This window comes from Fictibacillus macauensis ZFHKF-1 (assembly GCF_000269865.1).
Taxonomy (GTDB): Bacteria; Bacillota; Bacilli; order Bacillales; family Fictibacillaceae; genus Fictibacillus_C; species Fictibacillus_C macauensis.
On sequence record NZ_AKKV01000024.1, the window covers coordinates 115,344 to 230,686 of the forward strand.

Annotated in this window: 123 protein-coding genes and 1 riboswitch (2 of these 124 cut by a window edge); of the genes, 39 read left to right on the top strand and 84 right to left on the bottom strand. The window is 39.5% G+C overall.

Annotated elements, in window-relative coordinates:
- Window positions 1-185, top strand: partial view of a peptidoglycan-binding protein gene (locus tag A374_RS21290; protein ID WP_007201696.1) — the 3' end only. Its footprint begins 772 nt before the window's first position; 185 of the gene's 957 nt are visible here — the last part of the coding sequence; its start codon lies beyond the left edge, outside the window; it ends in the stop codon at window positions 183-185.
- A gap of 47 nt (window positions 186-232) precedes the next feature.
- Here the strand turns inward: A374_RS21290 and A374_RS07995 are convergent, their stop codons facing one another.
- The 8 genes from A374_RS07995 to A374_RS08025 form a co-directional block, all read right to left on the bottom strand.
- Window positions 233-784 carry a GNAT family N-acetyltransferase gene (locus A374_RS07995; protein WP_007201697.1) on the bottom strand — a complete coding sequence of 184 codons (552 nt, stop codon included), beginning with the start codon at window positions 782-784 and terminating at the stop codon, window positions 233-235.
- The gene (locus A374_RS08000; RefSeq protein WP_007201698.1) at window positions 781-1,206 is read right to left on the bottom strand and encodes a CBS domain-containing protein; all 426 of its coding nucleotides are present in this window, start codon (window positions 1,204-1,206) and stop codon (window positions 781-783) included. Before A374_RS08000 ends, A374_RS07995 begins: the two co-directional genes overlap by 4 nt.
- A gap of 238 nt (window positions 1,207-1,444) precedes the next feature.
- Entirely contained in the window at window positions 1,445-1,612 is a 168-nt protein-coding gene (locus A374_RS20560; protein ID WP_156793174.1) for a hypothetical protein, read from the bottom strand.
- Between the two features lie 38 nt (window positions 1,613-1,650).
- Window positions 1,651-2,202, bottom strand: a complete 552-nt coding sequence (locus tag A374_RS08005; RefSeq protein WP_040340438.1) for a DJ-1/PfpI family protein — start codon at window positions 2,200-2,202, stop codon at window positions 1,651-1,653.
- A 216-nt stretch (window positions 2,203-2,418) separates the two neighbouring features.
- A complete protein-coding gene (locus A374_RS08010; RefSeq protein ID WP_007201700.1) occupies window positions 2,419-2,637 on the bottom strand; it encodes a hypothetical protein in 219 nt (72 codons plus the stop codon).
- An 83-nt stretch (window positions 2,638-2,720) separates the two neighbouring features.
- Window positions 2,721-2,942: a hypothetical protein gene (locus A374_RS08015; RefSeq protein ID WP_007201701.1), complete on the bottom strand. Its 222-nt coding sequence runs from the start codon at window positions 2,940-2,942 to the stop codon at window positions 2,721-2,723.
- A gap of 147 nt (window positions 2,943-3,089) precedes the next feature.
- Window positions 3,090-3,749: a C40 family peptidase gene (locus A374_RS08020; RefSeq protein ID WP_156793184.1), complete on the bottom strand. Its 660-nt coding sequence runs from the start codon at window positions 3,747-3,749 to the stop codon at window positions 3,090-3,092.
- Window positions 3,750-4,027: 278 nt separating this feature from the next.
- Complete coding sequence (locus tag A374_RS08025; protein WP_007201703.1) at window positions 4,028-4,531, bottom strand: TraR/DksA C4-type zinc finger protein; 504 nt, start codon at window positions 4,529-4,531, stop codon at window positions 4,028-4,030.
- A 135-nt stretch (window positions 4,532-4,666) separates the two neighbouring features.
- Here A374_RS08025 and A374_RS08030 point away from each other — a divergent pair, with 135 nt between their 5' ends.
- The 4 genes from A374_RS08030 to A374_RS08045 all read left to right on the top strand — a co-directional run bounded on the left by A374_RS08030 (window position 4,667) and on the right by A374_RS08045 (window position 8,780).
- Window positions 4,667-5,119 carry a hypothetical protein gene (locus tag A374_RS08030; RefSeq protein WP_007201704.1) on the top strand — a complete coding sequence of 151 codons (453 nt, stop codon included), beginning with the start codon at window positions 4,667-4,669 and terminating at the stop codon, window positions 5,117-5,119.
- 988 nt (window positions 5,120-6,107) lie between these two features.
- On the top strand, window positions 6,108-6,905 hold the full coding sequence (locus tag A374_RS08035; RefSeq protein ID WP_007201705.1) for a GDSL-type esterase/lipase family protein: 798 nt from the start codon (window positions 6,108-6,110) through the stop codon (window positions 6,903-6,905).
- Window positions 6,902-7,807: an ABC transporter ATP-binding protein gene (locus tag A374_RS08040; RefSeq protein WP_007201706.1), complete on the top strand. Its 906-nt coding sequence runs from the start codon at window positions 6,902-6,904 to the stop codon at window positions 7,805-7,807. Before A374_RS08035 ends, A374_RS08040 begins: the two co-directional genes overlap by 4 nt.
- Complete coding sequence (locus tag A374_RS08045; protein ID WP_007201707.1) at window positions 7,800-8,780, top strand: ABC transporter permease; 981 nt, start codon at window positions 7,800-7,802, stop codon at window positions 8,778-8,780. Before A374_RS08040 ends, A374_RS08045 begins: the two co-directional genes overlap by 8 nt.
- A gap of 63 nt (window positions 8,781-8,843) precedes the next feature.
- On the opposite strand, the gene A374_RS08050 is transcribed toward A374_RS08045, so the two are convergent.
- Complete coding sequence (locus A374_RS08050; protein WP_007201708.1) at window positions 8,844-9,542, bottom strand: TerC family protein; 699 nt, start codon at window positions 9,540-9,542, stop codon at window positions 8,844-8,846.
- Window positions 9,543-9,701: 159 nt separating this feature from the next.
- On the opposite strand from A374_RS08050, the gene A374_RS08055 reads away from it, so the two are divergent.
- Both A374_RS08055 and A374_RS08060 read left to right on the top strand, forming a co-directional pair.
- Entirely contained in the window at window positions 9,702-10,511 is an 810-nt protein-coding gene (locus A374_RS08055) for a YihY/virulence factor BrkB family protein (protein ID WP_007201709.1), read from the top strand.
- 183 nt (window positions 10,512-10,694) lie between these two features.
- Window positions 10,695-11,714, top strand: coding sequence for an acyltransferase family protein (locus A374_RS08060; protein WP_007201710.1), 1,020 nt, complete (start codon window positions 10,695-10,697; stop codon window positions 11,712-11,714).
- 40 nt (window positions 11,715-11,754) lie between these two features.
- Here the strand turns inward: A374_RS08060 and hutI are convergent, their stop codons facing one another.
- The 4 genes from hutI to hutP form a co-directional block, all read right to left on the bottom strand.
- Window positions 11,755-13,011 carry an imidazolonepropionase gene (hutI, locus tag A374_RS08065; RefSeq protein ID WP_007201711.1) on the bottom strand — a complete coding sequence of 419 codons (1,257 nt, stop codon included), beginning with the start codon at window positions 13,009-13,011 and terminating at the stop codon, window positions 11,755-11,757.
- 17 nt (window positions 13,012-13,028) lie between these two features.
- Entirely contained in the window at window positions 13,029-14,684 is a 1,656-nt protein-coding gene (hutU, locus tag A374_RS08070; RefSeq protein ID WP_007201712.1) for a urocanate hydratase, read from the bottom strand.
- 65 nt (window positions 14,685-14,749) lie between these two features.
- Window positions 14,750-16,285 (bottom strand): histidine ammonia-lyase, encoded by a 1,536-nt coding sequence (hutH, locus tag A374_RS08075; protein WP_007201713.1) that lies wholly within the window; start codon window positions 16,283-16,285, stop codon window positions 14,750-14,752.
- A gap of 116 nt (window positions 16,286-16,401) precedes the next feature.
- Entirely contained in the window at window positions 16,402-16,836 is a 435-nt protein-coding gene (hutP, locus tag A374_RS08080) for a histidine utilization transcription antiterminator HutP (protein ID WP_007201714.1), read from the bottom strand.
- Between the two features lie 178 nt (window positions 16,837-17,014).
- Here hutP and A374_RS08085 point away from each other — a divergent pair, with 178 nt between their 5' ends.
- A complete protein-coding gene (locus A374_RS08085; RefSeq protein WP_156793175.1) occupies window positions 17,015-17,482 on the top strand; it encodes a hypothetical protein in 468 nt (155 codons plus the stop codon).
- Between the two features lie 224 nt (window positions 17,483-17,706).
- The gene (gene bcaP, locus A374_RS08090) at window positions 17,707-19,092 is read left to right on the top strand and encodes a branched-chain amino acid transporter BcaP (RefSeq protein ID WP_007201716.1); all 1,386 of its coding nucleotides are present in this window, start codon (window positions 17,707-17,709) and stop codon (window positions 19,090-19,092) included.
- Window positions 19,093-19,134: 42 nt separating this feature from the next.
- Here bcaP and A374_RS08095 read toward each other — a convergent pair whose 3' ends face one another.
- The 6 genes from A374_RS08095 to A374_RS08120 all read right to left on the bottom strand — a co-directional run bounded on the left by A374_RS08095 (window position 19,135) and on the right by A374_RS08120 (window position 24,939).
- Complete coding sequence (locus A374_RS08095; protein ID WP_007201717.1) at window positions 19,135-20,487, bottom strand: TrkH family potassium uptake protein; 1,353 nt, start codon at window positions 20,485-20,487, stop codon at window positions 19,135-19,137.
- A 3-nt stretch (window positions 20,488-20,490) separates the two neighbouring features.
- Window positions 20,491-21,147: a potassium channel family protein gene (locus tag A374_RS08100; protein ID WP_007201718.1), complete on the bottom strand. Its 657-nt coding sequence runs from the start codon at window positions 21,145-21,147 to the stop codon at window positions 20,491-20,493.
- Between the two features lie 83 nt (window positions 21,148-21,230).
- Window positions 21,231-21,368: riboswitch (cyclic di-AMP (ydaO/yuaA leader) on the bottom strand.
- A gap of 119 nt (window positions 21,369-21,487) precedes the next feature.
- Complete coding sequence (locus A374_RS08105) at window positions 21,488-22,270, bottom strand: undecaprenyl-diphosphate phosphatase (protein ID WP_007201719.1); 783 nt, start codon at window positions 22,268-22,270, stop codon at window positions 21,488-21,490.
- A gap of 67 nt (window positions 22,271-22,337) precedes the next feature.
- Entirely contained in the window at window positions 22,338-23,846 is a 1,509-nt protein-coding gene (cls, locus tag A374_RS08110) for a cardiolipin synthase (RefSeq protein WP_040340439.1), read from the bottom strand.
- A 121-nt stretch (window positions 23,847-23,967) separates the two neighbouring features.
- Entirely contained in the window at window positions 23,968-24,150 is a 183-nt protein-coding gene (locus tag A374_RS08115) for a hypothetical protein (protein WP_007201721.1), read from the bottom strand.
- Window positions 24,151-24,483: 333 nt separating this feature from the next.
- The gene (locus tag A374_RS08120; RefSeq protein WP_007201722.1) at window positions 24,484-24,939 is read right to left on the bottom strand and encodes a MarR family transcriptional regulator; all 456 of its coding nucleotides are present in this window, start codon (window positions 24,937-24,939) and stop codon (window positions 24,484-24,486) included.
- Between the two features lie 247 nt (window positions 24,940-25,186).
- Here A374_RS08120 and A374_RS08125 point away from each other — a divergent pair, with 247 nt between their 5' ends.
- On the top strand, window positions 25,187-25,726 hold the full coding sequence (locus A374_RS08125; protein ID WP_007201723.1) for a histidine phosphatase family protein: 540 nt from the start codon (window positions 25,187-25,189) through the stop codon (window positions 25,724-25,726).
- 106 nt (window positions 25,727-25,832) lie between these two features.
- Entirely contained in the window at window positions 25,833-26,417 is a 585-nt protein-coding gene (locus A374_RS08130; RefSeq protein ID WP_007201724.1) for a CAP domain-containing protein, read from the top strand.
- A gap of 40 nt (window positions 26,418-26,457) precedes the next feature.
- Here the strand turns inward: A374_RS08130 and A374_RS08135 are convergent, their stop codons facing one another.
- A complete protein-coding gene (locus A374_RS08135; protein ID WP_007201725.1) occupies window positions 26,458-27,891 on the bottom strand; it encodes a PAS domain-containing sensor histidine kinase in 1,434 nt (477 codons plus the stop codon).
- A gap of 189 nt (window positions 27,892-28,080) precedes the next feature.
- Window positions 28,081-28,656 carry a TlpA disulfide reductase family protein gene (locus A374_RS08140; RefSeq protein ID WP_007201726.1) on the bottom strand — a complete coding sequence of 192 codons (576 nt, stop codon included), beginning with the start codon at window positions 28,654-28,656 and terminating at the stop codon, window positions 28,081-28,083.
- Between the two features lie 179 nt (window positions 28,657-28,835).
- On the opposite strand from A374_RS08140, the gene motA reads away from it, so the two are divergent.
- Together motA and motB are read left to right on the top strand one after the other, a co-directional pair.
- Window positions 28,836-29,621, top strand: a complete 786-nt coding sequence (gene motA / locus A374_RS08145; RefSeq protein WP_007201727.1) for a flagellar motor stator protein MotA — start codon at window positions 28,836-28,838, stop codon at window positions 29,619-29,621.
- Window positions 29,614-30,420 carry a flagellar motor protein MotB gene (motB, locus tag A374_RS08150; protein WP_007201728.1) on the top strand — a complete coding sequence of 269 codons (807 nt, stop codon included), beginning with the start codon at window positions 29,614-29,616 and terminating at the stop codon, window positions 30,418-30,420. Before motA ends, motB begins: the two co-directional genes overlap by 8 nt.
- Window positions 30,421-30,467: 47 nt before the next feature.
- Here motB and A374_RS08155 read toward each other — a convergent pair whose 3' ends face one another.
- Together A374_RS08155 and A374_RS08160 are read right to left on the bottom strand one after the other, a co-directional pair.
- A complete protein-coding gene (locus A374_RS08155; protein ID WP_007201729.1) occupies window positions 30,468-31,718 on the bottom strand; it encodes a M48 family metallopeptidase in 1,251 nt (416 codons plus the stop codon).
- A gap of 67 nt (window positions 31,719-31,785) precedes the next feature.
- Window positions 31,786-32,613 carry an HAD family hydrolase gene (locus A374_RS08160; RefSeq protein WP_007201730.1) on the bottom strand — a complete coding sequence of 276 codons (828 nt, stop codon included), beginning with the start codon at window positions 32,611-32,613 and terminating at the stop codon, window positions 31,786-31,788.
- Between the two features lie 143 nt (window positions 32,614-32,756).
- On the opposite strand from A374_RS08160, the gene A374_RS08165 reads away from it, so the two are divergent.
- From A374_RS08165 to A374_RS08175, 3 genes are read left to right on the top strand one after another with little or no spacing between them, the layout of a single operon-like run.
- On the top strand, window positions 32,757-33,158 hold the full coding sequence (locus A374_RS08165; RefSeq protein WP_007201731.1) for a GntR family transcriptional regulator: 402 nt from the start codon (window positions 32,757-32,759) through the stop codon (window positions 33,156-33,158).
- The gene (locus A374_RS08170) at window positions 33,142-34,023 is read left to right on the top strand and encodes an ABC transporter ATP-binding protein (RefSeq protein ID WP_007201732.1); all 882 of its coding nucleotides are present in this window, start codon (window positions 33,142-33,144) and stop codon (window positions 34,021-34,023) included. The genes A374_RS08165 and A374_RS08170 overlap by 17 nt, the downstream gene beginning before the upstream one ends.
- Window positions 34,013-35,029 carry a hypothetical protein gene (locus A374_RS08175; RefSeq protein WP_007201733.1) on the top strand — a complete coding sequence of 339 codons (1,017 nt, stop codon included), beginning with the start codon at window positions 34,013-34,015 and terminating at the stop codon, window positions 35,027-35,029. Before A374_RS08170 ends, A374_RS08175 begins: the two co-directional genes overlap by 11 nt.
- Before the next feature lie 44 nt (window positions 35,030-35,073).
- On the opposite strand, the gene A374_RS08180 is transcribed toward A374_RS08175, so the two are convergent.
- From A374_RS08180 to A374_RS08235, 12 genes are all read right to left on the bottom strand, one after another.
- Window positions 35,074-35,961 (bottom strand): Cof-type HAD-IIB family hydrolase, encoded by an 888-nt coding sequence (locus A374_RS08180; protein ID WP_007201734.1) that lies wholly within the window; start codon window positions 35,959-35,961, stop codon window positions 35,074-35,076.
- Window positions 35,962-36,087: 126 nt separating this feature from the next.
- Window positions 36,088-37,521 (bottom strand): dihydrolipoyl dehydrogenase family protein, encoded by a 1,434-nt coding sequence (locus A374_RS08185; protein ID WP_007201735.1) that lies wholly within the window; start codon window positions 37,519-37,521, stop codon window positions 36,088-36,090.
- Between the two features lies 1 nt (window position 37,522).
- A complete protein-coding gene (locus A374_RS08190) occupies window positions 37,523-38,755 on the bottom strand; it encodes a dihydrolipoamide acetyltransferase family protein (RefSeq protein WP_007201736.1) in 1,233 nt (410 codons plus the stop codon).
- 12 nt (window positions 38,756-38,767) lie between these two features.
- Window positions 38,768-39,763, bottom strand: coding sequence for an alpha-ketoacid dehydrogenase subunit beta (locus tag A374_RS08195; protein WP_007201737.1), 996 nt, complete (start codon window positions 39,761-39,763; stop codon window positions 38,768-38,770).
- Between the two features lies 1 nt (window position 39,764).
- Window positions 39,765-40,826, bottom strand: a complete 1,062-nt coding sequence (pdhA, locus tag A374_RS08200) for a pyruvate dehydrogenase (acetyl-transferring) E1 component subunit alpha (RefSeq protein WP_007201738.1) — start codon at window positions 40,824-40,826, stop codon at window positions 39,765-39,767.
- 14 nt (window positions 40,827-40,840) lie between these two features.
- Complete coding sequence (locus A374_RS08205; RefSeq protein WP_007201739.1) at window positions 40,841-41,986, bottom strand: Leu/Phe/Val dehydrogenase; 1,146 nt, start codon at window positions 41,984-41,986, stop codon at window positions 40,841-40,843.
- A complete protein-coding gene (locus A374_RS08210) occupies window positions 41,983-42,393 on the bottom strand; it encodes a thioesterase family protein (protein ID WP_007201740.1) in 411 nt (136 codons plus the stop codon). Before A374_RS08210 ends, A374_RS08205 begins: the two co-directional genes overlap by 4 nt.
- Window positions 42,394-42,621: 228 nt before the next feature.
- Window positions 42,622-43,971: a sodium-dependent transporter gene (locus A374_RS08215; protein WP_007201741.1), complete on the bottom strand. Its 1,350-nt coding sequence runs from the start codon at window positions 43,969-43,971 to the stop codon at window positions 42,622-42,624.
- Between the two features lie 102 nt (window positions 43,972-44,073).
- Complete coding sequence (locus A374_RS08220) at window positions 44,074-44,868, bottom strand: ABC transporter ATP-binding protein (RefSeq protein WP_007201742.1); 795 nt, start codon at window positions 44,866-44,868, stop codon at window positions 44,074-44,076.
- Complete coding sequence (locus A374_RS08225) at window positions 44,843-45,862, bottom strand: ABC transporter permease (protein WP_007201743.1); 1,020 nt, start codon at window positions 45,860-45,862, stop codon at window positions 44,843-44,845. The genes A374_RS08220 and A374_RS08225 overlap by 26 nt, the downstream gene beginning before the upstream one ends.
- Before the next feature lie 80 nt (window positions 45,863-45,942).
- Entirely contained in the window at window positions 45,943-46,929 is a 987-nt protein-coding gene (locus A374_RS08230) for an ABC transporter substrate-binding protein (protein WP_007201744.1), read from the bottom strand.
- Window positions 46,930-47,053: 124 nt separating this feature from the next.
- Window positions 47,054-48,031: an NAD(P)H-dependent flavin oxidoreductase gene (locus tag A374_RS08235; RefSeq protein ID WP_007201745.1), complete on the bottom strand. Its 978-nt coding sequence runs from the start codon at window positions 48,029-48,031 to the stop codon at window positions 47,054-47,056.
- 78 nt (window positions 48,032-48,109) lie between these two features.
- Between A374_RS08235 and A374_RS08240 the strand changes: the two genes are divergently transcribed.
- Window positions 48,110-48,634: a gamma carbonic anhydrase family protein gene (locus tag A374_RS08240; protein ID WP_007201746.1), complete on the top strand. Its 525-nt coding sequence runs from the start codon at window positions 48,110-48,112 to the stop codon at window positions 48,632-48,634.
- An 81-nt stretch (window positions 48,635-48,715) separates the two neighbouring features.
- On the opposite strand, the gene paaX is transcribed toward A374_RS08240, so the two are convergent.
- From paaX to A374_RS08310, 14 genes are all read right to left on the bottom strand, one after another.
- Window positions 48,716-49,603, bottom strand: a complete 888-nt coding sequence (gene paaX, locus A374_RS08245) for a phenylacetic acid degradation operon negative regulatory protein PaaX (protein WP_007201747.1) — start codon at window positions 49,601-49,603, stop codon at window positions 48,716-48,718.
- A gap of 95 nt (window positions 49,604-49,698) precedes the next feature.
- Complete coding sequence (locus A374_RS08250; RefSeq protein WP_007201748.1) at window positions 49,699-50,487, bottom strand: enoyl-CoA hydratase-related protein; 789 nt, start codon at window positions 50,485-50,487, stop codon at window positions 49,699-49,701.
- Window positions 50,488-50,586: 99 nt separating this feature from the next.
- Window positions 50,587-51,795, bottom strand: a complete 1,209-nt coding sequence (locus tag A374_RS08255) for a thiolase family protein (RefSeq protein WP_274517053.1) — start codon at window positions 51,793-51,795, stop codon at window positions 50,587-50,589.
- Window positions 51,789-52,664, bottom strand: a complete 876-nt coding sequence (locus A374_RS08260) for a 3-hydroxyacyl-CoA dehydrogenase (protein WP_007201750.1) — start codon at window positions 52,662-52,664, stop codon at window positions 51,789-51,791. Before A374_RS08260 ends, A374_RS08255 begins: the two co-directional genes overlap by 7 nt.
- Window positions 52,665-52,849: 185 nt before the next feature.
- A complete protein-coding gene (locus A374_RS08265; RefSeq protein WP_007201751.1) occupies window positions 52,850-53,623 on the bottom strand; it encodes an enoyl-CoA hydratase-related protein in 774 nt (257 codons plus the stop codon).
- Window positions 53,624-53,635: 12 nt separating this feature from the next.
- Window positions 53,636-54,412, bottom strand: coding sequence for an enoyl-CoA hydratase/isomerase family protein (locus A374_RS08270; protein WP_007201752.1), 777 nt, complete (start codon window positions 54,410-54,412; stop codon window positions 53,636-53,638).
- Window positions 54,405-54,710: an EthD family reductase gene (locus A374_RS08275; protein WP_007201753.1), complete on the bottom strand. Its 306-nt coding sequence runs from the start codon at window positions 54,708-54,710 to the stop codon at window positions 54,405-54,407. The genes A374_RS08270 and A374_RS08275 overlap by 8 nt, the downstream gene beginning before the upstream one ends.
- 26 nt (window positions 54,711-54,736) lie before the next feature.
- The gene (gene paaD / locus A374_RS08280; protein ID WP_007201754.1) at window positions 54,737-55,243 is read right to left on the bottom strand and encodes a 1,2-phenylacetyl-CoA epoxidase subunit PaaD; all 507 of its coding nucleotides are present in this window, start codon (window positions 55,241-55,243) and stop codon (window positions 54,737-54,739) included.
- Between the two features lie 28 nt (window positions 55,244-55,271).
- Window positions 55,272-56,066: a 1,2-phenylacetyl-CoA epoxidase subunit PaaC gene (gene paaC, locus A374_RS08285; RefSeq protein ID WP_007201755.1), complete on the bottom strand. Its 795-nt coding sequence runs from the start codon at window positions 56,064-56,066 to the stop codon at window positions 55,272-55,274.
- Window positions 56,063-56,410, bottom strand: coding sequence for a 1,2-phenylacetyl-CoA epoxidase subunit PaaB (paaB, locus tag A374_RS08290; protein ID WP_007201756.1), 348 nt, complete (start codon window positions 56,408-56,410; stop codon window positions 56,063-56,065). Before paaB ends, paaC begins: the two co-directional genes overlap by 4 nt.
- Before the next feature lie 18 nt (window positions 56,411-56,428).
- Complete coding sequence (gene paaA / locus A374_RS08295; RefSeq protein ID WP_050979730.1) at window positions 56,429-57,337, bottom strand: 1,2-phenylacetyl-CoA epoxidase subunit PaaA; 909 nt, start codon at window positions 57,335-57,337, stop codon at window positions 56,429-56,431.
- Between the two features lie 128 nt (window positions 57,338-57,465).
- The gene (locus tag A374_RS08300; RefSeq protein ID WP_007201758.1) at window positions 57,466-58,794 is read right to left on the bottom strand and encodes a phenylacetate--CoA ligase family protein; all 1,329 of its coding nucleotides are present in this window, start codon (window positions 58,792-58,794) and stop codon (window positions 57,466-57,468) included.
- Between the two features lie 190 nt (window positions 58,795-58,984).
- The gene (gene lplA, locus A374_RS08305) at window positions 58,985-59,977 is read right to left on the bottom strand and encodes a lipoate--protein ligase (protein WP_007201759.1); all 993 of its coding nucleotides are present in this window, start codon (window positions 59,975-59,977) and stop codon (window positions 58,985-58,987) included.
- A gap of 220 nt (window positions 59,978-60,197) precedes the next feature.
- Complete coding sequence (locus A374_RS08310) at window positions 60,198-61,859, bottom strand: multicopper oxidase family protein (protein WP_007201760.1); 1,662 nt, start codon at window positions 61,857-61,859, stop codon at window positions 60,198-60,200.
- A gap of 159 nt (window positions 61,860-62,018) precedes the next feature.
- Between A374_RS08310 and A374_RS08315 the strand changes: the two genes are divergently transcribed.
- On the top strand, window positions 62,019-62,741 hold the full coding sequence (locus tag A374_RS08315) for an amino acid ABC transporter ATP-binding protein (protein WP_007201761.1): 723 nt from the start codon (window positions 62,019-62,021) through the stop codon (window positions 62,739-62,741).
- Between the two features lie 42 nt (window positions 62,742-62,783).
- On the opposite strand, the gene A374_RS08320 is transcribed toward A374_RS08315, so the two are convergent.
- The 9 genes from A374_RS08320 to A374_RS08360 form a co-directional block, all read right to left on the bottom strand.
- Window positions 62,784-64,334 (bottom strand): glycine betaine ABC transporter substrate-binding protein, encoded by a 1,551-nt coding sequence (locus tag A374_RS08320; RefSeq protein ID WP_007201762.1) that lies wholly within the window; start codon window positions 64,332-64,334, stop codon window positions 62,784-62,786.
- Window positions 64,327-65,475, bottom strand: coding sequence for an ABC transporter ATP-binding protein (locus A374_RS08325; RefSeq protein ID WP_007201763.1), 1,149 nt, complete (start codon window positions 65,473-65,475; stop codon window positions 64,327-64,329). The genes A374_RS08320 and A374_RS08325 overlap by 8 nt, the downstream gene beginning before the upstream one ends.
- Before the next feature lie 251 nt (window positions 65,476-65,726).
- A complete protein-coding gene (locus A374_RS08330) occupies window positions 65,727-68,120 on the bottom strand; it encodes a YhgE/Pip domain-containing protein (RefSeq protein WP_007201764.1) in 2,394 nt (797 codons plus the stop codon).
- A gap of 140 nt (window positions 68,121-68,260) precedes the next feature.
- Window positions 68,261-68,830 carry a TetR/AcrR family transcriptional regulator gene (locus A374_RS08335; RefSeq protein WP_007201765.1) on the bottom strand — a complete coding sequence of 190 codons (570 nt, stop codon included), beginning with the start codon at window positions 68,828-68,830 and terminating at the stop codon, window positions 68,261-68,263.
- A gap of 81 nt (window positions 68,831-68,911) precedes the next feature.
- Window positions 68,912-70,159, bottom strand: coding sequence for an ATP-binding protein (locus A374_RS08340; RefSeq protein WP_007201766.1), 1,248 nt, complete (start codon window positions 70,157-70,159; stop codon window positions 68,912-68,914).
- A gap of 151 nt (window positions 70,160-70,310) precedes the next feature.
- On the bottom strand, window positions 70,311-71,732 hold the full coding sequence (hemY, locus tag A374_RS08345; RefSeq protein ID WP_007201767.1) for a protoporphyrinogen oxidase: 1,422 nt from the start codon (window positions 71,730-71,732) through the stop codon (window positions 70,311-70,313).
- Window position 71,733: 1 nt separating this feature from the next.
- On the bottom strand, window positions 71,734-72,678 hold the full coding sequence (hemH, locus tag A374_RS08350; RefSeq protein WP_007201768.1) for a ferrochelatase: 945 nt from the start codon (window positions 72,676-72,678) through the stop codon (window positions 71,734-71,736).
- A gap of 4 nt (window positions 72,679-72,682) precedes the next feature.
- Entirely contained in the window at window positions 72,683-73,717 is a 1,035-nt protein-coding gene (hemE, locus tag A374_RS08355; protein WP_007201769.1) for a uroporphyrinogen decarboxylase, read from the bottom strand.
- Window positions 73,718-73,930: 213 nt separating this feature from the next.
- On the bottom strand, window positions 73,931-76,063 hold the full coding sequence (locus A374_RS08360; RefSeq protein ID WP_007201770.1) for a transglycosylase domain-containing protein: 2,133 nt from the start codon (window positions 76,061-76,063) through the stop codon (window positions 73,931-73,933).
- A 231-nt stretch (window positions 76,064-76,294) separates the two neighbouring features.
- Between A374_RS08360 and A374_RS08365 the strand changes: the two genes are divergently transcribed.
- Together A374_RS08365 and A374_RS08370 are read left to right on the top strand one after the other, a co-directional pair.
- Window positions 76,295-76,792 (top strand): antibiotic biosynthesis monooxygenase family protein, encoded by a 498-nt coding sequence (locus A374_RS08365; protein WP_007201771.1) that lies wholly within the window; start codon window positions 76,295-76,297, stop codon window positions 76,790-76,792.
- Between the two features lie 10 nt (window positions 76,793-76,802).
- The gene (locus A374_RS08370; protein ID WP_007201772.1) at window positions 76,803-77,699 is read left to right on the top strand and encodes a diacylglycerol/lipid kinase family protein; all 897 of its coding nucleotides are present in this window, start codon (window positions 76,803-76,805) and stop codon (window positions 77,697-77,699) included.
- Between the two features lie 34 nt (window positions 77,700-77,733).
- Here the strand turns inward: A374_RS08370 and A374_RS08375 are convergent, their stop codons facing one another.
- The 3 genes from A374_RS08375 to A374_RS08385 all read right to left on the bottom strand — a co-directional run bounded on the left by A374_RS08375 (window position 77,734) and on the right by A374_RS08385 (window position 79,362).
- Complete coding sequence (locus A374_RS08375) at window positions 77,734-78,429, bottom strand: phosphatase PAP2 family protein (protein WP_007201773.1); 696 nt, start codon at window positions 78,427-78,429, stop codon at window positions 77,734-77,736.
- A gap of 66 nt (window positions 78,430-78,495) precedes the next feature.
- On the bottom strand, window positions 78,496-78,834 hold the full coding sequence (locus A374_RS08380) for a DUF3243 domain-containing protein (RefSeq protein ID WP_007201774.1): 339 nt from the start codon (window positions 78,832-78,834) through the stop codon (window positions 78,496-78,498).
- Window positions 78,835-78,849: 15 nt separating this feature from the next.
- On the bottom strand, window positions 78,850-79,362 hold the full coding sequence (locus A374_RS08385) for a type 1 glutamine amidotransferase domain-containing protein (RefSeq protein WP_007201775.1): 513 nt from the start codon (window positions 79,360-79,362) through the stop codon (window positions 78,850-78,852).
- Between the two features lie 231 nt (window positions 79,363-79,593).
- Between A374_RS08385 and A374_RS08390 the strand changes: the two genes are divergently transcribed.
- Window positions 79,594-80,025: a ferritin-like domain-containing protein gene (locus A374_RS08390; RefSeq protein WP_007201776.1), complete on the top strand. Its 432-nt coding sequence runs from the start codon at window positions 79,594-79,596 to the stop codon at window positions 80,023-80,025.
- A 45-nt stretch (window positions 80,026-80,070) separates the two neighbouring features.
- On the opposite strand, the gene A374_RS08395 is transcribed toward A374_RS08390, so the two are convergent.
- From A374_RS08395 to A374_RS08405, 3 genes are read right to left on the bottom strand one after another with little or no spacing between them, the layout of a single operon-like run.
- Window positions 80,071-80,823 carry an EcsC family protein gene (locus A374_RS08395; protein ID WP_007201777.1) on the bottom strand — a complete coding sequence of 251 codons (753 nt, stop codon included), beginning with the start codon at window positions 80,821-80,823 and terminating at the stop codon, window positions 80,071-80,073.
- Window positions 80,824-80,856: 33 nt separating this feature from the next.
- Window positions 80,857-82,077, bottom strand: a complete 1,221-nt coding sequence (locus A374_RS08400; protein ID WP_007201778.1) for an ABC transporter permease — start codon at window positions 82,075-82,077, stop codon at window positions 80,857-80,859.
- A complete protein-coding gene (locus A374_RS08405) occupies window positions 82,074-82,817 on the bottom strand; it encodes an ABC transporter ATP-binding protein (RefSeq protein ID WP_007201779.1) in 744 nt (247 codons plus the stop codon). Before A374_RS08405 ends, A374_RS08400 begins: the two co-directional genes overlap by 4 nt.
- 457 nt (window positions 82,818-83,274) lie before the next feature.
- Between A374_RS08405 and A374_RS08410 the strand changes: the two genes are divergently transcribed.
- The 3 genes from A374_RS08410 (at window position 83,275) to A374_RS08420 (ending at window position 85,518) form a co-directional block, all read left to right on the top strand.
- A complete protein-coding gene (locus tag A374_RS08410; RefSeq protein WP_007201780.1) occupies window positions 83,275-83,709 on the top strand; it encodes an HIT family protein in 435 nt (144 codons plus the stop codon).
- A gap of 72 nt (window positions 83,710-83,781) precedes the next feature.
- The gene (gene serC, locus A374_RS08415; protein ID WP_007201781.1) at window positions 83,782-84,867 is read left to right on the top strand and encodes a 3-phosphoserine/phosphohydroxythreonine transaminase; all 1,086 of its coding nucleotides are present in this window, start codon (window positions 83,782-83,784) and stop codon (window positions 84,865-84,867) included.
- A 114-nt stretch (window positions 84,868-84,981) separates the two neighbouring features.
- Window positions 84,982-85,518 carry a tryptophan transporter gene (locus A374_RS08420; RefSeq protein WP_007201782.1) on the top strand — a complete coding sequence of 179 codons (537 nt, stop codon included), beginning with the start codon at window positions 84,982-84,984 and terminating at the stop codon, window positions 85,516-85,518.
- An 81-nt stretch (window positions 85,519-85,599) separates the two neighbouring features.
- On the opposite strand, the gene A374_RS08425 is transcribed toward A374_RS08420, so the two are convergent.
- Window positions 85,600-86,013: a YkvA family protein gene (locus A374_RS08425; RefSeq protein ID WP_007201783.1), complete on the bottom strand. Its 414-nt coding sequence runs from the start codon at window positions 86,011-86,013 to the stop codon at window positions 85,600-85,602.
- 412 nt (window positions 86,014-86,425) lie between these two features.
- Between A374_RS08425 and A374_RS08430 the strand changes: the two genes are divergently transcribed.
- Both A374_RS08430 and A374_RS08435 read left to right on the top strand, forming a co-directional pair.
- Window positions 86,426-86,785, top strand: a complete 360-nt coding sequence (locus A374_RS08430) for a YtxH domain-containing protein (protein ID WP_007201784.1) — start codon at window positions 86,426-86,428, stop codon at window positions 86,783-86,785.
- 297 nt (window positions 86,786-87,082) lie between these two features.
- Window positions 87,083-87,664, top strand: coding sequence for an HTH-type transcriptional regulator Hpr (locus tag A374_RS08435; RefSeq protein WP_007201785.1), 582 nt, complete (start codon window positions 87,083-87,085; stop codon window positions 87,662-87,664).
- Here A374_RS08435 and A374_RS08440 read toward each other — a convergent pair.
- Entirely contained in the window at window positions 87,655-87,996 is a 342-nt protein-coding gene (locus A374_RS08440; protein ID WP_007201786.1) for a DUF1878 family protein, read from the bottom strand. The genes A374_RS08435 and A374_RS08440 overlap by 10 nt on opposite strands.
- Before the next feature lie 237 nt (window positions 87,997-88,233).
- On the opposite strand from A374_RS08440, the gene A374_RS08445 reads away from it, so the two are divergent.
- The gene (locus tag A374_RS08445) at window positions 88,234-88,773 is read left to right on the top strand and encodes a DUF3267 domain-containing protein (RefSeq protein ID WP_007201787.1); all 540 of its coding nucleotides are present in this window, start codon (window positions 88,234-88,236) and stop codon (window positions 88,771-88,773) included.
- 57 nt (window positions 88,774-88,830) lie between these two features.
- Here A374_RS08445 and A374_RS08450 read toward each other — a convergent pair whose 3' ends face one another.
- Window positions 88,831-89,394 carry a YpmS family protein gene (locus tag A374_RS08450; protein ID WP_007201788.1) on the bottom strand — a complete coding sequence of 188 codons (564 nt, stop codon included), beginning with the start codon at window positions 89,392-89,394 and terminating at the stop codon, window positions 88,831-88,833.
- Between the two features lie 86 nt (window positions 89,395-89,480).
- Between A374_RS08450 and A374_RS08455 the strand changes: the two genes are divergently transcribed.
- Window positions 89,481-89,666: a hypothetical protein gene (locus A374_RS08455; RefSeq protein WP_007201789.1), complete on the top strand. Its 186-nt coding sequence runs from the start codon at window positions 89,481-89,483 to the stop codon at window positions 89,664-89,666.
- A 43-nt stretch (window positions 89,667-89,709) separates the two neighbouring features.
- On the opposite strand, the gene A374_RS20565 is transcribed toward A374_RS08455, so the two are convergent.
- The 3 genes from A374_RS20565 to A374_RS19945 all read right to left on the bottom strand — a co-directional run bounded on the left by A374_RS20565 (window position 89,710) and on the right by A374_RS19945 (window position 90,141).
- Window positions 89,710-89,793, bottom strand: a complete 84-nt coding sequence (locus tag A374_RS20565; protein ID WP_156793187.1) for a YjcZ family sporulation protein — start codon at window positions 89,791-89,793, stop codon at window positions 89,710-89,712.
- Window positions 89,794-89,838: 45 nt separating this feature from the next.
- Entirely contained in the window at window positions 89,839-89,943 is a 105-nt protein-coding gene (locus A374_RS19940) for a YjcZ family sporulation protein (RefSeq protein WP_083841989.1), read from the bottom strand.
- A 102-nt stretch (window positions 89,944-90,045) separates the two neighbouring features.
- Complete coding sequence (locus A374_RS19945) at window positions 90,046-90,141, bottom strand: YjcZ family sporulation protein (RefSeq protein ID WP_083841990.1); 96 nt, start codon at window positions 90,139-90,141, stop codon at window positions 90,046-90,048.
- Window positions 90,142-90,350: 209 nt separating this feature from the next.
- Here A374_RS19945 and A374_RS08460 point away from each other — a divergent pair, with 209 nt between their 5' ends.
- Window positions 90,351-91,238 carry a peptidylprolyl isomerase gene (locus A374_RS08460; RefSeq protein ID WP_007201790.1) on the top strand — a complete coding sequence of 296 codons (888 nt, stop codon included), beginning with the start codon at window positions 90,351-90,353 and terminating at the stop codon, window positions 91,236-91,238.
- A 102-nt stretch (window positions 91,239-91,340) separates the two neighbouring features.
- Here the strand turns inward: A374_RS08460 and A374_RS08465 are convergent, their stop codons facing one another.
- From A374_RS08465 to A374_RS08495, 7 genes are all read right to left on the bottom strand, one after another.
- Window positions 91,341-91,607, bottom strand: a complete 267-nt coding sequence (locus A374_RS08465) for a sporulation YhaL family protein (RefSeq protein WP_007201791.1) — start codon at window positions 91,605-91,607, stop codon at window positions 91,341-91,343.
- A 71-nt stretch (window positions 91,608-91,678) separates the two neighbouring features.
- The gene (locus A374_RS08470; protein WP_007201792.1) at window positions 91,679-93,001 is read right to left on the bottom strand and encodes an MDR family MFS transporter; all 1,323 of its coding nucleotides are present in this window, start codon (window positions 92,999-93,001) and stop codon (window positions 91,679-91,681) included.
- 448 nt (window positions 93,002-93,449) lie between these two features.
- A complete protein-coding gene (gene yhaM / locus A374_RS08475) occupies window positions 93,450-94,409 on the bottom strand; it encodes a 3'-5' exoribonuclease YhaM (RefSeq protein WP_007201793.1) in 960 nt (319 codons plus the stop codon).
- 10 nt (window positions 94,410-94,419) lie between these two features.
- Window positions 94,420-95,793, bottom strand: coding sequence for a sensor histidine kinase (locus A374_RS08480; protein ID WP_007201794.1), 1,374 nt, complete (start codon window positions 95,791-95,793; stop codon window positions 94,420-94,422).
- Window positions 95,790-96,461, bottom strand: coding sequence for a response regulator transcription factor (locus A374_RS08485; RefSeq protein ID WP_007201795.1), 672 nt, complete (start codon window positions 96,459-96,461; stop codon window positions 95,790-95,792). Before A374_RS08485 ends, A374_RS08480 begins: the two co-directional genes overlap by 4 nt.
- Before the next feature lie 59 nt (window positions 96,462-96,520).
- On the bottom strand, window positions 96,521-99,331 hold the full coding sequence (locus tag A374_RS08490) for an ATP-binding protein (RefSeq protein ID WP_007201796.1): 2,811 nt from the start codon (window positions 99,329-99,331) through the stop codon (window positions 96,521-96,523).
- 13 nt (window positions 99,332-99,344) lie between these two features.
- Window positions 99,345-100,568, bottom strand: coding sequence for a metallophosphoesterase family protein (locus tag A374_RS08495; RefSeq protein ID WP_007201797.1), 1,224 nt, complete (start codon window positions 100,566-100,568; stop codon window positions 99,345-99,347).
- Between the two features lie 187 nt (window positions 100,569-100,755).
- Between A374_RS08495 and A374_RS08500 the strand changes: the two genes are divergently transcribed.
- The 4 genes from A374_RS08500 (at window position 100,756) to A374_RS20570 (ending at window position 102,995) form a co-directional block, all read left to right on the top strand.
- Window positions 100,756-100,941 (top strand): YhzD family protein, encoded by a 186-nt coding sequence (locus A374_RS08500; RefSeq protein WP_007201798.1) that lies wholly within the window; start codon window positions 100,756-100,758, stop codon window positions 100,939-100,941.
- Window positions 100,942-100,978: 37 nt separating this feature from the next.
- On the top strand, window positions 100,979-101,416 hold the full coding sequence (locus tag A374_RS08505) for a GNAT family N-acetyltransferase (RefSeq protein ID WP_007201799.1): 438 nt from the start codon (window positions 100,979-100,981) through the stop codon (window positions 101,414-101,416).
- A 68-nt stretch (window positions 101,417-101,484) separates the two neighbouring features.
- Window positions 101,485-102,330 (top strand): SDR family oxidoreductase, encoded by an 846-nt coding sequence (locus A374_RS08510; RefSeq protein ID WP_007201800.1) that lies wholly within the window; start codon window positions 101,485-101,487, stop codon window positions 102,328-102,330.
- Between the two features lie 263 nt (window positions 102,331-102,593).
- On the top strand, window positions 102,594-102,995 hold the full coding sequence (locus A374_RS20570; RefSeq protein ID WP_156793177.1) for a hypothetical protein: 402 nt from the start codon (window positions 102,594-102,596) through the stop codon (window positions 102,993-102,995).
- 54 nt (window positions 102,996-103,049) lie between these two features.
- Here A374_RS20570 and A374_RS08515 read toward each other — a convergent pair whose 3' ends face one another.
- The 4 genes from A374_RS08515 to A374_RS08530 form a co-directional block, all read right to left on the bottom strand.
- A complete protein-coding gene (locus tag A374_RS08515; RefSeq protein WP_007201801.1) occupies window positions 103,050-104,534 on the bottom strand; it encodes an aldehyde dehydrogenase family protein in 1,485 nt (494 codons plus the stop codon).
- Between the two features lie 184 nt (window positions 104,535-104,718).
- Window positions 104,719-105,567, bottom strand: coding sequence for a Cof-type HAD-IIB family hydrolase (locus A374_RS08520; protein WP_007201802.1), 849 nt, complete (start codon window positions 105,565-105,567; stop codon window positions 104,719-104,721).
- A 157-nt stretch (window positions 105,568-105,724) separates the two neighbouring features.
- Entirely contained in the window at window positions 105,725-106,087 is a 363-nt protein-coding gene (locus A374_RS08525) for a YlbF/YmcA family competence regulator (protein WP_007201803.1), read from the bottom strand.
- Window positions 106,088-106,134: 47 nt separating this feature from the next.
- The gene (locus A374_RS08530; RefSeq protein WP_007201804.1) at window positions 106,135-107,271 is read right to left on the bottom strand and encodes a DUF445 domain-containing protein; all 1,137 of its coding nucleotides are present in this window, start codon (window positions 107,269-107,271) and stop codon (window positions 106,135-106,137) included.
- Between the two features lie 95 nt (window positions 107,272-107,366).
- On the opposite strand from A374_RS08530, the gene A374_RS08535 reads away from it, so the two are divergent.
- The 5 genes from A374_RS08535 (at window position 107,367) to A374_RS08555 (ending at window position 112,584) form a co-directional block, all read left to right on the top strand.
- Window positions 107,367-108,716 carry a YheC/YheD family endospore coat-associated protein gene (locus A374_RS08535; protein ID WP_007201805.1) on the top strand — a complete coding sequence of 450 codons (1,350 nt, stop codon included), beginning with the start codon at window positions 107,367-107,369 and terminating at the stop codon, window positions 108,714-108,716.
- Window positions 108,717-108,764: 48 nt separating this feature from the next.
- Window positions 108,765-109,628, top strand: coding sequence for a PucR family transcriptional regulator (locus A374_RS08540; protein WP_007201806.1), 864 nt, complete (start codon window positions 108,765-108,767; stop codon window positions 109,626-109,628).
- 124 nt (window positions 109,629-109,752) lie between these two features.
- Window positions 109,753-110,850 (top strand): ABC transporter ATP-binding protein, encoded by a 1,098-nt coding sequence (locus tag A374_RS08545; RefSeq protein ID WP_007201807.1) that lies wholly within the window; start codon window positions 109,753-109,755, stop codon window positions 110,848-110,850.
- A 323-nt stretch (window positions 110,851-111,173) separates the two neighbouring features.
- On the top strand, window positions 111,174-111,938 hold the full coding sequence (locus tag A374_RS08550; RefSeq protein ID WP_007201808.1) for a transporter substrate-binding domain-containing protein: 765 nt from the start codon (window positions 111,174-111,176) through the stop codon (window positions 111,936-111,938).
- Entirely contained in the window at window positions 111,928-112,584 is a 657-nt protein-coding gene (locus tag A374_RS08555; RefSeq protein ID WP_007201809.1) for an amino acid ABC transporter permease, read from the top strand. The genes A374_RS08550 and A374_RS08555 overlap by 11 nt, the downstream gene beginning before the upstream one ends.
- 80 nt (window positions 112,585-112,664) lie before the next feature.
- Here A374_RS08555 and A374_RS08560 read toward each other — a convergent pair whose 3' ends face one another.
- Window positions 112,665-112,865 (bottom strand): alpha/beta-type small acid-soluble spore protein, encoded by a 201-nt coding sequence (locus tag A374_RS08560; RefSeq protein WP_007201810.1) that lies wholly within the window; start codon window positions 112,863-112,865, stop codon window positions 112,665-112,667.
- A 147-nt stretch (window positions 112,866-113,012) separates the two neighbouring features.
- Here A374_RS08560 and ymzB point away from each other — a divergent pair, with 147 nt between their 5' ends.
- Window positions 113,013-113,348: a protein YmzB gene (ymzB, locus tag A374_RS08565; RefSeq protein WP_007201811.1), complete on the top strand. Its 336-nt coding sequence runs from the start codon at window positions 113,013-113,015 to the stop codon at window positions 113,346-113,348.
- Between the two features lie 43 nt (window positions 113,349-113,391).
- Here the strand turns inward: ymzB and A374_RS08570 are convergent, their stop codons facing one another.
- Entirely contained in the window at window positions 113,392-114,696 is a 1,305-nt protein-coding gene (locus A374_RS08570) for a globin-coupled sensor protein (RefSeq protein WP_007201812.1), read from the bottom strand.
- A 76-nt stretch (window positions 114,697-114,772) separates the two neighbouring features.
- On the bottom strand, window positions 114,773-115,343 hold the final stretch of the coding sequence (locus tag A374_RS08575) for an ABC transporter ATP-binding protein (protein WP_007201813.1). The gene runs 1,439 nt beyond the window's last position; the window shows 571 of its 2,010 coding nt (coding positions 1,440-2,010); its start codon lies beyond the right edge, outside the window; its stop codon occupies window positions 114,773-114,775.

Genomic DNA, 115,343 nt, shown 5'->3' on the forward strand with positions numbered 1-115,343 from the left:
TAATTGCAGTTGACCCTCGCGTCATCCCAATGGGCACTAAAGTATACGTAGAAGGTTACGGATATGCTCGCGCAGCCGATACAGGCGGCGCCATTAAAGGCAATCGAATCGATGTCTTTATCCCATCAGAACAACAAGCTTCCGATTGGGGACGTAAAAACGTTAAAATTACAATTTTAGATTAATTGTTAAAAACCCCCGAATTCTTCTATAGTTCGGGGGTTTTCTATCATTATGGTGCAAGCAGTCCATACATATCTAAATCATGAAATTCTTCATTTACATATTGATAATCCCGCAAGCGGCCTTCAAATGTGAAACCAAATTTCTTTAATAGTTGCTTTGATCCTTGATTATCGGGATGAACGAGTGCACCAATTCGGTGTAAGGACATGCGTTCAAAGGCAAAGGGAATAAGCATTGTCAAAACTTCCGTCATAACGCCTTTACGCCATTCACTGTGCTTAATTTCATAGCCAATTTCTGCACGAAATTTCCCTTTAGTCCAATTATGATAGCCGCATGTTCCGATGACCTGCTTTGTCGCCTTATCCTCAATGCCCCAACGAATTGTCGCTTGCGTATCAAACCCATGAGTAAAGCTCGTAATAAGTGCTAACGTATCCTCTTTCTCTTTGTATGGCGTGGTTCCCCAATATTGAACAACACGTGGATCGCTATACACTTCATGCAAATCAAGTACATCTTGTTCTATAATTTGTCGCAAGTAATAACGCTCACTTTCTAACTCAGGAAACGTCTGATAAATAGAATCTGAGGTCATGTTACATTTTCCCTCCTTTTTGAGAACATTTGTTTCGAGCAATATTCAATAATGTCACTGCGACGAACAATGCCGATAAAGACACTTTGATCATCTACAACAGGAACAAAGTTTTGTGTTGCAATGAGCGACAGTAAATCTTCCATTTCCGCATTAATGTGCACAGAATGAATAATTCGGTCTTTCACAATGGTAGCAATAGAAAAACGATGACTTGTTTCAAAAGTTAGTCCCTCTTTATTTTTAATTGTCCATAATAAATCACCTTCAGTAATCGTTTCTGCATATCGCCCCTTATCATCCAGTACAGGAATGGCTGTATAACGATGATATTCCATTTTTTCTAGTGCTTGGCGAATGGTAGAGTTAATATTTAAACAGGCAACCTCTTCTTTCGGTAATAGAAAAAAAGCAATATTCATAAAATCCTCCTTACGTTTCATGCTGTTTTCTTTAAACGATGTAGGCGCTCTCACGTCTCTATTATGGATGCTTCTCCAAAAACTTTCCAGTCTATCTCCTTCAAAAATGAAAAAGTTTTTGAAAATGTGATTTTACGCACATCTCTCTGCACCTCAACGTAAAAAGGACCTTCTGCACGAAGATCCTTCTCTATGAATATTCTGTTCTCATAACATTCTTATATACGTTTAGCAACTGTTAGTGATCATGCATTTTTTCTTGTCTACCTTCTAATGGCGGGTGTTCCTCTGCTTTTCTCGTTGACTGTTTAAATCCCTGTCCTCTAGACATTGCTGAAATAAATACGACGAACACAAATAAACTAATTAAAAATGAAACTGCGAAAGCCGATAATACAATTGACATCTCTGACAGCCCCCAATGCGTAAATTGGTGCTGCAGAGCTACAGGCTTCCTTTGTACAAGTTGTAATCCTCGATGCTTTCAAAGCATTTTAGCCTGTCTCCAAGCAGCAATCCAAAATCAATATATGCATTTTTTTTCGCTGTTATGACTGTACGATCTTCAACAACTGACCGATTAACCCGTTTGCCCATCGGCCATTCTTGCAAACGATCGCTTTCTTCTTCACTAAGAGAGGCTGTATATTGCTTTTCTGCAAGAATACCTGCTCTAGCTGCCATTAAAACACCTGTACCAATAGCAGCCACACGAACACCATCTCGATTAAACGCCTTAATGAGTCGAAGCAGTCGAGGATCCGTTTGACTAATCGCTTGTCGTCCGCCTGGTAAGATTAGCATTTCGAAATCTAACGGATTAATATTTTTAAATTTAATAGACGGCTGGAGGAACAGCCCACACTCGCTCGTAATAATCCCGTGCGGCAATGAGAAGGTTAGCACTTCATAGTATCGACTGATAGCTGATAACGCCACCATAATCTCTACTTCACGAAACTGAGGATAGAGATACACAAGTACTCTTTTTTTCATGTCCACACCCTTTTTCTCATATGTACTTTTAGATCATGTTGCAAAAGCCTATATTAACATTTTAACAATAGCAGGTTTCCCTGTGTATTGGGAAAATATCTACTTTCTCACTTCTAATATACAAAGACTTCCGTAACTATTTTCCCAAAAGAAAAGAAGTGTCCATTTAAGAAGAACACTTCTCGGTTGAAACCATGCCTTATTTTCATGTAAGGACTATACGAATCCTTTTCCTTTTGTTAGATGACATGCGACACCCTTTCCAATCGCTCCGGGTATAGACATTTTTTTCACATACTCTTGACCGCGTGTACATGGTGTCTTACAAGCAATGCACGTCGCGCTTGTCACCATCTTTAACGTATGAGCATATTTATTCACACCATCGTTAGACGTTTTTTTCAATACTTTCTTTTTCGTAGAAGTTTTCGCCATCATAGCTCCCCCTTTATATCATGTTATGATAAATACTAGGGGAGCATGACATGACTAAGTAGCCTTTACATTAAAAAACCACCTTAATTACTAAGGTGGCTGTCGTCATTTTTCAGTTCATAGTAGGCACGATTACGATCCGCAAGGGTTAATATATAATCACTATCACGGCGATCATATGAGGCTAGAAATTCTTTTAGCGACATATTGTACTTATCCCACACAATGTCCATGAGCCAATGCTGGCTTACCTCAAGATACTCTCCATCAAAACGGTCAATTTTCACTGTGTTACCTAAATACATGCGAACACTCCTTTCGAAGATCATAGCATGAAAAGGTATTGCTTACGTTCAGCATACTATATAAAATTATAAAAGAAAACAGAATTTTTTTTGCAATTTAAGCATATGTAACAAAAAAGCTAAACGGAGGATCCGTTTAGCTTTTTTTTATAGTTCGCGTGCGCCTAAATAACGAGGTCCCCAATATGAGTTATGTAATGATGAAACACTAACACCATAAGAAGATGCACTATGTATAAAGTTGCTGTTTCCAATATAGATTCCCGCATGAGATGCTCCGCTTTTGTATGTATGGAAGAAGACAACATCTCCAACTTTCGGACTGCTTACACGTTTGCCTTTGCGATATAAATCGGACACTGTACGTGGAAGCTTCTTACCTGTTGCTTTATTAAACACATAGCCAATATAACCGCTGCAATCAAAACCATTAGGTGATTGTCCACCCCAACGATAAGGAACGCCCATATAACGCTTTGCTGTGCTTACTAACGATGAAGAATGTTTTTTTGAAGACTTAGGTTTCTTCATTTTAATACCCATTGCTTTGAATGTGTTTTTACCTACAACTCCGTCAGCTGATAGGTGATGAGATTTTTGAAACTTTATAACCGCTCTTTTTGTAACTGTTCCAAAATAATTTGTAGTATCGTCATTAAAATAACCTTTTTTCTTTAACAATGATTGTAACTTTTTAACGTCCTTGTTAGACATACCTTTTTTTAGCGTTTGATCACCAAGCGCCGCGTGACCAACAAGAGGATTAAAAGCCACTACTCCAACAAGTGCCGCCGCTGCTGCTACCATTTTTTTCACAGTGTGTTTCCCCCTAATATCTATATTACCAACGATGGTATAAATTTCTTAGTAAGTAATTAGATTATACAAACAAAATATGACACGTTTGTATTAGGAAGATTACAGATAGATTACAATTCATTTGTTTTCCCGCTAATATACGACAATAAACCTATATTTCTTCCATATTATGGATTATTCTTTTGCGTTTTTTCACTAATCTTGGAACAGAACACCTAGACATGTTCACAATACAAGTAATTTTACGTGTAAAAAAAAGAAGAGAACTACTCGCTCTCTTCTCCTTTGTTTGACGTATTTCCGTGTGTATTCATCATCTCATCTACTGATTGCATTCGATGGTCTTCAAAATGACGCTCACCCCTACGTTCGAATGACTCTTCTTTTGTCTCATACGTTGCATTATTTGCTGTAACTTTTTCTTGTGCTTCCACTGTTCGTTTTGCGTAAGGAAGTGCCTTTAATCTTTCATAAGAGATTTCTTCTCCCGTGTCGATGCATATGCCATATGTTCCCTTTTCCATGCGTTGGAGTGCCTCATTAACTTCCTGAAGAGTTTCCTCTTGATTTTCATCAATCGCCATTGCCACTTCGCGTTCATTCAGTTCACTCCCAATATCACCGAAATGATTGTCATATGAGCTGATTTCACCTGTGGATTCAGAAAGGCTTTCTTTTGGTTCGCGCTGACTTATTTGTGTCTCTAATTTTTGTTTCATATCTAAAAGTGTTTCCTTTAAGTTGCTTTGCTCTGATGGTGTTAGACTCATACTCATTTCCTCCTTATACATTACAGAAAGTATTCGTATTAATACTTACCCGAACTTGCTAAAAATAACACCTTTTGTGTTAGGCATAAACTTACCATTAAGGTAATAGACTTATGAGGGAAGGAGATGATTACGATGGATCACGGAACCTATCAACCGCCTCATTATGAAAATCGAGCGGCTGGTGACATGCATGAAAAGTGTAAAAAGCATATGCATTTTCATGTTATTATCGTCATGCATGACGGCTCAAAGGTAGAAGGAATTATTACGCATATGGATCATGAAAATGTGCATATGCTCATGCCTCAAGATATGCATGATGATCAACAATCTGCACAGCACAACATGCAAGGAATGCAACCAAGTATGCAAGGTGCTCCTATGATGCAAGGACAGGGAATGAATATGCAGAATATGGAGGAATCTAGAGCACCTGGTAATGATGATCGCTACTGGTATGGAAGATGGGGCTATCGGAGATTTTATCCTGGCGTATTCCCACTCGCAGGAGTTGCCGGTGTCTCGTTATATCCGTATTATCGACCTTACTATCCTTACCCTTATCCTCCTTATCCTTACTATTAAACCAGCTAGTTTAGCTGGTTTCTTTTATGTAGTAACAAAAATAAGGCGCCGTTTATGCTACATCATAAACGAGCGCCTTATTTATAGTGTTGCTTACTTTTCACGTATCAATTATCCCTTTCTTACTTTCAAACACACGCCTAGCATTATAGTTCTTGCTGACTTGCATCTTTCAGTTTATTTTTCCGTTGTGTTCCCACATACCCAACATGCGATAAAAATAGTTTCACAGGCTATTTTCATTCCTCATGCTATAAGTATGCTTCGCTTACCTTTGTCATTGGAACCACGTCCTAACATTCCATTATAACAAACACCAAGTATCAACGTTTTTCACTAAATAAAATACTTCACCAGACATTTTGAAGCTTCTTAAAAAGAAGTTTAACGTCCTGATTTTGACGACACATATTGTTTTACCGACAGCATGAATTAGGCTGTTGAACTTTATAAACGATCCGCTCACAGAAACAATATCTTACCATTCTCTCATTTCAACTTAAAACATGTCATAAGTTTTCTACTACACATGGTTTTGACATTTGGTTTTCATGTCAAGAAACGATTCAATCATCAACCTTACAAAACTTTATTCTTACAATGCTTCTGCAATGAATTCCCACATATCCACCTTCTGCAAAATCAGTTTTCACCGGCTGATTTTTTCGGCAATAAGGCTACTGATATGCTTCGCTTACCGGTTTCATTGGAATCACCCTTTCTTTTGTTTGAATGATTACATCATACTCTATGCACTGATATTTTAAAATATTCAGAATTATCTATATAATATGTTTTAGAGGGTATTTCATCACTTTAGCACGCTCATTCTCTTTTCTTTTTACAATTTCGCTTTTTTTCTTCAAATTTCTACATTTTCTTTTCACATTTCTTAAATACTTTTTAAAATGAGCTTACGACTTCTCCATTTAGGGGAAAATAAACTATAATAAGGAAAAATTATGTTTTAGACTGAAGGGATGGTCATGTGAAAAGAAAAGGATTGGCTCTCATTACAGCGATATCCATTGCATCTGCATTACTGTGGATCATTGGATTAGGCGCAGTTATTCAAAATCAATGGTTCAGACCATCAACAACAAAGCTTGCGCAAACGCCAACTCAACAAGGTTCAACACAGCATAAGTCGGCAGTAGTTATTGCTGCAATTGGTGACTCACTTACCCGCGGAACAGGTGATGTTGATGGTAAAGGCTATATCGGATCTGTAAAAGAGCAACTTCAAAAGAAAACAAAAAAACAAATTTGGCTCTCTAATGCCGGGATTAAAGGACAAACGTCCTCACAGTTACTGCAACAATTAAATCAGCCTCAAATTCAAAGAGGAATAAAAGAAGCAGATATCATTCTTATGACAATCGGTGGCAATGACCTTTTCCGTGGAGGCCGAGCACTTCAGGAGTTACAGAGTCAATCCATTAAAAAGGTAGAGCAACGATACATAAGCAATTTAAAGAAGATTTATAAAAAAATTCGCACTGTGAATAACACAGCAGATGTTTATCACATTGGACTCTATGATCCTTTTAGCGATTTGCGTCAAGCTAAGGCTACTTCTCATATTGTACGACAATGGAATTTTGATTCCGCGGAGCTTGCTGCCTCGTTTGATCGCATCGTCTATGTGCCAACATTCGACCTTTTTCAGCTGTCGGTAAATGATTATTTATATTCTGATCATTTCCATCCTAATCGAAAAGGTTATCAATTAATAGGTGAACGGGCCGCTTCTCTCATTCACTTTAGTGAGGAGGAGAAAAAATGACCTACGCATTATCGGTAAAAAATCTAAAAAAAACCATCGGTAAAAAAGAAATTATAAAAGGTGTCTCTTTTGATGTCTCCCCAGGTGAGGTATTCGGCTTTCTTGGTCCAAATGGAGCGGGGAAAACAACAACCATTCGCATGATTGTAGGACTCATTAAACCAAGTTCTGGCTCGATTTTAATTGGTGGTAAGGACCTACAATCTTCTTTTACAGAAGCGATGAAAGATCTCGGCTGTATTGTTGAAAATCCAGAACTTTATCCTTATTTAACCGGCTATGAAAATTTAGAGCACTTTGCTCGCATGGACCCGTCGATTTCAAAAGAGCGTTTACCCGAAGTCATTAAACTCGTTGAAATGGAAAATCGAATTCATGATAAAGTTCGAACGTACTCACTTGGGATGCGGCAACGGCTTGGCATTGCTCAAGCGCTGCTAGGAAATCCAAAACTGCTCATTTTAGACGAACCAACGAACGGTTTAGATCCTGCAGGCATTCGAGAAATGCGCGAATTCATTCGCTTTCTTGCAGTCAAAGAAAAGCTTGCGGTTCTCGTTTCTTCTCATCTGCTTTCTGAAATTCAACTCATGTGTGACTCTGTAGCTATTCTCTCAAAAGGTAAAGTCGTGTCTGTAGATTCTGTGCAATCGCTATTAGCTCGCCAAGAACGGATGATTTGGCACGTCTCTCCTCATGAAAAAGGTAAAAAACTTTTACAACAAGTGACATCTGTAGAAGAACACGATCACACCTTGCTAACACCTTATGATGAAACACTCGTAAGTGCTTGGAATCGAATGCTCATTGAACATGGTGTAGAAATAAAAGAAATGAAAAAAAGACTTCCCGCACTAGAAGATTTATTCTTAGAGCTAACAGGTGGTGAAACGATTGACTAAACTTGTGCATAATGAGTTATTAAAACTTTTTCGTAAAAAGAAGTTATTCGTTGCCCTCTTAATTGTTGCAATCCTTGTTCCTATGTTTACGTATGCACAATATGAGCAATCAAAAGCAACGATTTCTAAAACCGGTAATACGGATTGGCGCGCACGTCTGCAACAAGAAATTGTAGACACGACGAATCGCTTAGGTTCTAGTGGGATTCAGGGAGATTATAAGAAATTTTTAAAAATAAGGCTTTCGCAACAACAGTACTATCTTGACCATAACATTGATCCTAAAGCGCCAGGCGCACCAACTTTTATGCGTATTTTTCTTGAGAATGCCATTGATTTATTGTTGCCCCTGCTCATCATGATTGTCGCGAGCGATCTCGTTTCTTCAGAGCTGAGCGGTGGAACCATTAAACTCTTATTAACACGACCCGTCAAAAGGTGGAAAATATTATTAAGTAAATATATCGCTTTACTATTATCCGTTTCTTTCATCGTAACCGGCACAGCCATTCTAACATATGTCCTCTCTGGCATTGTCTTTGGTTATAGTGGATGGCAGTTGCCAATGCTAACGGGATTTTCCACGCAAGGTGAGGAGCTAATTACGCAAAATGTTCACTTGATTCCGCAATGGCACTATCTGTTTATGGAGCTTGGACTCGTTTGGTTTGTCTGCTTAATTGTCGGCACCTTAACTTTTATGCTCTCTGTTCTCTTAAGAAGCACAGCAGCAGTAATGGGTATTATGTTAGCCTCTCTCATTTCAGGAGCCATTCTTGCCAATATGGTTTCTTCGTGGGAAAGCGCAAAGTATTTATTTATGGTAAATCTAAAACTAACATCCTATATAAGTGGAATGTCTCCACCCATTGAAGGTATGTCTCTCGGATTTTCAATGAGTGTTCTCACGATTTGGGCGTTTGTTGCCCTCGTCCTCTCTTTTATTGTCTTTACAAAACGAGATGTATATTAAAAAAAGAGCGTTAACTGAAGTGGAGATTGTCCTCCCTACAGTTAACGCTATTCTTCCTATAGCTTACTGACTCCCGTCTTTTTCAATAAGAAGTGGCATTTGCTTTTCCTTTTTTCGCTTTACGATTAATCCAATAGTCACTACACCCGCAACAACGAGGAATTCAAATCCATATTTAATCCATACATTCATAAAATATTTTTCTAAAAATGGTTCTCCTACAATCATTTTTCCTGCTGTCCACGCAAGAATCGCTGCGCCTATTGTAATAATCCAAGGAAAACGCTCCATTAATTTCAAAAATAGTGTACTGCCCCAAACAACGATTGGAACGGAAATTAGCAATCCTAAAATGACGAGTAAGAAGTTATCTTGAGATGCTCCAGCTACAGCAAGAACATTATCTAGTCCCATCACAGCATCAGCGATAATAATGGTTCGAACTGCTGCCCAAATACTGCTTCCAGCTTGCACATCATGTTCTTTTTCTTCAATCATCAGCTTATATGCAATATACGTTAGAACAAGACCGCCACCTAATAATAAACCGGGAATTTTCAATAACCAAACAACTGCTAAGGTTGCCGCTGCACGAATGACAATTGCGCCAACAGTTCCCCATATAATAACTTTTTTTTGTTGTTCTTTTCGTAAGTTTCTAGCCGCCATCCCAATCACGATTGCGTTATCCCCTGCTAGTACGAGGTCAATAATAACAATTGATAATAAAGCCGTGAAAAATTGTGCTGAAAATACATCCACGTGCGCGTTCCTCCCTTTTGCCTTCTACAATACCTTGTAATCCAACATATACTCTACATACGAGCAGTTCGAATAATGGTTTCATTTTTTTTTAAGTCTTTGTTAGGCAAACATTGGAAATACTAAAATGAGGATGGATTGTTAAAGGAGTTACTTCTAATGATTGTATTTTTAAAAGAACTAAAAATGCGTTTTTTTGAAGATAAGGTGTTTGATCTTTCTGCGCAATTAGCTTACTACTTTTTAGTTTCATTGTTTCCTTTTTCATTTCTTGTCTTTACACTAGTCGGATTATTACCAATAAATGCGGCATCCATTCTTGATTTAATTCGCCCTTTTGCACCGCAACAAGCATTCGATTTAATTGAGTATAATTTAACAGCTGTTCTTCATCAAAATAGTAAAGACCTTTTTTCACTTAGTATTCTTATTACTGTATGGTTATCTTCAATAGGCATCTTAGCTATTATTCGTGTTTTTAATCAAGCTTATCACGTCAAAGAAAGTCGCCCTTTTTTGCGAGAATTACTCATTGGCATATTGTTAACGATTGGATTAATTTTTGCCCTTGTCTCAACCTTGGTCTTGCCCGCACTCAGTCATTCTGTGATTCGCTTTCTATCCACGATGCTTCATTATCAAGAACCGGCCCTTCATTTATGGAATGCAACGAAATGGACGTTAAGCTTTCTTATTCTCATGCTTACTTTTCTTACGCTTTATTCAGTTGCTCCGAATATGAGACTACGACTAAAGGACGTACTCGTTGGCTCTCTTTTTGCTACGCTCGGTTGGCAATTAATCTCTATAGGATTTGCCTATTACGTTACACTCTTTGATTATCGCCAAATCTATGGCAACCTTGGGGCATTGTTAACATTAATGATTTGGTTCTATCTTTCGGCCATGATATTAATTCTTGGTGGCCAAATTAATGCAGCCATTGTTTATTCCAAACGAAGAGATTAATCTTTACCTCATATAGGGAATTGAATGCTACTTTTGTTACGATTTTATTGTCAAAATGATCAATTTCTCATTTTGAGGTTTATTACTGCAACGAATGGTGGAATTTATAGAAAGGGCTACAAAAAGGATCGTAACGTGCCGAACAACTATGATTGCATGCCTTAGTCAAATGATGGAGGGTTTATGGGGACAGCTATAAAAGAACGAGATTATTTTTTCGATAATGCCCGCTTTATTTTAATTTTTTTAGTCGTACTTGGCCACTTTATTTCACCAATTAAAAGTCAAAGTACGCTGCTGACAACACTATATAACTTTATATATACATTTCACATGCCAGCCTTTATTTTAATTTCTGGTTTCTTTACAAAAGGTGTAGCGAAAGATGGCTATTTACTTAAAATCGCAAAAAAAGTGTTAATACCCTATGTCATTTTTCAAATCATTTATACTTTTTATTATTACAGCTTGTATGACTCACAATCGGTTAAAGTAAACGTCTTTGATCCTCAATGGACGCTTTGGTTTTTACTAAGTCTTGTCTTTTGGAATCTTTTATTAAAGCTTTTTGTAAAATTAACCTATCCATTGTTCTTTGCCATTGTTTTAGGAATTGCTGTCGGTTATAGCACACAATTAGGAACTTACTTAAGTCTGCAACGAACATTTGTCTTTTTCCCGTTGTTCTTGCTAGGTCATTATTTAACAAACCGAGATTTCAAAGCAATCTTCAAGCCTTGGATTAGAGTGCTAGCACTCATTTTTCTCTTTGTTTTGTTCATCTCTTATCACTATTGGATTCCAGATGAAGCAAAAGATTGGCTTCTATCCTCTTCCTCTTATGAAGAATTGCTTGGCAAAAAGGCGATTTATGGTGGGCTCATTCGGCTTGGACTTTATCTTGCCATGTTTTTAGCTACCTTTAGTTTTCTAGCGATCATTCCACGAAGAGAGTTTTTCTTTACAGCTTTCGGTGGAAGAACGCTTTATATTTATTTACTTCATGGCTTTATTTTAAAATTTTTATTTACAACAAAGTGGTTTTCCGCAATTCAAAACAATAGCTACTATTTCATGTTGTTCGTATTAGCGTTGCTCATTACATTAGTGCTTGCGAGTAATCCCGTTATTGCACTCGCTCAGCCCTTCATTGAACTTCGATTAACAAAGCTTCACCGTTGGTTTCAAAAAGGAAGAAAATAAACAAAAAACCACCCATTTTTCCTTGGGTGGTTTTAGTCGTTTATGCTTGAATAGCGTGTCGCGCTTCCACTTTCTTACCATTTTTCCATACCGTTTTCACATGGTTTACACCATAATGGTACGGCACATAATGATAATTAGGTGCATTCCATAAGACAACATCTGCGCTGCGTCCAACTTCAAGTGCACCCGCTTCATGACCGCGTCCAATGGCATAAGCCGCATTGACCGTCACCGCATTCCAAATTTCTTCTGGTTTTAACTTTAAGCGGAGAGCTGCTAGATTCATAATAAATTGTAGATTTTCAGTAGGCGAGCTACCAGGATTAAAATCAGTGGAGAGAGCGACTGCTGCTCCTGCTTCAATCATGTCGCGTGCAGGTGCAAAGTGATCTTTGCCTAAATAAAACGTCGTTCCTGGTAACAATACCGCGACTGTATTCGTTTTTCCAAGCTGTTGTACACCTTCTGGGGAAGCGCCAACAAGATGGTCAGCACTTGTAGCACCAATACTACAAGCCATTTCTGTTCCACCAAGCGGGTCAATTTCATCTGCATGAATTTTGACAGCAAATCCAGCTTCCATAGCCGCTAACAAAAACGTTCGCGATTGTTCTACTGTAAATACGCCGGTTTCACAAAAAATATCAACAAACTCTGCTAAGTTTTCTTCTTTAATAATCGGTAGCAAATCAAGCATATGTTGCAAAAACGCATCTGTATCTAGTTTGTAGGCCTCTGGTACGGCATGTGCACCGAGAAACGTCGAAACAAGATCAATTTCATGCGCTTCTTGCAGTCGTTTAACCGTCCGAAGTTGTTTTAACTCTGTTTCATGATCTAAGCCGTAACCACTCTTTGCTTCCATTGTCGTTACGCCGAAGCTTAAGCTACGATCTAGATGAAACATTGCTTTTTGAAAAAGTTCTTCTTCTGTTGCTACTTTTGTTGCACGAACGGTCGATAAGATACCACCGCCTTGAGCTAATATTTCTAAATAAGAAACACCTTGTTGTTTTAATGCCATCTCATGTTCACGAGAACCACCGAACACTAGATGAGAATGGGGATCAACAAGACCCGGAGAAACAATTTTCCCAGAACAATCAATGACTTCCTTCGCTGTCATGTTGCGAGCTTCATCAGACGTTCCTACAAATGTAATTTTTCCATCTTTCATACCAAGCGCACCGTTTTCAATGACAGGTAAACTAGCCATGTCATTTCCACGCTTCATTCCATCTGAGCCTTTGATCGCTAACAGTTGGTCAATTGAGACAAGTAAAGTATCGAACATATACATCTCCCCCATCTTTAAAGCATTGGCATATTAATGCCTTTATCCTTCGCTGTTTGTTTCGCTAAATCGTACCCTGCATCTGCATGACGAACGACGCCCATGCCAGGATCTGATGTTAATACACGCTCTAAGCGACGAGCTGCGTCTTCTGTTCCATCGGCAACAATAACCATTCCGCTATGAAGAGAATAGCCCATGCCAACGCCTCCACCATGATGAAGAGACACCCAGCTTGCTCCATTAACGGAATTAATTAAAGCGTTAAGAATTGGCCAATCTGCTACAGCATCGCTACCGTCTAACATGCTCTCCGTTTCTCGGTTTGGCGAGGCAACAGATCCACAATCAAGGTGATCACGCCCTATAACAATCGGAGCGGATAGTTCACCTTTAGCAACCATTTCATTAATAATTCTTCCAAATTTAGCGCGTTCGCCATAACCGAGCCAACAAATGCGTGAAGGTAAGCCTTGGAATTGTACTTTCTCACGAGCCATACGAATCCAATTACATAAATGTTCATTATCAGCGAATTCTCTTAAAATAACTTCATCTGTTTTGTAAATATCTTCTGGATCTCCAGATAAAGCAACCCACCGAAAAGGTCCCTTACCTTCACAGAAAAGGGGACGAATAAACGCCGGAACAAAACCAGGAAAATCAAAGGCATCCTTAACACCTTCATCAAAAGCTACTTGGCGAATATTATTACCATAATCAAAAACAATGGCACCTTTCTTTTGTAAATCTAGCATTGCCTGCACGTGAATAGCCATGCTATCTTTTGCTTTTTGAATATACGTATCAGGATCTTCAGCCCGTAATTTAGCGCCCTCTTCCATCGTAAAGCCAAGTGGTAAATAGCCATTTAGTGGATCATGAGCAGATGTTTGATCTGTTACGAGATGCGGAATTTCATTCATCTCTACCATTTTTGGCAAGAGCTCCGCTGCATTGCCTAATAATCCGATGGATAACGGTTTTTCTTCCTTCATTGCCTCTTTTGCAAGTGTTAAAGCTTCTTCTAGTGTTTTGGCCATCACATCGCAATATTTTGTTTCAATCCGACGCATAATGCGTGTTTCATCACAATCAATAGCAATAACCACTCCACCATTCATCGTTACTGCTAACGGTTGAGCGCCACCCATACCACCAAGACCCGCTGTCACTGTTAGCGTCCCTTTTAACGTATTGTTAAAATGTTTGTTTGCCGCTTCACCAAACGTTTCATAAGTTCCTTGTAAAATACCTTGTGTGCCGATATAAATCCAGCTACCTGCTGTCATTTGACCATACATCATTAATCCACGTTTTTCTAGATCACGAAACGTTTCCCAGTTTGCCCAAGCAGGAACAAGGTTAGAGTTCGCTAACAATACACGTGGTGCGTCTGGATGTGATTTAAAGACGGCAACCGGTTTACCTGATTGAACGAGCAATGTTTCATCACTTTCAAGTGTTTTTAAAGAGGCTACAATTTGCTCATAACTCTCCCAGTTTCTTGCCGCCTTACCAATCCCTCCGTATACAACAAGATCTTCCGGACGTTCTGCTACTTCTTGATCAAGATTGTTCATGAGCATTCGGAGAGCCGCTTCCTGCACCCAACCTTTTGTATTTAATTTAGTACCTCGTGGTGCAGAAATCTTTTGGATTGTATTTGACATCTCGTGTCCGTTGCTAACCGCGTCTTTAGGTTATGCAACGTACCTCCCTTCTTTTTTTAAAGAATTTATATTTGTACTTCTTCAGATGCACTCGGTGGATATAAAGAAAATAGATCTTCCAATGATACGTCAGCAAGCCATGCTGTCATTCGTTCAATATCGGTTGAAAATACTTTATCTTCTTTAAAAGGCGGACATATTTCTGACGCCTTTTCAAAAATGTGTCGTGTTTTTGGTGCTAATCGTTCTTCATCTCTGTAAGAAATCGCTTGCACGGCACAAATCATTTCAATAGCTAATACACGGCGCGCATTCGTTATAATTTGATAGGCATGTCTTGCGCCAATAGTACCCATACTTACGTGATCTTCTTGGTTCGCTGAAGAAGGGATTGAATCGACACTTGCTGGGTGTGCTAACGTCTTGTTTTCAGAAACGAGCGCAGCCGCACAATATTGCATAATCATGGCCCCAGATTCAAGTCCTGGATTTGGACTTAGAAAAGCAGGTAAGTCATTTAACTGTGGATTTACCATCCGCTCAATTCGACGCTCTGAAATGTTCGCAAACTCTGCCATGGCAATGCCTAAAAAGTCCATAGCTAAGGCAATCGGCTGACCATGAAAATTACCACCCGAAATTACTTTTTTGCCTTCGTCAAAAATAAGCGGGTTGTCAGTTGCTGCATTCATCTCAATTTCCAACTTTTCTTTTACATACCCTAACGCTTGCCAAGAAGCACCGTGCACTTGTGGAATACAGCGAATGGAATACGCATCTTGAACGCGCTCTTCTCCCTGAGTAGTCGTTAATCTACTTCCCTCTAATAAAGAAAGAATGCGAGCGGCCACATCGGTTTGCTCTTGATAGCCTCGTGCTAAATGAATGGCTGGATCAAAGGCATCTGTAATGGCTAATAATCCTTCCATTGTTAGCGCCGCAATCGCTTCTGTTTGCTTAGCTAGCTGCTCTGCTTCTAGATAAGCAACCACACCTTGTGCTGTCATTGCTTGTGTACCATTAATAAGAGCAAGCCCTTCTTTTGCAGTTAAAATTAAAGGTATAATATTTTCTGCTACCAAGGCAGCCATCGCGTGCTTGCGTTCTCCTTTATGCCACACTTCTCCTTCCCCAATTAACACGAGCGCCAAATGGGATAACGGAGCTAAATCACCACTTGCTCCTAGTGATCCTTGCTGTGGAACAATAGGTGTGATGTCAGCGTTCACAAGCTGAAGAAGCGTCTCAACAACAGCTGGACGGACACCGGAAAACCCTTTTAACAATGCATTAGCGCGGAGAACAAGCATAAGTTTACTAACTTTTTCAGGGAATGGCTCTCCTACTCCCACCGCATGACTACGAATTAAATTAAGTTGCAACTTCTCTGTATCTTCTGGAGCAATGTACACATCGCTTAGCTTTCCAAACCCCGTCGTAATACCATAAATAACTTCCCCTTGCTCAACAATACGTTCTACAGCTTCTCTACTTTTTTTCACATTCTCCATGCTATCTTGACATGCAGCAACCTGTTCATTGCCCACAACAATTCGTTTCGCTTCTTCAAGCGTTAATGAATGACCTGTTAACAGAATCATTTCATCCACTCCTCTCTCCTCTTAAACATCAAAAAGAGGCCGCATTTAACTAGTCACACGGTGTGTGAAAAGTAAAATACGGCCTCCTAAACACTACTTGCTCACTATAGGCCAACTTATATGTGGTTAATTCCTAAACCGATGGCTTCATGTTCTAAGCCTTTTACAGGAGCACCAATTGTTCCATAAAGTGCAACAGCAATCCACTCCCCTTCAGCTTCTTTCTCGTATGGCGTACCCCTTACGATTGAAAACTTTAGACCGACTGTTCGTAGCACTGTTCCAAGCTGCACTTGCCCTCGCGTCACACCATGAAGCGCTTCCATAATGGCATGATAAAGCGCATGTGTTTCGCGATAGACGGAACCATTGATGATTTCATTTTTTTTTGCGGCTGTTTCTATTGCAGCCACGACTTTATTCGATTCCATTGAGCCTACTTTACCTATACATTGTTGCCAACCGAGCACATCAACATGTGAAGTGTAGGTTTCATCTAAAACAGAAAGCATCGCTAGCTTTCCAATTAACTTTTCCTCTGAAAGCGACATCTAGATCACTTCTTTCACTATCAAGCACTAAAAACTAGAGAACTACTTTAAGTGTATTCGTTTACAAACTTTTCGTCAATTATCCTTCAACAACTTATTGCTTTATTGAAGCATTGAACAAAAGGTATAAACTAGCAATCTAGTGGCTATCCTAGTGGTAAATTAATAGAAAGTGAGTGTGGAAACTATGATACAAGTTCAGCGCATGATTGTCCAAACTACAATGTCTCGTCTTCCCGTTAAGCAAGAAAGTAACCAAGACTTTTTTATAGGCTACGATCATAAAGAAATGCCTTATCTGCTATTACCAACTGCACCAGGTTTACTATCTGAAGAAGAATGTTTCGCTCTTCCGTTTGAACGCGACCTCTATAATAGTTATAAATACACACTAAATTATGCTAAAACGATTGTGAATCTTGAAGAGCTTACCTTGTTTATTGATCATTTAAGTTTCTTTTTTGGTCCTGATCAAAATATGCTGCGCGTTTACTTACAAAGCAAGCACTATGAAACGTTTGTAGAGTGGAGTGAGGAAAAACAATCGAAAAAAATTCAAGAAGCATTGTTTAATTATGAGAATGTTTCCTCGTTAGAAGAAAAGAAAAAATATACAAACTTACTTATGCAACTGTTAAAGCGATAAATAGCGCATTACGCCGATCAGTAAATGGACTTTTAATGGACGAGCTATTGATACGCTAGCGAAATACCAATTACTGCACTTTACCAGCCACTTCTCACTGTAGAACACCGAACGGACTAATATTTACCAACAAAGAACTTATTGACTTCGACTCTTTTCGACAATATACTACAATTAACAAATTTATATGAATTTTCTTTCAATTTAACACCTTGGAGGTACGTATGAGCATCTTTCGAAAAAAGTCAATCACAGACATGCTTGCTCAAAGCCAGCAAAAAGGATTAAAGCGTTCTCTCGGCGCCTTTGATTTAACGTTACTAGGCATTGGCGCGATTATCGGAACGGGAATTTTTGTATTAACCGGTGTCGTAGCTGCTAAAGATGCCGGGCCTGCTCTTATTTTATCTTTTATTTTATCTGGAATTGCCTGTGCCTTTGCTGCTTTCTGTTATGCAGAATTCGCTTCTACGGTTCCGATTGCTGGAAGTGTATACACGTATACGTACGCCACGCTCGGTGAAGTATTTGCCTTTTTAATTGGTTGGGATCTTATGCTGGAATATTTATTAGCAACCTCTGCTGTAGCAACAGGCTGGTCCGCTTATTTTCAATCCTTACTGGCAGGCTTCAATGTTTATCTGCCCACCTCTCTAACCTCCGCGCCAGGAGCTGGACATGGGGGCATCATAAACTTGCCAGCGGTACTAATTATATTGTTAATTACCACTTTACTCAGTCGAGGCATTCGTGAAAGTGCCCGCGTTAATAATATTATGGTCATTATAAAGCTAACTGTCATTGTATTGTTTATCGTCGCTGGGGTATGGTACGTAAAACCATCAAACTGGTCTCCTTTTACACCATTTGGATTCGAGGGTATTGTAACAGGAGCAGCTACCGTCTTTTTTGCTTACATCGGTTTTGATGCCGTGGCAACCGCTGCTGAAGAAGTAAAACGACCTCAACGTGACTTACCACTCGGAATTATTTGGTCACTTGCTATTTGTACATTTTTATATATTGTTGTTTCGTTAATTCTAACAGGCATTGTTCCTTATACACAGCTAAACGTTGCTGATCCTGTTTCATTTGCGCTTACCTTCGTTGGCCAAAATACCATTGCTGGCTTAATCTCTGTTGGTGCAATTGCAGGAATTACAACCGTATTACTCGTCATGCTATTTGCCCAAGTGCGGGTATCTTACGCGATGAGTCGTGATGGATTATTGCCTCGCATGTTAAGCAGTGTTCATCCAACGTTAAAAACACCCTTTAAAAACACATGGATTACAGGCTTTGTCGCTGCTTTTATCGCTGGTTTTATTGATTTAGAAACGCTAGCTCATTTAGTAAATATGGGAACATTATCTGCTTTTTCATTAGTAGCAATCGCCGTACTCGTTTTACGAAAAACACATCCAACGTTAGAACGTGCGTTTAAAGCTCCATTTGTACCTGTTTTACCAATCCTTACTGTACTATTTTGTCTCTACCTTATGATTTCTTTACCAGGTATTACATGGATTTCATTTGTTATTTGGCTAACGATTGGAGCCCTTGTCTATTTTGTTTATGCTCGCAAACGAAGTACATTAAACAAGTCATAATAAAAAACAAGCGAACGAAAAGTTTTCGTTCGCTTGTTCTATTCAACCTGTAAATAACTCACCATCTGGATAACGAATATTTGCTTTTTGTGGCCGAGCTAGCGAAAAAGCAAGAGTTAATGGCCCAATTTTCCCTAAGAACATAATACAAATAATCACACACTTCCCAAACAGTGAAAGAGTCGCAGTGAAATTCATCGTTAGTCCTACTGTACCAAAAGCCGAAGCAACCTCAAATAAAATCGTCATGAGCGGCGCGTGCTCACTCATCGTCAGTAGCAACGTTCCAACAAACACGAGCATCATACTTAACGTCGCAATAGCAAGTGCTCGCAGAATGACCGCATTTCGAATCGTTCGCTTCATAATTGTAGTATGTTCTTTTCCTCGGAGAAAGGTAATTACGGCAAAGAGTATAACGATAAACGTTGTTAATTTAATTCCTCCACCCGTGGAAGTACTACCCGCACCAATGAACATTAGAATAACCATTAACAAAGCAGAATCTTGCCTCATACTTCCAATATCAATTGTGTTAAAACCTGCTGTTCGAGGAGAAATTCCTTGAAAATAAGCAGCCCACAACTTATCGGTTGGCGAAAGCGCACCGAGCGTATGTGGATTATTGTATTCAAATAAATAAATTAGTACGACAGCAACAACGTTTACAGCAAATGTACTAATGATCATAACCTTTGAGTGCAATGAAAGGTTGCGCCATTCTCTGCTATACCAAAGATCTACTAATACCGTAAAGCCAAGACCCCCTGTCATAATAAGAAGAGTAATAACAAGGTTAACTGTTGGATCGCCAACATAACGTGTTAGATTATCAGGCCATAAGCCGAATCCAGCATTGTTATAGGCAGCAATTGTATGAAAAATACTATAGTATATTCCTTTTGCAAAACCGAGATCTGGTACCCAACGAATGGATAAAAACAGTACAGCAATCGCTTCTATTGATATAGAAAATAACAATAAGTTACGAACGAGGCGAATGACGCCCCCAATCGAAGGTTGATTGAGCGCCTCTTGCATAATAAGCCGCTGCTTAATCCCGATTTTTTTTCCAAGCATTATAACAACGAGAATGGCAAATGACATAATACCAATCCCACCGACTTGAATTAAAAACAAAATAACAACCTGCCCAAAAATCGTAAACGTCGAGCCCGGATCGACCGTAACAAGCCCTGTTACCGTTGCTGCTGAGACTGCTGTAAAAAACGCATCAATCCAATCAATGCCTTTTACTGTGGAAATTGGTAGTTTCAATAAACAACCACCAACGACAACTAGCGTAAGGAAGATTAATGCTACGGTTTGTGGAGGAGTTAACTTGATCGGTCTATATAGAAAAGATTTTCGTTTTTCACTAGTGGAAAAGCCCACAACCTACACTCCTTCATGTTGGAAACGAGCAAGATCCTTGTTTTGTCCGATGACAACAAGAACGTCTCCAGGTTTTAAAACAACGTCAGCAATTGGTGAAACAAGAATATCATTATCTTGTTTAATCGCTACGATATTACAGCCGTATTTTGCTCGTACATCGAGTTCGGTTAACGTTTGCCCTGCAAGTTTCGTTGTGACGCCCACCTCTATTATGCTATGTTCATTTGATAGTTCAATAAAATCAATAATTTTATCGGACGTAATGAGCTGTGCAACGCGTAACGCCATATCTCGCTCTGGATGAATAATCCGGTCCGCACCTAACTTTTCTAATACTTTATGATGATAGTCATTTTGAGCTTTCACCCATACTTTAGCTACGCCTGCTTCTTTAAGAAGAAGGGTCGTTAGTATACTTGATTGAATATCTTCTCCTATGGACACAATGACATGATCAAAATTCCGGATACCTAGTGCCACTAAGGCTTTTTCGTCTGTTGAGTTCGCCTGTACCGCCTGCGTAGCGATATTGGCATATTCATTAACACGCTCTAGATCGCGGTCAATTGCCATCACTTCGTAACCCATCTTCGCAAACTCCTTACAAATACTGCCGCCGAATCGACCTAAGCCAATTACAGCAAATTGCTTGTCCATTCTATTCTCTCCTTAAGGTTCTATTCGTTGAAACAATAAAAAAAGACCATTACAAATAATGGTCAGTTACATGCTCAACTGTCCCTTCCTTCGTATGACGCTTACGAGGTTAGCTGTCGGATTAGGAATGGAAGTATCCCCTCTTACATTCGTAAGATTCACCCCGATAGATGGGTCCCCCGCTTTCACATTGAAGATGTGAAATTAAGCGATCAAAAAGACACTATTACATTGTGTTTTACTACATTAAATTTATAAGGGCTTCTAGCAAATGTCAATGATTTCTTTCTACCTTCATCACTCATAGTCACACTATGAAAAACTCTCCAAAAAGGAGAGTCTAAAAAACATGAATTCCTTGCAGAAGCAAAATGAAGGCACCAAGAGCCCAAACATACACGGCAAAGCCTTTTAACGACCCTTTTTTCAACAGAGAAATCATCCATTTAACCGCCACATAACCGAATAACGCGGAAGCAAGTGTTCCAATAAATAATGCCGAAAAAGATAAATGTTCACTTCGTTGAAAAAATAAATCTTTTAACTGCAAAACACATCCGCCTGCAATTGCTGGGATTGATAATAAAAAAGAGAAATAAGCGGCAGTCGCTTTATCAATCTTTCGAAACAGCGCAGCAGCGATCGTTAGTCCCGAGCGCGAAAGAGCAGGTAAGATGGCTGCTCCTTGAAAACTACCTATAATTAATGCATCCATGGTTGTTATTTGTTGCAGCGTCTTATGGCCTTTCTTTTTCATCGTATCCGCTAACCATAAGATACATCCTGTCGCTAAAAACTCCCATCCTACTGTTATGCCTGTTTTTGATATCTCTTCAAAAAAATCTTTAAAAGCTAATCCGATAATGACTGTTGGTAATGTTCCTGCAACTAAAAGCCATGTGATTCGACTAAAAGGTTTCCTCACAATCGATTTAAGTTCTTGCCAATAGACGGTAACTACCGCTACCAATGTTCCAATATGAAGCAGACTATCTAGCAGCAAACCCGCATCCTCTAACCCAAATAACTTTCTTCCGAGTAATAAATGTCCTGTCGAGCTAATCGGTAAAAATTCCGTCAAGCCTTGAATTATTCCTAGTATCAGCGCTTCAAACCAATCCATAAGACCACCTCTTATCCATCGTCCATGATAAAACGTATTCTCGCTATGGATTGATTAGTACAGGCATTTACAATACGCCAGAAAATAATCGGGCAAAAGATTCTTTAGAACGTTCCCATCTGCCTCGCTCCTTAAAGTCTTTTAATGAAATATGTTCACAATCCTGTATGTCCATTTTATATAGTTCATGAAGTTCTGAAACGACTTGATGTCCTGTCAAAAACACATTCACTTCAAAATTCAAATGAAAGCTTCGTAAGTCCATATTTGCTGAACCGACAGATGCTAATTCCCCATCTATTAACACTACTTTTTGATGCATAAATCCTTTTTTATAAAAATAAATCTCAATGCCAGCACGCAATAGCTCAGGCACATACGATCTCGAAGCGTATTTGGTTAAAAAGCTATCGCTATTCTCTGGAACCATTACTCTTACTTGAATACCTTTACGAGCAGCCACTCTTAACGCTGTCCGAATGGCTTCATTTGGAACGAAATAAGGAGTGGCAATCCAAATCGACTGTTTTGCACAAGAAATCATTGAATAATATAAATCACTCATAACACCTTGACCCGTATCTGGACCGCTTGGTACTACTTGAACGCTACCGTTTCCTGCTACGCTATAACTTTCCGTATAACGATGCTCCTGCATTAAGGATTCATTCGTAACATAATTCCAGTCTAATAAAAAAATAGCGTGCAACGCTTGAACGGCTTCTCCTTGTAATAAAAGATGGGTATCTCGCCAAAAACCTAATTTTTTATTGGCACCTAAATACTCCATACCAATGTTTAAGCCTCCCGTAAAACCGTATTTTCCATCAATAATAGCGATTTTACGATGATTTCTAAAATTGAATTTTTGATTAAAGAATCCATGTTTAATCGGTAAGAATGGATAGACCTTTACGCCAGCTGTTTTTAACCGCTTAATATCACGATTTGCGAAAGTAAGGCTGCCCATTCCATCAAATAGAAAGCGAACATCAATTCCTTCTTGTGCTTTTTGAATTAACACATCAATAATACTTCTACCAAGCTCATCTGAACGAAACGTGTAATATTCCATATGTATATACGAAGTAGCTGCCAGTAACTTCTCCTTTAAAGCAGTAAACGTTTCTTCGCCATTCACTAATATATCAGTATGGGTATGTTCATGATACATCGTCATATACAGCTGTTGTGACGACTTGGCAAAGCATGCGCCTGTTTCGCTTAACGCTTCGTAGTTAGGCTCAGTTCCTTTTTCCGCTAATAATTGAAGCTCTTTTCGATCATGCTTTAATTTCGTTTGAAATAATTGACCTTTTAAATAAAGCTGTCCGGAATATAAGTAAAAGAGATACCCGATAAATGGAAGGAAAATGAGAACATACATCCATACGAGGGTAAAATGGGACGTACGGTTTTCTAACATTAACGAATACAAGGTCCAAACAATAATGGCTACATATACACTTGCTGCACTCCATTTCCATCCGTAAGAAAGGGATGTAAAACAAATAACAATTAAGCAAGCAAGTAAAAGAAATAGAAAACAAAATTCTAACAATCGTCTCATTTTCATTCTCCGCTCTTTAAGTTTCTACTGATATTCCCTTAATAAGGTTATTCAAACGTTAATCCTAAAAATTACAACTATTAAAAAAAGTCCAATTTGTGATGAGATCACAAATTAGACGCAAAGATTATTGTTCTTCGTGATGATGTTCAAATAAATCAATGACACCAAGTACAATATGAGCTAGTCCAAAGCCTAAGAGTACATGAGATAATGTTTTATATTTTCGTGTCGTTGTACTAAACGAAAAAGATGCTAAACTCACTGCCGTTCCAAGAATGGTTGGAATCATTCCTTCTCTTTTAAACATGATATGTTCCCTCCTTCACCTTTTCATACAAGTAGTATTTTCGATTGTATGAAAAAATCATCAAGGAGTTTTTTCCAAACCGGATATTTCATGGTATAATCTAGCAAAAAAATCAAATGAGGCGTATTATGAAAAATTCCTATCCCTACTTATATTTCGGCTTTTGTTGCCTATTCTTATTTGGAGGTACCTTTTCTCTGCGCTTTTACCGAGAAGGTGCTCTTTATGTACCAGAAATGCTGATGTCACTAGTTAGTTTACCCATCATCATCACTGGGATCGTCTTGTATATAAAAAAACAGCGGAAAGAGTGAACGCTCTCCGCTGTATTCCTTATGATGAATACGTTAATTCTTGATGTTGTTTTGAAGATTTTCCAAATTTACCATAAATGCTTACCAACATGTCCAATTCTTCTTTAGATAGTGTGCTAAGCAAGTTTTCCATACTTCTTAATCGTTTATCTTCTGCTTCTTTTAAAATGCTCGTACCTGTTTCAGATAACTCTAAATACACAATCCGACGATCATTTTCGCTGCGGTAACGTTGAACATACCCTCTCTTATAGAGACGATCTACAGCCACTGTAACAGCACTCGGCTTTACCTCAAGCATCTCAGCAAGCTCTGTAACAGTCCATCGATCTCTAACAGAAAGCATACGCATTAGCACATATTGCGTGCGAGTTAAATCGCTTTCATTATCAGTTTCAGGATGTAAGCTCTTTGAGAGTATATAGTGTGCCACTTCAAGCTTTTCTACGTAAGCCTTTAGTCCTTGAATTTTCATTTGACAGCATCCCCCAAGTTTATAAATTAATTACATTATACTAAAAAGTTTCAAATATATAAATACACTTTTTTCAAAATTTTATATTTATAGGACTATCTTATCACATTTATCAGAAAAAAGATAAACCCATTGGCCCTTATTTAATAAAAAATTAAGAATTGTCGGTACACGAGTCCTTTTCCATGATACGATAAAAGCATATATGGTAAATATTTCTACATTTAAAGAGAAAGGATGCAAAGTAATGAACACTCTCTATCTTGTCCGCCATTGCCAAGCTACAGGTCAGGAAGCACTTGCTCCATTAACTATAGAAGGAAGCAAACAAGCACAGGCGCTATGTCACTTTTTTAAAAACAAGCCTATAGATCAGATTATTTCCAGTCCCTTTAAACGAGCGGTTGATACAATTGCTCCGCTTGCGCGTCTACGGAACTTACCCCTTCATACAGATGATCGCTTAAGTGAACGCATCTTATCTCCCCAAGATCGTGATGACTGGTTAATGCAGTTAGAGCGAACGTTTGAGGACTTAGATTATGTGTTAGAAGGTGGCGAATCAAGTCAAACTGCCATCAATCGTATTACTGCTGTTATGAATGAACAGCGTCAAAACGACGCGACAACTTCTCTTATTCTCGTTACTCATGGAAATTTGTTATCTCTGCTGTTGAAAAGCGTTGGCTATCATAAAGGGTTTCAGGACTGGCGTAAGCTTACAAATCCTGATGTATTTAAGATTTCATTCAAGCCTGAGATGCATACCCAAAGAATTTGGGAATAAACAAGGTACTTTTTTCCATACCCCCACAGTAGGACAGTATTAGGGCGAAACATTTTGTTGTGTAACACACACACACTATATTTATTTCATCCTAGGGGGTTTTTACATGAAAAAAGTAATCGTAGCTTCACTGTTAGGTGCTTCATTATTCGGTGTCAACGCTGGAATGTCTTACGCCGCTTCATGCCCGTATAGCGACGCACAACAACAACCAGCTTCAAAATATATGCCTCAAGAGCAAAAAGTAAACGATAGCCAACAACAAGAACAGCCAAAAGTGGACGAGTCTTCAGCTTCGTCACAAAGTCAATTAACAGCTGATGAGAAGCAAATGCTTAATTCGGTTAATAAAGAGCGTGCTAAAGCAGGTGTGAAACCGTTAGTCGCAGATATGAAACTTACTAAAATGGCGCGTGTAAAAGCACAAGATATGATTTCAAACAATTACTTCGATCACAATTCACCTAAATACGGTTCACCATTTGATATGATGAAAAAATTCGGCATCACGTACCGTACAGCAGGTGAAAACTTAGCAGGAAATGCAACAGTTGCTAAAGCACACACAGCACTTATGAATTCTGCTGGTCACCGTGCAAACATCCTAAAAGCTGGCTACACTAAAGTCGGAATCGGAATTATTAAAGGTGGAAAATACGGTAAAATGTTCGTTCAAGAATTTACTGGTTAATAAGAACAACAGAGGTGTCTGGACTTCCAGTGCCTCTTTTTTATGTGTTTTGTAAAACGGGAAGCCGTACTTCAAAGGTCGTCCCCTTGCCTACTTCACTTGATACTTGAATGGAGCCTTTATGTTTTTCGATGATTTTATAGCTTACCATCAATCCTAATCCTGTTCCCTCCTCTTTTGTTGTATAAAAGGGTTTGCCAATTCGATTCAGCACGTGATGGGGCATACCTGTTCCATTATCAGCAAAGCGAAAAGCAACCATCTTTTCTTTAGGCAAGAAATGGGCTGAAACTTTAATTTTCCCCGATATTTGTGTAGCTTCTATCCCATTCTTAATCAGGTTAATAAATACTTGTTTTATTTGAAAAGGATCACACTCAATTGGTGGAATCTGTTCACCAATCTCCAGCTGCAAAACAATATTCTTTAAAATGGCCTGTGTTTGCAACAATGTTACCGTTTCTATTAATACCGGGATCAAATTACTATTCTCCACTTGTTGATGATCGGTTTTAGCTAATTGAAGAAATTCAGATAAAATATGTTCAATTCGATCTACCTCATTTAAGATGATGGAATAGTAGGGCCCGTTCGTGCTACTCTCATTCTTAATCAGTTGAATAAATCCTTTTAAGCTTGTTAGTGGATTACGAATTTCATGGGCAATTCCAGCAGCCATTTCTCCAACCACATTTAAGGTTTCTGCCTTCCGAAGCCGCTCTTCTGTTTGGCGTTGCTCTGTAACATCTTGTAAAATCATTAAATGCATGCCATTTAAAATATCGTGCTTCCCTCTTACTTCAATCGTTCGTCCCTCTGTTATATCACCTGTTTTATACTCCCACGTATGATGACGATCGATTCGAAATACATCCCAATTCCAAAAGAATTCATTCGCATTGTGCGGCTGTAATAATTCATGCAAACGACACTGCCCCGATGGGAAAGGATACAGTTGTAACAACTGACACGCTGCTGGATTTGCTTCTGATACAACCATATGATCATCCACTAATAACGTTGGATGAAGCGTATGTTTGAAGATTTCTTTATATTTACGAATGATGCCTTCTCTTTCCATAGGAAGCGAAGACGGTGTGCGATCAATTGTACGTCCAATCACTTCTGAAACAATACCATCTCGATAAATAGGCGTTAAAATTGTAGTAAACAATCGATCATCTACTTCCGTTTCATAAAAGCAAAGCTCTCCTTGAAAAGCTTTCTCAAAAAAAACTTCCCATGCCTTTACTTCATTCTTTGGAAGGATATAATCGATCCACTCTTCTTGAAACCCAAACCCTGTTACGGCTTCTTCTGCAACGGAGACAGCATAATTCCCTACGGATGTTTTCTTTAACGCAAAAGAATGAACAAATTCACGTCCTGAATCCTTGACACTAAACGCTTGATTAAAGAAAAAATCAAGTGATCGTACTGTCATGGACATCTTTGCTAGAGAGTTTTCAACCATGGGCAGCTCCCCCTTCATCCATAGCTGTATTTTGCGTGCACGTTTACCCCCTTTTCTAATTTCGCTAAAAGGTAAGAAATTCCTATTCATCAAAGTGCCTAATTTAAAATTTTTATGAAATAGGCTTTTATTACTATATATTCTCTAAAAAAAGTCTCTCCCCTGCCATCAGCAGGAGAGAGACTTTTCTTAATATTTTGCAAAACTATTCATTTCCTCTAATGACAGGGGACCAATCACCTTTTTCTGGATGATTCCCTCTTCATCAATTAAATAGCTTGTTGGTAACGAAACCGCTGCAAATTGTTTACTTACCTTTCCTTCTTCATCTAACAATATCGGAAAGGTAACGTTGTTTTTGCCAATAAAACGAGAAACGTTTTCTGTACTTTTTTCTGTATGTCGTAAGTTTATTCCGATAACTTCAAGTGAAGATGCTTTATGCTTTTTATACATTTTTTCCATATCAGGCATCTCTTTTTGACAAGGTGGACACCATGTTGCCCAAAAGTTCAAGATGACTCTCTTCCCTTTTAGACTACTTCTTTTTACCTGTTTTCCTTGTAACGATGGTAATGCAAAGTCTGGAACTTCATTGCCTGGTTCAAGTCCTACACTTCCATTTGCTTTTACCTGTTCAAAAACAACTGATTTGTCTTTAGTAGCTTTTTCTTGATTCGTAGTGTGGTGTTGCACTGACCATAATGCTCCACCAATAACGGCAATTATGACAAAGAATAGGATAAGGCTTGTCTTTTTTTTCATGTCGTCATCCTTGATCAATAAAATTTAGTTCTTACTTGTCATTATACCGATAGTTGGTGTCATGTGGAAAATTAATTCTAGCGTCATATGTACTTCCCTCTTTAGTCCTATTAACAGTCGAAAGCAATTGCCGATATAGAGAAAGACGAGTGACACTAACAGAAGCGAGGATGAAGCAGATGGACAAAACATCAGTTATGGGGGTACTCATTGGGATTCTTGCAATTGGAACAGGAATGATCCTAAAGGGCGTTTCTATTGCGGCACTTCTTAATCCTGCAGCGCTCCTGATCATTTTTGCAGGTACAGCTGCCGCATTGCTAATTGCCTTCCCACTCAATAAAATAAAAAAACTGCCAAAATTATTTACGATCTTATTTACAGATCAAAAAATAATGACGATGCCCGAAGTGATTGCCATCTTTATGGAATGGGCATTCATTGCTCGAAAAGAAGGCTTGCTAGCGCTTGAACCGAAATCCGATGAAATTGACGACCCATTCTTGAAGCAAGGCATAAAGATGATTGTTGATGGCCAATCACCTGATTTTATCCAAGACGTATTACTTAAAGATTTAGAAACGATGGAGGAGCGACATTTAAGCAATGCTAGTCTCTTTTCTCAAGCAGGTACATATGCACCTACATTAGGTGTTCTTGGTGCAGTCATCGGACTAGTCGCTGCCCTTGGCAACATGAATGATATTGAAGCATTAGGGGAAGCAATTTCTGCCGCTTTTATTGCCACCCTATTTGGAATTTTTAGCGGGTATGTACTTTGGCACCCTTTTGCTAACAAACTGAAACATAAATCTCAACAAGAAATGAAAGTAAAAGAAATCATGATTGAGGGACTTCTTTCCATCCAAGATGGCACCTCCCCTAAAGTTCTAGAAGAAAAATTACTCACTTATGTATCAGCAAGCGAACGGCAGCAAGTTAAAGAAGGTGTGAACATTGCCTAGGTTTACACAAAAACAAAAGCAAAAACAAAAAAAAAGTCATGAAACAGATGAAGCGTGGTTAATTCCCTATGCTGATATGCTAACATTGCTTCTTGCTTTGTTTGTCGTATTGTTTGCTATGAGTGAAGTGGATGGAAAAAAGTTCAAAAAATTCTCAAGCGCATTTCATCAACAATTTACCGGCGGAACTGGCGTGTTAGAACACGATGCTCCCATTGAAACTCCGTTAGGTTCCTCAGTGGCCGATCTACAAAAAAAGCAAAAAACGGCTGGTGAAGATGCTGCCTATATACAACAAGTGAAAAACGAACTGCAATCACTACAAACCGTTCAGCAGCGAATCAATGCGTTCATCACTAGCAAACATTATGAACAAAGTTTACAAACGAAACTTACTGAAAATGGACTTCTCATTACGATTTTAGATCATGCACTTTTTGATTCAGGAAGTGCCGAAGTAAAGAAAAGTGCTGTTAAACTAGGTGCAGACCTATCTCAGCTACTCGTTACTAATCCACCTAGAAGCATCACAATTGCTGGACATACTGATAATATCCCAATTGTAACGAACCGTTATCAATCCAATTGGGAGTTAAGCGCTATGCGTGCGATCAATTTTATGCAAATTCTTTTAGAAAACAAACAATTATCACCAAAGCATCTTAGCGCTAGTGGATATGGTGAGTATCGCCCTACAGCAAGCAATAAGACAACAAATGGACAATCAAAAAATCGTCGCGTTGAAGTGCTGATTCTACCAAAATATAATGTAAAGCCGAATGCTAACGTTATCAAATAGTAACCAAAGAAAAAGGTTGGACCGACATTGCGGTCCAACCTTTTTCTTTATTTTTGATACGATTGTAAATACGAAATTCGTTCTAACATCGTTGGATGTGTGTACAAGAAAAACTTTACAAGACCTGGGGGATTCACTTCACTTAAACCTTCCGCAGCAAGTTTTTGAAAAGAAGTAACCGCCGCTTCAGGATTTTTCGTTAATTCAATGGCATAACGATCGGCATCATGTTCGGCCTTCCTAGAGATCATATTCTCTACAGGCCCCGCGGCAAACGAAAGTAAACTAAAGATTAATAAAAGTACCGGCAAAGCTGCTAGGTCACCCGGCCCTTTCAATCCCCACTTTTCTCCCCACTTCAAAATAAACCACTTATACAGTTTGCTACCAAACCATAAACCAAAAAACGATAAGACAATCGCTCCAATTAAGTTTTGATACAAGTGGTTCATCACATAATGACCCATTTCATGTGCCATAACGAAGAGAACTTCTTTATCTTTCAATTTGTCGAGCGTCGTATCCCACAAAACAATCCGTAAATTCGAACCAATGCCATTTACATAAGCATTTAACGCATTCGTTTTCTCAGACATATTCACTTCGTATACATTGTGAGCAGGAATGTCTGCTTTTTTTGCTAGTGTTAAGATTTTTTCCTTTAATTGTTCATTTTTTAACGGATAAAATTTATTGTACAACGGGTCAATAACGACTGGCTGAATAAAGAACATAAAGATTGTAAATGGAATGGATACTAACCAAGCTCCAAGCCACCAACGTTTAGAAAACTTGCGAATAAAAAAGTAAAGAACAATGACGGTTGCCGCCATAATGGCATAATTCACCCAAAAATCAATGAGACTATCTTTCATCCATCCTTTAAAAGGCTGAACGGAAATGCCATAGCTTTTCGATACAGTATAGCTATAATAGCGTAATGGAAAGGTTAATAACCAACTCAGAAAAGTTAGCAATAACACATACAAAGCAGTGTGTAACGCAGAGAACTTTGTAATGCCTCCCGTCAGCTTCCGCATGCCTTTGGAAAGTCCAAATCCGAGGATTAGAAGATAAATTAGCCATTCCAACGGTACGGATAAAAAGTAAATCCAATCTTTTATTCGTGAGAAATCATAGCTTAACTTCAGCTGATGTTCATTCATAAACATCGTTGGATCAGCCGCTGATCCTTTTAATTGAATAGGAATATCGGTTTGCGCTCCGTGAAACAGATAGTACCACATAAGAGCTGCGTATATGAATAACCCGACAGCAAACATAATGGCTTTTTTCACTGACTTTCCCCCTTAAGGACATCCTATTCTAAGTTTAGCCGGCTTTGTCCAATTTAGAACAAAAACTTTATAGTACGCCTTCTAGCGTGGGAACAACATACAATTGCTCTGTTGAGAGATCGTAGCCATTTGGTTGGATGTAGACCGCATGAAGCCCTTCTAAGAGTGCTGGTGCAATTTCATTAATAAAATTATCACCAATAGAGACAGCATGACTTGGCGCTACGTTATATTTATCTAGCAATTTTTGCAAAACGGCTTTCGTTTGAATCGGCTTAAAGGAAGAAGCGTGTATTTCATGAAATACATCTTCTAAATCAAGCTCTTTCATCAGTCGATTCACATCATCAATGTCGCTATTTGTCATAACAACTAAATACTTCTCTTCCTTTAATTGCAGAAGACGCTCCTTTAATCCTGGTGTCTTCGTAAGCGAAAAAGCATCACTAACCATATAAAGCTTTGTCGCATTATAACATTCCCACGTATCCTCTTGCTTCAATCCATAATGCATAGCCGTAACATAAGGAAGCCACCAACCATCACCGATTGGAACAAAGCGTTCAAAATCATATGTAATTTCTCCGCTATACTCTTCGTTAAGATGCTCGTCTGCTATAGCTTTCCCTTCCCACGTATGCGCAGCGGTTACTTGTAATGTAAATGGGTCAACGGTTAACGCACGGTCGTGCTTTAAATCATAGGCTTTTCCAACCGCTACTGGATGAAGCCCTTTTTTCATTTTTTCATAATCATCATAAAACACATCTTGAATGGATGCTTCTGCTCGTTCTTGGAGTTGTCGACAATAATAGTCGAAATGATCAGTATCCTCATACAATGTGCCATCTAAATCAAAAATTAATAGTTTACTTTCTTGAATCATTTCTTTCATAGCCTTCTCTCCCTTCACTATTATTTTATGCGTTACATTTCTGGAAGTAAAATACTAACACTGCTTGACTTTTATTTTTTTCTATCTTATTGTAATAATTGTACTACTTCGAATAATACACTCAAATTACAGGAGGTACATCTATGCTTTTAGAATTAAATCCAAGAAGCAGTACGCCTATATGGGAACAAATTGTAAATCAAGTGAAAGAATTATTACTAAAAAATATTCTACTCCCTGGTGAAAAGCTTCCATCTGTTCGTGAACTATCCTCGCTACTTGTTATTAATCCTAACACCGTAAGTAAGGCTTACCAAGAGCTTGAGCGCCAAGGGGTTATTGAAACATTACGTGGTAGGGGAACTTTTATCCCTGCCTCACTATCGTTAAAGCCTGATGAAGCAAAACTCGCAGCCGTGCGCCAAACATTGAAACAGTTAATTATTGATGCTTCATACTTAGGGATGACGAAAGAAGAATTTTTGAAACTAACGCATGACTATTTAGAGGAGTTTGGGGGGCTTACTGATGCTAAACGTACGTAACATTAATAAAACGATTGAAGATAAAAAAGTACTTCACGATATCTCTTTTTCACTAACGGCTGGAACAATAACCGGCTTAATTGGCAGAAATGGTACAGGAAAAACAACGATTTTAAAAACGATTGCTGGCATTCTAGATCCCACTTCTGGAGATATAACGTTCAACAATCTCTCCATTCAGAAACATCCATCTGAAAAAGTGAATTTCGTGTATGTATCTGACTCTACACAATTTTTAAACAGTTATACACCAAATGAAATAGCAAAACTGTATATAAGCATTTATCCGACTTTTGATTTTGAATTATTTAAAAGCCTTATGAGTCGTTTTCAGTTGCCACTTAAAAAGATTCGTAGTTATTCAAAAGGTATGAAAGCACAACTAGCAATTATCCTGGCCTTCTCATCTCGTGTGTCACTTGTTTTGTTAGATGAACCAACAAACGGTCTTGATCCGATCGTCAAACGACAAATCCTTCAATTTATCGTAGAAGAAGTGGCAGTACATAATGTAGCCGTTTTAATTTCCACGCATCACCTCAATGAGATCGAACAAATTGCTGATCAAGTTATTTTACTTCGTGATGGAAAAGTAGACTTGGTTGCCTCTATAGAGGATGCGAAAGAGCGTTATGTAAAGGTGCAAGCTGTCTTTAAAAATGAGCTCCCTGAACGCTTAACCTTACAAGAAAATATTACGGTTCTCGGGAAAATCGGTCGTGTATATACGTTACTTATCAATGATTCGATTTCCCAAACTTATGCGCTCATCGAAGCAGAGCATCCGTTGCTATTAGAAGAAATTCCTATGACCCTTGAAGATATTTTTGTCATTCTATTAGGAGGCGACGACTATGTATCCTAAAGCCTTATGGAAATTGTTTAACAAACAAACGCGCTTTGTTCTTGGAGCCTACTGGTTTCTTACGTTGCTAGCTACTCCATATATGTACTGGCTAGTTGGTAGGTTTGACACAGATAATTCTTTTGAATTTCATCATAGTCTTGATTCGCTTACTGGTAATCTCACACTTGGAGCTGTCATCGCTCTAGCTTGTATCGTCATGGGCTATGCGCGTAACAATCGATATAATGAATTTACACTAACGCTTCCCTATTCGCGAAAAACAATCTTTTTTTCTTATTGGAGTTTTGGGACATTTCACATTATGCTAGCTACTAGCATGAGCTACATCTTAACGTACATTACGATTCAATCCACCTACTTGCATACGTATATGGCTTCTGGCTATCTGTGGAAAGCCTGGAGTGGCTACTTACTTTTTACAGTAGCTATTTATAGCTTGGCACTTTTTGTCGGTACGTTTACAGGCGGATTTGTTTCCCAATTTATCATTACACTTTTTCTACTCATTTTACCTGGCGTATTCGTCGTTACCTTTGATGAATTATTACGTATTCATACTGTAAGAGATTTCTCTCTCTTACAGTATGTAAGCCCTGCCGAACCTTATAGCTTGAGCATGCTGACGAATACCTTTGAGATGTTTATTGAAGTTAAAAATAGCGTTATAGTATACGAATATTATTTACCGAACTGGAGCATACACACACTCCTTTCTCCACTGCTATACATTATCCTTTCTTTAGGACTTGGGTTGTTTTTATTTAGCCGCAGCAAAAGCGAAAATAACGGAAAAATTATTATTTTCGAGCGTTTCCAACCGTATTTTTTCGGTGTAGCTACCATTTTAATCATGATTTTAGGCGGCTTTATTATTCCATTATTTCTACCATTTGTTCAGCCAGAACGCCTATACAGTTTCTATCTCGGTGCCTTCATCACCGGCATTCTTTGCTTCTTTATTCTTCGACGTATTATGAATAAAAAGTTAACGTGGTTAAAATAAGAAAAAGCATCGCAGGCTTCACGCCTCGCGATGCTTTTCTTTATTTATTCAGCGATAAAGCGTTCGATGGCATGAGCCACGCCGCTTTCCTCATTGGATTTTGTTACATAAGAAGCAATCGCTTTAATCTCAGCTTCTGCATTTCCCATGGCAACACTCGTACCAGCCATTTCAAGCATGGATACATCATTATAGTTATCACCAATAGCCATTGTATTCTCTAATGAAATGTTTGCATGCGCAGCAAAATCTAAAAGAGCAAGCCCTTTTTGTGCTGCTTTATTCGTAATTTCTAAGTTGTTATTAGCCGAGGAACTTACGGCTAGATCGCCCATCTCTTTTAATTGCTGTGCAGCTTTCGATAATTTCTCATGATGGCTAGAAAACGCAAGTAACTTATAAATTTCAAAATCCTGCTTTTGAAAGAGTGTCTCATACGAATCAATATGATGAACAAGACCGAGCTTAAAGCGCATTAACGCCGCTTTATGCACATCTTCTTCACTTGCTTCAGGATTTGATGTTAAAACGATATCTTTCATCACTTCAAACGCCTGCTCGCGATCATTCGTATACGTACCATCACTTCCATAAATCTCAAAGTACACATCCTGCTCCATTAGCACTTTCGCCATCATTTCATAGCGTTCAAATGAAATTGGCACACTTGATACTTTCTTTCGATTTTCATCTAAAATTTCAGCTCCATTTACACAAATAAGCGGCAATGTTAACTGAGCCTCATCTAGTGTAAAGCGTGCTTCATCTAGCGAACGACCTGTAGCAATGACTACAATATGCCCTGCTTTTTGCGCTTTTTGAATAGCATCCTTATTTTCTTGCGTAACCTTTAAACGCTTGTTTACTAACGTTCCATCCATATCAATTGCAATTAATTTCTTCATCGTACCATCCTTTAGTTCTTTTTCCATTTTACAGTCTTCCCGAATTATAAATATAATTATCCTCTCATGATTGGTACGCTATGTAAAGTAACTACGCTTACACGCTTCATAATGAATAAAAAAACAAGCCTAAACGGCTCGTTTTTTTACCTCTTATTTAGACAGGGTTTCTTTCTTTTTAGAAGGTGGAATGTGAATTGCCTTACCTGTTGCTGCTTCCACAGCTTCCATCCATGCTTCACTTAAAGAAGGATGTGCATACAATGGATAGGCAACGTCTTCTTCACGTGCAGCCATTTCTAGCAGCATAACACCGGCTTGAATGAGTTCCGTTGCTCCCCTTCCAAGCATATGAACGCCGAGAAGAAGGTCGCTTTGTTCATCCATAACAAGTTTAACGACACCATCCTTTTGCCCCGCAAGTGCTGTAAAACCGTTCCCACCCATCGCAAATTGACCACTTTTCACAGTATAACCCGCTGCTTTCGCTTCATCTTCTCGTAAACCGCTATACGCAATCGGTGGGTTCGTATGAATGACCATCGGAATACTTGCCAAATTAAAGGCGGCTTTCAAACCACCAATGCACTCGGCAGCAACTTTTCCTTGCTTAATTGCTTTGCTCGCTAATTTCGGCCCAATTGTACAATCGCCGACAGCATAAATGTTTTGAACAGACGTAGCACACCCTTCATCCACTTCGATCATACCCGCTTCATCAACAGCAATCTTAAGAAAGTCACAGCCAATTTCTTTACTATTTGCTTCATAAGAACCTGCTACAAGCAAGTGAGAAGCTTCTATTGTGACGCGTTCTTCTTGCGCCAAAACAGTAGCAATAACGGTTTCACCGTGAAGAGACACCTCTATGAGCGTACTATTTTTCAAGAGTTTTATTTTTTCCTTTTTCATCACTCGTTGCAGTTCTTTCACTACTGCGCGATCGAGCCCAAATGTTTCATCATCCGTCATTAACGTGACTTGGCTACCAAGCTGACAATACGTGAAAGCCGCCTCTAGTGCCATGTAGTCACTACCGATTACGAGTAAATGCTCTGGCAGTTCGGAAAGCTTCCACCACTGCGCTAGCGTCATGATTTTCCCTTCAATATAGGACAGCTCTTTAGGCATCTTCATCGTTGCTCCAACGGCAATAATCGCTTGTTCATATTCGTATATCTCAAACTGGTGACCTGTTTCTACACCTATGCGATTTTCTTGCATAAAGGAAGCCGTTCCACGCAGAATTTCTATTCGATTTGCCTTACAAAGAGCTTCTACACCTGAGCGCAGGTTTGATATTTGTTGTTCCTGAAAAGAACGAAAGGTATCTAACGAAAACGTTGCGTCGCCGACATTGATTCCCATCGCTTTATAGTGAGCTAACGATGATAGGTTGCTAGCCGCTTGGGTCATCGCCTTCGTCGGTATACATCCCTCATTTAAACACACTCCACCCATCGCTTCTTTTTCAACGAGTGTTACCTCAAGACCAAGCTGTGCGGCACGAATAGCCGCATGATAACCGCCTGGTCCACCACCAATAATCATTAACTGTCGTTTTTGAACGAATTCTCCAACTACCATGTTACACCATCTCCACTAGCATGAACGAAGGATTTTCGATAAAGTGCTTAAAGCGATTCGTAAACATAACCGCGCTTGCACCATCTGCCACCCTATGATCAAAAGACATCGATACATTCATCATGGAACGAATGACAATCTCTTCGCCCATAACAACGGGTACACGCTTTGTTTTATGAAAAGCCATGAGTGCTACTTCTGGAGCATTAATAATCGGCGTTGCTCCCATGCTTCCAAGTGGACCAACGTTAGAAATCGTAAACGTACCATTGCTCATATCTTGTCGAGACAACGTGCCATTTTTTGCTTTTTCCATTTTCATTTTCATATCTTCATTAATTTCTTTAATGCTTAACGCCTTGATATCATGAATGACCGGAACGATTAAACCATCTTCCGCATCGGTAGCAATTCCAATATTGATTTGCTCATGCATCTGAATGACATCATTTGCTTCGTCAAGCTTACTGTTGAAAATCGGGAAATCACGCAATGCAAATTGAAGTGCTTTTACGAAAAATGCTGCTACAGATACATTCGTATCATTTTGCTTTAATTGCTTTTTCATTTCTAAAAGCGCTGTCATATCGATTTCTTCAAAATGAGTAACGTGAGGAATGGTAAATAACGATTGCGTCATTTTTTTGGCGATTTGCTTGCGACGACCTTTAAAAGGAATTGTTGAAACGGTTGCTGTAGAAAGGGATGAATCTTTTTGCGGTTCTTCTAGCGCTGCTGCAGAAACGATGTTATCCTTTTGATCACCTGCTACAAAACGCATGACATCCTCTTCTGTAATTCGGCCAGCTGGGCCCGTACCCGTTACTAGTTCTAGATCAACTTGATGCTCACGAGCTAGTTTTCTCGTATAAGGAGCCGCCAATATTCGTTTCGTTAGAAGCGCTAAAGCACTCTCGTCTTTAGGTGAGTTGCCGACTGTTGTCACTTGTTTTGCAGCGCCAAGCGGCTCTTGACTTTCCTTCTTCGCATGAGAGCTACCTTCACCTTCTAAAACTAATAGTACCGTTCCAACTGTTACCGTTTCTCCTTCTTTTACAAGCAGCTTTGAAACTTTTCCAGCCACCGGTGAAGGTAGTTCAGCTGTTACTTTATCTGTTTGTACCTCTACAAGAGGTTGATCAATGGTTACGATATCCCCAGGTTTTACAAAGAAATGAAGAATTTCTCCTTCGTGCATGCCTTCTCCGATGTCATGAAGCTTTACTTCTACCATTTACTTCTCCTCCTAACAGTCCATCACAGAAACAATTGCCGCTTGTATACGTTCCGACGTAGGCAAATAATGATCTTCTAACGCAAACATCGGAACAGGCGTATCATGTCCTGTCACTTTTTCTACAGGTGCCTTCATATAAAAGAACGACGTATCATTAATAAGAGAAATAAGGGTATCGCATAAACCACCTGTTTGTGGCGCCTCATGCACAATGACCGCGCGACCTGTTTTTTGTACACTGGCCGCAATTAGTTCTTTATCTAGTGGATATAGGCTTCGCAAGTCAATCACTTCTACCGAATACCCTTTTTCGCTAGCAGCTTCGGCGGCCTTTACGCACTGCTCTGTTAACGAACCATACGTCAATACTGTGACATCTGATCCTTCTCTTAAAATGCTGCCTTTACCTAACTCGACTGTATACTTTCCTTCAGGCACATCCATTTTTGTACTTCTATAAACTCTCATCGGTTCCAGAAAAAGAACCGGATCTGGATCTTCAATACTTGCAATCAACATTCCTTTTGCGTCGTATGCATTAGAGGGAACAACAACTTTCATACCTGGCATATGAGCAAATAACGCTTCGACGGAATCTGAATGAATTTCGGGAGCACGTACACCCGCACCATACGGAGCACGAATGACCATTGGAACGGTAAATGCTCCAAGCGTACGGGCACGAATACGCGTCGCATGCGTCATAATTTGGTTAAACGCTGGATAGATAAAGCCTAAAAACTGCATTTCAGCTACTGGCCGAAAACCATTCATCGCTAGACCAATCGACGTTCCAATAATGCCTGATTCTGCTAAAGGCGTATCAATTATACGTTGATCCCCGAACTCTTCTAACAACCCGTCGGTCGCTCGAAACACCCCACCATTTTGGGCAACATCTTCACCTAAAACAAGCACGTTATCATGTTCCTTCATCATCGTTCGTAACCCATCCGTTACCGCTTGTACTAACGTCATTTTTTTCGTTCCAACTGCAGTCGTCATTTTATTCTCCTCTCATCCCAGCATACGCTCGTTTTTGTTCTTCAATTGGCCATGGATTTTCAGCAAAGACATAATCAAACATTTCACTATAATGTGGCGCTGGCTCTTGCTCCATTTTTGCTACCGCTTCTTCTATTTCTTTCATAATCGTTTGTTCAATTTCATTAGCAAACTGCTCGTCCCACATATTTTCATGCTTCATATATAATTCAACACGTGTAACTGGATCGCCACTTTCACGACGACGAACACTTTCCTCTTGATCGCGATATTTTGATGGATCATCTGCTGTCGTATGCGCACCATAGCGCCATGTCATTGCTTCAATTAACGTTGGTCCGTTTCCTTTGCGCGCATTCTCAACGGCCTTTAACGTATGAAAATACACAGCAAAGACATCATTTCCATCTACACGCACACCTTCAATATCATAACCAACACTTTTTTGAGCAATAGTCTTAGCTTTCATTTGCTTGGCAATCGGAACGGAAATTGCGAAACCGTTATTTTGATTAAAAAAGACAACCGGTACGTTAAAGACGCTAGCAAAGTTTAAACCTTCATGAAAGTCACCTTCAGATGTGGCACCATCACCAAAATAGACAATTGAGGCACGATCTGTGCCTTTTAGCTTTTCTGCCCAAGCTGTCCCTGTCGCATGCAATAATTGCGAGGCAATTGGGACAGCTGGTGGGAAAATATTTTTTCCTGCTGGTGGTACACAACCAATTTGACGGCCTTTCCAATACAACAAAACATTTTTTAACGAATGACCAAATGTCAACGTTGCCCCATGATCACGATACGTCGGAAACATCCAATCGCCCTCTTGCATCGCCATTGCACTACCAATCTGTGCTGCTTCTTGTCCTTCAAAAGGCACATACGTACCAATGCGACCTTGTCGCTGTAAATTGACACCTTTTCGATCAAACAAGCGCGCTCTCACCATCTTTACGTACAGTTCTTTTACAAGAGACTCTGTTAGTAAACTACGATAAGACTCATCAACTAGCACACCATTTTGATCAATGATTTGTAACATAGGAAATTCGTTTTGCATTCCACTTCCTCCTTTTAATGTCTAACCTGCCATTTTGCTCGCTTGTCATGCGAAAAAAAGCTATTGCGTGTCTTACGCTGTGCAATTCTTGCTTCACAAAAGCGATTTGCCGCTTCCATTGTAGAGAGATGCAACTCTTTGCTTTGTTGGTAGATTTCAAGAAGAGAATCATAGATTGCTTTCGTTTGTTTTAATACACGTGATGTATTCGGTCCATACAACTCATCTGCTACTTGGATCAGACCACCAGCATTAACAATGTAGTCAGGGCCGTATAAAATCCCTTTTTGTTGTAAATACAAACCATGATGATCTTCTAACAATTGATTATTCGCACTGCCAACGATCGCTTTTACTTGCAATTGATCTATTGTTTCATCATGAATGATGCCTCCAAGTGCACAAGGTACAAAAATATCTGCTGGAACGCTATAAATTTCATTCCCTGAAACGACTTGCACTGTTCCCGGCAATTGTTCCGCTCGTTCTGTGATCATCTTTAAGACAATTGGATTAACGTCGGTCACATAAAGATGTGCACCTGCTGTTAATAGCTCTTCCGCTACTTTATAGCCCACTTTGCCTAATCCTTGAATGCTATAGGTCACACTATGAAGCGCTTCTGTCCCATAAAGCGTTTGTAGTGTTGCTTTTAGACCGTAAATGACTCCTTGTGCTGTTGGTACAGATGAATCACCACTACCGCCATACTCTTTTGGTACACCGACAATACAATTTGTTTCTTTCATAGAATGAACGAAATCCTCGGGTGTCGTTCCCATATCTGTTCCGGTGTAAAAGCGCCCATTTAATGAATCAACAAACTGTCCGAATGCCCGAAACAACGCGGGTGATTTATCGCTCATCGGATCCCCGATAATAACCGATTTCCCGCCACCAAAGTCAACATCGGCACCTGCACATTTATAGGTCATCCCTTTAGATAGGCGCAGTACATCTTCAAGTGCCTCGTCTGTCGTACGATATGGACGCATACGACAGCCCCCTAAAGCCGGTCCAAGCGTCGTATTATGAATAGCGATAATAGCTTTTAATCCCGTTGAAGGATCATTGCAGTACACAACTTGCTCATGCTCTGCTATTTGTTCAAACATATCAAGTTCTTCAACCCTTTGATGCTTTAAAGTAAGCGCTTTCATTTTTGGGTATTCTCCATTCTCATACTTTGTAGTTTTTGTGTGATTTTCTCTTTCGATAAAATATATTGTGTTACATCACCTTCACCAACTACCATTTTTTCATTTGCTACTTTTACTTTACATACAACTGTTTTCCCTGTTAGTTCTGTAACCGTTGCTGTTATCGTTAAATTCATTCCTTCAGGAGTTGGCGCAAGATGCTTAGCAGATACACCACCACCAATACCTTCCTCGCCTTCTTCTAAAAAGGGTAGAATAATTTGGCGAGCAGCCCATTCCATATGATAGACCATGGACACCGTAGAGTAGGCTGGATGAACTAATGACCCTTCAAATTGAGCAAACATCTCGGGCGTTACTGTTGCCGTAATGACGGCTTCATCTCCTATTTTTATACCAGGTTTCATATCATCACCTCTTAATAAGCGTTATGTAACGGTTTACAAAAAGAAAGGCACAAATCCATTTTGCGTCATGTATCTGCCCCTTCTAAAGTCTATCGCTTTACACGATAATTATATAACGTTTTCTTAACGTAATGATATCATTTTGTAGAATAATCAGTCAATAAATGAAAAATAGAGGAGATGTTTTCCAATTAAGAAAACACCTCCTCTTTAGGAAGATCATGGATACTATTTAAATAGCTTCCATACACCTAGTTGATTTAAAAAGACGATAATAATAACAACAGGGGTCACATAGCGAATTAACAATAACCACAAAGCAAAGCCTTTTTTACCAATCGTAGCTCCGCTTGTAAATTCTTCATATAGTTGACCCTTTGGGTAACGATAGCCGACAAACAAGGCTATAAATAAAGAACCCAATGGTAATAAAATATTACTCACAAGAAAATCTAATGAATCAAAAATCGTACGATCGCCGATTAGCGTAACATGTTTCAGTGCTCCTGTTGATAAAGCAGATGGCACACCGACAATGAAAATTAACACGCCAATGATCCAAGACCACTTCGTTCGCTTGCTAACATCATCTTTAATAATGGCTGCAATAATAATTTCTAACATGGAAAATGCTGATGTGAGTGTTGCAAATAAAAAGAGTGCTAAAAAGATAACGAAAAACACTTTTCCAAACACTAACTGTTCAAAAACAGAAGGTAACACAACGAATAGTAAGCCCGGGCCTTCTGCTGGTTTTAATCCGAGGGAAAATACGCCTGGGAAAATAGCGAGTCCAGCCAATAATGATATCACAACATTTAAACTTACAATTGTTGTCGCAGACTTAGGTAAACTTTCTTTTTTAGATAGGTATGAACTATACGTAACCATAACCGAGATCCCCACACTTAATGAGAAAAACGACTGGCCAAGCGCAAACAAAATGGATTCTCCTGTAATCGATGCAAAATCAGGCTTTAAAAAGAATTCCACACCTTTCATAGCCCCATCCAATGTTAAGGAGCGTACAATTAAAATGAGAAACATAATGAAAAGCGCAGGCATCATAATGTTATTTGCTCTTTCAATTCCACTTTTTACTCCGCGGGAAACGATCAGGACAGTAATCAGCATAAATACAGCTTGGGCGATTAACACGCCACCTGATTCGGAAATTGAGCGTCCAAATAACGCACTATAATCTTGACCAAACACTTGCCCAGTTACACTTTTGTATAAATAAAGGATTATCCAGCCACCAATAACACTATAAAATGACAACAGGATAAAAGCGGTTGTCACTCCCATTCGCCCAAGCCATGGCCAGGCTGTCTTTGGTGCAATTGTCTTATACGCTGAAATGGCTTCTTTTTGCGCACCGCGACCGATTACAAATTCAGCCATTAACAACGGAAAACCAATTAAAAATGTAAATAATAAAAACAGTAGAAAAAAGGCACCGCCACCACTCGTTCCAACAACATAAGGAAACTTCCAAATTGCGCCCAAACCAATGGCTGAGCCGGCTGCGGCTAAAATAAAGGCTAATTTTGAGGTCCATTGCTCTTGCTGCTTCAAAAAATACGTCCTCCTACAATATAAAACTTTACAGCATTGCCGTAGCTATGCTGCATAACCAAAAAGTCTACCGCTTTTTATGTAAAAAAGCAAGCCTCCGTTTTAAGATAAAATGGCTCGATCATTTACAAGCTGTTCCCCTTTAATACGTTGAAAAAGCTGAAGTAACCCTTCTACCGTTAATGTCTTTTTCTCTTCTTCCTTCACCTCTACTATAATTTGCCCTTTATCCATCATAATTAAGCGGTTACCAAGATCAATCGCTTGTTGCATATTATGTGTTACCATGAGCGTCGTTAAACCGTTAGCGTGGACAATTTCTTTCGTTAAAGATGTAATCAGTGCCGCTCGAGACGGATCAAGCGCTGCCGTATGCTCATCTAATAATAAAAGATCCGGTTTTGTAAAAGACGCCATTAATAGCGAGAGCGCTTGTCGCTCCCCTCCCGATAACAGACCGACTTTGGCTTTAAAGCGATCTTCAAGGCCAAGATGTAATGAAGATAGGGCTTCTTTAAAAAAAGTACGATTCGCTTTTGTCAGCCCATTACGTAAAGATCGTTTCCGATTACGTGCATAGGCCATAGCTAGATTTTCTTCAATTGTCATAGAGGGTGCTGTGCCTGCCATTGGATCTTGAAAGACACGTCCAATCATTTTCGATCGTTTATATTCCGGCAGGGTCGTTACCTTCTTACCGCCAATCATGACTTCTCCTTCATCTGGAAACAGCACTCCAGATATGATATTCATGAGCGTGGATTTGCCCGCTCCGTTACTGCCGATAATCGTAACAAAATCACCGGCTTCTACGGTTAAATTAATATGCTGTAAGCTTACCTTTTCATCAGCTGTACCTTCATTAAACACTTTATAAACCGAGCTTAGTTGAAGCAACGTCATCATCCTTTCGTTGCAGCGCTGCTATCGCCGCTTTTCGTCGTTTGGTTTTTCGGACTTTTTCTTTTTGTCGATCTACAACTTTAGGAATAACAAGCGCACCAATTACGATTACCGCCGTAATTAACTTTAAATCACCCGGATCAAATATATCGATTTTAAGAGCAAACGTAATCATTATACGGTACACAATAGCACCTAGAAAAACAGCCAGTGTTGTGCGTGCTATGGATTTTGTGCCAAATAACGCTTCACCAATAATGACGGAGGCTAACCCGACAATAATCATCCCGATTCCCATACCAATGTCGGCTGTGACATTGTATTGTGCAAAAATAGCCCCAGATAGAGCGACAAAGGCATTAGAAAGGCCAAGTCCAAGAATCGTTAACCAATCTGTATTGGCCGATAAGCTTGAAATCATGCGCTTGTTATCACCCGTTGCACGAAGCGCTAGACCAATTTCGGTGCGTAAAAACCAATCACATAGCCCTTTCATCATAAGAGCAAGGGCACCGATTACGAACAGCACACTCCACGTTTCAGGTAAATCATCACCAAAACCAAGCATGGTAAAGAAAGAATTGAGAAGATCATCTAGACCAAGCGCTTCCCATGCATTGCGAATTGAGGTAAGAATCGTCTCTTCATTCGCTACCGAAACCGTTGCGCTTTGATCCATGATTTTCAAATTAATTGAATACAAAGCGGTCATCATTAAAATTCCCGATAGAAGTGGATTGATTTTACCTTTTGTATGTAGAATACCGGTTAAACAACCAGCAATAAATCCTGCAAATAATCCAGCTAGTGTAGCAAGGAACGGATTAAAGCCCCCTACAATCATCATGGTTGTCACCGCACCGCCTGTTACAAAACTTCCATCCACCGTTAAATCAGGAAAATCAAGAATACGAAAGGATACGTAAACACCGATTGCCATCATAGCAAAAATGACCCCTAAATCCATAGCACTTAGAATCGCATACATGTAAGTCCTCCTAATGAATTGAAATGTAAACAAAAACGCTGGATTTAACCCGCCAGTGGAAGGTCAAATCCAGCGTGCACTTAATCGATATATTCCGCTATTGAATTCCATTTAGGGTTCAATTTTACGTTCATCGCTGCAGCTGCTTTTTTGTTAATAACTAGTTTTAATTTTTTAGGAAACTCTACTGGGAGATCACTAGGTTTTTTACCGTCTTTTAAAATTTTAGCGGCCATTTTCCCCGCTTGATAGCCGATATCATAATAGTCAAAACCGTAGGCCGCAAAGCCGCCTTTCTTCACTGAATCCAGTTCGCCGACAAATAAAGGTATTTTTTTACTTTCAGCAACGGATATGACAGAAGGTAACGTTGAAACGACCGTATTATCTGTGACTACATAAAAGGCGTCAGCTCTTCCTACGAGAGAAGCTGCTGCCTGCTTAACATCAGCAGATTTTGCAACGGTAGCTTCGACAGCTTTCACATTGTACTTCTTTAACTCTTGTTTTACTTTTTCAATTTGTACAACGGAGTTTTGCTCGCCTTTATTGTAAAGTAGTCCCACTGATTTTGCCTTTATTTCTTTTCCAATAAATTCAACCGTTTTCGGTATCGCCTCTGGGTGAGTATCTGTTGTACCTGTTACATTCGTACCCGGTGCTTCTAAACTTTTAACAAGCTTTGCCCCAACAGGATCTGTCACAGATGTAAATACAATTGGAATGCGTTTCGTTGCATTTGCAGCATGTTGTGCACTTGGTGTAGCATTAGCAAAGATTAAATCGACTTTATCGCCAACAAAGGTCTTGGCGATGGATACAGAATTCGTTTGCTCACCTTGAGCCACTTTGTATTTAAAGTCCACATGTTGAACACCGCCATCCTTTACTCCTTTTTGAAACCCTTTATAGGCCGCATCAAGAGAAGGATGCTCAACAATTTGTGTTACCCCAATCGTAACGGTTTTGTCACGATCCATCTTACTGCTAACATCACTTTTTCCACACCCTCCAAGCAACAATACAGCCGCAGTCGATACACCGACTATTCCCTTCCACGTTTTCACCCGTTCCGTTCCCCCTTTTGTCAGGCAACAGACATCTTTCTGGTTGCAAACTAACGGCGAGGCTATGCCTTTCGCTTATTTTCAAACTATTTACACTATTGATTATATTACAAATTATTACGATTTAACAGCTTTCTTCCTTATTTTTAAAAGAATGGAACGTTTGAAATGACTGTTCAATAGCATAAGAAGCTTCATCCATCATCGTTGTCATTAGTTCACGTGCAGTCGGGATGCTCGTAATTAAACCAGCAATTTGACCACTATTAATAAAGCCTTCTTGTAGATTGCCATCCATCGCACCTTTAAGATGGTGGGTTTCGGTCGTGAGTTCATTAAATTGCTCAAGTGTGACGCCTTCTTTTTCATAGTGTAATAAGGTTTGTGCATACGGAGCCTTCATGACACGGCGAATTCTGCCGACCGAGCGACCCACCACAACGGTATCCTGATCGGAAGCTTCGAGAAGTGCCTCTTTATACACAGCATGAAAAGGAGATTCTTGGACAGCAATAAAGCGCGTGCCAATTTGTACACCTTGTGCGCCAAGCATCATGCTTGCTGCTAATCCTCTGCCATCAGCAACCCCTCCAGCAGCAACAACCGGCACAGACACAGCGGAAGTTACTTGTGGAACTAAGGTCATCGTCGTCGTTTCTAACGGTGAATTGAGCCCTGCTGCTTCATAACCTTCTGCTACAATTACATCTGCACCAGCTTCCTCTGCTTTTTTTGCATGATAAACAGAGGCAACGACACAAATCACAACAATTCCGTGCGCCTTTAGCTTCGGAATAAATGGCGCTGGATTTCCTGCTGATAAAGAGACAATGGGGATGCTATGAGAAACGATGAGTGCCATGATTTCTTTAATACTTGACGCTACTGTCAAAGGAACATTTACTGCAAAAGGCTTATTTGTCAGTGCTTTTGTTTCAAGAATGAGTGCTTCAATTTCTTGTGGTGAACGCGTCCCAACACCGATTGTTCCAAGACCCCCGGCATTCGATATAGCTGCTGTTAAGGGAGCATTGCTTCCATTGCCCATCCCACCTTGAAGAATGGGTACATCTATATTAAGAAGTTCACATAATGTTTTCATCTATGTTATTCCTTTCATGCAATCTGGTATATACTTTTAGAGAAGTTTTGTTTTACTAGTTAAGGAGGAACTTATTGTATGCTTCACTCATTTGACGGAAAAAAGCCAACAATCGATGAGAGCGCTTTCGTAGCGCCGGGTGCACAAATCATTGGAGATGTCACCATTGGTAAAGAATCAGGCATTTGGTTTAATAGTGTGCTTCGTGGTGACGAAGGTCCAATTACCATTGGCGACCGCTGCAACGTGCAGGATAACTGTACCCTTCATTTATACGAAGGAAATCCCCTTACGTTAGAAGACGAGGTATCCATTGGTCATAACGTCATTCTCCACGGCTGCACGATTCGTAAACGTGCCTTAATTGGTATGGGAGCCATTATTCTAGATGGAGCTGACATTGGCGAAGAAGCTTTCATTGGCGCCAACACACTTGTACCATCTGGAAAGAAAATTCCTCCACGCACGCTTGTACTAGGTTCACCAGCAAAAATCATTCGTGAGCTCAATGAAAAAGACTTAGAATTAATTGCCGTAACGATTGAAACCTATCGTCAAAAAGCACAAATGTTTAAACAATCTCTTGAACAAACTCATCCATAAAGCATGATGTAAATAAGGTTGTCTAGCACATTCACTAACGAATTGACCTAGACAACCTTTTCTAATCAACTAGCTTCCTTATTACAGTTCATTAATTAATGGATGATTTAGCGCATTGTACGCTTTATCTTTCTTAACGGTGTTGCCTTCTTGATAAATGGTTTCAAAAAACCGCGAAGACGGTACTGCTAATGTCCGATAATAATCACTAAATAATGACGCAGCGTAATTCCCTAGCCAATTGTCTGGCAATAGTTCTTGTGGCAAACCAGGATCCACAAATAAAAATTTACGATATTCGTGCACGAGCTTTGTTCGTTCTACAAAGCATTCACCATCGGTCATCTCGCCGTTTTCAATCTTGGTTTTATCAATCACATACTTTTCTGAATAGATTTTAATAAAACGATCGTATTTCTCATTCGTTGCTTGTAAGTCCCAGCACTCGTTCACGAGCTTTGCACATTCATTTGGACCATCATACGTTGCCGTAAAGTAATGTACATAGTCTCCAATCTCATACTTCTCTAACATTTGTTGTATTTGTTCTCGCTGATTGTTAGGAGAAATCCAAAAACTATTTGCTAATAGACCAAATCCACTCCAGACAAGTTCTTTTCGAAGTTCATCTCGTATGCTCCGCTTCTCTTCGGGAATGGTATACGTGAACATATACCACGTTTGATCCCACTCATCTGGTTGCAGTTTAAAAATTCGTTTTGCAGCCTCGTCCATACGGCGAACGCCACGTGGTGTTAGGTAATAATAGCTTTTGTTTCCTTGCTTCCGTGAAACAATCCATCCTTGCTTATTCATGCGAGAAATAGCGGCACGAACCGCTTGCTCATTATGTCCAAATTCTTCCAACAACCGAATAAGGCTTCCAATCCAAATTTCATTTCCATAATGACGAATATAATCTCCATACAGCGTAAAAATCATGGAACGAGTGTTTAAACTGTTTTGCATGTAATTCCCTCATTTACTTATTCATACGGTACAGTACGTAGTAACTTTTATCCTATCAAACGACTGTTTCAACGTACAAGTTTTAAAAGCTTGCCTTATTCTCCTTTAAATTGAGGCGGCCGCTTTTCACTAAATGCTTCTAACGCCTCTATACGATCTCGCGTTGGAATCGTAACCTCATATGCTTTCGCTTCAATAGCTAGACCTGTGTGCAGATCTGTATCCATTCCGTGTTTAATCGCATACTTCGCTTGCGTAACAGCAATTGGGCCATTTTTTAAAATGGCAGCAGCATACGCTTCACAAGCAGGTAATAATTCATCAAGTTCGGTCACTTTATTTAAGATGCCATACGCTAACGCTTCTTGTGCACTTAGTTTTTTTGCTGTTAGAATGAGCTCCATTGCTTTTGGAACTCCAATTAGACGCGGCAAACGCTGTGTTCCACCTGCACCAGGAATAATCGCCCATCCTAGTTCTGTTAAGCCCATTGAGGCAGCTTGTACAGCAACACGCAAATCACACGCAAGAGCTAATTCAAACCCTCCGCCAAATGCGTGACCATTCATCGCTGCAATGGTTGGTTGTGGCAACTGTTCAATCGCAGAAAACACATCACGAATTTTTTTCACATTTCGTTTAACATCGTTTTCTGATAACGTTCTTCGTTCTTTCAAATCAGCGCCTGCACTAAAGGCTTTTGCACCAGCACCTGTAAAGATTACCACGCGAACATCGCCATTATGATGAATAGCTTCAACGACTTCACCAAGCTTTTGTAACGTTGAATAATTAAAACAATTCAACACCTCAGGACGATTCAGTGTAACGTAGGCGATATGCTCTTTCACTTCATACAAAATAGCTTCTTGTTGTTGTATCATAGATTTCTGCTTCTACTGTTAGTACTGCTGTTTAGAAGCAGTTCACCTCCCTTTTCTTTTATACTGCTTGCTTTCTAATGAAACTTGAGTTGTAACCAGTTATGCTTCGATATTTTCAATGACAGTCGCAATCCCTTGACCAACACCAATGCACATTGTAGCTAATCCATAGCGCACCTTACGTTTTTTCATTTCATGTAGCAACGTCGTTAGAATTCGAGCGCCACTTGCGCCAAGTGGATGACCAAAAGCAATGGCTCCACCATTCACATTGACTTTAGCGGGATCTAGTTCTAACTGCTTCATGCACTCTAACGACTGCGATGCAAATGCTTCATTCAATTCAATAAGACCGAGATCATCTTTCGTTATACCTGCGCGCATAAGCGCCTTCCGACTCGCCTCTATTGGCCCTAGTCCCATCACAGCCGGCTCAAGCCCTGCTACTGCAGATGCTTTATAGCGCGCCAGTGGCTTGAGTCCTAGTTCCCTTGCTTTTTCTGCACTCATTACTAACAGAACCGCTGCACCGTCATTCACGCCAGAAGCATTACCCGCAGTAATCGTTCCGTCTGGAAAAAGAGGTTTTAACTTTGCTAGTGTTTGTACTGTCGTATTGGGACGCGGATGTTCATCTGTATCGACTAACGTAACATTCCCTTTTTTGTCTTTATGTTCAATCGCAATGAGCTCTTCTTGAAAGCGACCTGCCTCCATAGCAAGTTGAGCACGTTGCTGACTTTCTGCGGCAAAGGCGTCCTGCTCCTCGCGGCTAATTCCATAGCGTTTAGCTACATTTTCTGCTGTTTGTGGCATGGAGTCTGTTCCATACAACGCATGTAATGCTGGATTTATAAAACGCCAACCAATGGTTGTATCAAACATCTTCATGTCACCGCGTGGAAAATCAATGTCCGGTTTTCCCATGACAAGCGGTGCACGTGTCATACTTTCTGTTCCGCCGGCAATATACACATCCCCTTCACCAGCCATAATCGCACGTGCACTATAAATGACCGCATCCATACCCGATCCGCATAAGCGATTAATTGTTGTTCCACCAACTTCAATTGGAAGATCCGCAAGTAATGCAGCCATTCTACCTACATTACGATTATCTTCACCTGCTCCATTCGCATTGCCGAGCACCACTTCTTCAATGATGGCGTGGGAAACGCGCGGATTACGCTTCATTAGACCTTTAATGGTCATCGCTGCTAAATCATCAGGACGAATGTCTTTTAGTGCTCCTTTATACCGACCGATTGGCGTTCGTACAGCGTCTACTATAACGACGTCTCTCACGATTTCACCGCCCCGTCTTTCTCTGTTGAATAATCATACACACCACGTCCTGTTTTTCGCCCAAGACGCCCTGCTTTGACGTATTTAACGAGAAGTGGACACGGACGATACTTTTCACCTAACGTTTCATGAAGATAGCGTAAATTATTTAAGCGTGTATCAAGACCGACTAAATCTCCAAGCTCAAATGGTCCCATTGGATAGTTCAACCCTAGTTTAATGGCTTTATCAATCTCTTCGGCGGTACCAACACCCTCTTGAAGCATATAAAAAGCCTCATTGCCAACCATCGCCGAAATTCGACTTGTAACGAAGCCGGGAAACTCATTGACTACCACGGTTTCCTTGCCCATTTTCTGAGCGACCACTTTCACCACTGCGACCGTATCATCATCAGTTTCATGACCACGAATAATTTCAATGAGTGGCATTTTATGAACAGGATTAAAAAAGTGCATAGCAATGACTTGATTCGGTCGTTTTGTAAACGAACCAAGTTCGGTTGGACTCATCGTCGACGTATTACTTGCCAAAATACAATGAGACGGTGCATGCTCCTCTAATTGTGTAAAGACGGCTTTCTTTATTTCTAGTGATTCTGGTACAGCTTCAATGACAAGATCCGCATCCTTCACAGCTGTTGCTAGATTCAATTCGTAACGAAGCTGTCCTTTCGCAGTAAGCGCTTCCTCGCTAGAAATCTTACCACGTGCCACCCCTTTTGCAAACAACTCTTCAATTTCACGTTGCGCCTGACCAAGAGCTTGTTCATCTGCATCTATAAGTTGTACAGCGAATCCTCCTATCGCTGCCGTATAGGCGATTCCTCGACCCATCACACCTGAACCTATAACCGTAATCACTTCAATCATCGCTCACTGCTACTAAAAAATAGAGACATACACACTATCAATATTTGTGTTAATTTAGTAGTCAGTTTTCCTCTCCTTTTGCCTTACACTAACACCGTGTACTCTTATTTATAACGCCTGACATATCCTTTTATTGTAAAATAAGAAAGCGCGCGATCAAAACCGCTAGCTTTCTTATTTACGTGCTATTTACCAATAAAAGATGGTTTTCGCTTTTCCATAAAAGCAGAAACACCCTCTTTGTGGTCATACGTTTGACCAGCAGTGCTTTGGGCAATCGCTTCATCTTCTAGCACTTCTGTTAAATCACTGTCCCAGCTTTTATGCATATAGCGCTTAATAAGACCAATCGCTTTCGTAGGCATTGACGCAAGCCGAACGGCAAATGCTTCTACTTGTGAAACAAATATCTCATCTTCTATTACGTTCGTAACAAGTCCAAGAGCCGCTGCTTCATCTGCACGTACTTTCTCCCCAAGTACGGCTAATTCCATCGCTTTTGCATGACCAACTAAACGCGGTAGGAAATAGAGATTGCCGGAGTCTGGTACAAGTCCTACGTGAATAAAAGCTTCTATGAAACTCGCTTGTGAGGAAGCAAGTCGAAAGTCACAGGCAAAAGCAAGACTTGCCCCCGCTCCTGCAGCTACTCCATTAATGGCAGCAATGACCGGCTTTTCTAAAGAAACAATCGCTTGAATAAGAGGATTATAGCCTTCACGTAACACGTCGCCGTAGTCTAGCGTTTGATCATCATTGCTTAAATCTTGCCCTGAACAAAACGCCCGACCAGCACCCGTAATTACAACCGCACGTATTTCCTCATCTCTTTCGGCGACCTTTAACGCCTTTTGAAGCTCTTTATGCATTAACGGTGTAAACGCATTAAGTTTCTCCGGACGATTTAACGTTACCCAGGCTACACCTGCGCGCGTTTCATAAATAATCGTTTCGTACATTGCCATCTCCTCCTATTTCCCTAGAAACAACGCTTTTCTCTTTTCAACAAAAGCTTGCATGCCTTCTTTTTGATCGTGTGAAGAAAATAGTAAATAAAAGTTTTTTCGTTCAAGCTGCATACTATCGTATACCGAATCATCGACCGCTTTGTAAACGCTTTCTTTTATAAGCCGAAGCGGTAATGGTGCTTTTGTTGCCAGCGTCTTCGCAAATTTCATAGCCTCGTCTACAACACGTTCTGGAGCAATAACACGATTGATGACACCATAACGATGTGCTTCTTTTGCTGTCATAGGCTCTCCTAACCATAACCATTCAAGCGCCTTCTTTTGTCCCATCAGCTTCGTTAACTTGACTGTTCCACCGGCTCCAGGCATAACACCTAGCTTTATTTCTGGAAACCCAAATTGCGCATTTTCTGCAGCAAATAAGATATCACAGCAGAGCGCTAGCTCAAATCCGCCACCAAAGCAATAGCCATTTACTGCCCCGATAATTGGCTTTTTAATCAGCGCTAATTGATCCCAGTCTTGAAATTGATTGAGCAATTCAAGCGTTATGCTGTCATCATTCATCATCTCATCAATGTCAGCTCCTGCTGCAAAGGCACGCTCATTTCCTGTAAGAACGATCGCTTTTACTTCATCGTGACGATCAAGGTCCGTTAGCGCCTGCAAAAGCTCTGAAACCATGTGACGATTGATTGCATTCAAGACAGACGGACGGTTAAGAACAACTACGCCAACTCTCTCTTGTATATGCACTGTAATCGTTGTAAAATTATCCATTCACTTCTTCGCCAATCATCATCGTAACAAGATCGCCTGCAAATGACATTAAATCTTTTCCAGATGCTCTACCTTCAGCGGACTTCATTCCTGCTTGAAGCGCTTCATGATTGTCATAATACATTTCACATAACAAATAGTATTTGCTTTCCCCCATCGGTGATCCGACAATTTTCGTTACTTCCATTTTGCGCAAACCCGGTATTTTTTTCGTGACATCAGTATGCGTGCCATAATAATGCTCATCAAAAGCGTGTTGATCCTGTGGTGTTTTATACAATGCGATTAATTTAACCATGTTAAATCGTCCTCTCTTTTTTAAGGTTATCGTATGATTTCATCAAGGTCAGCGACAGGCTTCATCGCTTCAAACGGATTTTTACACGACCGACAATATAAAATACTGCGACATGCGGTTGGACCAAATATATTTTCCATAGTTACATAAGAAGAGTTGCAATAAGGACAATCGATTTCCCAAGGCTCTCCAAGTACATGCTGCGCCGGTGGAGGCGCTATTCCAAATTCCTTTAATCCGGCTTTTCCGGCCTCGGTAATGCGATCGGTCGTCCAAGCTGGAGAATAGACAAATTCCACCTGCACAGCGTTAACATCCGTAAGCTTCGAAACAGCATTGACTATGTCTCTTTTAATAATAGGAAGCGCTGGACAGCCAGTAAAAGTTGGTAACACATGAATCGTTACAACGCCATTCTCATCGTGCACATCACCAATCATGCCAAGATCAACAATGCTCACCGATGCGATTTCCGGATCTTTTACGGTCGCCAATGCTTCTGTTATGCGTTGTTGCTTATTGACACTGTTCATTGGCTGGCTCCCTTCTATTTGTTTCCGCTTACCAGCTTACAGCAGGATTCGTAACATACACCTCTGCTAGCGTAGCAATCGCTTGTTGCAAATCTGTGGTGTGTTCACCCTTACGACCATTTCCCGAAGTCATTCCAGGTTCTCCTGGCAACATGTTCGTATTCGTTTCGTTTAACACTTTCTTGATAGCACTCATCCAACGTGTCTTTAGTACATTTTCATCATCAATAAAATTGGCCTTCACCATCTCACCATAATACGGTCCGAGCGTTAAAACTCCCCCAAAGGAAGCCCATACTTTTACCATCGCCTCTGTCATGCGGCGTTTCGCCTCATCTGTACTCGTTAAAAGCTGACGGAACCACACTTCCCAATGCATAAGATGATACTGCTGTTCCATTAAAATTTTCTTTGCTACATTTCTAAGAGGTTCATAGGAGGATAACCGCAGTGAATCTAGGCGAATCTTCTTATGAACGCTATAAAAATAGTTTCGGACAACGGTAAAGGCCCAATCATAATTCGGCTGATGCAAGTACGAACCTGTTCCGTTTACTTCCTCTAACAACACCGCATTACGAAAGGCCTCGGGTGCGCGCAGGTGAGCATTCTGATCTGCTTCTTGCTCTCCAAGTGCTTCTAACAATTGAAAATACATGGTCGCATGCCCCATCATATCTTGGTTAATAGAAGAAAAGGCTACATCCTCTTCTATGTGTGGCGCCAATCCAAGCCATTCGGAACCGCGATAAGCAAGAATAAAATCATCATCGGCAAGCTGATAAATCAACTCTTTAAGCGCTTTCATTTCTTCGTTGCTCACTTGCTCTCTTCCCTTCCACCAAGTATATGTTGCTCTGTAAATTGCTCTTGATTATACTCACGCCATTTCTTTTTTAAATAACCATATCCTTTTGTTTCACGATACTCTTTTGATAGTTTTGATAGCATCTCTCGCTCACCTTGAGATAATTTCCGAATATTATCACGCTTAACGACCCATAAGTCCGCCACAGGTTCTCTGCGGAAAAAGTTTTCTTTCGCCATCACAAGTGCCATATCAGCATTCGGTGCTAGTAAACTAAATTGATGCTGAAAAGGGGATTTATCTGTCTTTTTACTAAACACTTCATACACATTGTAAAAGGATTGCTCTTGTTCGCTCATTACAGATTACCTCCAGTTCTAGATTGCTTTCTTAGCCGCCAGCGCCTCTCGTACCCAACCATTCATGTCATACGAGCTTTGGCGGAGAGCAAGACGCTCTTGAGAGCGAGGTCCATGGCCAGAAACAATTTGCTTAAATTCATTCCAGTCAGCATCTTTATAGACCCATAATTGTGTTGATTCATCAAAATGAATCGTTTCATCAGGTATTGTTAACCCAATCGCCCAAATACGCGGGATGTATTTCGTGAAAAATTCTTGACGAAGCTCTTCGTTCGTCTTCGTACGAATTTTGTACATAATATTTTTATCTGCATTGGAATTGCCAGTTTCTTTTGCTGATTTTGGACCAAAAAACATAATGAGTGATGTCCACCAACGATTCAATGAATCTTGTAGAAGCGCTCGCTGTTCGGCTGTCCCTTCTGCTAATGCGAGAACAATACTTTCACCGTGCTGGGCATGAAAAACTTCTTCGGCACAAATGCGTTTTAACGCGCGCGCATAAGGACCATAGGAAGAATCGAGCATCATACTTTGCGAAATAATAGCAGCACCATCTACTAGCCAAGCAATCATGCCTGCATCGCCCCAGGTAGGTGCTTCCATATGAAATACGTTATGAAACTTTAATTTCCCACTAAATAAATCTTGCATAATATGCTCTCTCGTTTTCCCGAGAGGCGCCATGAGATCTTCTGCGACGCGAAGTAGTAACTGTCCGTGCCCCATTTCATCTTGAACTTTCGCCATAATTGCTAGTTTACGATGAAGCGATGGTGCTTTTGGGACCCATTCCTTTTCTGGAAGCGCTCCCATAATTTCCGAAATACCATGCATTGAAATTAAACGAATGAGACTTTGTCGATAATCATCTGGCATCCAATCGTCCGCTTCAATCTTTTCTCCAGCAGCAATACGTTCCATAAAATGCTCATACTTCTCTTCATTCGTTAAATCATCAAAACTGAGGTATGTTTGCACGATGAACCCTCCTGATTGTATTACGTTTATTTACCGTTATTATAAAATAACGTCATATAAATAACAACCATTTACAATGTCATTTCCTCGATCCGCTGCTTCATAATACGAACCGCTTTTCCTTGTGATCGCGGAATGTGTCCCGGTTCTTTAAGCTCAACAGGCATGTTCACAAGACAGGCATTTTTTATAGTGCGCTGAATTTTCATTTTGAGCTCATGATACACTTCTGCATTTAATTGTGGACCATAGGTAGCATAAGAAGACTCTGTTAGTTCAACATGCAGTGATACTGTTTCCTTTAAGCCTTGTGTAACAATCAAGATTTGATAATGGGGAACCAATTCTTTTATCTGTAGTAAACAACTTTCAATTTCAGATGGAAACACATTAACACCTCGTACAATGAGCATATCATCTTGGCGACCTTTCACTCGGGACATGCGAATGCTCGTTCGTCCACATACGCATTTTTCTCGATGCAGCGAGGCAATATCACCTGTTCGATAACGAATAATTGGAAAGGCTTCCTTTGTTAAACTCGTAAATACAAGTTCCCCTGCCTCCCCATCAGGCATCGGTTGTAACGAGATTGGATCAATCACTTCCACAAAAAAATGATCATCCATAATGTGCAGACCCTCTTGTGCTTCATGACATTCCATTGCTACACCTGGCCCCATCACTTCACTTAATCCATAAATATCAAGTGCTTTAATGCCAAGTTTCTCCTCAAGCGCATGACGCATTTCTTCTGACCATGGTTCTGCACCGAAGATACCATACTGTAACGATGTTTTCCTTGGATCAAGCCCCATTTTCTCCATCGTTTCGGCAATAGTTAAGACATAGGATGGCGTTCCACAAATGACTTGTGGTTGAAAGTCTTGAATTAAGAGAATTTGTCGTTCTGTATTACCACCAGACACAGGAACGGTTGTCATGCCTAGCTGCTCAGATCCGTAATGGAGCCCGAGACCGCCCGTAAACAAACCATAACCATACGCATTATGTAAGATATGACCTGGTTTGCCGCCAGCAAGCGCAATGCAACGCGCTACCATGGAAGCCCATTGCTCAATATCATGAGATGTATAGCCAACAACAGTCGGCTTACCACTCGTTCCCGAAGAGGCATGGAGGCGAACGAGTTGATGTTGCTCCACGGCAAATAATCCAAATGGATAATGATCTCGCAAGTCTTTTTTTGCGGTGAAAGGCAATTTTTGTACATCTGATAATGATTGAATGTCTTCTGGTACAATTCCCTTCTTTTGAAAGGCCTGTTGATAAAAAGGAACGTGTTCATAGACTGTTGCCACTGTGTTTTTAAGTCTGCTTAGTTGTAATGCCTGTTTCTCTAAAACATTCATACATTCCATCTCAGCATTAAAAATCATCCGTGTCATCCTCTCCCTTTATGCAGCAATTCCATTACCTTAAAAGACGTGACGTTTTATTTCCGTTTACTATTATTTTTGTAATGCCATTTTTCTAAAGCTTACCTTTTTGTCATAATTCTGTCAATTGCAACAAAAAGCATAAAAAAAGAGAGATTCCTTATGAAAAGGTTTCTCTCTTGCTTCATCATTAATAGAGTAAATCTAAAAACTCTTCTCGAGAAACAGCACCAAAATAATACTGCATGTCGATATCTGCTAACACAGCCTCAATCTCTCCGCGATCGTATCGCGTACCAATTAACCGTTGTTCAATGTCTGTTACATCACCTACACCGAAAAAGTCTCCGTAAATTTTACATTCTTTCATAACACCTTTTACGATGTGTAACTTAATATCAACGGATCCTCCAGTAAACCGATTTGAAAGCTCTACATTGGACGCTGGCGACTTTCCATAATTCCATTCCCAGTTTTGATAGCGTTCCGCTGAGATTTTATGAATCATCTCCCAATCTTTTTCTGTTAATTCATAACGAGGAATCGTAGCAAATTCCTCGAATAAATAGGAAAGTAACAGTTGTTTAAACTCCTCCATTCCTAACTCTTTGTTTTCTAGATGATCTTTAATATTCGTAACACGACTACGAATGGATTTAATGCCTTTTGATTGTATTTTGTCCATTTTTACATTAAGGGCGGCTACGACATTTTCAATTTCTGATGAAAACATAAGTGTTCCATGACTAAACATTCTCCCTTTCGTAGAAAACATCGCGTTACCTGATATTTTCTTACCGTTAACGAGAATATCATTACGACCACTCATTTCCGCATGTAATCCTAATTTCTTAAGTGCCTTTACGACGGGATCTGTAAATTTCTTAAAGTCATGAAACGAATCACCGTCATCCTTCGTAATGAAACTAAAATTCAGATTGCCTAAATCATGATAAACAGCCCCGCCTCCAGAAAGACGGCGTACAACATGAATGCCATGCTCGTCCACATAGTCGGCATTAATTTCTTCCACCGTATTTTGATTCTTTCCTATAATAATAGATGGCTCATTTATATAAAATAATAAATAGGTTTGTTCAATATCAAGATGTTTTAACGCATATTCTTCAATAGCTAAATTAATCCGCGGATCTGTAATATTGTTATTATCAATAAAAAGCATGTCCCTATCTCCTTTTTCTTAAAAACTACTCCTTCTCGTTATACAACTCTTTTATAACAAGAGCAAGCTAATACTATCCCACCTCTATACTTATGCCCTTTTTTGATCGTAGGCAACGGAATTTTATAAAAAAATAAACAACGCTGACCCACCATAAGGTAGGCTACGTTGTTTACAGTAGACATGCTTTTGAGAGAATTGCTACGTTTTCTTAACCTTGTTACTCGCGATTTTGTTTATTTTTATTATAACAGCAGCGTGCAAACGAAATATCTGGACATTCTTGTGGATCAGGAATACAAGGATTGTATAAAGGATTTCTAAGCACTTCAAATGGGCGCATCATATCATAATCTTCATGCTCTAAAATGTGGCAATGAAACGGAAATAGCCCCGTAAATGGCCCGAACTTCGCAATAATTCTCGTCACCATTCCAGGATAGGCGCGCACAGTATCTTTCCACCCACGTTCATTTAAATCTGGCGGAATAGCAGCACCTACCATTAAATTTGAACCGTTTGGATCACCTGTGAAATTCGCTCGATTTAACACTTGAAATTCAATTAAATGAATATGAATGGGGTGCGTTGCCATTGTCATATTATAAAATTCCCAAATTTCCGTTGTACCGTTATACGGTGTGTTTTCAACAGGCAAGCCATTCCAACCTTTATTATTAATCGTAAAGTACGGGCGTCCATACGAATCACGTGAAACGGATAAAACATTTTTTCTCGTTGTAATTGCCTGTTCAGGCGGGATCCGTACAATACAGCTTAACTGTTTTGGAATGCTCGTTTCATCTCGTTCTTTTTGTTTTGCTTTCACCCGAAATTGCATAATTTGGGCCGTATCTTCAGTCGGTGGCTCTCCATTTGGAAAGGGTTCCGCTGCTGTATTTCGTAAAATAATGCTTTTCCCTGCTTGCTGACTAAAATCGATAATAAGATCTGCTCGTTCTGCCGGAGCAAGCACTAATTGACTAAGCTGAACTGGTTCTTTTAATAGCCCTCCATCAGAACCAATTTGAATAAAAGATTGCCCCGAATCTAACGTCATTTGATAAAATCTGGAGTTGGCGGCATTTAACATTCGAAAGCGATATTTACGTGGCTCGACCTCTAAATATGGCCATACTTTTCCATTAACTAGATTTGTATCAGCTCCATAACCTGGAAGGACAGATGGATTTGGCAAATTAGGATCAGTCGGAGGCGGTGGCTGCGGCGCTGGCGGTGATAACTGACCAGGTTGCTCGGGATAAAATAACTCACCATTGGGATAAAAGCTACGATCTTGAAGAATTAATGGAATTTCATAGCGTCCACTCGGTAAATTCAGCTTTTTTTCTTCTGAATCTCGTAACAAATATAAACCAGCTAAGCCTGCGTATATGTTTAAGCGCGTAATTCCAAAAGCGTGATCATGATACCAATACGTAGAAGCTCGCTGGCAATTAGGATACTTATAAATCGGATCCATAAATGCCGGTCCGACATTTTCAAAGTCACGCGTAAACCACGCATCAGGATAACCGTCATTTCCACTTTGTACACGACCACCATGCAGATGAACGACCGTTCGAACGGACGCTTGCGAAGGCTCTGCTCCCATAACCGTTCGATCGATTGGTAAGAGATGAACATTTGGTAATTTATTCATCCACTTCACTTGAATCGGTACATTTACCTCTGTTTCAAACGTAGGTCCTGGATATTGGCCATTATATCCCCATACAGTGGTAGGTGGTAAGTCACGATGCAACTTTTGTTTCACTTGTTTCATAACCACTTCATAATAAGGCATTCCTTCTTTCGTAGCAGTAGGTTGAATGGTCGCTGGAATGGGCAAAGCATCCACATATTTTTGTAGTTGTACCATAATAACCCCCCCTCTCGGTATCATTTAACTGTATTCATCATTAATACATTCATGCCTGTTAGCATAAACATCGCATTTTCCTTTCACTGTCTGTATAATTTAGGTACGTCCATGTAGCAATGAACAAGAATACTAAAGATAATAGAGGAGTGGCAGTTGATGATCTCCGTTCGTCATTTAAAGAAATCATTTGGGGAATTAGAAGTTCTAAAAGATATTAATTGTGAAATTCAAGAAAAAGAAGTGGTTTGCGTAATCGGTCCCTCTGGATCAGGCAAAAGCACCTTTTTACGTTGTTTAAATAAATTAGAGGATATTACAGCTGGAGATGTGGTGGTTAATGGCTATACGATTACAGATCCTACTACAAATATTCAAGTCGTCCGCCAAGATGTAGGAATGGTTTTTCAACAATTTAACTTATTTCCTCATAAAACTGTTTTAGAAAATGTCACAGTCGGTCCGATTAAGGTTCGAAAAATGACACCTGCTAAGGCAAAGGAAAAAGCTCTTGCGCTTTTAGCTAAAGTGGGCTTAGAAGAAAAAGCTCACGTATTGCCCGGCCAATTATCAGGTGGTCAAAAGCAGCGTGTCGCCATTGCTCGGGCCTTAGCGATGGACCCAAAAATTATGCTTTTTGATGAACCAACATCAGCACTAGATCCAGAAATGGTTGGCGACGTGCTTGAGGTTATGAAAGATTTAGCAAGAGAAGGTATGACCATGGTTGTAGTTACTCATGAAATGGGTTTTGCTCGAGAAGTAAGTGATCGTGTCATCTTTATGGATGGTGGCTATATAGTCGAAGAAAATGAACCAAAAGAACTCTTCGCGCATCCACAACACGAACGTACGAAACTATTTTTAAGTAAAGTATTGTAATACAAAAGCCAAGAATGCAAGGCATTCTTGGCTTTTTGTTGTTTACTTAATTAATCCTTTTTTTCTTAAAAACTCGCGAGCTACTTCTTTTGGTTCTTTCTTATTGATATCTACTTCTGTATTCATTTGAGTCATTTCCTCTTCATTAATCTTTCCTGCTAATTCATTAATGGTTTTGCGTAGCTTTGGATATTTTTTTAACGTGTCTTCACGAACAACGGGTGCTGCATAATACGCCGGAAATGCTTTTTTATCGTCCTTTAACATTTTTAAATTATAGCGCTTAATGCGTCCATCTGTTGTAAAGGCGGTAATCATATCAACTTTCTCATCCTTTACTGCACTGTACATTAAGTTCGCATCCAAGCTTTTCTTATCTTTAAAACTCAAATCCGGATAAGCTTTCATTAAACCTTTCATACCTTCAGGACGCTCATAAAAATCAGTCGGTGCTCCAAACGTCACTTGTGAAGATTTTGCTTGTAAATCACTTACTGTTTTAATACCAAGCTTCTCATATGTGTCTTTTGTTACCGCTAAAGCATACATATTTTGAAAGCCAAGTGGCTTTAACCATGCTAATTTATATTTGTCATGATACATTTTTTCGTCTGTTTTAAAGATTTGTTCAGCTGATGTACCTGGTTTATAGTCTTGATGCAAAATATCTAGATAAGCCGTACCTGTATATTCTAAATACAGATCAATATCGCCACGTTTTAATGCTTGTGTCAAAATGGGTGTGTCACCAATGCCGTCTTTCACTTTTACATCGTAATTTGTTTTTTCTTTCACGTATTCCGCAACGACGTAAGGAAGGATATATTGCTCTGTCCACTTTTTGCCCGAAATAACAATCGCATCTTCTGAGGCACCCCCTCGCAAGCTAAAAAACACGACCAATGCTGCTACTGGAACAACAACGACAGAGGCTTTCTTCCAAGAAAAAGGCTTCTTTCCTTTTCGACCAATTGGATTAGTAGCAATCTCAATTCGCTTAAGAATAAAATCAAATAATAGCGCTAATACAGCTGCTGGAATGGCACCTGCAAGGACCAACTCATTACGAGTAGATGCAAGACCGCGGTAAATAAGATCCCCAAGTCCTCCTGCACCGATAAAAGCAGCGAGCGTTACAACCCCAATTGTTAAAACAGTCGCGGTTCGTAAACCTGCCATAATGGTTGGCATAGCTAACGGAAGCTCAATCATGCGTAAGATTTGATTTTTCGTCATACCCATTCCACGTCCTGCTTCAACAGCGGATTGGTCAACACCGATAATTCCTGTGTATGTATTTCGTAAAATTGGCAACAAAGCATAGATTGTTAATGCAATGATTGCCGTTGTATTTCCAATTCCAAATAGCGGTAGTAAGAAACCGAACAGCGCTAAACTAGGAATTGTTTGAAAGAGGGAAGTAATCCCAATAATTGGTTCAGCTAACTTCTTTTTTCGTGCAATAAAAATTCCTAGTGGCACGGAGATTACAGTTGCAATAACAATAGACACGATTGATAAAAACAGATGTTGTTGCAGTGCCTCCCAAATATCAGACCATCTTTCAATGAACGTATTCATAAGTTCACTCACTTCTTACGCCCCCCTCTGGAACGACTGAGGTTGTCAAACCAGCTAAGCCGCGCATCATCGTTGTTCGTGTAATTAACCCTGCTAGCTCACCTGTTTTCAAGACCGGTATAAACCCAGCTCCATCTTTTGCAAAAATCTCCGCTACTTCAGTGAAAGGAGCATAAACATCGACAGACTGAAACTCAGTGTTCATAATATCTCGCAACGTTTTATCCTCATCTTTAAAATACACTTCTACATTATTAAGGGTAGCAATTCCTAGCAATTGGCCCCTCGTATCAGTTACAAACAAACTATCAACCTTGTAACTTCTCATCATTTTTAACGCTTCTGCCAAGCCGCGTGTTGGACGAGCGGTAACGACCTTTTCAATCATAAGATCAGCTGCCACAGGTTGATCATTTTGCATTCCCTCTAATCGCTGTTCACCAATAAATCCTCTTACAAAGTCATTGGCAGGATGACGGAGTAAGCGCTCTGGTGTATCAAACTGTACAATATGACCATCCTTCATAATAGCAATGCGATCGGCAATCTTTAAGGCTTCATCCATGTCATGTGTAACAAAGACAATCGTTTTTTGAATCGATTCTTGAAGTTTAACAAGTTCCTCTTGAAGCTGTTCACGGCTAATTGGATCAAGCGCACTAAACGGCTCATCCATTAAGATAATGGGAGGATCTGCTGCCATAGCACGAATAACGCCGACACGTTGCTGTTGTCCTCCACTTAATTCTCCTGGATAACGCTCTCTAAAGGTGGCAGGATCAAGGCCAACCATATTTAATAAATCATCAATTTTGTCTTCATATTTTTCTTTTGTCCAGCCCTTTAAGCGAGGAACGAGTGAAATGTTTTCCCCAATTGTCATGTGTGGTAACAATCCAATTTGTTGAATGACGTAACCAATATTACGACGAAGTTCGACGGGATCTTGTGATGCAATATCCTCACCCTCAATTAAAATACTACCTGAAGAAGGCTCAATCAGACGATTGATCATGCGCATGGTTGTTGTTTTCCCACAACCACTCGGACCAATCAGCGCGATTAACTCTCCTTTTTCGATGTGAAAATCAATGTTTTTAAGTACTTCTAATCCATTAGGATACTTTTTCCCTACGTTCTTAAATGTTATCAAAATCTCTCTCCTCTTCTCATTTGCAACAAATAGTTCCGTATTGTTGTTAGTCCTCGTTACCTTTCTATACCCGAAAACACGTCATGAAAACCCTTTTTTGATAAATTTATTAAAAATAAATTTAACAAACTTGATAAAATATCTAGAAAAACCTTCCTGTTCACCGGTTGAAGATGATTCTACAACCAAACTCAGAAAATATCAACCTAAAAAAAAGCAGCCCTATTCATTTAAAAGGGCTGCTTGCATGTTTATTCGAGTTCTGCTGACTCTTCATTCTGTTTCAGTTTTTTTGTTTTTAATACAAAGAACACAATAGAAAGAAGAAGCATTGGAATCATAAAGTACATAAGAACAATAGCATTGTTCCACATATCACTATAAATACCTGACGTAATAACCGCTCTAAAGCCAGCAATCGAGTACGACATCGGTACGAAATAGTGAATGCTTTGTAAGCCATTTGGAATCATTTCAAGCGGGAATGTTCCTGCACTTGAAGTCAGTTGGAAAATTAATATAAGGATGGCAATAAAGCGTCCTGGATTTCCCATCGTCGTCGTCAAGAACTGGATAATCGCCATATAGGTTAAACTTGTAATGATACTAAACAGGATAAAGTACCCAGTGCTCTGTACTTCTAATCCGAGACCATTTAAAATGATAGCATCAGCAATAAGTGCTTGAATAACCCCTGTTACCGCCATAAAAGCAAACTTACTAAAGAACCAACTAAAGGCATTTCTTACTCTTCCAGCAGGCTCCACTAGCGGGAACACAATCGTTAGCATTAACGCACCTACATATAAACCAAGCGATAGGAAATACGGAGCAATTCCGACACCATACGAAAGATCATCTGTCGCAGATTTGTTTAACGTTTTAACTGGATCAGCAATCATTTTTACTTCATCATCTGTTTGTTTTGTTTTTTCTGCTTTATTACTTGCTTTATGCAATTTATTGTATAGTTTTTCATTTCCATCATTTAAAGAATCGATACCTTTGCCTAGCTTTTTCTGACCATCATCTAGCTGGTCAACTCCATCATTTAATTTAATAGAGCCTTCTTGTGCTTTCGCTAATCCTCCAGAAAGGTCAATACTTCCTTTATATAGTTTCGATTGAGCGTCTTGAAGCGAACCAACGCCTGAAACGACCGTTCCCCATCCTTTGGCAAGCTTTTCATTCCCATTGGCAAGTTGTGAAGATCCTGCTTGGAGTTTTTCACTACCCTCTTTAACCTCGCCAATCTTACTCATAAATAACGAAGTACCTTTTGCTAGTTTTTCTTGACCATCCGCTAGTTGTCCAGAACCTTTTACAAGACCTTCTAAACCTGAATGAAGCTGATCGGCTCCACCGGTATATTTCTCTAGTCCTGAAGCAAGCTTACTAGATCCACCAGCAATTTGATCTGCTCCCTCTACTAAAGAGGATCCTTTTTCAGCAAGAACTTTACTACCTTCGCTTACTTTCTTACTGCCAGCTTCTATAGCAGTGAGCTTAGCAATTAATACTTCCTTGCTCATGTCAGGATTTTTCTTCAAAGCTTCAAGGACTGCTGCTAAATTTGTATCTACGGCTTCAGCACCTTTTGATGTAGCCAGCACTCCTGCAGCATATAGCTTCGTACTTTTTGATAGTTTTTGTGCCCCATCATTAAGTGTGTTTGCTCCTTTTGCAAGTGGAGTCCCATTATCAGCAAGTTTCTTCGCACCTTGCTCGGCTTTTTGTGCACCTTCATTTAATTGTGAGGCACCCTTTGCTAGCTTTCCTTGTGCATCAACAATGTCAGAACCTTTTCCATCTAGTTTTCCTAGGCCACTCGTTAATTGACCAATTCCATCATTTAGCTGCGTTGAGCCTTGGGCTAATTTATTAACATCAGACGTTTTACTTTTCACGCCATCATAGAGCTTTCCGGCACCTGCTTCGGATTGTTTAAGTCCATCTGAGAGTTTAGAAGAACCGTTGTTTAGTTGCCCAATTCCATCGCCAAACTCTTTCGTCTTTTCTGCTAGCTTTCCTGACCCTTTTTGAAGATCATTAGACCCTTTCGTTAACTTAGAAGATCCATCGGCTAGCTTACCAGCTCCATCAGAAGCTTTCTTAATGCCTTTTTTCATTTCACCAAATTTATCAAATAGAATTTCAGTATATTTTCTCGAAATTTTATGAGAAAGTTTTTCGTTTAGCTTCTCAATGCCTTTTTTTCCGATTTGAGAACCAAGATAGTTATAGCCGGAATTTGTTTCATATTCCAAGCGTAGCTTATCTGGATGGGGATCCATTGCGGTTTTTGCGCGTTTAGAAAAATCTTCTGGCATAACAATACGAGCATAATATTTATTATCCTTAATGCCTTCCTCTGCTTGTTTAGCCGAAACAAATTCCCACTTAAAATCGTCATTATCTTTAAGCTCTTTCACCAAGTCATCGCCAATATGCAATTTTTTATTATCAAGCTTTGCACCCTGATCTTCGTTTACAACAGCGACTGGTAATTTTTCTGTATTAGCATATGGATCCCAAAAGGCCCATAAGTAAATACCGCTGTAAAGAATCGGGATAAATAAAATAGCAATGACCGGAATTAATAACTTCGGATTGCGAAGTACTTCCCGAAACTGTTTAAATACCATTGTTTCTTTCACCCATTTCTACCGTAATTATACAGAACATAATGACCATTTTAGTCAAATAGTCACCTTGTGCCGAAAAAAATCTTTCGTACAATTAAAAAGCGTTTTTCTAAAATATCATGATCTTCTAACAGATGCAATTATTTTCGTAAACCATCCATAAGAATCGTTTCAAATAGGCCAGCAATTTCATCTTTGCTTAACGGTGGATGCTCTAATTCCCAATCAAAAACGAGGGAAATATAAACTTTTAGCATTAAATAGGCCGTAATATCAACATTAATCGGCTTTATTTCCGATCGGATAATTGCCTTTTGTAATTGTTGTTTTATAAAGGTCAAAACAACGGTTTCTAGCGTTTTACTTGCTTCTAATACTGCTGGCGTATTTAATTCCCTTCCTTCTTGCGCAATCTTAATAGCAAGCTGATGTGACTTTCGGAAATCAAGAACATTATAAATAGCCGCATGTAAGTTTTCGTTAAAACGACGCTCTTCTTTTATTGAATTTGCAGCCACGGAACGAATTTGTTTAACAAGATCCTCAACAATTTCACGAAATAAGTCTTCTTTGTTTTCAAAAAATGTGTAAATTGTACCCTTACCAACGTTTGCAATTTTAGCAACTTGATCCATCGTTGTCGCTTTATAGCCATACAACGTAAATGACTGAGCTGCTGCTTCCATTATATTTTTTTTGCGGTCAATCATGACTCCTATCCTTTCGCTGACTATTTTTGAAATCTGGTCATTTCAATACTTTACCATGTTCATTTTTAATTGACAAGTATTTTAACGAACAGGTAACGTTAGCAGCACTCTTGTACCGGAGCCCGATTTACTTTCATAATGAATATTACCGCCAATTTCTCGAATTAATCGACTCATAATCATCGTACCAAGGCCAGTTCCTTTTGTTTTTGTTGTATAAAAAGGAAGACCGATTTTCGTTAATTCTTCTTCTGTCATTCCTTTTCCGTTGTCTTCTATAGCAAGGGTTAGCTGATTACGATCCGCTGCATATAAGTAAATCGTTACAACACCATCATGACGTTCCATCGCTTCAATAGCATTTTTTATAATGTTGATCATACATTGCTTCAAGTAGTGAAGATCCGCTACAACATAATACTCACCGCCTGCTTTCTTATACGTAATTAACGTATTATGCAAAACGCCATACGGTGCAATAAGCGATAAAATTTCTTCAATCGTCCGATCTAGTGGCAAACTTTTAAGCGATGGGTTTCCTGGTTTAACTAGCGACAAATAATCCGTAATAATCTTATTGGTACGATCTAATTCGTCTAAAAGCAAAGGGGCATATTCTTTTAATTTTTGATCACTTGTATCAACTGAAAGGAATTGTATCATTCCTCGCACTGTAGTTAGTGGATTTCTAACTTCATGAGCAATAGCGGCAGCCATTTGTCCAACGACTGATAATTTCTCTAGGTAGACGGTTTCCTCCAGTCGATCATTAATTTTCTTTAAACGCTCGATTAAAAAAACCGAACTGAAAAAGGAAAGCATGAAACTTGTGAAGTAGACCATATAAAAATTAGTAGGTAAGAAATCTAAATCATACATGAGAATACCCGCGTATAATAAAGTGTAAACACCCGAAATAATGACAGCCGTTTTCCATCGTTTTCGTTTATTTTTAAACAAATACATAAAACATGCTGCCACCAAAAAAGCAACAAGTGCTAAGACTAATCCTAAATTGACGTAATCTCCTCCCACAAAGAAACGAGCCACCATCACAACAAGAGTACATATGATGCCTGGAAACAGACCACCATATAAAGTAACAATCATAATTGGAACATTTCTTAAATCAAAATGAGAATCCTTAAGCGTTTCAATCGGATATGCCATACACAAAAGAGCACAAATTGCCGCAAAGCCACCATACATCCATTTTACTTTCACGCTGTTTACTTTTTTAGGCAAAAAAGGCGCAATCGTATTCGTTATGTACGTTAGTGAAAAGATGATCGCTACATTAACAAACAATGGCCCTAATAAATATTGCATACCGATTCCCCTTACCGCATGTAACACTCACAAACTGATTGTTTAAAAATTTTGTGTGCATGCTTTTGTACTAACACGTTCTCCTACTTGTGATTATATACGCTCCTTGGCTAGACGTACATGCTCACAGAAAAAAAACTGCGGTATAAGCTTACAACCGCAGTTTTTGTATAATATTCTCTACCGCTTTTTCAGCTGATGCAACGCAATCTGGAAGACCGACACCTTCATAAGAGGCGCCCGCAGCATATATGTCTGGATACTGCTTTGTTAAATTTTCCTGCAGCGTCTCCCAGTGTTGCTTATGATCTACTTCATATTGCGGCATACTTTTTACCCATCGTGATACATAATAAAAAGTAGGTTGATCCGTGATGCCCATAATGTTTTTTAAGTCTTCAAGAACGGCTTGTAGTATTTCTTCATCAGATTGAAAGACAATTTCCTGATCGTTCGCTCTTCCAACATAACATCGTAGTAATACTTGATGATCTGGCGTCGTATGGGGCCATTTACGATGAGTCCACGTACAAGCAGTGATGGTCGTCGGCTCTTTTCGCGAAATAACAAAGCCTGTACCATTGATGTCTTTTTTCAATGCTGACTGATCAAATGCCATCGCGACAGTGGCTACGGACGTAGAAGGTGTGGCATGAAAGCCTTCAACAGCTACTTCTTCGGAAAGAAGTTCTTTCATCGTTGTATAAGGAGTGGCCATGATGACTGAATCCCCTTGAATTGAGCGTCCGCTTTCTAGCTCCACTGAATAGCCACCAGACGCAAGTTTTACAAGTTCAGTTACTTTCTCACCCTTTAGGACCGAATCGGCATCTAGCAACTCCTCTAATCGCTTCACGAGTGATGAGAGCCCTGTAGATAACGTTAAAAACTGGCCTTTTTTCTTTTTACCGTACGTACCAGGACGATCAGATGGCTTAGGTAACGTATGCTTCATACCTAAAATTAAACTACGAGACTTCCTTTCAACATCTTGAAATTGCGGAAACGTAGATTGCAAGCTTAGCCTATCAATATTTCCAGCATAAATGCCCGATAATAATGGCTCTATTAAATTTTCGACGACTTCATTTCCTAATCGTCTTCGAAAAAAATGACCAACCGAGATGTCTTTTTCAGGTTCCGCACGTCTTGGCAAAACTAAATCAAGAGAAGCTCGCGCTTTGCCACCGAGTGAAAATAATCCTGTTTTCACAAAGGGACCCATTTTCGTTGGAATTCCCATGACAGCTCCTTCAGGAATGGGATGAAGCTTACCGCCAGACAAGACGTATGCTTGTCCCGTTTCATTCGTAACAAGCTGCTCTTTAAGTCCAACATTCTCAATAAGAGTGGTCATACTTTTTTTTCGACCTAAATAAGAATCTGGTCCACGCTCGATTGTAAAACCATCTCGATAGATGGTTTCAATCTTGCCCCCAAGGCGCTCACTACCTTCAATAAGCGTATAGGTTACCGGTACTCCATTTTCTTTTGCTTCTTTTTGCAAATAAAAGGCGGCGGTTAATCCTGTGATTCCGCCGCCAATAATCATAACATGCTGATGCTGTGACAAATTAATCACTGTCCTTTTGATTGAATACTTCTGATACAACGTCAGCTAGTGCATCAATAAATGCTGGCTTTGCATTTGGCATCTCTGGTCGATAATATGAAACACCAAGTTCATCTGTAACCACTTTACATTCGTAGTCATTATCAAATAATACTTCCAAATGATCGGCAACGAATCCAACTGGACAATAAATATAGGAGGTGTAGCCTTTTTCTTGAAACAAGTCTCTTGTTAAATCTTGTACGTCAGGACCAATCCATGGTTCTGGTGTATTCCCTGCACTTTGCCAGCCGATTGTATAGTGAGCAATCTCGGCTTTTTCTGCAATGAGATCTGCCGTTTTTTTGAGTTGATCTGGATAAGGATCACCCATTTTTAAGATACGTTCAGGCAAGCTATGAGCAGAAAAAATGACAACAGCTTTGTCTCGCTCAGCTTGTGACAGGGAATTCATAATCTGTTTAATCTCATTTGCCCAATAATTTAAAAATTTCTCATTATCGTACCATTGATCAACAGAAGTAATCTGCAAGTTCCCAAGTTTTTCAGCTTCCTCTTGCGCTCGTCCATTATAAGATTTTACGCTAAAAGTGGAATAATGAGGAGCTAATACAATAGATACTGCTTCAGTAATACCGTCTTTTTTCATCGCCATAACAGCATCTTCAATGAAAGGATCAATATGCTTTAAGCCTAGATAGCTTTTAAATTGAACATCTTCATAGCGCTCGTTTAGAGCTTCTTCTAGGCGTAGGGCTTGTTCCTCTGTAATCTTAGCAAGTGGAGATATTCCCCCAATTTGCTCATATCGACTTTTTAAATCTTCTAGTTGTTCATCAGAAGGCTTTCTGCCTCTTCGTATATGTGTATAATAAGACTCCACTTCATCAAGACTCCGCGGTGTTCCATAGGCCATTACAAGTAATCCAACTTTTCGCTTATCCATACGTTCACCCCATCTTTTTCGAAGAATATTCATGAATAAATGCTGTTAAGCGCTGTAACGTTTCAACCTTTACTTCTGGGAAAATTCCTTTACCTACATTAAAAATGAAACCGGCCTCTTCCATTCCTTCATCTAGAAGTTGCGTTGCTTTCCGTTCTATCACTTCCCATGGAGCAAGTAATATAGACGGATCTAAATTACCTTGCAATGCCTTTGTAATTCCCATTTCACGTGCCTCTCTCGGTGAAGTACGCCAATCAAGCCCGATGACATCAATCGGTAATTCATTCCAGTCATTCAACAAATGACGTGCACCGGTTCCATATAAAATAAGGGGAACACCTTCATGCTGAAGCTCTGAAAAAATGTCATGCATCGTTGGCTTAATGTAGGTTCTAAAGTCATCTACATTTAGTGCGCCTACCCATGAGTCAAAAATTTGAAAAGCTTGAGCGCCAGAAGCAATTTGTGCTTTAGCATAGGCTATCGTCATATCCTTTAATTTATCCATTAGCATAAACCAAGCTGTTGGATTAGAATACATGAGCGCTTTTGTCTCATGATACTCTCTTGAAGGACCACCTTCAATTAAATAGCTTGCGATCGTAAATGGTGCGCCAGCAAACGTAATCAATGGTACATCTAACTGTTTGCGCAACAATTTAATCGTATCAAGAACATAAGAAACGTCCTTCTCTGGCTGTATCATACCAAGTCGTTCGACAGCTTCTAGCGTGCGAATCGGCTGATCAATTACCGGACCAACACCTGCTTTAATTTCAACGTTCACACCTAGAGACGGGACGGGTGACATGATGTCTTTATACAATATCGCCGCATCTACACCATGCTGATCTACTGGCAGCTTCGTAACCTGTGCGCAAAGCTCAGGCTGGTGGGTTATTTCAAACAAAGAATATTTCTCTTTTAATTTCCGGTATTCCGGCTGTGAACGACCAGCCTGTCTCATATACCATACCGGCACAAAGCGGTTATTTTCTTTTCGACAGGCTTTTAAAAATTCTTCATTCCACGTCAAAATCAACACTCACCTTTCTCATTTGAAGCAAAGCCCGAACCGCTCTTTTAGGTTGTCACGTTCTGACCTCCAATGATTCCGTCACTTTACGATGTAGAATCCCGTTCGCTCCATATCCATAAAACATTGTAAAAGAATTCATATGAAATGTATAGTTTCCACTCTGAAATGTCATGAAATCGACAACCCCTGAGGATCGTTCATCACACCCATTTAAAACCATTTAACGCCAACGGTATTGGAACGCTCACCTTCTTGACCGGTTTGTGGATTCACCGGAACGACGAAAAAGTCAGGGCGGCTAAACAAATAGCGTCCAGAAGCGTCATAACTTCCCTCTCCTGTTACAGTATCAATATACGTTTCTTCTCCGTCTTTCACTGTATAAATCTTATATTTCAAGCGTCGATCTGAAGAAGGTGTCCATTGTAATTTCACGCCAGGCAAACCATAATCTCCAAAGTGAAAAAACGCTTCTAAGTCCTGTATTTTCACAAGATCCACCGGCGGCTCTAAATCATTCACACCTTGTGGTTTTTTAAACTTTTTATCACGCTGTGACGGGATTTGATTAATAACATCTTTAAATAACCGCGTTGGTTGTTCACTAGAAGAATTTAAATAATCACTTTTCGTCGTTTTATCGTAACCCATCCACACAGCCCCTACAACGTCCGGTGTATAGCCTGTGAACCATACGTCTTTATTGCCATGAGGAACCGCTTCAAAGTTCGTCGTTCCCGTCTTACCTGCAACCTCAGTATTCGCTGTACCTGCTTGCCCGGTACCTTTAGTCACAACCTGCTGAAGCATGCGCGTCATGTACCAGGCTGTTTGTTTAGAAAAGACTTTCTTTTCTTCGTGACTAGCTTTACCAGCTAATTCTCCGCTTCGATCATAGATTTTTTCAATTACGTACGGTTGAACGGTACTTCCTTCACGAGCAAAGCTACGATAAGCAGCCATCATCTCAAAAGGCGTTACGCCATGGTCAAGGCCTCCTAAAGCAATGCCCAAACCACGATCTGGAATGTCCATTCCAAGTTCACTTAAATATTTCTTTGACTCATCAACGCCTATTTCATTTAATAACCAAACAGCTGGAGCGTTGATGGAATCCTTAACAGCATCAACCATGGAAACTTTCCCACGATATCGATTATCATAGTTTTTCGGTTGATAGCCATCATAGCTTTTATTTTCATCCTGTAGCATAGAATACGGTTTATATTCTTTTGATTCTAAAGCAGGACCATAGACTGCAAGAGGCTTAAATGATGAGCCTGGTTGACGCTTTACATAAACTCGATTTAGACCCTCTGTCATATAACCTCGTCCACCCTGGGCAGCAATGATTCCCCCAGTATCTGCATTCATTAATACCATGGCACCCTCAGGGCTTTTCTTGCCGGCGCCTTTAAAATATTCTGGGTTTAAAAAGGCTTTATACATCGTATTTTGAGTCGTTTGATCCAATGGAACTACAATTTTATAGCCACCTTTTTGCACCTCTTCTTTAGACAAGTGGTACTTTTCTTGCGCTTCATGTAATACCATATCAATGTACGTTGTTAACGCAGGATTCTTCTCCTCTTTATTTATATTTAATCCTAGCGTTTTCCCTTTTGCTCGTACCGCTTTTTCTGCTGATATATAGTTTTGTTCCTCCATAAGATTTAAAACAAGATTTCTACGTTTCTTACTAGCTTCTGGATGAAGTACAGGTGAGTAGTTCGTTGGGGCCTTTGGAATACCCGCTAACATTGCTCCCTCTTCTAACGTCAGCTCACTTACATTTTTATTAAAATAGGTTTTTGCAGCAGCCTGAATACCATAGGCGCCACGTCCAAAATAAATTTGGTTTAAATACATTTCTAATATTTTATCTTTGCTATAATTCCGCTCTAAATTAATCGCAATAACTGCCTCTTTTGTTTTTCGAAAAAACGATTTTTCGCGCGATAAAAAAACATTTTTTGCCAGCTGCTGTGTTATCGTGCTAGCACCTTCTACTTTATGACCACTAATAATATCGCGATAAATCGCACGCCCAATCGAACGATAGTCAAGCCCACTATGTTCATAGAAACGACTGTCTTCAACGGCTACAAACGCCTTTTTTACATGATCTGGTATATCTTTCCCAGAAACAAGTTCACGGTTTTCTGAATAAATTCTCGTAATTGTATTTCCTTTTTCATCCACGAGCGTAGATGCAGATTTCATGATGAGATCCTTATCATCGACAACGTAGTCTCCTGCCATAATAATAAATAAATAGCCCATAAATCCTAATATAAAGATGCCTACACCGAGACCAGTAAATAACGCACTTCTTTTCCACACGGCTGTAATAACCTCTCTTCACTTGTAAAATTTCTACGTAAATTTACAATCTTAACATCATATTTTACTATATAATGACAGATTTCGCTAAAAGAAGGTTACACTATCTAGTACTATATTGTTATCATAATCATCACGAATCGTTCATTTATCGTTTATTATGAACCGATTTCGGGTATTTATGAATAATCATTCGTCTTTTCTAGAAGATGAAAAAAGGAGATTGAAAATATGAAAGTATACCTTACATATGGTACAGAGGACTTCTTATCACACTTAAAAGCAACGATCCAAGCAACCTCTCTATTACTTGAAAATGGTGAAGATGCCCTTCTACTCGTAGAGAGTGATGAAGGCAATCCTTTTCAGTCTGGCTATACGTATGAGGTATTGAATGCAAAAGGCATCGTCACAAACGGAACCTTTGCCGTTTTAAATCATATTCAAGTTACCGACGAAGGAAAATCTCTATTCGAGGAGCGCTTTAGCAAACGAGCAGGTCTTGTTGAACAAGAACCTGGCTTCGCCGCTATTCGCGTGCTGCGTCCACAAGAAACGCATCCTTATATCGTCCTAACTCTTTGGCAATCAGAACAAGCCTTTCTAGACTGGCAAACTTCTTCCGCTTATTCGGAAGCACATAAAAACCGAGGCACCGATAAAGGGCTACCTCAACAACTATTTTCTGGTCCATCTTATGTAAAACAATTTCACGTAAAAAGCAATTGAGGGGATTCTAATGAAAAAAGCAGCGATTATTCTTAACCCAAAAGCAGGGAATGAAACACTTGTTCAAAATATAACGATAATCGCCAAAAAACTTGAAGAAATTTATCCACATGTTCATATTGAACAAACAAAAAAACCGGGAGATGGGAAGGCGTTTCTTACAACGCATGGTCAGTCTTACGATTTAATCGTAGGCGCTGGCGGTGATGGTACCATTCATGAGTTAATTAATGGTCTTGCTCCGCTTGCTCAGCGGCCGACGTTCGCCATTCTTCCCGGAGGAACATGCAATGATTTCTCTCGTGCACTTGGCATCAACCAAGATCCTTTAAAAGCCGTAGAACAAATTCTAGCGCACAAGACAGCATCAGTCGACGTTGGATGTTGGAATGATGACTACTATTTCTTAAACTTTTGGGGAATCGGTTTAATTACAGATGTATCTGAAAATATTGATGGTGACATGAAAGAAAAATTTGGACGGTTATCTTATTACGTATCGGCAGCCCAAACGATTACGAACTATACCCCCTTTTCCATAGAGCTGAGAAGCAAAGAACAAAGCTATAAAGGAGAAGCAACCATGGTCATTGTTGGGAACGGACCATTCACCGGAGGGATTAAACCATTCTTCCCGCATACAGATATTCAAGATGGTAAATTTGATGTTCTCATCGTTAAACAACCGTCCATGAAACTGTTATGGGAAACGATTCAGTCAAAGTTCCGTAATGAAATGCCTGAGCATGATGATATCGAGTATTTCCAAACCGATTCTTTGGAAATTACGACAACACCTCAACAGCTAATCGATTGTGACGGTGAACGCGGTGAGACGACTCCCGCTTCGCTAAAGAATTTAAAACAACATATAGAGGTCATCGTAGGCGACTTTCCATTACAATAAAAAAAGGCCTGGGCTTTTGCCCTTAGGCCTTTTTTTATGAAGCAGTCCTGCGCTGTCTTCGTTTATACCAACCAATTAATTCGAGTGTTCCAACACAAACGAGTAGCCATACTAAGCCCGCACAGTACCCAGCCACCACATCGGAAGGATAATGCACCCCTAAATAAATCCGACTCACTCCAATGGCCATTATAAAACAAACAAAGAAAATTGCTGATAAAACTTTATGTATCCATTTACGCTCACTGCGAATGATTAAATACGCAAGAAAACCGTAGTACAACATACTTCCCATTGCATGACCACTCGGAAAGCTAAAGCTAAGCTCTTCAACGACCGGATTGTCGTTTGGACGTTGTCGTTTGTATTCATGTTTCAAAATACTATTAAGAACCCCACCGCCAGCAACCGTTAGTAAATAGAACAACATACTCCAAATGTCTCTTCTTCTAAACCAAAGATAGGCTAAGCTTATAAGAAGTAAAAGCCCAAGAACGAGTGTAGAACCAAACTGTGTGAAGATCACTGCGACTTTATTTAAGGCCGGCGAAGCATGAGAACGGATTTTTTCGATATAAAAAGCATCAAATGATAAATGCTTTTGTCGTTCTATTCCACGCGAAATATAGAAAAAGCCAACAATTGATAATGCAGCCGTACAAAAGCCGAGAAGAATACATACAATTGGAACAAGTGGAAAAGCCATCTTATCTAACCATTTACGAATCATAACTCACCTCTACAGCAACATTTTTCAAAAGAAAAAGCTGCGAAGCACGCAGCTTTTCTTCCTCTATTATTGTACAAGTTTTATTAGCATATGAGCGAGTCCTTGTTTTTCTTGTTCATTGCCAACACTCCATAACGCTTGAAGCAATTGTTCTTCGGCATTTCGTGGTTGCTCCGTTTGGGCAAGATGATCAGCGACTTTCTTGGCAGCCTTTGCTAACGTCTCTTCAGAAAGTCCTAACTTTTCACCAAGTGATACACGTGTATGAAGATATTCTTTAAAATGCTCAAAGCTTTCTAAAATAGGCTTCATTTGCTCATCCGTCATGGCATCCATTGCTTGATCAACGTTCGTTAAATCGACTTGTTCATCTTTGTGAAGAATATGACGATCTTCGGTTCCCATAAGAATTCCTCCTATTTATTTAAGTGTCGCTAATGATTCACGATTAAAAGCTGGAATATCATCAGGTTGACGACTTGTTACAAGGTTTCCACCGCATACGACAACTTCTTCATTTACAACGTTCGCCCCTGCATTTTTCAAGTCGACCATGATAGAATTATAGCCTGTCACTTTGCGACCTTTTAATACATCCGCTGAAATCAATAGTTGCGGACCATGACAAATGGCGAAAATCGGTTTGCCTGCATCAGCAAACTCCTTAGTAAATGCAACAAAACGTTGGTCATCACGAAGTAAATCTGGGGAAAAGCCACCAGGAATAAACAACGCGTCATAGTCACTTGGAGATACTTCTCCAATGCCTGCATCCGCTGTTACTTTCTCTTGTTTATGCTTCCCTTCTAGATGATCACCCTTCTCAAAGCTAATGACTGTAATCTCATGTCCTGCTTCTTTATAAGCTTTCACCGGATCTGTGTATTCAACATCTTCAAATAAATCTGTCATCACTGTAGCTATTTTAGCCATGCTTCATCAACACTCCTTATTTCTATACTATCGTCTACACCACCTAACATTTCCGTTCTCTTCTGGAAGTAAACCTCTTTTTACAAAACCTCTATTTTTACAAATTACTATGTTCAATATACAACTCCCTTTAATGAATGACATTTCAAAGTTTCCTTAAAAATGCGTTTAGCACGGGACATCGCTGGGTATTCTAATATGTGTGAAACATTTTTGGGAGGGACACTACAAATGGATAAAGACTTACAAGCATTAATCGATGGATTAAATGAAGATTTAGCAAATGAATATGCAGCAAGCATTATGTACACAACATACGCAGCTACTGTTTCTGGGCTCTTTAGCCAAGTGTTAAAGCCGTTTTTCGAATCTGAAGTTGCTGATGAACAAGGTCATGCCCTATACCTCGCAGAAAAGATTAGTACGCTCGGTGGGACACCAACAACTATACCTGCTGAAGTAAAGGCTGTTACTGAAGTTCGTCAGATGCTAGAAGAAGCTCGAAACGCTGAAATTGATACGATTCGTCGCTATGAAGAGCGTAAAGAGCAAGCCGCACAATTAAAAATGACAGAATTAGTAATTAAACTTGAAGATATGATTGCTGATGAAACCCAACATAAAGAAGAAATGGACCGTTTGTTAAAAGACGGGCGTTTATAAGCTAAAATCCCCCTTGAGGATTATCTCCTTAGGGGGATTTTTTTATTATTCACTAATACGGTTTTGTAGTTCTTGTATAAAACGTAATCGATAACAGTTTTTCGCTAATTTCCCTAAAGATTCAATGAAACGATAGTTTACAACACCACCGACAATCGCCCCAAAGCCTGGGATTAACTGTAGCAATTTAGCCAAGTCAATATGATCACGATAATCTTGTTGCAATGCTTGCCAATCAATTCCTGTTAAATAATCTTCTTTTGAGGGCATGCTTTCTTTGCTTTGATGATAGTCGTTAATTCGTTGGTAAAGCTCTTCTCGTCGAAAGGGACTTCCATACGCAAACTGAAAGATATAGAGAATAAATAAACGCTCTCGATAATCACGCACGTCCATTCCATAAGCTGCAGCAATGGCAAACAGAAATTTCATTTTGATACTAAGTAAAAGAGGAAAGTCCGCTAAGCTTAATAGCAACCCACCTGCACCCGTTCCTATTCCCTCTAAAGCAGCTGTGCGTTTATAGGTAGTAATGAGCACATCTGCTCGCTTGTCACTATCACGTAACGATAAAGATAACCGTTCATTCTTTTTTGACGTGTATTCCGAGCCAAGCAAGGTCGCATGAACCATACTTTTTATACTTTTGGTTACGACATCATGAACTTTAGCTGGTATAAAGCCATTCACTTTGTTTTGTATTTTCTTTGAAGAACGATCCCATAAAGAAGGACGCTTAAGCAGTTCAACTTGCCAGCTATGAAGTTCTTGTTGCACTTGATTTTCATAAGTGCCCACGTTCTTCCCCCTATCTTGTCCTCATTCTATATGTTACTTTACGTCTCGTAGCTTTGATTTAGTATAGAAATTGACAAAGTAAAGAATAAAAAGAACTGCCCCTACAATGCATAATAAAATAAAGGACCACTTCTCTTGAAGGATAATTAAAAATAGCAGGAAAATACATAATTGTACTGAGAGTAACGTTTGTAATAAGCCTTTAAAGGCTTGGAAGCGACTGTCTTTTTGCAAAGGGTATAATTCAAACCATACATTGCCTTTATGATGTTTAAACAATGGTAGCAGCTGAACACCTGTTGCATGCGTAAAAAGTAATAATAGCGCTACATGCCACCATCCCGATGGAATCCACCATAAAAACAGCAGACCGATGAGCGTAAGTCGTACATATATCCCTAAATAATCATTGCTTCGTATAAAAGTTTTACGATATAAACCATGAAAAGGACGTCTAGGAGCGAATTTAGCATGTGCTAGGAAGGACAACCATTTTCTTGGACGAACTTTTTGCGAAAGTTGAGGAACGTCTGTAAATAAATTAGCAATTCGATATAATTTCATCATTGCCCGATTTTCTAAATGAATTAAATGCTCCCACTTAATGCTATATTCTCGCTGAATACGCTTATACACAAATTGATGTAACACATACATCACAGCAAACATTGCGATCACAAAGACATACGCTTTTTCAAATAACAAATATAGAAAAACGCCATTTACACAAATCCGTATGCCACGGTAGCTTCTTCTCGTGACTTCATAGGGAAGACGCTGTTCCTCCCAAGACGTGCGGATATTCCATCCTTTTACGACGATTAGCAAAAGTAACGTAATGATTAAGTCGCTCGTACGCAATGAAATAAACCGAGAATATAAAGGACCTAAGGCTAGAGTAACAAGTGTTATTGAAAAAGCTTGAATGAGAAACGTGTAATAAAAACTTTTCTTAAAATAGGCTTTCATATAGGGTTCGATTGGTAATAAAAAAACGAGATCCCCAGATTGTAAAAAGGTTCGAAATGGACTTCTTGTTAATAAATAAAGGAAAACAACAAGTAGTACCCAAACAGCCGGAAACTGATCAGGTAGTTGTTTTAAAATTTGTGCATAATAAAAGCTACCTGTTACAAACAAAATATACAGTGAGAGCATAAACCCACTATTTCCAATTAATCTAAAATACTTTAATGCGATGGTTAGATAATGGTCTCTTCGTTTTTTCCATAACTGCTCAACAACTTCAATCATACCTTCTTGCCTCGACTTGCATAAATATAAATATCATCTAAAGTCGCATGAGGATGACCCATTTGCGCTTGTAATTCCTCCAACGTCCCTTGCATGACGATTTTTCCTTCATGCAAAATAATGAAGCGATCACAGTATTGTTGTGCCGTTGGTAAAATATGCGTAGACATTAAAATACCGGCTCCGTTATTTTTGCGTGTCTCAATAAGCTCTAATAGTGAATGAATGCCAAGTGGATCAAGTCCTACAAAAGGTTCATCAATAATATAAAGATCAGGTTCGACTAAAAAAGCACAAAGAATCATGACTTTTTGACGCATCCCCTTGGAAAAATGACTCGGAAACCAAGTGACCTTATTATCCATATTAAATTCTTTTAATAAAGGGTGTACACGCGTTTCAAATGTCGTTTCATCAAGGTTGTAGGCCATCGCCATCATTTGCAGATGTTCCCACAGTGTCATTTCCTCATATAAAATAGGTGTTTCTGGTATGTAAGATAAATGACTCCGATACGTTTCGGGAGCTTCTTTAAACGTAGTGCCATGGATGACCGTCTTGCCTTTAACGGGTTCCATTAATCCTAAAATGTGTTTAATGGTTGTACTTTTCCCCGCACCATTAAGGCCGATTAGACCAATCACCTCACGAGCTCGCACTGAAAATGATACATCGTGTAAGACGGGACGATCATACGTGTAGCCGCCCGTTAAATTTGTAACCTCTAATATATTTTTCATTGATCCATTCCTTTCTACAGACCATTCTAAATAGCAGAGAATTTTTATTTTAATCATACTATGTTTATCTTTGATTTACCAACGATGAAGAAACCGTTTTACCATCCTTATTTTCCTCACAATAAAAACATGTATAAAGTGAAGAAAAGGTGGTTATTCTATAACTGAAGAAGGCATCCCCCCTTCTTCAAAAGGGAGATTGTTGTACGATTTTGATTTGAACAGTCAATTTAAGGAGATGATTCTCTTGGAGGAGTTAGGCTTTCCCTTAAGCTTGTACAAATCCTGTTAGATTGAGGTGTTCGCCAAAAAATCGAAATAGAAGTATCCCAATTTCTCCTTTCTTCTCTAACCTCTATAAGGAAGAGGGTTCTGCTTAACGCAGAACCCTTTTTCTTTTTCCATAGAGATCTTTTCTATGCTACACTAGACGAAAACGATTCATGAGGTGATCGCTATGAGCCATGATGAACAATGTATTTTTTGTAAAATTATTAACGGAGAAATTCCTGCTTATAAAGTGTATGAAGATGAGCATGTTCTCGCCTTTTTAGACATTAGTCAAGTAACGAAAGGACATACACTTGTTATTCCAAAAAAACATCATCAAGATATTTATGCCCTACCTTCAGAAGTAGCGGGCGCAGTGTTTGCTGCAGTACCAAAAGTCGCAAATGCCCTTAAAGCTGCCTATGAGCCGATTGGGATGAACGTATTAAATAACAATGGGGAAGCCGCTGGTCAAACCGTTTTCCATTATCATCTACATATATTACCCCGCTATGGCAAAGGAGATGGGTTTGGAGCAGTTTGGGAAACACATGATTGCTCTAAAGAAGAGTTTCAGAAACGTAGCGAGGAAATTTCCGCTATGGTACAATCACTTTCATAACTTGTCTAGAAACTACCTGAGTGCATCATGAACAGGTGGTTTTTTTCATACAATAATGCAGGAGGATGACAAATGAAACAGGTTTTTAACTTTAACGCAGGACCCGCAGCACTTCCGAAAGAAGTGCTACAACAAGCGCAGCAAGAAATGCTAAATTTCAAAGACTCCGGAATTTCTGTAATGGAGCATAGTCACCGCGGTAAACTTTATGAAAGTGTACATGAGGAAGCAAAAACATTGTTAAAAGAATTACTTTCTATTCCTGATTCGTACGAAGTTCTTTTTTTACAAGGTGGTGCCAGCTTACAGTTTGCTATGTTACCTATGAACTTTTTAAAACAAGGAGAACTAGCAGGCTTTATCACAACAGGGGCATGGTCAGAAAAGGCACGTAATGAAGCAGCTAAAATTGGAGCAACCGAAGAAATTGTATCTGGTAAAGAGCAAAACTATACGACCATTCCAGCTCTTCCCTCTTTTGCTGAAGATCGTTATAAATATGTACACGTAACATCTAATAATACGATTTTCGGAACACAATGGGAAAATTTCAATGCTATTTCTCATCCATTTCTAATTGCAGATATGTCGAGTGACATCTTAAGCCGAAAGATTCCCGTTGAGAAATTCGGGATAATTTATGCCGGTGCGCAAAAAAATTTAGGTCCAGCTGGTGTAACGGTTGTGATATTACGAAAAGACTTGCTACAGCAAGCGAATAAAGACCTTCCTGCTATTCTTTCTTACGAAACACATGTAAAAAATCGTTCGCTTTATAATACACCACCGACTTTTTCGATCTATTTATTACATCTCGTTCTTCAGTGGGTAAAGTCTCTTGGCGGGCTTGACGCGATTGAAAAGAAAAATGAGGAAAAAGCGGCTTTCATTTATGAAGCCATCGATCATAGCAATGGATTTTACAGTGGTCATGCAACAAAGGATAGTCGTTCTCTTATGAATATTACCTTTACCCTACCGAATGAAGATCTTACAAAAACGTTCCTTGCAGAAGCAGAGCAACGTGGCTTTATCGGTCTCGCTGGTCATCGTTCAGTTGGAGGCTGCCGAGCGTCAACGTACAACGCTGTTCCGATGGAAGCATGTAAGGCACTGCGTAACTTTATGGATGAATTCTACTTAAATTATGGAAATTAGGGCTATGTGACTGTTCACTTTCCCGGAATTTTGTTAAAATAATGTATACCATCCTCGCAAAAGGCGAAGAGCGCACTTTTGGAGGAAGAAGATTTAGTTGAGGAGAGATGAGAAATGAAAACAAAGTCATTAGCATTAACAGGTGTTCTTTTAGCATTAGGATATATTTTACATGTGATTGTCCCACCGTTCTTTTTAGGGATGCGTCCTGATATGATGCTTACGATGCTCTTTTTAGTCATTATTCTTGTTCCAAACATGTCAAATGTCATCACTGCCGCCATCGTCACAGGTGTCATTGCTGCTTTAACAACAACATTCCCTGGCGGACAAATAGCAAACTTAGTCGACAAACCTGTAACGGCATTTGTCTTCTTCGGTCTATATGTCCTCGTTTCTCGGTACAAAATGAACAATGTTATGGCTACAGCGTTAACGTTTGTTGGAACGTTAGTTAGTGGTTCGATCTTTTTAACAACTGCACTTGCAGTGGCCGGATTACCTGGTACGTTTCTAGCGATCTTTACAGCTGTTGTAGTACCTACTGCCGCAGTTAACAGTATTGTTATGTTTGTCGTGTATCCTGTTGCTGATCGCATTCGCAAACGGACACTCAGTACGTCTCAAACAGTAGCAACAAAAAAAGCCTAACCATTGCGAACAGGATAAAGGAGCTTATCTCCTTTATCCTGTTCTTTTTTTAAGTCGGCATAACAAAAAAGCCGACTTCCGCTATGGAGTCGACTTTACTAGCATCTCTTCTTCCCACTCTCTATACTGTTCGATTTCTCGCTTAATGGTTTTGTACAGAAATGCCAGAACCGCTGCATCATCAAGCAAACCAATGCCAACAATAAAGTCAGGAACTGCGTCAATCGGACTGACAAAATAGAGGAGTGCTGCCACAATTAATAACATTGATTTTTTGGAAATGTTTCGATAAGAACCATCCCTGTAATGTTTCATCATGCGAATTAAACCTTTTACTTGAGCGGTTAGCTCTCGTAAAGTTGAACTTCCTTCAGCTGACGCTGTCTTCTTTTCTGCATTTAAGATTAGCTCATCTGAGCGTTTGTGATCTTCTAAAATATCTGAAGCTTTATTTTTCATGCGGTTAAAATAATTTCCAATCGTATGTCGTTCCATTGGACCCTCCTTCTAAATTTTTTCCATCTACTCTATTTCTAACATAAAAATACAGATTCAAAAAGAAGCATCTTTCGCTGATTTTCGTTATAATGTGACAAAAAGATGCACAAGTATTTAAACATACTAATGACAAACAAAAAAGGCGTTTTTTCATTATTTATGCTTAATTATTTCGAATAACGTAAGAATGTGTCGCACTACATATAGCTTTTACCCAAAAAGCAAATCATTGAAAAAAGAGCTCTAACAAAAGGAAAGATTGTATTCATTCTTTGATTCGCTTGTGAGATCATGTCCAAACATGACGAAACCCATCGGTAAATATTTATGAATTCGGGAAATTTCTTAATAGGAGTTTCCATTCACTAGCAAGAATACAGTTAGTACAATAATAGAGGAGGAATAAACGATGGCTAAAATGAAATCTGCATTATACGGTTTTGCAATAGGGACAATTGTAACAGGAGTTGCAACACTCCTCTCCGCTCCCAAATCAGGGAAAGCTGTTCGTCAAGATATTAAGGATAGCGCGAGTAAGTTAAAGCAATCTGTTGCGAAAATGAAACTTGATACCATTACACTAAAAGAAAAGATTAAATTTGTATCTAAAGAAGGAAAAGATGCCTTTAAACAAGCTTCTGCTGATCTTAAAGAAGATATCAGTCAGTGGAAGGAAGAGATTAAGCCGAATATGGCAACCATTCAAGAAAGCATGAAAGAAATTCAAGATACGCTTGAAGAAAGCAAAGCCACTTCAGTTAAAAAATAAATAGCCGTATACGAATAGGAACCTCTTGCTAGTAAAGAGGTTCCTATTTTATTTTATAGATTACACTATTTTCCGTCCGTCTAAAGTCATATAAACGCCTTCTAACTTCTATATTTTGGTACTTTTTACAGTCTTGCTTCGCTTTCAACACTATTTTTTTGTCTAATACTTAAGTTTCATGCCTTTTTGACTAATTTTTCTGCTACTTTGCAAAAATTTTACTTTCTTATTATAGGAAATACTGGCATAATGAGGTTTAGATTGATGTTCTTATTAGTAGCAATGGAGGGCATAAAAATGGAAAAGGACAAGTTAGATCTGAAGCAGGCGATCGTATTCAGTCATACGTTCGCACAAATTAGCAAAGCGCTATGGAAGAGCGTGGAAAAAGACTGGCAAAATTGGATTAAGGATTTTGGCCTTAATATTAATGAACACCATATTTTATGGATTGCACATCACTTAGGAGGCGCTAGCATTTCTGATATCGCTAAATTTGGGGTAATGCATGTTTCAACCGCTTTCAACTTTTCGAAAAAGTTAGAAGAGCATGGCTACCTATCATTTTCTAAAAAAGAAAATGATAAACGTAATACATATATTCAGCTCACTGACCAAGGGGAAGAGCTTCTTCTAGAAACGCTGCAAACATATGATCCAGAAAACTTTAGCATTTATTCAGCGGCTCTTCCGATTAAAGACCTATTTGGGAAATTCCCTGAATTCCCTGAAATTATGAGTATGATTCGGAACCTATATGGTGAAGACTTTATGACCATCTTCGAAAAGCTAGAAGAGAAAGTTGAATACAGCATGGAAGACACTGTACCTGATAATGTCATTCCACTCACACCTGAGCTGGCAGGCGCTCACTCATAACGCTGAGCCAACTCGTCCAACGTTAGCATAAGATCTCTATAGAGGTCCTGCGCTAACAATGCTTGAATTGTAGCCTTTGGTTTTAATTTAGGAGAAAGCATACCAGCAAAATGTAGCAGAAGGGGTAGAAACTGCGTATAACCTCGATCGACATACACTTCGTAGTGTTGTTGAAGGACATCACATAAAGAAAGAACCCCTTCTACTTCTTCTTCAGTAAGGTGTTTCTCCATTACTAAAGAGTAAAAAGGATAGGATCTTAAGTTAATCGATTGTACCGTTAAACGGTTGTAGTATTCTAACCGTGCGACTCGTTCTTCAATCGTTTCCATCTTTAACCTGCTTTCTAGAAAGTAAAAATTGATACTTTATATTTTAAAACAAAGCTGCCTTTAATGTAAGGGAGCTTTGTTTTTTTATTGCATCCTTTGATTTCTTAATTATACATTTATTTACAAGATTATGACGATTTCTCATAAAAAAATTTCTATTGATTTCTTCTTCAATTCGCAGTAAAGTAGGTGAGTATGTTTGGAATTACATTGACATTATTATTAAAGGTGGTCCCTATGAACTGTTGGAAATCCGTTAATTTATATCGCCAATATGGCACACAACGAATCTATATAACTGCGTGTGCAGTGGCTCTTTTTTCATTTATGGTATTTACAAATCTTTATGAACGTTTATTTCCGTCTATTTATCATTATGAATACGGATTATTACCGTTATTGTTTACCCTAATTACCGTACTTCCGATCCATAAAGTGTTACATTGTTTGCCTCTGTGGCTTACGGGAAAAAAAGCGAAAATTATACTGCTTAAAAAAAATAAAACACCTTATTTATATTGCCAGTTTTCACAAACTGTTTCACGAGCCATGATGATTGTATCCGTCATGACGCCACTTTTTATGGTTATTGCCTTATCACATATTAGTGCGTTTGCCTTTCCGCATCTCACTATATTTTTTATCACTTTTTCAGCCATCCACACAGGTATTTGTAGCCTTGATGTCCTTTACTTAGGTCATTTGCTGAAAGCGCCAAAATCATCCTACGTGGAAGATGTACCATCTGGCTTTCACATATTAGTGAAGCAATCATAAATCATAGCAAACGAGGCTTTCGTTCATCGAAAAGCCTCGTTTGCTGTTTCTCTTCTGTTATTTAGCATACACATCTGCTTTAATTTCATTGTTACGCAAATTAACTGATCGCGCTTTAATTCGAATCGATCCCTTATGATCAATTTTACTTAAATGCACTGTAATCGTTTGATCAGCTGCATTAATATCGACATACGATGGTACATCCGTCGTTGCAGCCACTACTTGAAGTACTTGCTGACCAGGCAAGTGAAGTGCCCCGACTTTTACTTCTTTCTCGTGTAGCACAAGATCACCATTCTTAAGAACTTCAGGCTCCATCATCATTTCAAAATGAACCTTTTTACCGAAAATGTTCGCTGAGCCATCAAGCTCTACTTGCTCTTTCAAAGAAACATGCAAGTCAATATTTTTTTGTTTTTTTAACTCTTCATTCATTAAATACGCGGCTTGTTGATTCCCCGTATTAATGGTAAATAATTTTTTTCCAGAAAGAGAGGCTCCACTCTCGGAATGCTTGGTCGCTTGCCCATCAGAAAAAAGAAAAACAGCAAGTATAACAATGCCAGCAAGTAATAACCCGATCAATGTAAAAAATGCAATTTTCCAACCATTCTTCATGCTAACCTCCAAATGTTCTTTTTTCTATCCTTATCGCCTACTATTTGGTACAGTAAAAAGGTAGCTTTTTATGGAGGTATTGTAACATGCCCGCTCTAATAATAGTAATTTTAGCACCAATTCTTTTAATTCTTTTCAATCTCTTAACACTTGCCTTTTGTTCTCAAAAGGAAATTCCTACAGAAGCTCAACCATTCTTCTTCCGAATGATTAACATCTGTGTGACGCTTCTGTTAATTAGTGCTTATGTAGAAAATGTCTTTACGCATTAAAGGATGAGAGGGACAGCCCCCCGGCTGTCCCCCCTGTCTCTCATTAACCGAAGCAAATACAGCCAATAATAATGAGCAATATAATTAATACAACAATTAATTCAAAGCCAAACGCATTGCCGCCCATTTTTTCTATTACCTCCCCAAAACAAAGCAGGTTCACAAGGACTGATTAGCACCAGCCGCCCCAGCAAACACAGCCAACGATGATTAACAGAATGAACAAAACTACAATTAACGCAAAGCCTCTCCCATGTCCATATGAGTAACCCACCATGCCACCTCCTTTTATTGTTATCGTATCGTATGCAGCCCATCGAAAAGAGGGCATAGGCACTGATCACACAATCCTATTTTTCTTTTATTTCTTTTGTAGTGACTAGCCCGTGAAACAGGTGCATCCGATAATAATTAGAAGAATAAACAAAATTATGAGTAGTAAATAACTGTTACCGAAACCTTGAGTGTAACCCATTTCGCAACTCCTCCTTTTTTCCTCACAACAATATATAGATAAATGTCATGATTGGCATGGGCGTTTGTCACGACTTTTAAAAATAACTTTCAAAGGGCTAGCAAATATGTGTATTTTTTCTCATAATTTCACAAGGAGCATAGGAATTGTACGAGCCTTTATGCTATAGTATTAACAGCGCTATAATACTGACTACGGGAGTGTATATGATGAAAAAGTGGTTACTATCAATCGGACTAGCTGCAACAGTTGCTTCACTTGGAGCATGCAGTAACAGCGGCTCTGATTCTGATAAGGTTGCAGAATCTAAAGTTGGGGACATTACCAAAGAAGACTTCTACAAAGAAATGAAAAAACAAGCCGGTAAACAAATTATTAAGCAAATGATCGATATCAAGCTGTTAGAAGATAAATACAAAGTTAGCGACAAAGAAATTGATAAGCGAATTGAAGAACTAGAACAAAAATCAGGTGGGAAAGCTCAATTCAAAGAAAAAATCAAAAGTTCTGGCATTAATACAGAAAAGGAACTTAAAGAACAAATCAAAATTGGTCTTCTTCAAGAAAAAGCAACGCAAGACGGTGTAACCGTTTCTGATGCTGATATTAAAAAAGCCTTTGATGAGCAATATAAAGGAAAAGAAGAAGTAAAAGCTCGTCACATTCTTGTTAAAGAGAAGAAGCTTGCTGATGAAATTAAAGCCAAGCTTGATAAAGGAGCAGACTTCGCCGAACTCGTTAAAAAATATTCGACGGATACAGGTACAAAAAATAATGGCGGAGACTTAGGCTACAATCCAAAAGGCAAAATGGTGCCGGAGTTTGATAAAGCTCAATTCTCACTCAAGAAAAATGAAATCAGTAAACCAATTAAAACAAATTATGGTTACCACATCATTCAAGTTCTTGATAAAAGAGAACCTTCTTTAGAAGATAAAAAGAAAGAACTTACTGACGCTTTAAAACAACAAAAACAAAAACCAATTACAGAAATTCTTGAAAATCTTGAGAAAAAAGCAAACGTTAAATTTAACGATAAAGATTTAAAAGATGCGCTTAAACCACAACCACAACCAGCTATGCCTGGCCAAGGTTAATAGTATAAGCTTACACAACTCCGAAGAATGTGTTCTTTGGAGTTTCTTTTTTTGTAACCTAAAACAAGGCCCATCCTCACTTACAGGATAGGCCTTGTTTCCTTATTGTACTTTACTTCTTCGTTCCCGCTCCGCTGCAATTCGCTGCATGAATACTTCCCCTTCTTGCTCAATCACCTTTAAATTGATCTGCTTTTGCTCTGATCCATAGTGATAACTACGTGTACCACTAAAAAGAATACCTGCAAAAACAAGATAAACCCAAAACGGTGTGATATCAAAAAAAGCTTGTAATGGTGCGAAAAACCCTTTTAAAACAAATAATAAAATAACGAGTACACCTAGTATAAGCGTCAGATAACCTTTCATTCTTTCATTCCTCCTAAGACAAGCTTATAATTCAGCTTATGAGGTTAAGAGAGCGATTATGACCTTTACTATTACTTCATCACTACTTCTTCTTTCATTGTAGAAGTAACTTCTCTACCTTGTTGTTGTCCTTTATAGCGATCCATCATTTTAAACATCAGGCGATATAAATATGCTGCTACAATCGTTAACAAGAATAATATGAAAAATGTCCATTGATAGCCAATCCATATCGTTAATGGAATCGCAAGTGGCGCAATGGCTCGCCCAATGGAAAAACGAAGCCCAGCTGCTGCAAAATATTGACCGCGCATATGCTCAGGAGCAAGCTGAGAAATAAAGCTTTCTTGAATACCAACAACCATTAATTCAGCAATTGTAAATATGACAATTCCCATAAACAATAGCCAAATGAGCGTTGTATTCCCATAAAGAAGAATACCAACTCCATACAATAAGGACGAAATGACAAAAACATTGCCTTCCTTGTACTTATTGATCCATTTCGACATAAATACGGTTAAAAGAGCAACAAGTAGGCCATTCGCCGACACAATATAACCAAACAGTTCTTTACCGCTAAGCATTAATGACCAATTACCAAAAGAAAATAATGATTGCGTTGGTACTTGCTCGGTCGTATAAACAGCAATTAACAAATCAAGCTGCATAAATGTTTGTGCAACAAGAATTCCAGCTAAAATAAATAATAAAAACTTTCGATCTGTAGCAATTACTCGATAATCTTGTAACTGTCCACCAATAACCGTGCGCCATGTTTTCTTTTGCAGCTGTTTCTTTTCAACTTCCGGCGCTCTTTTTGGAACCGTTTCCCGAATATATTTCTTTAAGACAATTGTAAGTATAAAGCTTACAATCATACATGCGAGAAGAAGTTCAAAACGATTGTTAAAAAAGAAAATACTCCCTAGAGCTGGTCCAAATACGACCGAAATATTAATACTCGTATAAAAAACAGCAAAAACTTCATTACGATTTTTTTCACTAACAACGTCGGCGACCATAGCATGACTTGCTGGCCAATAAAGAGAGCCAAACAAGCCTAGTGCCGTAAAACCAATAAAGGTTAATACAGGCGAATCGAGCCACGGTGAGTTAGCAAGCGCAAACACACCAAATGCCACTGTTTGCCCAGCTGCGGCAATAAACATCATTTTTTTGCGACCATATTGATCGGCACAATAACCACCTATAAGGTTTGTAAGCACCCCTACCAGCTGAGAAATCACGAGCAATATTCCTGCTTGTTCTTTCCCTAATGAATCCGCAAAATAAATGGCCATATACGGGAAAAACATCCAAAATAACAAATTAATCATAAACTCGCCTAACAACCGAACTTTAAGATTTCGATCCCAATCTTTCCACTTCATACGCTCACACTCTTTTCTAGTTAGTCCGACACTACCTTTCTCTATGCCCTACCTCATCCATGGCAAGCTACAATTTAAAAAAAACTCACCGGGTTGGCGAGCTTTAAGCGAAGAATGCACATTTTGCTAACTGACAGTAGTTGGTCATCGTTAGTAAAATAATGCAAAAAAAGCCTATAGCTGCGCCGCTTGCGTCAGCTATAGGCTTCTATATACGACTAGAAGGCCATAGCATGACAGAGTAAATCATCATTCAAGAGAAAGGTATCATGAGTAATTAATCCTACTTTTCAATACCGACTGAAGCAGTCCACTTCAGCGGTACGAAGCGAAAAGCATACTTATTTAATTACTGGCACCTTTACTTGAACATTGATTTTCATCTGTCATAACCTCCATCACTTTTTAATATCTTTTATATCTTACCTTATTTAGTCATTTTATTCAATTACTTTTTTATCCATTCTTTCTCAAAAGATGGCTTGTATAAGCTACGATTTTCTAAAGCGAATACTTTTTCGGTAAATTCACCAGGTTCGGTTTTGCTTAACACACGATCCATCATAATAATTTTAGCGTCAAAGTTATCGATCATATGAAGCACCTCTGCTTCTCGAACCATTGGTGCTTTAGGGCTTCCCCATTCTGGTTTACTATGGTGACTTAAAACAAGATGAGAAAGAATGGTTACTTCTTCTCCTTCAATTCCTAACTCCTTTGCCGCGATCCCAATTTCATTCACCATAATAGAAATATGACCTAATAGTTTTCCTTCAAGTGTATAATTAGCCGCTACTGGTCCTGAAAGCTCAATAACTTTACCAAGATCATGCAAGATAATGCCTGCGTATAACAAGTCTGTATTGAGCGTTGGATAGAGCCGCGCAATGCTTTTTGCTAAGTGAAGCATCGATACAACATGATAGGCAAGGCCTGATACGAACTCATGATGATTCTTAACGGCTGCCGGATACGTAAAAAATGGCTCTTGATACTTTTTAAGGAGATGACGCGTTAAGCGTTGAATAGCAGGATTTTGCATTTCAAAAATATATTTTGTAATTTCCTCTACCATCGTTTCTTGCGATAGAGGTGCTGTTTCAATGAAATCACTAATGCGAACACCATCAAGCTCTGATGTTGGACGAATTTGCTTAATTTTTAATTGCAGCTTGCCTCGATAACTATTCACTTCTCCCGTTACTTTTAACAATGTTTGTGGCGTATATACTTGTTCATCTTCAGGTGAACAATCCCATAACTTTGCTTCAATATCTCCTGTTTGATCTTGTAACGTTAAATTTAAAAACGGTTTTCCATTACTAGCCATTGATTTTGAAGAAGCTTTTACCATTAAATATGCATCAAATACATCGCCTACTTTATAATGAGCCAATCCCTTTTTCAATCGTTCCACCTCACCTTTTTGTCGTTTTCTTCTCTAAAATCATCTGGTCTTTTGGCAGAATGATTTCAAATAAGATACCATCTTCTGTATTTGTTACCCGTGGTGCGCCGCCATGAAGCTCTGCAATTCGTTTGACGATCGCTAATCCGAGTCCGAATTGGCCTTTATTACCTTTTCGGAAAGGAATAAATAAGTTTTCAAGATCACCTTCTGATAGCTGTTCGCCATCGTTCCACACACCAAGGATTGTGTTGTTACCTTCTTCTCGTGCGGATAGAACGATCTGAGACTTCGCATAGCGCAGTGCATTCTGAATTAAATTTTCAAAGGCAATCGAAATTTGTTCTCGATCACCCCAGAAGAGGACTTCATCACCATGAATTCCAAAGCCCACATCATCTCGTTGAAACCGAAAGCGACTTATTACTTCTTCGGACAATACGCCGAAATAAAGCAATTCCCATTGTAATGTTTGTTGATGAAGCGTATCAAGCTTCGTGTAGTACAACATATTTTTCACGCGATTTTCCATGCGATCTGCTTCTTTTAAAATTACGTCCATCATATCTTCCACATTGTTTTTAGGCATAATGCCGTCTTTTACAGATTGCGCATAACTTTTAATCGTCATAACAGGTGTCTTAAGCTCATGAGAGGCGTGCTGTATAAATGTTTTTTGGGCTTCATCATAACGAATTAAATTCCGCCTCATCGACTCAAATTGACCGGATAGACGCTGAAATTCATCATCGCCTTCCCATTTAAAAGGCTCTTTCCAGTTTCGTTTGGCAATTTGTTCAAACTTCTTACCGAGCAACCGTAACGGTGCTCGTAAGTAGCGCGCCATCCAAAGAGCCGGTAAAACAGCGATCACACCCGTAAAGAACAATAACCATAAAAGGCGTGTCCACAAGCGATCTACCATTCGATCTCGATACGTGTCCCACATATACGAGATAAAATAAGCATCAGAACCTTTCACATTAATAATGCGCGTAACATAAAACAACGTTTGCCCTTTATATTGCAGCTCATAGTTGTGTTGAGGGGCGCGCTGCTTATGCGCATGATTCGTCATTTCCGATAGTACTTTAGCAGGTACATAGTCTCCCTGCAAAAAATCTTTTTGTAAAATAACATGACCGACCGAACGTTCGGCATTCTGACGGTCGATAAAATCCTTTGATTGTGGTGGAGTTGACGGTATTTTTTTGCTAGTAGGATCAATTAACTTCGTTTGTTCTTCTTCAATAATATTATACGTTTCATCTGTTAACGTCTTTTTAATAGATAAAGGGAAAATAATAGCAAGTACAAAACCAATGATTAAGATGAGCACCGCAAACGACATCCAAATGCGTTGCGTTAAATTTAAACGAATCATGAAGTAACAATCCGATAGCCATTGCCATACACCGTTTCTAAGTTCAAACGTGGCATTTTCTTGCGAACACGACGAATCACATCATCTACCGCACGTTCAGATCCGAAGTAGTCTTCTCCCCAAACGTGAGTTAGTATTTCCTCACGTGATTTTGATGTTCCGAGGTTTTCTATTAAATAGAGAAGCACATCCATCTCTTTAGATGTTAAGCTAATTGCCTCTTCTTCAAATGAGATCTTACGCGCGACTTGATCAATAACATAGCCGGTAATTTCAATTTTCTTCGGTATACTTGTTGTATTTTCATAGATTCGATTTAATAGTTTCTTTGCTCGAATCACAAGCTCTCTTGGCATGAATGGTTTTGCGATATAGTCATCACTACCAAGTTCTAAGCCAACAATTCGATCTAAATCTTGATCGCGTGCCGAAATGAAAATAATAGGTGTATCTGAAGCTTGTTTGATTTTACGCAACACTTCATAACCGTCGATACCAGGTAGCATAATATCTAAAATCCATAAATGTGGAGCCTCATGAATATGTTTTACGGCGTCCTCACCGTTATTAAAAATCGAAACGTGCCAACCCTCTTGCTCCATATAGGCTTTTAGTACTTGGGCAAGATCGGCTTCGTCTTCTACGAGATGTATGTTGTAAGAAGTCATTCTTTTTTTCCTCCTTGTGAAACGTTGGATGCTCTCTCTTTTTTATACCATACTTTGCTCTAATTATAAAAAGGAGCTTCTTGTTTTTTTAAAGACACTGTATTCGGTTGGGCTAAGTGTTGAAGAACGTGACGATGACAGGTGAAAAATAGAATTTGCCGTTCAGTGCTCAGCATGTTTAACAGCTTTAACACACTTTTTGTACGGTCCGCATCGAAGTTAACGGTAACATCATCCATGATTAATGGCAGATCGTCACTTTGTTCATGAAGAGCAAGCGCAAGGCGAATACATAAATAAAGTTGTTCTGCTGTACCACGACTTACTTCAGAAGGATCATACCAAAAGCCATCAGCGCCTTCTAGAACGAGACGGGCTCCATCTAAGTGAATTTTACAATAGGATTGCTTTGTAATCTGTATGAAATAGCGCTCAGCAAGGGACAGGATCGCTGGTAATTTTTCTTCATAATAGTGCTTTTTCGTTGTTTGTAGCATCCAATTAGCTACTTTATACACACTCCACTGCTTTGCGTAATTTTGCAAGGTAGCTTTCGCCGTTTCGAAGCGCTGTAAGCAGCTCGTATAGCCACCATCTTCCTGAAGTTCACGCAATTGATGCTGATATTCTGCACGTTTATTTTGCAACTGGCGATATGCCGTTTCACGCTTTTGCGCTTGTTCCTTCCACTTTTGTTGTTGGAGATCTACGTTAAACGTTTGATGAAGCAATCGCTCTGCAAGTGGTAGTAGTTCCTCGCTTGTATAGCCAAATGACTGAATATACGCTACAGCTTTCTCTAGTTGCTCTTGTGCCTTTTGTAGGCGTTTTGCTTGCTCGCCACGTTTGCGAAAAGAGGATTCATCTTTTACGAAGGCAGCGTCATATAAATCCTCCATTTTCTGATTACAAAGCATCTGTTCCGCTTCAACTTCCTTTATACTTTCACGAAGCTCTCGCTCACTTTCCATAATCATTGCTCGCTTTGCTTCTTTTTGTCGCTCTGTAGCTAGAAGAGATTGAAGCATAGTAACTGTCTCAATATAAGATCGCCCGGCAGGCGTTTGCAGTGTTTCTGCTAACAAAGCCGCTTCTTCATCCAACTGCTTTCGTTCTTCTTCAATCTGTTGCTGTCTTTTTTGACAGCGTTGTTTTTCATAAATCATTTCCTTCAATCGCTCTACTTGTTCTACATAGCCACGCATCGATAAGGCATCTACATTGCCTACAAAGCCATTGTCACTCCACCATTGCTTGAGAGCTTCTTTATTTTGATACCCTTCAAGCTCTACCGTATCACACGCAGTCGCAGCTGCTTGATAGCTTGTTTCAAGTCGTTGTACTTCCGCCTCTAGCTTGCGTAAGCTGTTTTCCTGCTGCTCGATCACTTGTTGACGTGCTTGTGCGGCCACTTTTGTACCATCAACTTTTCTCGTTAACACTACTAAAGCCACGCCAAGTAACATGACACTTAGCACGCCAAATAGCCAATCTTCTCGCCAAATTGAAAAAAGCAAAAAGACGAAGGTACACAGTAACAACATAAAGCCGAACTTACGATAAGGTTGTTGATCCTGAAGGTTAACCGGTTGTTCTTTTGGTTTTGAAGCGAGCTCTTTCTTCTCAATACTCACACGTTCTTCAGCACGTTCAAGTTCTTGAAGAGCCCGTTTCCATTCATGTGTTACCCATTCTTTTTTTTGATCTAATTGCTCATCCTGCTTCCGTAGCTGGGCGAGCGCATGCTTAGCTGCTAAACTATGATTCGTTGCTAATACAGCGCTCTCTGTCCATGGTTCACCAAGTTCTACTAGTAGCTGATTACACGAAGTTGATTGCTCTTCTAGCTTTTGACGAAGAGCCCACTCTTCTGACTGCAACTGATCATAATAGGCATTTCTTTGCAAACATTGTTCGATAACATGCGCGTGTGATAGAACCTCTTCCCTCACTGCTAATTGCTGTTTTTCTTCTAATCGACTGCGAAGTTTGACAGTATAGCGCGCTTGTCTTTGCTGTAAATCTTGTAGTTGTATAGCTAAGCGATCCGAGACCTCTAATCCATGCTCTGGAAAAGGTACATTCTGTTCTCCCTTGAGTAGTAAGCGATTTTCTTGCCACTGGCGTAAAGAAGGTAAAATGGCCTGAGCACGTTGGAGCTCGCTTCCTTCATATTGAAAAGCTTTTTGTTCCTCTTCCCATGTTGCGATGGCAGCTTCAATCTTATGCAATTCATCTGAAAGTGGTTGAAACGTCGCGTTTTTTTCCTGCCATCGTTCTACCTCTTTTCGCGCCACGTCTAACTCGCTTATTAATTCATTCATAAGCGGTTTTCTTCCGCCAGGTTTGTATAATGCTGCCGCTTTCTTTTCTAAAGAAAGCTCTAATGACGTAAGCTCCTTGCTTCCCGTCATCGCAGCACCAAGTAAATAGCGTCCAAGAAGCTCTTTATCTAGCTTCTGTACGTTCTGCAAACCATCAAGATCAACAGAATATACACCTTCATAAAGAGAGCGATCTACACGTTGTAGTATTTCCGATAGCCATTGTTCACCACCCTTTTTTCCATTGGCACCGGTAAGCGTAAGCAGACCGCCTGACTTGCCATCAATACGCTCAATGGTAACCTCTCCATGCGTTGCTGTTTCAATGGTCATAGAGCCGCCCATCACATTGCCATCTTTCGGATCAAAGCGTTGTTCACTAGATTGTTTCGCAGGAAATCCATAGAGCATACACGCGATAAATCGCATGACAGTCGACTTACCTGCTTCATTTTCTCCTGTAATAAACAATAGTCCACGCTGAAATTGAATGTGTTGATTTTGAAACTTCCCAAAATGGTACATGTGCAATTTTTTTATCCACAAGGAAAGCGCCCCCCTACTTCTTCAATAAAAAGTGAAGTAACAATGTCTCCGCTTCTTCAATCGTTTGCTTTTCTTCTTCTTCGGTGAAGGTCGTTAAATAGGATCGTGCTTTTTTTTGATGAAACAATTCCTTCATCACTTCTTGAAAATCAGCTCGTTCCATTTCCTCACCCTTTTTAAGCAAGTCACTAATAAAGCCGCTATCTTCACGCAAATATTTTTCATAGGAAGGTGAGGTCGTTTCATTTCGTATCGCATATGGATATACGAATGCTTCTCGATCCAGTTCTTGTTCTTGTAAATTCTCAAGCAGTTCCTCTAAAAATAAAGAGTCAGTCTCATCCAATATGGAGGTTGAGCCTCTAAGAATAAAACGAACAAAGGTAGCACGTTCCTGGTCTCGACATCGCTCCTTCACTTCTTCACAAACCTGAATAAATTCAGGCATTTGTAAAGAATCTGTGAGCGTAATCGTCTCTTCTAACCAGCACACATCATCGCTGCGATAAAAGGTATGTTGCATTCTACCATGCTTCCATTCCACGATTTCGCATCCTTTTGGACCTGTTTCTTTAGGATTTCTTCCTTGAATATTTCCAGCATAAACAACAGGCGGAAAATCATGAAGCACACTACGTTTGTGGATGTGACCTAGTGCCCAATAATCATACTGTTTGTGAAATAGATCTTGAATCGCAAAAGGGGCATAAGCTTCATGCTCACGTCCTCCCTCAACGCTGCCGTGCAGAATCCCGATATGAGGATCATCCCCTTCTTTGCTAGGAAATAAAGGTAAGCGATTTTCAGTAATCACACGTTGTTCATAACTAAAACCATGAATGGTAGCAAGCTTAAAACCGTTAGAATCTATGACGTCATAAGAGGACGGAGCCCCTCCGGCAAACACATGAACATTAGGAGGCCACTGAAGATGAGCCCATCGACCTTGAAGGTGATCATGATTGCCGTGCACAATATATACCGCAATCTCGTGATTATACAATCTTTGAAACTCATTTTGTAGAAACGATTGTGCTCTAAGACTGCGCTGCTCCCCATCGAATAAATCTCCAGCTATAATGATAAAGTTAACGTTTTCTACAATGGCTTTCGTTACAATTTTTCGAAAAGAAACGAAGGTGCTCTCTTGAATGCGCTTCAATATTGGTTCTGGTAAATAGCGTAAGCCTTTATACGGGCTGTCTAAATGCAGATCAGCACAATGAATAAATTTCATGTGACATCGTCCTTTTTCTACAATCTATGATTTAGTATTCTCTATTAATTTTGTCCTTTATTTTACCATATATACGAAAACATGTTCTCTGCTTTGGGAAAATACACATATTTTCACTCAAAAAAAGAGGAAAAATGACGAATGATAAAGAAATAGTTTCACAGTATCAGAAAGGAGCTTTTTCATCATGAAAAAATACTTTTTAACCGTCTATGCTAAAAATGGGGAAAAATTGCTCGATGAGGCAATTGAAGCAGCTACCGATCAAGAAGCGAAAGCATTCGGTACAGCGCGCCTCACTGAGAAAGAATTTTCGGAGCATACCCATCGCCTGATTTCACCAGCAGGAAGTTTATTATTATTTCATCGTTAAATGAGGTTCATGAGAACGGAGATTGGAGGAAATGATAGTGGAAGACGTAACCATTCGACGAGGAACCATCGAAGATAGTGAAGCTTTCGCCTATTTAATGGCTGATCTCGGCTATCCTACGACTTCGGAAGAGATGCGCGAACGACTTACCTATCTTCTTCAAGATCCGGCCTATGTTTGCTTTGCTGCCTGTCATTCACATGAGGTTATTGGCATGATTGGCTTAATGAAAAATTACTTTTTCGAGCGAAATGGCACCTATATTCAAATCCTTTTACTTACCGTAAGCGAGCACTATCGAGGCAATGGAATAGGAAAAGCACTCGTTGAATATGCTGAAGAATGGGCCATTGGCCAAGGGTGTACAGCAGTTGTTCTTCAAATTGGCAAACAACAACATGCGCTACATAGCTTTTATCGAAATATAAACTATGATGATACTGGTCTGCGCTTCATAAAAGTTCTTCTATCATGACGAAAGACAGTATACGAAATGACCTCTTTTTGAGGTCTTTTTTAAATGAAGAGAGCGAGGGATATATAATGCATGGAAAAACGGTTCTAATCACAGGCGCGAATGCAGGTATGGGACTTGCTTCAACCATTAAATTAGCTGCTGAAGGTGCGAAGGTTATCATGCTTTGTCGCAATTTAGAACGAGGAAATGAGGCGCGTAAAGAAGCACAACAACAAAGCGGTTCTACTGCGATCGAGCTTATGCAGTGTGATCTCGGTGACATAGCAAGCATCAAAAATTTCGCACAAGAATTTTTAAAGAAGTACGACACGCTTGATATTCTTCTCAACAACGCAGGCGTTGTTACAATCCGCAGGCAAGAGACAAAAGACGGGTTTGAACGCGTACTCGGTGTCAATCACCTCGGTCATTTTCTACTTACTAATTTATTACTTCCTTCCTTACAAGCTGCTGAGCAAGGCCGAATCGTCACTGTTGCCTCTGGCGCCTATAAAGCCGGTCGTATTCACTTTGATGATTTGTTTCTTAAACAATCGTTTAATCCAGCAAAAGCATATGCTCAGTCGAAGCTAGCCAATATTTTGTTTACAAAAGAGCTTGCCCGACAACTTTCCAACACAAAAGTAACCGCCAATTGTGTTCATCCTGGAGCCGTTGCTACACAAATTGGTGTAAATCGTGATACAGGATTTGGTAAACGAATTGTAGCCTTATTAAAACCTTTCTTTCTTACGCCAGAAAAAGGCGCAGAAACCGCACTCTATGTTGCCACCGAACCTTCTCTGCATAACGTCTCCGGCCAATATTTCTATAAAAAACAACAGCAACTGCTCCCTGCAAAAGCAACCAATGATTATGATGCCCTGCGACTCTGGGGTTGGAGTAGCGAACTTACCGGTTTAGAAACGTAACCAATTAATGAACAAAGTATTTTAGGCCCTGTCATAGAGTTGGAGAAATGGTGAAATGAAAGCTGAACAGGTAAGACGCGAATGGCAAGGGTTTCCTGCCATTCATCGCTATAAAAAGTATCAATCATTTGGATAGTTGGCTAAAGCAGAGACAGTGACAAGAATTCGGAATACTGTTTTTGTGGCGCATTCGGGGGCTCTCGTGTGAAAACCAATCTGATCTGCGCACGAACCGTGGGCTCTTGCGCGCGACTCGGAATCTCTTGTGCACTTTAATTCTTTCCGCCATCATTGAAGAGCTTTTAGGCTATTTCATCTCATTTTTGAGCGTATTTACGAGAGGAGCTCTTCATTTTCTCTATTTTTCATCCCTTACCTACGTTGTCGGAAGCCATTTACCTGGTCTGCGCGTGAACGGACCTTGTCTGCGCGCGAACGAACCTGGTCTGCGCTCGAATCAGGGGCTTCTGCGCGCGAACGGAACTGGTCTGCGCTCGAATCAAGGGCTCCTGCGCGCGAACAGAATTGGTCTGCGCGCGTTTACAGAAGAGCTTGCTCTCTACTCCAATTTTTGGTGCATTCAATGGCTGCTTATATACACAAGACAATCTAAAATCAAACGAACGAACGACATAAAAAAATGGCTTGATCACCGAAACGGATGATGAAGCCATTTTTTATGTGCGAAGGCTGTTTATGACCCAGCCTCTTTCTTGTTATTATTTAAGATTTACCCAAACGCTTTTCACTTCTGTGTAGTTATTCAATGCGTAAGAGCCCATTTCGCGACCCATACCAGATTGTTTATATCCACCGAACGGTGATGCTGCATCAAAGGCATTATAGCAGTTTACCCATACTGTTCCTGCTTTAAGGTGACCCGCTACATAATGTGCAGTCTTTAAGTTTTCTGTCCAAAGTCCTGCTGCCAATCCATATTCAGATTGGTTAGCACGGTTAATCACTTCATCGATATCATCAAACGGCATAGCCGCTACAACTGGTCCAAAGATCTCTTCTTTTGCAATGGTCATTTTGTCATCTACATCTGCAAAGATCGTTGGTTCTACGAAGTACCCTTGTTCAAAAGGTTGGCTTCCACCGTGTAAAAGCTCTGCCCCTTCTTCTTGTCCTTTAGAAATGTAGCTCATGACACGTTGATGTTGTTCTTCCGAAACAAGTGGCCCCATTGTTGTTTCTGGATCCAATCCTGGTCCTTGCTTAATCTTTTTCGCATGTGAAACCATATCAGCCATCACATTATCAAACGATTTCTTTTGAATAAATAGACGGGAACCCGCACAGCATACTTGTCCTTGGTTAAACATAATTCCGCTTAGTGCCCCAGGAATTGCTCGCGTCATATCTGCATCAGGAAGAATAATATTTGGTGATTTCCCACCAAGCTCTAACGTCACGCGCTTCAATGAATCAGCCGCTGTACGCATAATTCTCTTCCCAACTTCTGTGGAACCCGTAAAGGCAATCTTGTTCACGTCTTGATGGTCAACAAGCGCCGCTCCTGTTTCACCTGCACCCGGTACAACGTTAAGTACGCCTTCTGGGAAACCTGCTTCATGCGCAAGTTGTGCGAGGTATAAAGCAGATAGCGGTGTTTGTTCCGCAGGCTTTAAGATGACCGTACAGCCTGTTGCTAAGGCTGCCCCAAGTTTCCAAGCTGCCATTAATAATGGGAAGTTCCAAGGAATAATTTGTCCGACAACACCCACTGGTTCATGACGCGTATAGTTAAAGAAGCTTCCTGCTACTGGAATGGTTTGTCCGACAATTTTTGTAGACCATCCAGCATAATAACGGAAATGTTCAATAGCAAGTGGCACATCAGCATGAAGCGTCTCACGAATTGGTTTTCCGTTATCTAATGTATCAAGCTGAGCAAGCTCTTCTTTATGCTGTTCCATAAGATCGGCAAGCTTGTAAATTAAATGACTGCGCTTTGCTGCGCTCATTTTAGACCAGTAGCCAGAGTCAAAGGCTTTACGAGCCGCTTTCACTGCAAGATCAATATCTTCCTTGCCACCTTCAGCTACAACTGCAAGCACTTCTCCTGTTGAAGGATTGAGCGTTTCAAACGTTTTCCCTGATTTTGCCGTTACCCATTCTCCGTTGATAAATAGCTTTTTTGTCCCATTTAGGAATTCGGCCACACGAGGCTTCAAATTCAGGCTCATAGTTTTTTCCATCGTAATCCTCCTTAAAAAAATACATTTCTCTAACAGACAACCTATTCGACATTATTTTTGAAAACCCTTTCAAAATTGCCAAAATTCTTAATTTGTAACCTAATTGTAACCTTACCCTGTTATAAACCAAAATAAACCGATGCGCACATTTACGCATCGGTCCTACTCTTATTTACCTCAGTGTTTATAAATAATAACTCGCGCGCAATTGCTTTCGAAAAACTTCTTTAATCATATACGATACACCTAATTGATCATTCGTTCGCGTTACCCAATTTGCTGCACATCTTACTTGTTCAGGAGCATTCCCCATCGCTACCCCAAGTCCTGCCATTTCTATCATTTCCAAATCGTTATGTGAATCTCCAACTGTCACCATCTCTTCAGGGGTTATATCTAACTTTAACCCTAGCATTCGAAGCGCATTTGCTTTCGTCACATTCGGTGCATTAATTTCAAAGTTACATTTTGTTGAAGAGGTAAATTCAAAGCCACCATAATGGGCTTTTAAATGCTTTTCTGCAGATTCCTTTTCCTTTTCATCGAAAAATTGCACATCAATTTTTGAAGGTGTAATTTCTTTTTCAAGCACATGACTGCTTAAACTCTCCGTAAACGTAACAGGATAAAAAAGCGGATCGCCGGCACCAAGTGTCATTTTGGCTACTAACTGATTTTTTTGTTGGACCTGATTACCGATAGAATACCGCTCATGGACGAGACGAATATGGCAATTGTAGTTTTCTAATATGTTCACCATTCGATAGGTGTCTTCGCGTGATAAATGAGATTCAAAAAACGGATGATCGACACTGGAGGCAACATACCCGCCATTTTGACTAATTAAATAGCCGTCTAGCTTTAACGCTTTTGCTACTTTTTTCGTTGACGGGAAATTGCGTCCCGTTGCGAGCGTCACATACACTCCTTTTTTCTTAACATAATCAATCGCTTCCCTTGTTTCCTTATCTAATCGAAAATTACTGCGTAATAGGGTACCATCGATGTCGAGTACTAACATCCGATAAACCAAGGCAATCCCCCCTCATAGTAAAAAACCTCTCTGTCAAAAATGTATTCTCTAAGAAAATGAGCTAGAACTTAAAATTAAGATTGTAGCGCTTCGCAATAAAAAAACCCAAACGTTTGCGGTAACTGCTATCCGCAAGCGTTTGGGTTTCTAGAAATGCTTATTCTTCCTCTTGTTCAACCATTGGGCCATAAAGTTCTTCAAGTGGTTTCGTAATAATACGGTTGATGTCATTAATAATCATGCTCATACGTTGTTCTGTATTCATCAAGTTACTAATGATCGCATTTGCTTGTACATCTTGGAACATTTTTTGCGCTTTTTCCATCTCTTCAGGAGATACTTCTTCTCCCGTCATTTGCTTTTGTTGCAAGGATAGTTGAAGGTCGCGGAATGAAGCAAATAGTGCTTGAGCTTCAGGATTTGCATTTACTTCATCGTAACATTTTTTTAGCGTTAGAAACTCTTCGCTTTCACGAAGACCTTTCTCTAGGCTGTATGCTAAATCATACATATTTGACATAATAATTCCTCCTTGTATTTAAAAATCCTTTACCACTATAACAGACGTTATAGAACTTGCACAATGAATGCTTGTAAAAACCCGATTGCTCCTCCAAGAATTGCACCAAGCCATGTAATCATTTTCAACTCTTTCTTAGCAACAGAAATAATAATTTCTTCTAATGTTTGTAAAGAAAACGTTTCTACTTGTTCCTCGACGATTTTTGCAAGCTGCAGCTTCTCTAATAATTCTGGTAACCGTTCAGTTAGCACCCCTAGTAAGCGCAGAACCAACTGCGGAATATAGTTCTCGACAATTCTCTCTTTATATGGAGAGGGCATCGTATGAATCGGACGATGAAACAAATCATCAATAGGAAGCTGTTCCATTATTTTTTCAGAAGCAAGAACGACGAGTTTCTCCGTTGCCACTAAATGATCGATGACAGCCATGTTTCCTGATTTTACTGCTTCCCATTCTTGAACTAATAAATGGCTGACCGTTTCTTTAGTTTGTGGTTGCTGCAGAAGCTTAATTAACTCTGGTTGCAGCTTCTCTACAATGCTCGTGTTTCCAAGAAACATAGATAGCATATTAACTAGCATGCCTCGCTCGGCAAGAAAAGCGTCTACTCCTTTAGATAACGTTTGCTTCCCTACTTCACTTTGTAAAAAAACAACGCCTTTATGTAAAATATAGCTAGAAAGCTCCTTCACTTTATCATCAAGTGAATGGAGGACGTGATCTGGTAAAACATCGCTTACTTTTTGCGTTTTTACACGTTGAATATAATCGGTCAGTTTTTCCGTTAAAAACGCGCGTGCCTTATTGCTTACGGTTTCCGAGCCATTCGTTAGCTGCGCGTGCTTGGCTAAAAACTGATGTAATGTCAATTCACTATCTAGTAGCTTCTTAACTTCTAGCTGACTAAACTGCGTCATTTCCTTCACAAATGTTGGGTCCGTTAACTTCTTTTGCAATCCTTGAGGAGTGATTAAGTGTTTATTTACTGTTTCCCCTAATTGAACCGCAATTTGGTTTCGGCGTTTCGGAATCAGGCCCGGCGTAAACGGAACATGAAACTTTCCGATGCGCCATGGGTTATAAGGCCGAAATAACATTCGAATCGCAATTAAATTTGTTAATCCACCGATCACCGCTCCTACGACGACCAAAAATAATAGTTCAATCCACATATTCATTGTTTTGTCTCCTATTTTTAGGCACTTTTTTCTCTTTGCTTTCATAGTATACGATATTGACTCTTTTCTAATCAAACGTAACAGAGGAGGAAGTTATGTCGCTTATTCCTTTAAAGGTTACAGATGCTACATCTCACACGCTCTTCATTCCACAATGGCTTTCTGTTGATGTGACAAAAACGGTTTCCGTTTCCTTTGGATTAGCCGTTGTCTCTTGCTCCATTCGCTATCATTCTTACAATGAAATTCACCTGTCTCGCTCATTATGGCACAAACTAGCCATTCCATATGAAACGACAATCTCAGTTCACGTAAAAGATTCCACACTGCAGCTTGGACCGTTAATCGGCATTTACACGACAGGAGTGGGTCGCTCTGCTGTTCGTCCTGCTGGAGAACGATCTGAACACTTTAAAAAATTATTACAAGCAGGCCACTCTCTTGGCGGCTATTATTTCTTATTCGGGCCTGAACAGGTGGATGAAGTTTCCCAAAAAATTAAAGGGTACTTTTATCATAATAACAAATGGCAAGATTATAGCGTTCCTTTCCCTGTAGTCCTGTACAATCAAGTACCTACACGACGTGCTGAGCAAAGTGATAAATGTCAACAGATGATGAAACAATTAACGCAGCAGTGGCATATTCCAATGTTCAATCCTTCTTTTTTTAATAAATGGGATGTACATGAATGTTTGTCATCTCACGCACAAGCCGCTCCTTATTTACCTTATACCGTCTTAAATCCTGATAAGTCTACTCTGGATCAGATGTTATCACGCTTTGGTACCCTCTTTCTTAAGCCGACAACTGGCAGTCGAGGACGTGGTGTCCTCTCAATCTCGAAAGAAAGCAATGGAGAGTACCACTGTAGACGACAAATTCACAATACAACACATCTCCATACGTATGATAACTTAGCGACGCTTACTTCTGAAATTCAAAATACTGCACTCATTGTGCAGCAAGGTATTCAATTACTTTCTCACGACAATGGGCCACTTGATTTTCGTGTTCATACAAATAAAGATGGGCAAGGTCGATGGATCATTAGTGCGATTGGTGCAAAGCTCGCTGGCACCCATGCTATTACAACGCATTTAACCTACGGTGGAAAAGCGCTAAAAATTCATCAGCTATTTTCAAGCTATCGAACAAAATCTGTGTTATTTGCCTTAAAGGAAGCCGCGCTCACGTTAAGTAAAGCGCTTGATGATTGCACCTCTGGAATCATAGGCGAAATTGGTTTTGACTTAGGAATGGATCAACAAGGAAAAGTATGGATGATTGAAGCAAATTCTAAGCCTGGTAGACATTTATTTGCACACGCTTCTTTTCGAGAAGAAGAATATGCGACCCGTTGCCTCCCTTTACAATTTGCACAATACTTAGCCTCTACTCAATCAGAACTCAGAAGTCGTTTTCAAGCACCTTATCTTTTATGATGACGTTTCTTCACGTATACTATAGAAAACACTTGTACGGAGGAAGCCATGTGGAATCAACTTCAAGCGTATTACGGTCAGCATTTCGTAACCTCATCTGATACTCCTGAACACTTTGACTGGTTTGTAACAGAGAATCAAGAACGATTTGGGATCAAAAAAAGTGTGTTATCAGAAAAAGAGCACGCGTTACTGAAAGCGCTTTTTAAAGAATGTGGCGATGAAACGTTATCATCAGTTCAACAACAATGGAAGCAGCTCTTAGGTGGAGAACCTTTAACTTTTGATACGCCCCCGTCCTATCGTTTTCTTTATTTTTTCTTAAAAGGCGCAGTTAAAGATCAGCACGCACTCATGGAAGCCATCAGCAGCTTCTTTTCAGAACAGGCCATCATTTTACTACTCTCACCAACAGAAGGAATTATTATTGAAAGCATGTACGAACAGGACGTTCCTTATGAGGAAATAAAAACGACACTTACAGCGGACTTCTACGTAGAACTTGACCTTTTCATCGGAAAATGGCAACAGGAGTTAGCTACAAGTAAAAGGATTTATGAGCAGGAGCGCGCTCTTTTTTTTCAAGCGCGTCCTCACTTAGTAGCGCAGAATGTTTATTTTCAAGAAGACTTACTTCCCGCCCTCCTATTATCACAGGTCGAGCCGGTAATCGACTCTTTTCTTACAGAGTTGATTCCTCAAGACTTATCCAATGACCGCGAGCTGATGCATAGTATTCACGTTTACTTAGAAAGTAATAGGAACATATCGGCAGCTGCAAAAACGTTATATATCCATCGCAATAGTCTGCAATATCGTGTAGATAAATTCATCGATAAAAGTGGACTAGATGTAAAACAATTCAAACAAGCCGTTGCTGTTTATTTTGCTTTATTACGTCAAATGAGATAAAACGAGGACAGATTTGTGCAGTTTGCACAAATCTGTCCCTTATTTTTGTAAGCGATTCCACTATACGTAATCCTTTACGTTTTATACAATAACACTAGACATTTACATCAGGGAGGAATACTTAATGGCTAGCATTTCTTTAAAAAAAGTAGTAAAACGCTATGATAATAACGTAACAGCCGTACACGGCTTCGATCTCGATATACAAGATAAAGAATTTATTGTTTTCGTTGGACCATCTGGTTGTGGTAAATCAACAACGCTTCGCATGATTGCTGGTCTTGAAGAAATTTCTGATGGAAAATTAATGATTGATAGCGTTGTAGTGAATGACGTGGCACCTAAAGACAGAGATATTGCCATGGTTTTTCAGAACTATGCGCTTTATCCTCACATGAACGTATACGATAACATGGCGTTCGGCTTAAAGCTCCGTAAATTTTCAAAAGATGAAATTAAAAAGCGTGTAACCGATGCTGCTCGTATTCTCGGGCTTGAACAATATCTGGATCGTAAACCAAAAGCATTATCAGGCGGACAACGTCAGCGCGTCGCACTAGGACGAGCCATTGTTCGTGATGCAAAAGTATTTTTAATGGATGAACCTCTGTCAAATTTAGATGCAAAGCTGCGTGTACAAATGCGAGCGGAAATTACGAAGTTACACCAGCGTCTGCAAACAACGACGATCTATGTAACACATGACCAAACCGAGGCCATGACGATGGCTTCTCGTATCGTTGTTATGAAAGACGGTCACATCCAACAAGTTGGCACACCGAAAGAAGTATACGATGCACCACAAAACATATTTGTCGGTGGGTTTATCGGTAGCCCTGCTATGAACTTTTTAAATGGAAAGATTGAAGAAGGATTTTTCGTTATTGGTGATGTGAGAATCGCCATTCCAGGTGGAAAAATGAAAATGCTTCAAGACCGTGGCTATTTTAATAAGGAAGTTGTTCTTGGCATTCGTCCTGAAGATCTTCACGATGAACCATTATTTCTAGCGTCTTCTGCCAATACAAAAGTAAGTACGACGATTGAATTGGCAGAAATGATGGGAGCGGAAACATATCTCCATACCTCCATTGATCAACAAACCTATATCGCTCGTGTAGATTCCAGAACACATGTGCAAAATGGACAAACCATTGAACTTGCTTTTGATATGAATAAAGCACATTTCTTTGACCGAGAATCTGAACTTCGCATTCAATAGCTTTCATGCAAAAGGATGAAGACAGTAATCAGCATTTTAACCTGTCTTCATCCTTTTTTGTCGTAAAAGAGGTTTGCTTAGGTTGCAAAAGTGGAAAAGCTAGTTCGAAGTCAAGAAATCCCTCTTTTTTTCATCTTTTCGCCTCGTCACACATTTTTTATTTTTTTCATGATTTAAGGTCAACTTTCTTCTATTTTAGGGAATAATGTTTTATCATTGACATCGTTCCAATTACTGATTAAAATAACTAAAGAATTCATACCTGTTTTATCGGTTTAAATTACAAAAATAATCCAATACAGGATATTTACGGAGGTACTAAAATGAAAAAGCTATGGGCTACTCTCATGGTTTCTGCTTTAATCGTAGGAGTTCTTGCTGCTTGCGGCGGGAAGAATGATTCCAACAAAAAAGAACTTACGATTGGAACGGAAGCTACATATCCCCCATTCTCATATCGTGATACAAAAACAAACGAAGTTGTAGGGTTTGATGTTGACGTTGCTAAAGAAGTAGCGAAACGTTTAGACATGGAGCCAAAAGTCGTTCCAACTGAATTTAAAGATTTATTTAACTCTCTTGGTAGCCGCTTTGACATGATTGCCAACCAAATTGCAGTGAAGCCAGATCGCGAAAAGAAATACGGTCTCTCTGACATTTATACGTATTCTAGTGGTAAACTCATCGTAAATAAAGACAACACAGACATTAAAGAATTAAGCGATTTAAAAGGAAAAACGGTCGGAACAACTCAAGGAAGTAACTATGCCGTTCAAGCCGAGAAAGCTGGAGCTAAGCTAAAATACTATCCTGGAATTGCCCAAGTGTTAGCTGATTTAGATGCACACCGAGTTGATGCAGCCTTAAACGATAAATTATTTATTCTGAACCAATTAAAAGATTCCAAATACAACGTGAAGGCAGTTGGCAAAGATTTTGATCCAAGCAAAATTGCGTTTACGTTCGCAAAAGATAACAAAGACTTAAAAGAAAAAGTAAATAAGGCGTTAGCTGAAATGAAAAAGGACGGCACTCTTGCGAAAATTTCCAAAAAGTACTTTGGAGCAGACGTAACTCGTGAGCAGTGATTGGCAATATATGCTCGACTCCCTTCCCTTTCTACTGCAAGCCGCTATCATTACGGTCTTGCTTAGTGCGGGAGGGATTGTCGGATCTCTTATATTTGCACTTATCATTGCACTGTGTCGCATGTCGACCAATCGAGTTCTTTCTTGGATTGCTCGTACGTATATTTCCTTTTTCCGAGGAACGCCCTTATTAATTCAATTATTTATCATCTATTATGGTTTCCGTTTCTTAATTAATTTTGAAGGCTGGCAAGCAGCCTTAATTGGTTTAATTCTTCACTTTAGTGCCTACATCGCTGAAACGTATCGAGGAGCGATTCAATCAATTCCAAAAGGACAGTGGGAAGCTGCAAACTCTCTTGGAATGAGTTACTTGCAAACCTTTCGAGAGGTTATTTTCCCACAAGCATGGCGGATTGCCATTCCTGCTGTATGGAATTCATTAATTGATATCGTAAAATCCTCCTCACTCGCTTCTGCTATTGCTGTAGATGAACTTACAGCGATTGCTAATCAGCGAAGTGCAGCTAGTCTAATCATCCTTCCCGTGTTGATGGAAGCAGCCGTTATGTATTGGCTTTTCTCCGTCATTTTAGAATGGGCGAGAGAACGAATTGAAAGAAAACTTCGGTTACCAAACGAATGATAAAAACCACCTTGCCGGTGGTTTTTTTTTGCATAAGAAAGAGGAGGATTTCTCCTCCTCTTACAGCCATGAATATAGAGTTATCGAGCTGATCCGCTAATTTGCTGTTGAGCCATCGCTACAAGACGCTTAGTGATTTCTCCACCAACAGATCCGTTTTGACGAGCTGTTGTGTCAGCACCTAATTGTACACCAAATTCAGAAGCGATTTCGTACTTCATTTGGTCAAGAGCTTGTTGTGCTCCTGGCACTACTAATTGGTTGTTTGAGTTGTTTGCCATTGATATCACCTCCTCTTGAATCTATTGTGCTTCATTTCGAAAATGATATACGTACGATTTTTTCCAATTACACCCTGATTTAAAAAACGCGTTCATAACGGTTTAGGTAGTAGAAAGAAGGGTACATTGAAGATGAGGTGATTAACAATGGATTCATTACAAATAGTTGAACTAAAAAAGACGTTAAACAACTGGATTCCAGCTCATATTTCAATAAAAAAAGAAGAACAAGACGACATTGATTATATTCACATCTCATTAGAAAAAGCTACGTTTGAACAGCGACAAACGATTGACGACTATGTTTCCGATCATGTTCTTTTTTTACACGGTACAGCTTTTAATGAAGATCATGGCCAAGAAACACAACTCCCTTCCCTGCGCTATGAAATACCGCTCGACGGAATCGACCATATTCAAATCGCTGAAAGTAAACTAACCTTTACAACCGATCGAGGGAACTATACAATCACAAACGCTTAACAACAAAAAGGTCCACTCCCAGAGGGTTGTGGACCTTACATATTTAGAGCTGATCAAGTGTTTGCGCTAACTGAGTGGCTGAACCTGCAATTTGAGCAATAGCTCGTTCCATTTCTTCAATGACTTGAGAAATCTCATACACCTTTTCACCAACTAATTGACTTTCATGCTGACTTCCATCAACCTTTTCCATAATTTCTTCAAAAAACGTATGAAGCTTTCCTACCTCTGTCGTATTCTGTTCAAACCATGTTTTTATCTCTTGTACTGACGTCGATGCAAAATCCATACGGATGCTTGTTCGATCTATATATTGAGCTACTCCTGCCACCGATTGTTTCGTTTGTTCAGCAAGTTTGCGCACTTCACCCGCTACAACAGCAAAGCCTTTCCCAAGTTCTCCTGCTCGCGCCGCTTCAATTGCTGCATTTAACGCCAACAAATTCGTCTGTTCAGCAATCCCTTTTACAAGATCTACAATTTCAATCATTCCTATAGCATCTTCTTTTAGCAACTTAATTTCATCGGCAATTTGCGTCATTTTTTCTTCAATTTGCTGAACAGATTGAAGATGTTGCTTAATTTGTTGTTCTCCCTCTTTTGCCTTCGTAGCTACTACAGAACTATAGTCAGCACTTTCGCGTGCATAGTGTGAGACAGAAGAGGACTGATGATGAAGCTGTTCAATAGAAGCACTCGTCTCTTGGGCTATTGCTGCTAATTGCTCAGAAGCGTCTGTGACGTGCAAGGCGATTTTATTCTTTATATGCTCTTTCTCTATCCTTTCATTTGCTACTTCGAGCGCAAATGCATCTAAGACAAGCTGTTGTTCAATATTAATAATTTTCGTAACAGCTTCCATCACCTTTTGACGCAACTCATCAGTCACCGCTTCCGAAATCACTTCAAAAAGAGATAGCTGTAACACTTGAAAAGAAGATATATACCATTTAGGTTCTAATCCAATTTTAAAGTGCATAGCGGCAATCTTTTTTCTTTTTTCTAAATAAGCATCATCAAGAACACCATTAAACATCTCAATAAGATGCACTTCAAATGTTTTTTGTAACTGTTCTAGGGAACTATGGTGCTCAATCATTGATCGTAACGGAGGAACTGCTACAATCGCTCCATAAAAGGGTGTTACAATCTTCGTCACATGCTGAGCAATGATAGGTTGCACTTGGCGAAGAACCGTAAGATCACGTAGTTCCAAAGAAATCATGTGTAACTGTTGTTGAATGACCTCATCCGTTATAGATAAGCTTACAGATTGTTCTTCTGACATTTCCACAGTGATGGTTGAATTCATAGGATTCTTTTTGTTATTTCTTAAAAATCGAAGCACGTTCTCTCTCCTCTATGTAAATCCTTTTTACTATATATCGTCACTCATGCTTCTTTTTTCATAGAGGAGAGAAGATTTAGCGTTTAACGCCGTGTTGTAATTGATACATTTGATAATAATACCCTTGATCTTGCATTAATTCTTCATGCGTTCCTTGCTCAGAAATGATCCCATTTTTCAAAACTAGAATTTGATTCGCTTCTTTAATTGTAGAAAGTCGATGGGCAATAACGAAAGTCGTTCTATTTTTTTGTACGACTCGCAACGCATGTTGGATGATGCTTTCCGTCTCTGTATCGATATTCGCTGTCGCTTCATCTAAAACAAGAATGGCTGGATTAATAACGAGCGCACGTGCAAAAGAAAGCAGCTGTCGCTCTCCAGCCGATAACGTACTTCCTTTTTCTAATACTGGTTCATCTAACCCCATTGGCAATGCTTCCACAAAAGCTAAAGCTCCTACATCTGCTAAAGCTTGGACAATTTGTTCCCGCGAGATGTCAGGGTTACCTAACGAAACATTGGAAGCAATCGTCCCTGTAAATAAATACGGCTCTTGTAATACAATCCCGACTTGTGAACGAACTTGTTGTGCTGACATAGCTCGCATGTCTTGGCCATCAAGAAAAATTTGTCCATCGTACTGC

Coding starts and splice junctions, on each gene's coding strand:
- A374_RS08055 (WP_007201709.1), top strand. CDS start 9,702: ATGATTGTATTTTTAAAAGAACTAAAAATGCGTTTTTTTGAAGATAAG.
- A374_RS08370 (WP_007201772.1), top strand. CDS start 76,803: ATGAAAAAAGCAGCGATTATTCTTAACCCAAAAGCAGGGAATGAAACA.
- A374_RS08335 (WP_007201765.1), bottom strand. CDS start 68,830: ATGATTGACCGCAAAAAAAATATAATGGAAGCAGCAGCTCAGTCATTT.
- serC (WP_007201781.1), top strand. CDS start 83,782: ATGAAACAGGTTTTTAACTTTAACGCAGGACCCGCAGCACTTCCGAAA.
- A374_RS08465 (WP_007201791.1), bottom strand. CDS start 91,607: ATGAAAGGTTATCTGACGCTTATACTAGGTGTACTCGTTATTTTATTA.
- A374_RS08485 (WP_007201795.1), bottom strand. CDS start 96,461: ATGACTTCTTACAACATACATCTCGTAGAAGACGAAGCCGATCTTGCC.
- A374_RS08020 (WP_156793184.1), bottom strand. CDS start 3,749: ATGGTAGCAGCAGCGGCGGCACTTGTTGGAGTAGTGGCTTTTAATCCT.
- A374_RS08265 (WP_007201751.1), bottom strand. CDS start 53,623: ATGTACGAAACGATTATTTATGAAACGCGCGCAGGTGTAGCCTGGGTA.
- A374_RS08235 (WP_007201745.1), bottom strand. CDS start 48,031: ATGAAAACATTATGTGAACTTCTTAATATAGATGTACCCATTCTTCAA.
- A374_RS08515 (WP_007201801.1), bottom strand. CDS start 104,534: ATGGAAAAAACTATGAGCCTGAATTTGAAGCCTCGTGTGGCCGAATTC.
- paaX (WP_007201747.1), bottom strand. CDS start 49,603: ATGCAAAACAGTTTAAACACTCGTTCCATGATTTTTACGCTGTATGGA.
- A374_RS08135 (WP_007201725.1), bottom strand. CDS start 27,891: ATGGTTGAAAACTCTCTAGCAAAGATGTCCATGACAGTACGATCACTT.
- motA (WP_007201727.1), top strand. CDS start 28,836: ATGGACAAAACATCAGTTATGGGGGTACTCATTGGGATTCTTGCAATT.
- A374_RS08300 (WP_007201758.1), bottom strand. CDS start 58,794: ATGATTTTTAATGCTGAGATGGAATGTATGAATGTTTTAGAGAAACAG.
- A374_RS08450 (WP_007201788.1), bottom strand. CDS start 89,394: ATGAAGAATGGTTGGAAAATTGCATTTTTTACATTGATCGGGTTATTA.
- pdhA (WP_007201738.1), bottom strand. CDS start 40,826: ATGCAAAACGAATTTCCTATGTTACAAATCATTGATCAAAATGGTGTG.
- ymzB (WP_007201811.1), top strand. CDS start 113,013: ATGGATTCATTACAAATAGTTGAACTAAAAAAGACGTTAAACAACTGG.
- A374_RS08530 (WP_007201804.1), bottom strand. CDS start 107,271: ATGAATATGTGGATTGAACTATTATTTTTGGTCGTCGTAGGAGCGGTG.
- A374_RS08375 (WP_007201773.1), bottom strand. CDS start 78,429: ATGATTCGTAAATGGTTAGATAAGATGGCTTTTCCACTTGTTCCAATT.
- A374_RS08545 (WP_007201807.1), top strand. CDS start 109,753: ATGGCTAGCATTTCTTTAAAAAAAGTAGTAAAACGCTATGATAATAAC.
- hemH (WP_007201768.1), bottom strand. CDS start 72,678: ATGGATAAGCGAAAAGTTGGATTACTTGTAATGGCCTATGGAACACCG.
- hutP (WP_007201714.1), bottom strand. CDS start 16,836: ATGTCGCTTTCAGAGGAAAAGTTAATTGGAAAGCTAGCGATGCTTTCT.
- A374_RS08400 (WP_007201778.1), bottom strand. CDS start 82,077: ATGATTGAAGTTGTTGAGCAGTTATGGAAAAAACGAAGAGACCATTAT.
- A374_RS08500 (WP_007201798.1), top strand. CDS start 100,756: ATGAAAAAATACTTTTTAACCGTCTATGCTAAAAATGGGGAAAAATTG.
- A374_RS08100 (WP_007201718.1), bottom strand. CDS start 21,147: ATGGACAAGCAATTTGCTGTAATTGGCTTAGGTCGATTCGGCGGCAGT.
- A374_RS08040 (WP_007201706.1), top strand. CDS start 6,902: ATGACCTACGCATTATCGGTAAAAAATCTAAAAAAAACCATCGGTAAA.
- A374_RS08195 (WP_007201737.1), bottom strand. CDS start 39,763: ATGACGACTGCAGTTGGAACGAAAAAAATGACGTTAGTACAAGCGGTA.
- A374_RS08000 (WP_007201698.1), bottom strand. CDS start 1,206: ATGAATATTGCTTTTTTTCTATTACCGAAAGAAGAGGTTGCCTGTTTA.
- A374_RS08225 (WP_007201743.1), bottom strand. CDS start 45,862: ATGTATGCGATTCTAAGTGCTATGGATTTAGGGGTCATTTTTGCTATG.
- A374_RS08420 (WP_007201782.1), top strand. CDS start 84,982: ATGAAAACAAAGTCATTAGCATTAACAGGTGTTCTTTTAGCATTAGGA.
- A374_RS19940 (WP_083841989.1), bottom strand. CDS start 89,943: ATGGTGGGTTACTCATATGGACATGGGAGAGGCTTTGCGTTAATTGTA.
- A374_RS08130 (WP_007201724.1), top strand. CDS start 25,833: ATGAAAAAAGTAATCGTAGCTTCACTGTTAGGTGCTTCATTATTCGGT.
- A374_RS08120 (WP_007201722.1), bottom strand. CDS start 24,939: ATGAAAATTCAAGGACTAAAGGCTTACGTAGAAAAGCTTGAAGTGGCA.
- A374_RS08190 (WP_007201736.1), bottom strand. CDS start 38,755: ATGGTAGAAGTAAAGCTTCATGACATCGGAGAAGGCATGCACGAAGGA.
- A374_RS08430 (WP_007201784.1), top strand. CDS start 86,426: ATGGCTAAAATGAAATCTGCATTATACGGTTTTGCAATAGGGACAATT.
- A374_RS19945 (WP_083841990.1), bottom strand. CDS start 90,141: ATGGGTTACACTCAAGGTTTCGGTAACAGTTATTTACTACTCATAATT.
- A374_RS08010 (WP_007201700.1), bottom strand. CDS start 2,637: ATGGCGAAAACTTCTACGAAAAAGAAAGTATTGAAAAAAACGTCTAAC.
- A374_RS08470 (WP_007201792.1), bottom strand. CDS start 93,001: ATGAAGTGGAAAGATTGGGATCGAAATCTTAAAGTTCGGTTGTTAGGC.
- A374_RS08460 (WP_007201790.1), top strand. CDS start 90,351: ATGAAAAAGTGGTTACTATCAATCGGACTAGCTGCAACAGTTGCTTCA.
- A374_RS08115 (WP_007201721.1), bottom strand. CDS start 24,150: ATGTTTAAAAGAGAAGGAATGATTCCAACCATTCTTGGAACGGCAGTG.
- A374_RS08480 (WP_007201794.1), bottom strand. CDS start 95,793: ATGATTCGTTTAAATTTAACGCAACGCATTTGGATGTCGTTTGCGGTG.
- hutH (WP_007201713.1), bottom strand. CDS start 16,285: ATGATTCTGTTAACAGGTCATTCATTAACGCTTGAAGAAGCGAAACGA.
- A374_RS08385 (WP_007201775.1), bottom strand. CDS start 79,362: ATGGCTAAAATAGCTACAGTGATGACAGATTTATTTGAAGATGTTGAA.
- A374_RS08445 (WP_007201787.1), top strand. CDS start 88,234: ATGAACTGTTGGAAATCCGTTAATTTATATCGCCAATATGGCACACAA.
- A374_RS08025 (WP_007201703.1), bottom strand. CDS start 4,531: ATGAGTCTAACACCATCAGAGCAAAGCAACTTAAAGGAAACACTTTTA.
- A374_RS08535 (WP_007201805.1), top strand. CDS start 107,367: ATGTCGCTTATTCCTTTAAAGGTTACAGATGCTACATCTCACACGCTC.
- A374_RS08005 (WP_040340438.1), bottom strand. CDS start 2,202: ATGAAAAAAAGAGTACTTGTGTATCTCTATCCTCAGTTTCGTGAAGTA.
- A374_RS08435 (WP_007201785.1), top strand. CDS start 87,083: ATGGAAAAGGACAAGTTAGATCTGAAGCAGGCGATCGTATTCAGTCAT.
- paaB (WP_007201756.1), bottom strand. CDS start 56,410: ATGAGCGAACAAGAGCAATCCTTTTACAATGTGTATGAAGTGTTTAGT.
- A374_RS08240 (WP_007201746.1), top strand. CDS start 48,110: ATGCTTCACTCATTTGACGGAAAAAAGCCAACAATCGATGAGAGCGCT.
- A374_RS08160 (WP_007201730.1), bottom strand. CDS start 32,613: ATGAAAGAAATGATTCAAGAAAGTAAACTATTAATTTTTGATTTAGAT.
- A374_RS08425 (WP_007201783.1), bottom strand. CDS start 86,013: ATGGAACGACATACGATTGGAAATTATTTTAACCGCATGAAAAATAAA.
- A374_RS08105 (WP_007201719.1), bottom strand. CDS start 22,270: ATGGATTGGTTTGAAGCGCTGATACTAGGAATAATTCAAGGCTTGACG.
- A374_RS08315 (WP_007201761.1), top strand. CDS start 62,019: ATGATCTCCGTTCGTCATTTAAAGAAATCATTTGGGGAATTAGAAGTT.
- hutI (WP_007201711.1), bottom strand. CDS start 13,011: ATGTTCGATACTTTACTTGTCTCAATTGACCAACTGTTAGCGATCAAA.
- A374_RS08560 (WP_007201810.1), bottom strand. CDS start 112,865: ATGGCAAACAACTCAAACAACCAATTAGTAGTGCCAGGAGCACAACAA.
- lplA (WP_007201759.1), bottom strand. CDS start 59,977: ATGCTTTTTATTGATAATAACAATATTACAGATCCGCGGATTAATTTA.
- A374_RS08140 (WP_007201726.1), bottom strand. CDS start 28,656: ATGAAAAAAAAGACAAGCCTTATCCTATTCTTTGTCATAATTGCCGTT.
- A374_RS08455 (WP_007201789.1), top strand. CDS start 89,481: ATGCCCGCTCTAATAATAGTAATTTTAGCACCAATTCTTTTAATTCTT.
- A374_RS20565 (WP_156793187.1), bottom strand. CDS start 89,793: ATGGGCGGCAATGCGTTTGGCTTTGAATTAATTGTTGTATTAATTATA.
- A374_RS08390 (WP_007201776.1), top strand. CDS start 79,594: ATGGATAAAGACTTACAAGCATTAATCGATGGATTAAATGAAGATTTA.
- A374_RS08310 (WP_007201760.1), bottom strand. CDS start 61,859: ATGGTACAACTACAAAAATATGTGGATGCTTTGCCCATTCCAGCGACC.
- A374_RS07995 (WP_007201697.1), bottom strand. CDS start 784: ATGACCTCAGATTCTATTTATCAGACGTTTCCTGAGTTAGAAAGTGAG.
- A374_RS08180 (WP_007201734.1), bottom strand. CDS start 35,961: ATGGAAAAAGAACTAAAGGATGGTACGATGAAGAAATTAATTGCAATT.
- A374_RS08170 (WP_007201732.1), top strand. CDS start 33,142: ATGCTAAACGTACGTAACATTAATAAAACGATTGAAGATAAAAAAGTA.
- A374_RS08365 (WP_007201771.1), top strand. CDS start 76,295: ATGAAAGTATACCTTACATATGGTACAGAGGACTTCTTATCACACTTA.
- A374_RS08380 (WP_007201774.1), bottom strand. CDS start 78,834: ATGGGAACCGAAGATCGTCATATTCTTCACAAAGATGAACAAGTCGAT.
- A374_RS08060 (WP_007201710.1), top strand. CDS start 10,695: ATGGGGACAGCTATAAAAGAACGAGATTATTTTTTCGATAATGCCCGC.
- A374_RS08330 (WP_007201764.1), bottom strand. CDS start 68,120: ATGGTATTTAAACAGTTTCGGGAAGTACTTCGCAATCCGAAGTTATTA.
- A374_RS08440 (WP_007201786.1), bottom strand. CDS start 87,996: ATGGAAACGATTGAAGAACGAGTCGCACGGTTAGAATACTACAACCGT.
- A374_RS08185 (WP_007201735.1), bottom strand. CDS start 37,521: ATGGTAGTTGGAGAATTCGTTCAAAAACGACAGTTAATGATTATTGGT.
- A374_RS08550 (WP_007201808.1), top strand. CDS start 111,174: ATGAAAAAGCTATGGGCTACTCTCATGGTTTCTGCTTTAATCGTAGGA.
- A374_RS08275 (WP_007201753.1), bottom strand. CDS start 54,710: ATGGTTAAATTAATCGCATTGTATAAAACACCACAGGATCAACACGCT.
- A374_RS08340 (WP_007201766.1), bottom strand. CDS start 70,159: ATGCAATATTTATTAGGGCCATTGTTTGTTAATGTAGCGATCATCTTT.
- A374_RS08260 (WP_007201750.1), bottom strand. CDS start 52,664: ATGATTGAAGTGATTACGGTTATAGGTTCAGGTGTGATGGGTCGAGGA.
- A374_RS08510 (WP_007201800.1), top strand. CDS start 101,485: ATGCATGGAAAAACGGTTCTAATCACAGGCGCGAATGCAGGTATGGGA.
- A374_RS08495 (WP_007201797.1), bottom strand. CDS start 100,568: ATGAAATTTATTCATTGTGCTGATCTGCATTTAGACAGCCCGTATAAA.
- A374_RS08175 (WP_007201733.1), top strand. CDS start 34,013: ATGTATCCTAAAGCCTTATGGAAATTGTTTAACAAACAAACGCGCTTT.
- A374_RS08540 (WP_007201806.1), top strand. CDS start 108,765: ATGTGGAATCAACTTCAAGCGTATTACGGTCAGCATTTCGTAACCTCA.
- A374_RS08410 (WP_007201780.1), top strand. CDS start 83,275: ATGAGCCATGATGAACAATGTATTTTTTGTAAAATTATTAACGGAGAA.
- A374_RS08405 (WP_007201779.1), bottom strand. CDS start 82,817: ATGAAAAATATATTAGAGGTTACAAATTTAACGGGCGGCTACACGTAT.
- A374_RS08210 (WP_007201740.1), bottom strand. CDS start 42,393: ATGAAACCTGGTATAAAAATAGGAGATGAAGCCGTCATTACGGCAACA.
- A374_RS08165 (WP_007201731.1), top strand. CDS start 32,757: ATGCTTTTAGAATTAAATCCAAGAAGCAGTACGCCTATATGGGAACAA.
- paaD (WP_007201754.1), bottom strand. CDS start 55,243: ATGAACAGTGTCAATAAGCAACAACGCATAACAGAAGCATTGGCGACC.
- A374_RS08125 (WP_007201723.1), top strand. CDS start 25,187: ATGAACACTCTCTATCTTGTCCGCCATTGCCAAGCTACAGGTCAGGAA.
- A374_RS08525 (WP_007201803.1), bottom strand. CDS start 106,087: ATGTCAAATATGTATGATTTAGCATACAGCCTAGAGAAAGGTCTTCGT.
- hutU (WP_007201712.1), bottom strand. CDS start 14,684: ATGTCAAATACAATCCAAAAGATTTCTGCACCACGAGGTACTAAATTA.
- A374_RS08030 (WP_007201704.1), top strand. CDS start 4,667: ATGGATCACGGAACCTATCAACCGCCTCATTATGAAAATCGAGCGGCT.
- A374_RS08270 (WP_007201752.1), bottom strand. CDS start 54,412: ATGGATAATTTTACAACGATTACAGTGCATATACAAGAGAGAGTTGGC.
- cls (WP_040340439.1), bottom strand. CDS start 23,846: ATGAAAATGAGACGATTGTTAGAATTTTGTTTTCTATTTCTTTTACTT.
- A374_RS08250 (WP_007201748.1), bottom strand. CDS start 50,487: ATGATACAACAACAAGAAGCTATTTTGTATGAAGTGAAAGAGCATATC.
- paaA (WP_050979730.1), bottom strand. CDS start 57,337: ATGGAACGTATTGCTGCTGGAGAAAAGATTGAAGCGGACGATTGGATG.
- A374_RS08205 (WP_007201739.1), bottom strand. CDS start 41,986: ATGAAAGCGCTTACTTTAAAGCATCAAAGGGTTGAAGAACTTGATATG.
- bcaP (WP_007201716.1), top strand. CDS start 17,707: ATGAGCATCTTTCGAAAAAAGTCAATCACAGACATGCTTGCTCAAAGC.
- A374_RS20560 (WP_156793174.1), bottom strand. CDS start 1,612: ATGTCAATTGTATTATCGGCTTTCGCAGTTTCATTTTTAATTAGTTTA.
- A374_RS08015 (WP_007201701.1), bottom strand. CDS start 2,942: ATGTATTTAGGTAACACAGTGAAAATTGACCGTTTTGATGGAGAGTAT.